Below are 115,343 nucleotides of genomic sequence, written 5' to 3' on the forward strand. Positions count from 1 at the left end.
TACCAGGCATATCCGATCTTGTCGCTTTTTTCTACGATGCTAAAGGAAACCCCACCTAATCTAAGAACCGCTCCAATGGCAAGACCAGAAGGTCCTCCGCCAATGACAAGTGTGTGTATTTCTTTTGCTACCGCTGTTTCGCCCATAAATCAAAACGTCTACTTGCATTGTTTTCTTAGCAAGACTTTTTTCTAGAAAAGATTACGACTTTTCGTCTATGAGGACTTCGAAGATTTTGGATTTGTAGATTAGGTCTGTGAGCTTTTGCATTTCAATGGAGTGAATAGGTGGAAAATCTAAACGGGTTTGGTAGATTTTCTTTTCTACATAGAATTCTGCTTTTTTGTTTTTCTTGGTTTCTTGGTCGGCATCATAGAATGTTAAATTCTTGTTATCCCATACCAATTCATCTGCCCAGATTTTCTTTTTGTCTAATTGCACTTTGTTGGCAACGTATTGATTGTATGTATAATTTAGCTGAATTGAAACACGCTTTGAACCAGAATCAACAAATTTATATTTTAGATCGAGTGATTGGGATTTGCCACAACAGGATAAGGTGTAAGAAACAGTTTCAAATAAAACAGGACGAAATGTATTATTCTGAAAATGAAATACGATTAGAATTTTTTGAAGTGTGGATAATCCTGAATTGCCTTCGAATGTGGCAAATATCATTTTTTTTCCTTCCCCTAAAATGTCACGGTATTCCACATCTGCAAAATTATACCAGGATGGAATTATGATTTTTTGAGGAATGCCTGTTAAAGTTTGGTTTTGCAATTCATATACATAGAGAATCATTTCGTTTCCGGAAAATTCTTCTACGACACAATCTAACTTGTCCTTTGTTTTTAGAGAATGAAATTTACAATCAGAGTAGGTATGAGTCGATGAGATTTCCTTCTCTGTCTGGCTAAATAGCAGGAAAGGAAATAGGAAAAAGCAAAGTAATGCAAAGCTTAGGTCGATTCGTTTCAATCCATCTAATAACATAGAAGCCTCCCATTATTCTATAGACTCAAAATAATTCACTATTACCTATCGAATAAAAATGTAAATTTACTAATAGGGAAAGCACGCGTTTTTTATAAAAACAAGAAAGAATTACTATTGTCAGCCTTGTATGAAATCTTGAAAATTTACTGATTGCAAGTCATCGTAGCTTTTTAAAACTTACAGTATGATACTAAAAATTTTTAAAACCGAATTATTTTTCTTACTTTGCATTCTTTTGTCGGCTAATACACTATTGGCGAACCTGAGAGCACCATGGTCGGTTAGCCGATATCCATCCTATGCACTTTCGAATCCGAATGCCCAGCTTGTAGTTATGAAGGAAAATTTAGTATTCAAATGTGATAGAGCGTATGAAGGAGATGGAAATCTTTCTCGGATTATCGAGAAGAATTGCAAAGTAGAAGCTATCTATTTTATTCAGTCTACGGCTGATGCGAGTTATGCGCTAGAATTTGTTTTGCCTTCAGATAGGATCGTAACTACTTCCGTTAATGATGCACCAATAGAAACAACATTACCTAATCTACTCAATGTTTCCGATTTAGAAAAAGAAGGATACCGCCTTTCTGATCTATGCAAATTTTGTGAAGGAACGATTAATAAAATCTATACCGCTAGCTTCAAGGCGAAATTTGTAGTCGGTCAAAATACAATTCGTGTTATGTATGAACAACCACTGTCTGTATCGGAGATTAGTCATGGATATTTTCAATCTAGTAAGTGGAGTAATTCATTTGCCTATGAACTCTGGCCTTTAAGAGAATGGAAATTAGATTCTAAGTTTGAAATGAATATTAAATTTACAACGGAAGTAGGAAATGCATGGAGTAGATTCTGGGGAAAAAAGATAATTGCGGAATGTCGTGGAATTGATTTGCGTTTTGTGAAATCTCCAAGTGCTACATTTAAAAGTCAATCCGGGGAAAATGGCTTTAAAGCTTATTATGAATACAATCAAAATCTAAATCCAAATTATATATTATCAAGTGGTAGTAAAACCTATTACGAAAGCGATAACCTTGTATATGAACTTTCCTTAAAAGAAAAATTTCCCGATAGACTTAGTTGCTTTTTTGGACAAGAGAGAAATTGAAAGAGAGAATACTTATGCAATTTTTCAAAAATTGTAATCAAATCCTAGTTCGACAAGCTTGGTTGGTGAGCTTTGTCGAACCACACCATGACAAAATTATTAATCAATATAAATCTGTCATCCTGAGCCTGTCGAAGGATTTTAGGACTGTAATTATTTTGACTGCGCTACTTATTCTATTAAATTGTAAAGAAGCGGAAAATCCTTATATACCTACACCGGATATTTTTATTCGCAATTTCACAGAGAATGTTCCAAAGAAGACTGAAATAGAATTAGAGCTTCGGGAAATTTTAAATACAGAGAATAAATTCTGTGAGACTTCTTTTCAAAATAAGAAAGTAGAATTATATGGGGATAATGATAATATATTCGTCAGCGATAGAGAGCAATTTACCGCATTCACCTATTTGTCTGTTTATAAGCAAAAGATTAAAAATAAATCAGATATATTTGTTTTAAAATCTAGATGTTGTCCGATGGGTCCTTGTTATACTTCGCATTTCTTTCAAAAGCAAGATAGCGGAAACTGGAAGTTATTCGACACTATTCCAGGCGAAGTAGTCGATTATAAAAAAACAAAAGACCATACCATTATTAAAATTGAAGACAATATCTTGACTACTCTGACCTATGTTGGGTTTTGGAAAGAGAATCAATTTGAACCTTTGCTTGTTTATCGTCATATGAATATTGAAATTCCTAATGCATTTTCTCCATCTAAAAGAATTTTCACTGAGAGCAAGCAGTTGAACTTACTTAAGAGACCAAAAGAATATCATATCGACAATCTTGCCTTTCGTTTGAATGTAGCAGCTAACACGCCTTATTTTATTCTAAATGAATCACCAAATCATTACTTTATTTTTATCAAAGCTACATCAGAGCAAATGAACGATGTTCTAGAAAATTTCAAAGGCGATAGACAAGATATCGCCGAACAAATTCAAGGAGTAGGGAAACACTTAAAGAATGCAAAAGATCTTGAAAAACTTTTAAATAAAACTTTCTACAACGTCGGTTGGATTGAAAAGTTTTAACTACCTTTCTTCTTAGCGCGGTTAGCGGCAAACACTAGCCCCTGCGCATTGATTTGAATGTCTGGCTTGACTAATTCTAGGATAGAGGAAGGGATTTTTCGTTTTAAGAACTCTTCTTCGAAAAAGCTTCCTATTCCTTTTTCGCCTAATGCTTGTAAATCGCTATCTGATTGATTGGAAGCAACCAATTCATTAAAAACCTTTTCCATTCTATCAATTCCAAAAAGCATTTGCTCTGCACCTGACTTCATATCAGTCCATGAATCAAAATGAGTCAAATACGCTTTATCCGCTTTTGTGTTTATTATTTTCTCAATACTAAGTCTTGCTTCTTCTGCGTGGAAATCCGTCGGAGTAGTAGATGGAAATAAAAAAGGTGAAATTCCTTGGCGTAGCGAAGGATAACTAATCCCAAACGAATCTCCCGTGAATATGGAATTTGTTTTTGAATCGAAGATTACGAAGTGGTGGTTTGCGTGCCCACGGGTATAGATAAACGTTAAATCTCTTCCGCCAAATCTTAATACTTCTCCGTCCTGCATGATTCTAACTCTCTCTGTCGGGACTTCTAGAATTTGTCCATACATCTTGAGGAAGTTTTCTTTTCCGTATACCATGCTTGCACTTTCTATGATACGCTTTGGGTTAATCACATGCGGTGCAGCTTTAGGATGAGCCAATACGGTAGCATTTGGAAATTCTTGCACCAAACGAGAAGTAGCCCCTGCATGGTCTAAGTGAATATGGGTGATAATTAGATACTTTACTTTGTCTTTGGATATATTCTTTGCGGATAACGCATTTAATAAATAGGGAATTGCTGAATTTGTGTTGTTATCCACAAAGAGTGCCTCGTCTCCTTCTTGCATTAGATAGGCTGCTGCGAATTCATTTGTATAATAATGACAGTCGATAGTTTGTATAGAGTTCATAGTTTGATTGATTGAGCATTCCTGAATATTGTCAAGAGCATTTAAAGGCTAAGACCTATTTTGCATTTAGGGCAATTCATTATTTTTCAGTCTTCAAATTAAAATAGCTCATTGCTTCTTTTAGTTGGCGGGCTTGTAAACTTAGTCCTTCTGCGGTAGCCGCTAGCTCTTCTGAACTTGCTGCATTGTTTTGGGTTACTTTATCCAAATCCCTCATTGACTTTCCAATCTGAGAAACCGTTTCTGCTTGATCTTGATTGGAAACAGAAATTGTATTTACAAGACTAGAAGTTTTTTTAATTGCCGGTATCAATTCCGCGATAACTAAACCTGCTGCCTCGGCTACAGTTAAACTGTTGATTGTAAGTTTACTTATTTCATTGGCGGAGATATTGCTATTCTCGGCAAGCTTGCCAACTTCAGTTGCAACAACAGCAAATCCATTTCCACCACCTTGGCTCCCTGCTCTTGCTGCTTCAATGGACGCATTTAAGGAGAGTAGGCTAGTTTGCGTTGCTATCGAACGAATGATAGAAATTTTTTTAGAGATAGTTCTCATCGCTTCTACTGCTTCTCTAACAGACTCTTCGCCCTTAGCCGCTTCTTTTGAAGAACGTTCAGCAATTGTATTTGTATCATTTGCATGTTTTGCAGTCTCTTTAATTTTATTAATTATTTGATTTAAAGAGGCTTCCATTTCCTCAACTGTTGCGGCTTGTTCAGTTGCTGTTTGACTCAGTGATTGAGCAGTTGAGTCTACTTCCTTTGAGGCAATGAGGACTGTCTCTGTGTTTTCATTTACACGAGCCATCACATTATTAAGATGATTCATCGTTTGATTAAATGATTCTTTAATTTTTAAAAATCCTCCCGTATAATTGCCTTTTAGTCTTTGCGTCAAATCTCCTTTCTCCATTTTTTCTAAACAAAGAACAAGCTCTTCTGCTAAATTATTTAGTTCAATGCTAAGCAATTTTTGTTGAGTTATATCTAATGCAAATTTTATTACTTGAATAGGTTTATTATCTGAATCAAAAATAGGATTGTAAGTTGCTTGGATCCAAACTTCTTTTTTATTTTTACCAACTCTTTTAAATTCAGCTTTATGAAATTTTCCAGATTGTAAGATTGCCCAAAAATCTTTATACTCTTTTGATTCCATAAATTCTTTTTCAACAAACATACTATGGTGTTTACCAATGATTTCTTCTAATGGATAACCCATAGTGGAAAGAAAATTATCATTTGCATCCAAGATGATTCCGTCCATATTAAAAGCAATAATTGCCTGTGAGCGGTTTAGAGCCGTTAACTTCGAATTTATAAGCGCATAATCTCTAAAAATCTCATTCAAGTTTTTAAATTCGGTTTCTTTTTGAATTATAAAAATAGAACGAAAAAATTTGGATAGAATAATTATATTCACTAAAAATAAAACCATTTTTAGCCATAATGGCAAACTATTACTAAAATGATTGTCTACTGATAGGTAGCCGAAAAAAAGAAATATTAATATGGATACTGATACTTGATTTTTATCTGACAGTATTTTTTCTATCGCCCTTCGGTCAGGCTTTGTTAATTCTATCGCATTCATCTTAATTGTTCCCTTCGAAATTGTAAGTAGTACTCTCTCATATAAATTCTAAACCTGTCAAATCAAATATAGGAGAATCAGGAAAATATCTAAGGGTTCTCTGGTAGGGGGATAATAGGCTGTAATCTATAGAGTATTGCATTGAACAGGTAAAATTTACAGTCTTCACTTCTTTTTATAACAGACTTAGTATTAAGTCAAAGATGCGGCTAATTATAAGTTACCTGATTCGATTATTTTAAAATAATGAATTTTTATATCAATTAGAATAGGTCCCGGGCAATGGAGTCCTTTGAGAGAACTCGGTATTACCTTTCTTGCACATGGAAATTTGAGTCCATTTTAATTTTTGTAAATAGGGAATTGCCGAATTTGTGTTGTTATCCACAAAGAGTCCCTCTTCTCCTTCTCGCATTAGATAGGCTGCTGCAAATTCGTTTGTATAATAATGACAGTCAATAGTTTGTATAGAGTTCATACTTTGATTGATTGAGCATTCGTGAATATTGTCAAGAGCATTTCAGAGATGATGCTTAGAAAATTATTTTTAAAAAATTGAGCGACTTAGAAATCATGCGATAGCTTGCAGCAAGTCTTTCGTCTAAAACAGCCATTATCCTCACTTACAATGAGATTGCATTAAGGGAGCTGTATATATACAGGCAAATCCTAAATATCCAAAGCCATAAAATAATCCCCAGAGGCTCGACCAATTTCTTAGTTTTGCATTTTCGGGATTTTTGGGATCATAATAAACGTTAACTTCTCCCGAGATGCGAACTGAATAAGAGATTGCTATCGGATCGGTAAATTGATGTAACATTCCTTCTTCATCATAGTATTGGATAATTGCTTTATACATAGAATCGCTGGGCTTACTAATAGAATTTGTAACAATATAATCAATCACTCTTCCTTTCGCTAAACAACCATTTAACACAAAGCTGGCATTTTTCATATAGGAGTAAGCGGCTAATGGAGATAAAACGAAACCGAGTAGATAAAACCACCAATACAAACAGGGATTTTTTACAATTGCATTTTTGGTATCTGCAAATAGGATTATGAATAGTATTGAAACAAAGTAAATGAATAAAGGCTTAATAATTTCCCATAAAACAGACTGAAAGAATGGAGCCGGAATTTTTACGTTGTTTACGGTTTGCTTATCTTCAGGTGAAGATTGATTCTTTGTAATAGGTTCTTCTATTGTTGTTGGTAAAGGCTGCTCAATAGTATCCTCTTTCTTTATATGGATGATAAATTTTGTATTATCTTTCGGTGACACATAATTGGAATTAGCCTTTTTCGTAAGAGTTGTTTTCTTTTCCCATTTCTTTAAGAGTCCCTGAATTAAACCGAATTCTCCTTTATCCAGCCAGAGCCCTTCGCAACTAGGACATTTTTCTAGAATGATTCTTGCTTCAGGATGATATACAAATCGATCCATTTTTTTATTCTCGCATCTAGGACAGTTTAGGCTTGTTGATTTTAATTCAGATTTTATGATTTGTTCTGGCAAATCACTGTTAACTCCTAGAATCTTAGAAAGTTCGCAACTATCCAACCAAACACCAGCGCATCTAGAACAAAAATCTGTTTGTAGACCGGCTATCGTTTCTGATCTCAGACCTATTTTGCATTTAGGGCAATTCATTATTGTTCCTCGCCAGTGGAGTTCATTTGAGAGAACTCGATGCTAAATGACAGCTACACACTGTCAAATATATTTAAACATTTTGAAGCGGCTAATAGTTATATACTTTCCATTCCTATGTCTTGAACTAGTTTGTTTACTTTTTCAGGACTGAGTGGTTTTACTAGATAATCTTTAACAAAGGGAAATCGCATAGCCTTTTCTTTATCATTTTCTTCCTCAGAGCTTGTGAACATAATGATAGTGGGACTCGGATAAATCTTTTGAGTAGTCAATAAGTTTTGATAGGCTTCTAAGAATTCAAATCCATTCATAGCAGGCATATTTATATCTAATAAAATCAAACTGGGTGGAAATTGATTCGGATATATTTTACAGGACTCTTCATAATTCTTGAATAGTTGTAATGCTTCTTTTCCATTCACGGCATTATAAATATGACTAAAACACTTTGTGCTTTCTAGTATTCTTTTAGCGATAAAGAATTCTATTTCTTCATCATCTACAATTAAAATGGATTTTAAATTTTGTGGGTTCATATACTTAAATTTGGAATTATAATTTGAAATACAGTATCTTCGCGAGAGGAGAGGACTTTAATAGATCCTCCTATTTTTTCAACATGTTTCTTTACTAGATAAAGACCCAAGCCATTACCAAGAAGTTGTTGGGAATGGGCTCTGAAAAACATTTGAAATATTCTTTCCTGGTATTCGGCATCAAATCCAACTCCGTTGTCGCTTACTGTTATTACTAGATTATTTCGTATATCGTATTTAGTAGTTATCTTTATCCAACGTTTTTCTTTTTTTGAATCATAGAATTTAACTGAATTAGATATTAAGTTGAAAAGAATTTCTTTGAAACGAAAAAGGAATGTTGTTACTGTCATTGCCTCTAATTCGGTAATAAATTCAATATGATTTGTGAGTAGGCTTTGTGAATGATTTTCTTTTATATCTTCTAGAATCTTAGATATATCTAGAATCTGAGGATTTTGATCTTGATAGTCTGCTTTTTGCCAATTCTAAAATGCTTTGAATCAATGTTTCTAGTTTTTGTATGGGACTTGCAATTTTCTCATGGCATTGACTGAGAGTAATCCAATCTTCTTCTTTAATACTGAGAGAGGATAATTCTAATAATCCTCTGACTGTTTTGATTGGTGCAATTAGATCATGAGACAATCTATAATTAAATTCTAAGAGTTCTTGGTTGGCTTTTTCTAAAAGTCGTTTGGACTCAACCATTTCACTAATGTCTATACAAGAGCCGGCGTAACCTGCAAACTTTTCTTCCCCATCAAACCAAGGGTTCCCTGTATCTAGAATCCAACGGTATTCCCCATCGCGTCGTTTGAGGCGATATTGCATACGGAATGGCTCTCTCTTTTCAAAGGCAGTTAAATAAATATCTAAACACATCTTCATATCATCAGGATGCACACCCTCTGCCCAACCATTTCCATATTCCTGCTCAAGAGTTCTGCCTGTAAAATTGAGCCATGGCTTGTTAAAGAAATAACACAGTTTATCAGTTCCAGCAATCCAGATCATAACTGGTGCATTGTCAGCCATGATTTGGAATTTGTCATCTTGGTTAGCAGGCTTCATTTTTTTCTCTCATACTTATCGTATACTTTTTAATTTCTTAGTCAAGTGTATAAATTTCTCTTAGACTTTTTTAAATCTTATTCTCTTTTCTCAAAAAGATATAAATAAGACTGAGTGCTGAAAATAAGCGCACTGAAAAAGGAATAAACGGAGATTTGCCTGTCTTTTATGCATTAATTAATTAGAAATACAGAATTTCTAAGTTAACCGCAACATATACTGCAAGGAGGGGATAAGCCTGGTTAAACAAAGGGAGGATATTATTGATTATCCAAAGAAAGATTGAGCAAACTCGGATTTCGTTCGGGATAAACGATTCTTATTTTAAGAAAAGTGTAGACTCAAGTGTAGAATCAGGAAAAATCCTTTTACCGATTGCTCTTTTTCCAGATTTTCAAAGACTCAGCTTCTCGAATTAGATTGTCCTGGAATAAAGGATTGGCGATGGAAATGATTGCTTCTGCTCTTTGCCATGTGCTCTTTCCTTTTAGATTTACTTTTCCGTATTCTGTAACAACCCAGTGAACTACAGTTCTTGAATCGGTTGTGATGCTACCTCGCTCTAAGGTAGGTACGATTCTAGATTTAACTTCGCCTGTTTTGCCATAAGTAGATGCTAAACATACAAAGCTTTTTCCGCCTTTGGATTTATATGCACCCATTACGAAATCCAATTGCCCGCCGGTGCCGCTGATTTGTTTGGAGCCAGAAGACTCAGAGTTTACTTGACCAAATAAATCAATTTCCACTGCATTGTTGATGGATACAAAATTATCTAATTGTCCGACTACAGAAGGATCGTTTGTATATTCTACAGTAGTGCTCATTACTTCTGGATTGTTGTGAATGAATTTGTATAGTTTGTCAGTTCCTGCTCCAAAGGCAAATGTCTGTCTGCCTCTATCAATCGATTTTTTAGAACCATTGATTTTCCTTTGAGAGACATTTCCACAAATGCATCTACATACATTTCTGTATGAACTCCTAAATCTTTTAAATCAGAATCAGCAATCATAACGCCTACAGCGTTTGGCATTCCACCAATTCCCAATTGTAAACAGGCTCCATTTGGAATTTCTTCTACAATTAATTTCGCTACTTTTCTATCTACATCAGACGGTATAGCCGAAGGCAATTGGGCAAGCACTGGATTTGAGCCTTCAATGATATGAGATACTTTAGAAATATGCACAGCAGTTTCTATTCCTCCCATACACTGAGGCATATTGGTATTTACCTCAACAATTACAAACTTGGATCTTTCAATAACTGCCATTTGGTGGGAAGCTTGAGGACCAAAATTAAAATATCCATGTTCATCCATCGGTGCAACTTGAAAGGCAGCAACTTGAATTGGGTCTACATTTTCTCGATATAGCCGAGGGATTTCCGCATAACGCATCGGAATATAGTATCCGCAACCCATGTCGGTGATCTTTCTACAATTTCCAGAAAAATGCCAAGAGTTCCAAGTGAAATGCTCTTTGGGATTGGGAATTTTAAATATCTCAGGCATCCATAAACTTACACCGCCTCTAACGTTTACATCTTTGAGTTCTTGGTATCTTTTTGCTAATGCTCTATCAAATTCATAGCTTTGACCAACACACCATCCATAATCAATCCAATCTCCCGATTGAACTAATTTAGCAGCGTCTTCGCTTGTAAACTTTTTACGATTGTATTCTTCTGTGTATGACATACATTAGCTCCTCTTTCTTTCTCCTGATTGTGAAGGGAGACTTTCTGGGTTCATTGTATCAGAATAGGGATTACAAATCAAAATGAAATTTTTTTATTATTTATTTTTTATCCATTTATATAAATTGTCATCGTTTACTTGGTTAATTGCATTGCTTCTTCTGTCTTCTTTAAATACAGTTGGGAAGGAATATCATTTGGTTTAAACTTTAATACAGCTTCAAAAAGACTTTTTGCTTCATGATAATTTGAATTCTGAAAATGATCCAAACCCAATTCAAAAGAAAGAATTGTTCGCTGAAATATATCAATTTCCTTATTACTTCTTCCTGAGAAAACTTCATAGATTGCTATGCTTTTGGATTTTCCTTTTACTTGGGCGTATCCTAATTTGCGGTGAACGTAGGATTCGAGATTTTCTATATCCATCAGTGCTTCTTCACTAATTAGTATTTCACTTCCATACACTTTGGTCAGTCCTTCTAATCTAGATGCAGTATTTACCGCATCAGAAATAACCGTTCCTTCTAATCTTTCCGCATCACCAATGATTCCAAACATTTGATAGCCTACATGAATTCCAATTCCAATTCGAATCGGAAGCTTTCCATTTTTCTCTCTCGTTCTATTGAATTCGGCTAGTTCATCTAACATTTCAATGGCTGATTGTAGCGCATCTGTAGAGCCTTCGGGGAAAATAGCCATTATCCCATCCCCCATGTATTTATCGATAAAGCCATTGTTCTTTCGAATGGAAGGTCCCATTGCATGTAAATAGCTATTTAGAAATTTAAAATTATCCTCAGGAGACATGTCCTCAGATAGAGTGGTAAACGATCGGATATCAGAAAAGAGGATAGCCATTTTCTTATTTATTGAATCTCCTAATTGAACACCGGTAATTAACTCTTTGCCTAAGAATCGAAGGAGTTGTTCTGGAACAAAACGGGCGTAAGACTTAATCAATTTTTCCTGGTTATTGATTGCATTTTCTTGTTCCTGAAAAATTTGTTTCTCTGTGTATTTTTGCTTTAGAAGAGTTTTGTATTGAAACGCAATTTTGTCTCTGAAAAAAACGCAAAAAAATCCAACGATTACCAAGTGCAGAGTTGCTACGCTTAGATGATAGATCATAATCTCTAAGGTTAGATTATCAATATTGATAAAGTATTCTCGCAAGTCATATCCGAAACCAAGTTGTAATGCAAAGAATAGAAGATGCTGGGTAACAGGTATTAGCCCTGTTATTATAAAAGTGGATAAATCTCTATAGACAATAAGCATTGCCGTAATCGGAAAGAAAGCAAAATGCATTTCATACATTCCATGCATTTGGGAAATATACTGCAATATAAACCACTGGAGAATACTTTCATTTAAAAACTTTTGTGCATAGGTATAGGGAAAATATCTAAGTCCAAGAAAATAGGATACAATTCCAAGTCCGCCACCGGCAAATGCCAATAGATAGGTATCGTATTTATAAGAAATTAAACAGCCGAATAAAAAACTCGCAAAGATAAAAATTCTTGCAACCTTTTCAGCTTTAATTTCTTCTTCATGAATTTTTTCATTGAATTCTGCTAGAAATTCATCACGAGAAACAAGAGACTTCATATCTTCTGAATAATAGCTTTCTGGATTAAAAATAAATAACTCTTTCATTTAATAGTTCCTTTCATTTTCTTTGAGGTTAGTGGGTAACACGCAGCCGATTGCATAACCAGCCTTTAATTTTTCAGGACTTTTTTTTTCCAATAATCCATTTAGCGCCAAATATGCATATTGCGTCTTTGTATTTGTGCTGTATCTAGATGCATTATAGTTTCCTCGGAAAAATAACTTTTGCTCTGAATCAAGAATTACAGCTTGCGGAGTAGAATAGACTCCTACTTTTTTTGCTAAATTGCCATTCACATCCTGCAGAAAAATTACATTAGTAGCGGCTAATTGCAACTTGTCGGTTAAGTCTTGTATTTCTTGAGTAATAAGTTGTTGGTTCTCTGCTTCAACAACTACTATAAATTGAACTTGGGAGGAAAAATCTTTTACTAGTTCAATAAAATGTTTTTTTATAAATTGAGCACATCCGCAAGAAGGATTAGAAAAATGAATAAACATTGCTTGCCCACTTGGAATTCGAGGGTCATCGAAATGAATACGTGTTCCTATCTCAATGCTTTGGTATTCTTTTGGAATCGGAGTCAGAGCCATTTCTATCCAATGTTCTCTCATTGCGAGACCGATCATGGTCATAAAGAAGAAAAAGATTAATGGAAACACAAGGAAAGGCGCTTTTTTGTTGTTCATACTTTTATATATTTACCGATTTTTTTCCCGATCTAATTTATTTTGTAGCTCTTTAAATGCATCACTTTTTGTAAATAGTGATTGGCTTTATTTGGATTATCTGCATTAGCCGCTCTTCTCTTGAAATCTATAAATCTTTTTTATAAAAATGCGCGAGGTATACTCCAACGATTGCACCGAAGAGATGCGATTCCCAAGATACATACCATCCAACGAGTCCGGGAATTACGCCCCAAACAAGTCCTCCGTAGAGAACAGCAATGATAAAGGCGATGATAGCAAATAGTGGTCTTCTCTTGAAATACCCTGCCGCAATTAAAAAAGCTACGAGAGAATAAACGAGTCCACTGGCTCCAATATGATAAGCAGATCTTCCAAAAATCCAAACAAGTATATTCGCATAGAGAACCATAAAAAGCATAGCAGGAAAAGCAGGTTTGGGATACACAATGAGAAGAGTCGCCATCAAAAAAATAAGCGGCAGTGAATTAGACGCAAGATGAGAAAAACCAGAATGTAAAAAAACAGAAAGGGGAATCCCTATTAACCCCAAAATGGATCTAGGATAAACGCCTAACGTAGTCAAGTCCATTGGTAATAGCAAATCAATAACAGCTATCACCCAGAGAAGAGCGACAAATCCAATAGAATAACTAAACCCATGCTTCAACTTTTCAAAACCTTTTTGATTATAACTCATTTTAATTCCTCCAACTTAGGATAATTTATAGTAACCGTTATTCATTTATGTTGCAATGTAAAAGCTATTTCTTTTCCTATCTGATTTTTTATTCGCATTGGAGCCCATTGCAAATTTTTGCTCCGATAATTTCCTAAATTCTATTGTGTTACTCCTTTTTCACCTTTTATTTAGATAGAATTTACCGCTCTGTCATTATATGCCAAACTTTGAGGTGAGTTAAAGTTTTACCTTTTTAAAATTGTATTTATAGGTAGTATAGGTTTGCATTCCTGTCGGTGGAGGTGGAAACTCAATGGCGGAAATGATCTGCAAGATGCAGTGATTGAGAGATTCCGCATTTAAATCACTGCTTACCATTTCGGCTTTTTTTACTTTACCATCTTCTAATATATTCCAGTCGATTTCCACAAATCCGTCTGTTAGTTTTGGATTTGTTTTTAGAAAGTCATTATAGCATTCCTGGATGTCTCTGGCTTTTTTTCGTAAGGAATTGTTGACTGCAATTTCTTTGTATGGGTCTTTTGGTTTTCCTTTATTATCCCCTCCGGGGTTAGCAGAATTATATTCCATAGTGCGCAAGAGTTGTTGCTGAACTTCTTGTTGCTTTTTTGTATTGTAAACAATAAAAGCCAACATAGCAACAATTACTAATACTAGAGCCAAGATGAACCTATCTTTTTTATCCATAAATTTTCATTCCTCCTTCAAAACTCAGAATTCATAGATCACTGCTTTCTGTAAACATAGACAGCACCTGAACTAGATGCAGAGTTATCTGCACTGGCAGTTGTCCCATTGGTGATAGTTGTCTGGTTGCTGTCTTCCTGCATTGCCCCGACTGCAATCGTATCCCCGGATATGGATACAGGAAATCCAAACCAATCATTTGCTTCTGCATTGGGAGCTTTGATGTATGCTTCCTGAGCCCAGGTAGTTCCCGTTCTTTTGAATACATAGGCTGCACCTGAATTTGTTGCAGAATTATCTGCACTGGCAGTAGTTCCGTTCGTGATTGTAGTTTGATTGCTACTTTCATTCCTTGCTCCGACTGCAATCGTGTCCCCGGATATGGATACAGAGTATCCAAACGAATCACCTCCGTTTGCATTGGGAGCTTTGATGTAGGCTTCCTGTGCCCAGGTTGTCCCTGTTCTTTTGAATACATACACTGCACCTGAGCTAGGTGCTGAGTTATTTGCACTGGCAGTATTCCCGTTCGTAATGGTAGTCTGGTTGCTGCTTTCCTGATTTGCTCCGACTGCAATCGTATCCCCGGATATGGATACCTTACCTCCAAAGAAATCATTTGCTTCCGCATTGGGAGCTTTCAGGTAAGCTTCCTGTGCCCAGTTAGTTCCTGTTCTTTTGAACACATACAATGCACCTGAGGTAGATGCAGAGTTATCTGTACTGGCAGTAGTCCCGTTCGTGATTGTAGTCTGGTTGCTGTCTTCCATATGTGCCCCAACTGCAATCGTGTCCCCGAATATGGATACGGAAAAGCCAAAGTTATCCAGTGTTTCCGCATTGGGGGCTTTCAGATAGGCTTCCTGTGTCCAAGTAGTCCCTGTTCTTTTGAAAACATACACTGCACCTGAACTAGTTGCAGAGTTATCTACACTGGCAGTTGTCCCATTCGTAATGGTAGTCTGGTTGCTATCTTCATCTATTGCTCCGACTGCAATCGTGTCAGAGGATATGGATACAAGCTGTCCAAACTGATCACCTGCGTTTGCATTTGGGGCTTTCAGATAGGCTTCCTGTGCCCAGGTAGTTCCTGTTCTTTTGAATACATACACTGCACCAGCATCAGCTGCAGAGTTATCCCCACTAGCAGTTGTCCCATTGGTAATCGTAGTCTGGTTACTGTCTTCACTCCTTACTCCGACTGCAATCGTGTCCCCGGAAATGGATACAGACCATCCAAACTGATCACCTGCATTTGCATTGGGAGCTTTGATGTAGGCTTCCTGCGCCCAGGTAGTTCCCGTTCTATTGATTACATACACTGCACCAGCATCAGCTGCAGAATTATCTGCACTGGCAGTTGTCCCGTTCGTGATTGTAGTCTGATTGCTGTCCTCCCCATATGCCCCGACTACAATTGTATCTGCGGATATGGATACAGAATATCCCAACAAATCATTTGCTTCTGAATTGGGTGCTTTGATGTAGGCAACTGTCTCCCAGATTCCTTCTACTATGATATTAATAGTGGTACTGCTACTTCCACCGGAATTTGATGCAGTGATTGTATAATTTGCAGCAGCAGACATTAAAGTCGGTGTTCCGCTGATTGCACAGGTACTACTGTTAAGACTCAACCCCGCAGGCAAAGTCGGGCTTGCTGTACAACTGGTTATTGTCCCTGTGAATGTTGGAGTCTGAGTTGCGATTGGTACTGTTCTGGTAAAGGAATACGGGCTACCTGTGTAGGTCAAACCAGAGGGAGCTACAGTTGTTCCTGTGGTGCCAGTGCCAACTGAATTAGAGTTAATTGGCGTATTGTCTACAAATTGAATCTGACTGGTAATCTGGGCAGATGAAACTAATAATGCAGATCCATCACTCACTGGTCTTCCCACGGTGAATTTGCCTCCTTCTTGGGCATAACTTACTATTGCTGGAAGTAAAATGCTAGTAAGCGGAGTCGACGAAAAGGTAACTTGGTTTGTGCTTGATCCTATGGTAATGACTTTTCCGTCATTGCCTTTTCCATCAAATAGTCCATCTTCAAAATCGACTGCGTATGCTTCTATAATTGCGTCTATATCATCTATCGAAAGTGTATTTCCTTTTTTGTGTTTATTGGCTAAGTAGGAGAAGCCTGTTAAGATGGAAATAAATTTTGTAGTCAACGGACTGTCTGGTTTATCCAACTCAATTACTATATCATCTAATTCTGGATAATTTGTATCGGATATACTAGTAGTAGTGCTTCTAGGACTTAGGATTTCTTTACTGGATGTGCTGGATAAACCGCTACTCAGACCAAAGCGTATTACGACTTCTTTGCTCGCTTTTTTGTATAATGCATTTATATCAGCTCCACTTCCTGCTGCTTTGACTAATGCCTGTAATCTCCTAGCCAATAATTTTGAAAAGGGGGATACTAACATGTTCTTGCGGCTATTTCCGATTATCTTGCTTTCTGGAAGTATTGTAACTAATTTGAAACTAGAACTCGCAGGAACAGAAACATCAGAATTCACTTTTTCATCGAATAGAGTTGTATTTCCATTTGGATCAGGCGATACGGTCAAACAAATTACCCCACCTGTTTTATTGTATTCCAATGAATAATTGCCTGATGCATCTGTTGATCCTGTGACTAAAACATTGGAAGTATTGCAGCTACCATCAGCATTCAGAGGATTTACATTTACTTTTGCAGTTTTTACAATTCCTTTTACTGCAACTCCTGAGATTGTTAGCCGATTATTTCTTTGAAACATTAAACCAAGATTTAAAAAAATAGAATTTGAATCTTCTTTTGATTGATTCTCAGCCTTACATAAGAATAAAAATGGTATGATAAAAGGTATTAAGAGGTTTCGCATTACAACTCTCCAAGAAAATTAAAATAATTAATTGTAGATCATTATGCAATTAAGTCAAACTTTATACTTAATTCATTCGGGAATTTTTAGTAACTACTTTTAATTTTTGCAATGCTTGATGCACTTAGCATAGCTGTTATCAAATTCCTATTCTCCATTTTGCAAGTAGAATTGCCAAAAAACTAAAAAAATAAAAACCTACACCCCGCATAAGAATCCAGGACCAATTGGAAAGTCTAACGGCTGTTATCCAGGTGGCAATAGCATGAAGAATAAAACTATAACCCATATAGAGAGAGGCTAATGTTAAGAAATCTACAAAAATCGGAAAACTCAATAGTTCTGTGAATTTTTCAGGGAGAGAAGATTTGTATTTAAGAGAAAGAATATAAAATAGTGGATAATGCAGCAAATAGCTAATGATAAAAGTAAACCCAAATGCAAAGCTAAGTAATACCGGTTGCATTTTAAGATGAATAGGATTTTCTTTTTTGTAAGAAAAAAAAGCTAAGACAACGACCAGGACGAAAGACAATATGGTAACGATGTCAATTTCATTAAAGTATAAAACAGAGAAGGCTAGCTCAAATACTGCCATAATCACTGCTCCAATTAAGGCTACTTTCAAATTTGAAATAGAATCAAGGATAACAAAAATTAAAAGCGGAATAATACCAATAAACAGAGTAATACTCATTAGCCACTCCCCATTCTCAAATGTATTAATATAACCGGAACTGCAACGATGGAATAGGAAAGGTAAACGAAGATCATTTTTTACCTAACCCATTTCCAATAAGGAATGACAGAAATATTTTTATCCTCTACCAAAAAATTGGCTTCCTCATATTCAGAAATGACAATTCCTTCTTTGAGTTGAAACATATCGAGTGCTTCACAGAGTCCTTTGATTTCTCGTTCTTTATTTTGCTCGCCAAGACTTAGAGTTACTTGAATAGCGGATTGAATTTTATTTTTTTCAAGTGTAACAAAATCACATTCTAATTTATTTTTGAAATAATAAATTTCTTTTTGTCTTCTCTTTAATTCAATGAAAACTAAATTTTCTAATAATCGTCCCCGATCCTCTGAATTAGAAAAAGCAACTTGTTCACGCATTCCATTATCAATGACAAATATCTTTTTGCCGGTCGTATATTGTTTTTTTAAACTGAAGTCATATTTATTCAATTCAAAAACAAGATACGATTCTTCTAGAAAGGAAATATAGTCTCTGACGGTTAGAGAACTTTTAAATCCGAGGATATTTTTAATTCCATTAAAGCTAAACTCTTTTGTAAAATTTGTAAAAATATAATTTGCAAGAAGGCGAAACGGTTTTATTTCTTTGATTCCAAATCTTGTGATGATATCTTTGTAAATAATATCATCATAGGTTCTTTTTAAAAATTCTACATCTTTGTATTTTGTATAATCAGGAAAACCACCTTCCTTTAAATAAACTTGGTAGCCCGACACGATTTTTGCCTTTTCTGAAATAGTTGAATACTCAGTGGAAATATTTTGGAAACGTAAAAATTCCAAAAATGAAAACGGATACACTTCTATTTTTATATACCTACCCGTGAGATGGGTCGTAAGCTCCGTCGAGAGCATTTTTGCATTCGAGCCAGTGATAAACACCTTATAATCCTCATCGTGCATTCTACGAATAAACCGTTCCCAATTTGGGATATTTTGGATTTCATCTAGTAAGATATTTTTACTTTTACTTTGTTTTTGCCAGACTAGCAGAAGTGTATTAAAATCTTCCACACCGAATTGAAGTAGTCTCTCATCATCAAAATTTAGATAATAGAAATTTTCTAGCTTTGCAGCAATTTGGCGTAGCAGAGTGGATTTGCCACTTCTTCGAATCCCCGAAAGAACAACGATCTGTGTAGAGTTTAGGTATTTCTTTAATTCGAGATCTCTTTCTAAGCCTGAATTCTTGCTTTCAAATCCAACCTTTTGTTCTCTGACAATTTCCTCTATTAGGTTAAATTCCATAATTTATATTCCTAATATTAATTTATATTATTAATTTATATTGTCAATATGAATTATATCTAATAATTAATATTGACAATGTGAATTAACTTCCATCGACTTAGCCTTTGGTAATCTTTTAAAAGTTTTCTTCTCTACAAATAAATGCCTTTTGGGCGAGGCTATTTTTATGATGCAAACCTGTTATTGTTGTTCAGGCAAATTATTTGAAGAGTGTTGTAAACCTATTCTAGATGGAGTTCGTAAGGCAAGCACGGCGGAAGAATTGATGCGCTCTCGTTATAGTGCGTATGCGACAGCATCTGTTGAATATATTCTTCGCACCACACATATGTCCACCCGCAAACTCTATGATCTGACTACTATTCGGAATTGGGCTACCACAAGTAAATGGCTGCGACTTCAAATTGTTTCTACCAAAAAGGGTAAACCAGAAGATACAGAAGGCTTTGTTGAATTTAAAGCAACCTACCAAACTCCCGACAATAAAACGATTCTACACCACGAGCATTCTCTCTTTCTAAATGAAAAAGGAGAGTGGTTCTTTGTGGAGGCTTTGGAGTTGAAATAAATTTTTTATATAACGAATTTTATACTCTAAGTGTTTGAAATGCAAAGTAGCATTGAGCAATGAGAGAGAGTGGCAAGCACTGAAATAGTCCACTCTCGCAGTGGATAATTGAAGTTAGTCGTCTGCAATTGTTTTAACTTGCTTTTACGAAAAAACTGAAAGTCGAATTTTATTGAATTTTACTTCTTAGAATGTAGACCCAATTTATTGCCTTCACTATCAATAAAAACTGCAAAAAATCCATCTTGATCTTCATGAGGTGTTTTAGGAATTAAGATTTTTCCCCCATTTTGAGTAATCTTATCTAAAATATTTTGAAGATTTTCTCCTGCATTAAGATATATGGTCACTCCTTTAGTAGACGGTTCATAACCCTCTGCCTCTATAATGACACCTGTAACTTGTTGTCCTTCGTATGGCAAAATACCCATTTTCATACTTTTTAATTCCATCTTTTCTATTTTTATACCTAGAATAGATTCATAAAAATTTATCGCCCGAGTGATATTTGTTGCCGGTATCTCAAACATACCAATGTAACTATTCATCTTTTTCTCCTTATAGCCGCAATGCAAGATGCTCATTGCAAAAATTATTGTAATTAAACTGATTATTATTCTTTTCATGATTTAAATTATAACCTTATTAGTTGCAAAGGAATTGTAAAAATGCGACAATATCTTAAAATTATTTGTAGAAAATGGAGGAAAGTTTCATATTTTCATTTGTAAGAAATTCTTTCGGATTGATTCCTGTAAAATCTTTGAAATCTTTAATAAAGTGGGCCTGGTCATAGTATTCAAATTCATGAGCAATGCTTGTAAGATTTTCTGATTTTTCGCTTAAAAGCATTTTCAGGGCAGCTTGAAATCTCACTACTTTACCTAACTGCTTTGGGCTAATACCGATATGTTTCATAAACCTTCTCTCAAGTTGTCTTCTGAAAGAAGATTTATCGGTGAGAATCTCATGAATCGATTTGCTCCCATTACTAGAAAAAATAGTATCAATAGTAGATTTGACAAGGTCATTAATAACTAAAGGTTCGGTTATTCTTGAACGAAGAAAATTTTCAATTATTTCGATACGTTGATTAACATCCTTAGCGTTGATAATCCATTTTTCTAATTCGTTTGCCACATTCTCTCCAAATAATATTGCAAGCGGGGTTTCTTTATTTGCTAAGGATTTTAGTTGCACCTTTACTAAGTGGGCGAAACCGTATGGATAAAATCGAATCGAAAATGTATCAACATAACCTGTAGGCTGAATATAAAAAGGTTTCATGGTTTGTCCGAGAACCATAGCACGAGGTTGTAGAATATATTTATCATTTGAAGTATAACGCTTGATGTCATCGCCCAGAATAAAGGCCATCTCAATTAATCCATCTGGAATAATACGTTGTTTTTGGGGATCAGCTGATGCCTGAACTTTCAAAGTCCAATAGCAATTAACAAATAAGTCTAGATCGGAGTGAGGTAGAAAAGTTTGGTATTCCATTTATTTTGTAGTTTTGCACATTTCCTCACAACGTTTAGAGTGTCCGATGTTGAAATATGGCAAGAAAATTCCGTAAGAAAAAATTTGGGAGCGTAGTTATTGGATGTATGGCGTAAACAATGCTTCTCTGCAGTATGGTTACCAAGTCAAAAGTAAAAAAGTCATGATTTTATACAGTAACTAATTCTAGGTGCAAAAAAGTGTTTAATGTTTATTACCATAAAATAGTTTTCTTTTACCTTCCTATATAACAAACGACAATACTGACTTTCTGGATGGATTTAATATAGGTTGCGTTTGTTATAGACCTTATACAAAAGGTTAATTTCATTATGCCGCCGTTACTCCTCTGTAATACCAGATAGGCAGGGACTTATGGTGAACTCAGTCGAATCTATGCCTATCCTACCTTTGTGTTCTTTATGAAAACCCCATTCTCGCCCAATCGATAAAAACGACCCGAATGACTATAAAACTTTTTAAAATGACCACCAACCAATCCCCCTCTCTGCGCCTCTGTGGCAATCCTCCATTCAAATCAGGAAATTTTTTTCTTGCAAATAGATTAATTTATGTAATTGTGATTTTCCAATAGGATGCCGATAGAAATTATGGAACAGAAAAAAAGTAAGTTTATGTCGCTTATTGAGAGAATCACTGCAAAGATAGAAAAGTTAGACCATCTTTGTAATATTATCCCAGAAGAATTAGACAGTAAACGAGATGAAAGAAGTAAATGGAACAGTTGGCATTCTGAATGGAAAAAGGCTTGGATTGATAATTCAGATCCTTTTCTGAGTGAAGCCGAGAAAGAAGAGCGCAGAATTGCGACTTCTATTACCACTCGCTATCGTGCAGTAGATTAGCCAGTAGTTTCGTTTTCTTCTAAATTCCATTTCTAATTAGGAGATTCTGTAGAGGAAGAATTTAGGATGACAATCGCAAACGTAAACAACAACTTAAATACTTATCTTTATAGTTCTCTGCAAGAGGACTTGCAAGGTCTTGTCAATCAGGCTCGTGCTGAAGTATCGGAGCAAGAAGCAATTGAAGTTCCAAAGCCTGCCGCAAATCCAATAGAAGGACCTCTCGAAATAAAAGATGAATATGTTCCGAGTATTAAACCTAAAGTAGAAGTTACTTTAGAAGAAAGAATGAGTCAAGTCATCAGTCCTGAGGAAATGAAGGATTTACTTTCTATGCTCATGCGAACACCACGCATTTACACACCAGGTCAAATGGTGGATATAAAAGGGTAAGGGGTTCTCTCTGATCGCAATCATTATACAGGATAGTTCTTTCTGGCTTCTAGGAATATTATTTATTCTTTGCCTAGTTGGACTACTCGCAGCATTTTACAATCAACTGATCGCTCCCTTTATCCAGCAGAAAATTTCAGAAATTGAATATCCTCCTGAGATTGGGCAGAAGTTTGAATACATCGTCAATGAAACAGATCGTGTATCTTATTTTTCCATTGGTGCGAATACTGGTCAGATACCTACAAAATGTTCCGCTATTTCAGAAGACCATTTATCCTTTACCTTCAAGAAAGATCCTCGTGGAGAAGAATATACAATTACCATCAAAAGAGAGGGTCCTGTTCTTTATAAGCATCCTCGTATGAGTCATTTTTTAAAGTTGGCTTCCACTGAAAGATTAGAAAGTCACGAACTCATAGGCAAAGTTGCCGAGTTTAGACTATCGAATAAAATTTCTAAAGAGAGAATGATTGATTTTATCGAAATCACTTTGACTTCTGCATTTGTCATTAGCCGGTCTGGAGTCGAAAGAATGAAATTTATTTTTACATTCAGCAAAGTTCATCCTGGTTTTAACTTAAAAACTAAAAATCGAAAAGGACTTTTTCCTCTCGGAAAAGACGCTCATCAAAAAGAAGAAGCTATAGCCGAAGAAGATATTTAGTATTAATCTACCAACAAATTGAATGAAAGATACTTGTTATTAACCAGTTTTCTTAATTACAATGCAAGCAAGATACTCTAAGGTATTTTTAATTCCCTTTGATTTACCAAGTCCATCTATAAATAAACTAATTTGGAGTATGAGTTCTTTAGAGTTTTTGAATTTTGGTTTTGAAAACACTTCTGATTCTAGTTCACTCACAAGAATACTTGGATTTATATCTAATACTTCATGGATTCTATCTGAAAAAAGAATCAAATAAGCCGGGTTTGAGAACACTGCTTTTAAAAGTAAAGGCTCTGCATTGAAATCATAGTATATATCTTCACTGAATGTAGTCGATAAACCTTGGTCGTCAAGAAGCAGTAGTGGCATCTTTTGATTATGCGTAAAGCTAATATGATTTGATGTATTGGAAACATAAAGAAGACTTAGGTTCAAGTTTTCTTTTTTAGTTTGCTTAATTGCATTGTGGATTTGAGATAAAATCTCTTCTTCTTTTGCATTGTATAAGCCTTTTATAAGGGCGAAAATGCCCTGCAGTTTATATTTATAAATGGATTCCAGGATTTCTAAGTTTTCAAATCCTGCGACTAAGCATAAGTATCCGTTTTCGGTTTCTATTACATTCACAAAATCACATCGGGGATTATTCGTGTAATTTGGAAATACAGACACATCCAAATTCTTTAATCCGCCTAATTCTAATTCGGGCAAATAGGGTTTTAGCCGCTCGACTATATTTGTATTGTTTAGCTCGATTGATTTGATGAGTCGGTCTTCTTCTCTTTGCTTGTTTGCTATTATCCCCTTATGAAAGATACTGATGATCTGTGTGACTTCTGAATCTTGATAGAGGGTAATTGCATTTTCATCTAAGGGAGTAAGGGTTCTACTCCAATATTGAATCAAATGAGCTAAGTGTCTGAGTGATTCATAAAAATTATTTGTAAATACATAGGCTCCGAGACCTGCCATTACAGAGAATGATGTTGCGATTAAAAATCTTCCTAGAAAAAAATTGCGCGGAAAAACTTCTGTGTTTGTTTCAGTAATTTTACTGAGCCAAATAAAATTTTCAATTGCAAAGAAAAATAAAAATGCGGCTAATACCAAACCGAATACTAAAAATGAGATTCTAAGTCGAAAGCTAATACTTTGTTTCATCTTTTTTTTGCCACGATAAGCATTCTGGCACCATGGTTTTTGTATTTTTCCATTTTGTAATTTCCGTATGTTTGTAGAATATCTAGTTTTTGATTTTCTAAAATTGCAGAAATTTCTTCTAGAGTAAAAACTCGCATGATGTGTTTGTCTTTGATTTCTTTTTTGTCTAGGTTATATACAAAGTTTACTTCGACTAGGGTTTCTTCTGTTTGCGCGGCACCTTCTGCTCTCTTTACTTTGAAACCTCTGTTTCTTTTAATAACCAGATTTCCAATCTTTGCATGTCCCACTGTAGTTAGTGGTTTTCTTTGTATGAGTTGGATTGGGATTGCATTCCAAATTTCCATGATTACGATACCAGAGGGTTTTAAATTCTTTCGGATATTAGAAAAACTAGACTCCAAATCTTCCTTTGTAATCAAATAATTCATTGTCCCGAAAATAGAATAAATTCCATCGAATGCCTTTTCTTTTTTGTAGGTTTGCAAGTCACCAACCTCAAAATTGCAATTGGGAAATCTCTTTTGAGCATGAGAAATCATTTCCTTAGAGGAATCTGTGCCTGTGATTTTATAGCCTAGCTCTTGCATAGCAACTACATGCTCGCCTGTCCCACATCCAATGTCTAACACAGAATGGACTTTGTGTTTTTTATAGATTTCATCCAAAAATAAGACTTCTTCTTGGAATTTTCTTCCAGACTTCTCAATTTCGTAATAATATTCTGCTAATTCTGTATAAAGCTTCATTTTTAATATTTATTCTTCTTTTCCTAGATGAAATTCTATTGAATTAGATCCTTAGTTGCCGTTATTAGGTATATACTGATTGCTAAAAGTAATTTACAATAATCTTCTATCCGAGTAATCGGTAGATGGTATTCGAAAGATTTCTAAATTATTTGAAGCAAATTTTTTTTGGTCTAATGGCTATAATTTTATGATGAAATATATTTTTCCTTTATTCTTTTTTCTAGTTCTTACGGCACTCGAGGCAGATACTGCAAAGCGATTCGCAACTCAAACTGAAGTCTATCTTTGGGGTAGTATCTTTCTTGCACTTTCTCTTGGTAGCTTACTTCTTCTAGTCAATCTTTTCCCAAAAGGAGAAGCTTACAAGGCGTATGAGCAGCGAATGATGAACTTGCGAAAGAAATCTCCTGCCACTAAATCCCCTGAGAAAGAGAATGTTCTGCAATCCAATACTGAGGCAAGTAGTAATTTAAAAACAGAAATCGAAAAAACGGAAATCCAAACTAAGCCGGCAACAGTAGCCGCAACTGCTCCCGTTTTACAATCCACTCATACAAGTGTGAAAGTTCCTGAAACCAAACCTAGCATTCCTGCTATCAATCCTTTACCTCAACAAGAATGTGTTGTTATCAACTATAATAATGTGTTTGAACCGACTGCAACTATGGGCGAGACTTCTTGCAAAGATTTTATAAACAAACTTTCCAATCTAATTAAATGCAAATCCATTTCTATCTACTTTGTTCACAACCAGTCTTTCAGTTGTTACATTGAAAAGAAAGGCGATATCTTTACAAAGCTAGAAGCAGGGAAGAAGTCTGATTTGTCCGAAGAAATTTTAAAATATCTAAAAAATAAATTGGGAGCTTTTTCATCCAATCATGCAGATGCAGTTCTTCCTTTAGTAAATAACAATCAATTATTTGGTGCGGTTAAGCTTGAGTTTGCGGATCCACTTGCTAATCTAGATATCAATCCAATCTGGTCAGAAGTAAAAGCATTTGCAAAATACTTTGATCAGACAATTCATTATAATCTTTCTGTTCAGGATAACGAGACTTCTCTTTTCACTCTAGAGCATTTCAATAATATTTTAAATTATAGAGTATCACTCGATATTCCACAAAATTTAGCCTTATTGAAAATAATAAGCACTACAGATAAAGTAAAAACTTTTAAAGATATATCTGCTTGTATCAAAGAGGTTACAGGTAAGAAGCCTGAAATTTATAAGCTTTCGGAAGACTTACTCGGAATGTTTCTAACCTTAGAGGATAGAGATAAGCTAAGTAAATCAATGGGAATACTCATCAATTTGCTAAAGAAGAATATTGTTAATATTGAAATCGCTATTGGCTCTGCTGATTATAATGCAAATATAAAATTTGCAAACAAATGGCATGAGCGGGCTACTAGTGCGCTTAACGCATCTATTCAATCAGGAAAGAATAATTTCAAATTATTTGTGGAGCCTCCTAAGTCTACGTAGTCTTCATGGGTAGTTTTAAAAGATTCTTTCTTGGGTTACCATTCCTTATCCGCTCATCCTGGGCTACGATTTCCTTCTTCTATTCAAATAGAAGAAGAAATCCTATCCAGTAAACTAGTTCCTGACAAACAATATCGTTTTAAGTATTATTTTCCAAAGAATAGAAGTAAAGAAAAAAATCCGACTATCTTTTTAACTCACGGAATGAGTGGATACGGGATTGATGATTTACGAATGTTTGATGCTGCTATAAGCCTTTCTTCTGGCGGTTACACTGTAGTAGTCCCTGAGTTTAAGGAAATCAAAGCTTTAAAGATTACACCAGAGAGTGTTCGCAATATCAAAGATGTCTTTTTGGTTTTACTAGATCAAAAAAATATTAATACAACCGATATAGGTTTTTTCTCGATTAGCTTTTCTGCTGGATACGGTTTAGTTGCTCTTACTGATCCAGAGATTGCATCAAAAGTAAAATCGGTTATCGCGATCGGTGGCTTTGCCAATCTATTGGATACTTGTAGTTTTGCGATCGGAAATTATTTGGTGGATGACTATCCTGGAAATATCCTGTTTTATAATTATCTACACCTCTTGTATAAAGACTCGGAAGAGTTAGCAAATACTTTTTATGAAGCTGCCTTAGACAATGGATTCAATCGAAAGGGAAATGACCAAATTGCTCCCAAGCTGTATGAAACGCTGAGTGAGAAACAGAAAGAGATATTTGACAGGGTAAAGGTCGATGAATCTTTCAGAAAAGAACTGGTTGGCAAAATCAAAGAAGCCTACGGCGAACCGGCAAATTCTATTTCGCCAATCTTTTACATTCATAAGATGAAATCTCCCGTTTGTTTGGTTCATGGCAAAAATGACAATGTAATCCCGGAAAATGAGTCGCTTACACTAGCATCGAGAATGAAAGAGGCGGGTTTAGATTTTTATTTGGAAATTACTGGATTGCTTTCTCACGGTGACAAGGTTCCTTTCTGGAATCAGTTAGGTAGTTTGCCTAGTTTATCAACGGCTTTTGGATATTTTTTTGAAAAATTAAGCGAAAGGAAATAAATTTCTTTTAAAAACCGATAATTAAATTTACATTAGTGAATAAAGAGAGTGACAAAAAAGGATTTACGGTATCCAATACATCCTACAAGATTTGTCTATAGAATAGGTTATGGAAGAAAAAAATCAAAATAATATGGCCAATATGGTTCAGTTAACAGATACTCGGCTGGATTGTATTTCGATTGAAATTGCAAAAGATTCAATGTCAGCAGATATCGTAATCGATATTACAGGCATTAGTATGCGAGACTTCTCTCCTACAATGATTTACAACGTTATCACTAATTCCAAGCTTAATGAAGAGATGGTTAATTTTAGCTTGATAAAAGAAGTTGTTGATGAAGTTACCAATCGAAAAAAGAAAGTTCTCCCGATCAATCAAGTCCAAGACCCCAGCGAGAGCATTGTTCGCCAGCCGATTGCAATGGGTGTCCCCATTGTCCATGGTATAGATGGATGGGTAAAATTCTATCACCCTCATAATCAAAGAGTTGTTATTAAAGAAGATGGTTCAGCTGATTTTAGAAACTTAGAGAAGTTCATTTCTATCAAGAAAGCTGAAAAAATTGCAACCTTATTTGCGGGAGTTCCAGGCAAACCCGGAAAGGATGTTTTTGGAGTTGTCTTAAATGCTCCTGCCATTAAGCGTCCTAAGATTACCATTGGTGCTAATATTATTACAACTAATAATTCATCGCCGGAAGAGCCCGAAAAAGTTTATATAGAATATACATCAGCTTGCGATGGGGTATTATTTTCTACCGATGAATCTGTAACTGTATCTCCTGAATTAAGAATTGATCAGAGTGTGGGAATTACCACTGGGAATGTCAAATACAATGGAACCGTGAACGTTATGGGCTCTATAGAAGATGGCTCTCGCGTTGAATGTGAGGGTAGTCTCAATGTCGGAGAAAATTTAGAGTCATCTGATATTTCTGTTGGTAAAGATTTGTTTGTCAAAGGTGGCATTAAAGCGAAGGCAAAAGGCTTAGTTAAAATCGCTGGAAACGTAAAAGCTAAATTCATCGAAAATTCTATTCTAGAGGTCGGCGGTGATTTAATCATCGAAGGATATATTCTCAATTCAAAAATCTACTGCCTTGGAAGTATTGTTCTAACAGGACCTACCAGTGCGATTCTTGGATCGGATATTGTTGTGATGGGTGGACTCTCTACACACAATTTAGGCTCTAATGCTGGTGTTGACGTAATCGTTGAGCTAGGAGTTCATTTTCAAAATGAGAGACTATTCGATGAATTCCAAAACAAGGTAAAAGCTTCCGAAAAAGAAATGACAAGTATTATTCCACAAGTGCAACAAGCAAATAATATGATCAAGCAACTTCGAGGCAAGCTAGACGAAGACAAGAAGAAGAAGTTCACAGAATTATTTGAGCAATTTAAACAAAAGAGCACCAATCATAAGTTTGTAACAGAGAAGTTTGAAGAGCTAAAGACCTCTCGGTTTAACCAGGAGCATATTAACATTGTTGTAAAAGGTGCCGCATTCCCGGGAGCAGTCATCAAATATCGTAGGCAAATTGAAAAGCTTACCGCGATGCAGTCAGCTTTCATGATGAGTTTCCTTCCAGGACAAGAAAGTGCTCCCATGACAGCGATTAGCGTTAAGAAGAAATAGATTTTGAATGTGTCATTTCCCGGGGAATTTCACGACCCGTTTGGTCGCATACAGATCCCGATAGGGAATGACCGAAGCCTACTTTTTGGTCGCAAAATGGATGACGAAGCCACTTTTTTTTTGGAAAAATAAAAAATCTTTTTGAAAGACTAATCATGTTCTTTTAAACTGGCATTAAATTTATAAAAGAATAGGGATTTTTTATGCCATTAAAAAAGAAGCTTAGCGTATTTGCCGGCTTGTTGTTAGCCGTATCCTTAAATACAAGTTACATTTTCGCTCAGGACACTCATTCGCATGAGACAAGTCCAACGACAGAGCAGCACTCTGTAGACCATGCCACTACAGGTGGACACGATGAACACAAAGGTGCCGACTTAGCCATTTGGTCAGTCATTCCATTTGTAATCATTTTACTATGTATTGCAATTCTTCCCATTTCCCCACATCATATCGCGCATTGGTGGGAACAAAATAATAATAAGCTTATCATCTCCGGTGTATTGGGTGGGATCGCCTTCGGGATATTAGCCGCAAATGGATGGTTTGGAAAAATTTATCATACGTTAGTCTTCGAGTATGTTCCTTTTATTATACTCCTCGGCTCTTTGTTTTATATCTCCGGCGGTATTGTATTAAAAGGGGATATCAAAGCAACACCGGTAAATAATCTTTTATTCTTACTGACTGGTTCTTTTCTTGCTTCTATCATTGGAACGACGGGAGCTTCGATGCTTTTCATTCGTCCACTCCTTAAAACAAACTCAGAAAGAAAGCATGTGGTTCACACTGTCATCTTTTTTATCTTCATGGTTTCCAATATCGGAGGCTCGCTTACTCCTCTTGGAGATCCACCTTTATTCTTAGGATACTTACAAGGTGTTCCATTTACATGGACATTTGGTTTGTTTCCAGAAATGATTTTTTCTATTGTTATTCTCTCAATCGTTTATATCATTTGGGATAATATCCAATACAAAAAAGAAACCAAGATAGACATCAAGAAAGATGCTGCTGCAGCAGAGCCTATTTCCATCACCGGTCAAGTAAACTTCTTGTGGCTACTTGGTATTGTTCTCTCCGTTGCTTTCTTAAATGAAAACTATATTCCTGCAATTAAACATAATCCTTACATTGCATTTGTTAGAGAAGCTGTGATGATTGGTTTGGTTTTTGCTTCTTTCTTTACATCTGATCCTAAGCTTAGAGAGCATAATAAATTTACTCTTGGTCCTATCCAAGAGGTGGCTTATTTATTCATTGGTATTTTTATCACAATGATTCCAGCTTTGATTCTCTTAGAAGCTCACGGAAAAGAACTCGGCGTAACGCAGCCTTGGCAATTCTTTTGGGCGACGGGTGGATTCTCTTCTGTTCTAGACAATGCTCCGACTTATCTAACTTTCTTAAGTTTAGCTAAGGGTCTTACAGGAGCGACTGACGTTCACCAAATTCTCGCAAATAAAGAATGGGAACAACTACTCAAAGCCATTTCAGTTGGTGCCGTGTTCATGGGTGCAAATACTTATATTGGTAATGCTCCTAACTTCATGGTAAAATCAGTAGCAGAAGAAAACAAAGTTCCTATGCCAAGCTTTGGCGGCTACTTACTGTATTCCTTTGGAGTATTGATTCCACTGTTTATATTGATTACTTTAATATTCTTTTAGATAAATCTTCTCGTAGTAGAGACAGGTCTCAGACCTGTCTCTACTCGTTATAAAAAATTCTACTTTTACTAGAATCAATTGAAGGCTACTCTAAAAAATCTCTCCTTGATAAACTAGAATATCGCATTTTCTTTTTCTAAGGAATATTTCAATATAGTAAAACCAATCTTAACTTAGGAGTTAAAATATGAAAAGTAATATAGTAATGATTTTTATTGGTATATTAGTATTAACCGCTTGTGCTGGTGCAGAAAAGAAAAAAGAATCAGGATTCCAAACAGCCTGTTATAAGGGATCTATGACTCATACAACCAAACTCACAGATGCAGAAATGAGTGCCTATGCAATTCAACTACCGGCGGAGATTCATGCTGATGTTGAAAAAAATATGAAAGATGGAAAGCTAATTGAAGCAGTAAAAATTATTCGTGGGTGTTTGGACATAGATCTGGCAAGCACGAAGGGAATTACTGACAGAATAAAAGTCAAATTGAATCTTTGATCTAAAAATGTAATTCCCGATATTTTCACAGAAAACTTTTGGGATGACAAAAAGTTAAATCTCGCTTTCTATTTCTTCGCATTTTTCTTCTTCTGTTTCAAATTCTATCGTGGAATGGAGAATATTCTGATGTAGTAGTGATTGACGAATATTTTTCTTTATGCGCATCACATCTTTCCATTCTACATTTGTTTTTAATTTCACATGTGCAGTAAATGCATTTAGAGTAGTGCTGATTGCCCAGATATGTATATGATGAACCTCTAATACTCCTGGAACGGTTTCCAATTCCTTTTTTATATCTGTTATGTGAATTCCATCTGGAACTGCATCAATTGAAAGATGGAAACTCTTCTTTAAAAGATCGAATGTGCTAAATAAAACAACAATCGCGATTATGATACTAATCACTCCATCAACCCAATACCAATTAGTAAATGCAATGATTACTCCTGCAACTAAAACACCTAAGGAGACTAACGCATCAGAAAGCATATGTAGATAAGCCCCTTTTACATTCAGATCTCTTTCTTTATCTTTTAAAAAGAGCCATGCTGTGAGAGCGTTAATGAGTATTCCAACAGCAGCAACAAATGCTATCGGATTACCATTAGTAGGCGCTTGCGTTTGAAATCTTTGAATGCTTTCCCAAATGATTCCTCCCATCGCGAGAAGTAATACGATAGCATTGAGTAAGGATACAAGTATGGTTGTTTTCCTGTAACCGTAAGTGTATTTTGTATCTGGTTGTATTTTTGCTAATCGAAATGCTAATAGGGCAAGGAGCAAACTTGCTACATCACTTAGATTGTGTCCTGCATCTGATAAGAGTGCGAGTGAATTATAATAGAACCCACTTCCCGCTTCCACTAAGACAAAGAGGCTATTTAGTATTATCCCTAAAATAAACCTTTTGTTTAAATCGCTAATTTCATGTGAGTGATGGTGGTGCTGATGATGGTCATGCATTGCGTTTCCTTCTCATTAGATGCTTAGGAACAATAGATTGTTACTCTAAGAATTTGGGAATGATAAAATTAGCTCTCATTTTTCCTTTAAATAGTAAAAATAATAATTGACCATTAAAGTGGAATAATTTCTGTTATATTATATTCTTTATATGTTATGCTAGATAATTTGGTGTGTGTTTGATTTGGCATCCGTTATATTAGAGTGAAAAGTATTGAATGGAGGGAGTTTAATGGCACAATCGGAAATTGGTGTTACACTTGAGAAAACGGTGAATCATTTAGTTCATTCGGGAATCGAAATGCTGGAATATATTCCAAAATCGGGGAAGTCTTTGCCTTCAGTGGAAAGCTTAAAGGCTATTGTCGAACTTTTGCGAGCAATTCTATTTCCGGGTTATTTTGGTAAGACGATTACGAAGCCTACTATGCTTGCCTATTCGACCGGCGGAAATTTAGAACAGCTTTATGAGTTACTTTCAGAACAAATTCACAGCGGTCTCTGCTTTAACTACACGGAAGACTCCGATGAAATTAAATCAAAAGCTGAACGTTTGACTTTAGACTTCATTGAGTCTATTCCTGAGACTAGAAGATTACTTTTTACAGACGTAAAAGCAATGTATGATGCTGATCCTGCTGCGAAGAATTTGGAGGAGATAATATTCTGTTATCCTACGATTCGTGCTATGATTAATTACCGTTTGGCGCATCAGCTTCTTGTATTAAAAGTTCCACTTCTTCCTAGAATTATTTCTGAGATGGCTCATTCTGAAACTGGAATTGATATTCATCCAGGAGCGGCTATTGGGGAACATTTCTGTATTGACCATGGGACAGGCGTAGTCATTGGAGAAACTTGCATCATTGGAAACAATGTAAGACTTTATCAAGGTGTAACACTTGGAGCGAAGAAATTTTCACTGGATGACCATGGTAATCCGCTCAAAGACGAACCGAGACATCCTATCATTGAGGATAATGTTGTGATCTACTCTAATGCAAATATCCTGGGACGAATTGTTGTTGGTAAAAATTCAGTGATTGGTGGAAATGTTTGGATTACAAATGATGTTCCTCCTAATTCTAAAATAACACAGGCAAAAGTCGTTCAAGAGCATTTCTATTTTGGATCTGGAATTTAAATAAATATAAAATGCGAATTTAATTTAAAAAAATAAATTTGGAGGGAAATATAATGTCTGATAATTTGCTGCAACGCAGCGTAACAACTTCCGTTGCTAGAAATCTGGCTAACACAACGAAAACCCCACCGCAGATGATGTCTATCACGCCGCGTTGGTTACTGAGTCTTATCCCCTGGGTGCAGGTAGAAGGAGGAACTTATCGAGTCAATCGAACTAGGATAGAACTCAAAAAAGCAGAAAGAGTAGAATTAAATATTATAGATGGATTTGTATTTTTATCTTTCAATCCAGAAGCTTTGCGAAATGTTCCTGTCTTTTCCAATATTCCAGAGAATATTCTTACTAAAGTAGCAAGTAAATTTAAAACAGAAGAAGTGTCTTTGGGGAATAAACTCGTAGTAGAAGGAGAAGATAAGAATAAATTCTTTATCATCGCGCAAGGACAAGTAGAAGTTCTAAGCAAAGGTGTTCATGGAACTGATCTTAGAATTGCACTTCTTACAGAAGGGGAATACTTCGGTGAATTGGGATTAATCTCCGATAAACCTTCAGATGTTACTGTGAGAACGACTACTCCTTGTAAGCTGCTGACTCTTTCCGAAAAAGACTTTGATGAGATTCTAAATGAATTTCCAAATTTTAGACAGGATTTTCAAAAGGCAATTGATGAATATACAGAGCTATTATCAAGAGTAAATAAATACGGTGAGCGTAATATTGATTTGGTGTCAGGTTTCGCGGAGAATATGGAAATTCCTGAGACTTTTATCGATTACTCAGAGAGTCCAAGGGAATATTCATTGGGTGCAATTCAAACTGTTGTAAGAGTTCATACAAGAGTCTCTGATCTTTATAACAATCCTTACAATCAATTAGAAGAGCAAATGCGCCTAACGATTGAAGGAATCAAAGAGCGTCAAGAATGGGAACTCATCAACAATAAAAAATATGGTCTTCTAAATTCGGTAGCACCTGCCTTTCGAATTAGCACACGGTATGGAGCTCCAACACCAGACGACTTAGACGAATTACTCGCACTCGTTTGGAAAAAGCCTAGCTTCTTTATTGCACATCCAAAAGCAATTGCAGCCTTTGAAAGAGAATGTACATGGAGAGGAGTTCCTCCTGTGAATTCAGAAGTATTCGGAACACCTGTAATTCTATGGCGTGGAATACCAATTATCCCCAGTGATAAATTAGAGGTGAAAAGCGACTACCATTCTCACCAATGGCTTGGGATAACAAGCATTATCCTTGTCCGCGTAGGAGAAGCAGAGCAAGGAGTCGTAGGACTTCATCAAGCTGGAATCCCTGGAGAAATTTCTCCTAGCCTTTCTGCACGACTCATGGGTCTCGATAAATTAGGAGTAGCCTCTTATTTACTTACACTTTATTCTTCTGCTGCTGTCTTAACTGACGATGCGATTGCAGTTTTAGAAAATGTAGAAGTAGGATACTACCATGATTACCAAAATAAAAACTCAAACTATTTCAGCGATGGATTAGGAATATAATTTAAACAAGGAAAAAAACAATGTCTGATAATTTATTACAACGTAGCGTAACCACTTCCGTAGCAAGAAATCTTGCTAATACAACAAAGACTCCACCGCAAATGATGTCTATCACTCCGAGATGGCTACTCAGCCTTATCCCCTGGGTGCATGTAGATGGAGGAACATATAGAGTCAACCGCACAAAAGTTGAGCTTAAAAAAGCAGAGAGAGTAGAATTGAATTTTACCGATGGAGTTGCATCCTTTAAGCCAAATGCATTAAGATCAGTTCCTTTATTTGCTAGGTTTCAAGAAGAAATTATAAACCGTATGGCAAATCGTTTCAAGACAGAAGAAGTTACACTTGGAAATAAACTAGTTGTGGAAGGTGTGGATAAAAACAAATTCTTCATCATTGCACAGGGGCAAGTGGAAGTTCTAAGCAAAGGTGTTCATGGAAGTGATCTTAGAATTGCACTTCTAACAGAAGGAGAATACTTCGGCGAAATAGAATTAGTCTCTGATATACCGTCTGACGTTACTGTGAGAACGATTACTCCTTGTAAGCTGCTGACAATATCTGGAAAAGACTTAGATGAAATTCTAAGTGAGTTCCCAAATCTAAAAGAAGATTTAAAGAAAGCAATCGACAAACATATTGAGCTTCGTTCTACAGTGAATAAATACGGTGAGCGTAATATTGATTTGGTGTCAGGATTCGCTGAAAACGTAGAAATTCCTGAGACATTTATTGATTACTCTGATAAGCCAAGAGAGTATTCGCTCAATGCAATTCAAACTGTTGTGAGAGTTCATACAAGAGTTTCTGATCTTTATAACAATCCGTATAATCAATTAGAAGAGCAAATGCGCCTAACGATTGAGGGAATCAAAGAGCGTCAAGAGTGGGAATTGATTAACAGTAAAAAATTTGGTTTGCTACATTCTGTTGATCCAGCTATGCGAATTAGCACACGATATGGAGCACCAACACCAGACGACTTAGATGAATTACTCGCACTCGTTTGGAAAAAGCCAGCCTTCTTCCTTGCACATCCAAAAGCAATTGCAGCCTTTGAAAGAGAATGCACATGGAGGGGAGTTCCCCCGGTAACCGCAAATATCTTTGGAACACCAGTGATTACTTGGCGCGGAATACCGATTATCCCCTGTGATAAATTAGAAGTGAAGAGCACTTATCTTTCTAATCAATGGTTTGGGACTACTAGTATTTTACTCCTACGCGTTGGCGAAGCTGAACAAGGAGTAGTAGGGCTTCACCAAGCAGGAATTCCAGGTGAAATATCTCCCAGCCTATCTGCGCGTCTAATGGGTCTCGACAACTTGGGAGTAGCCTCTTACTTGCTTACACTTTATTCTTCTGCTGCTGTATTAACTGACGATGCACTAGCAGTTTTAGAAAATGTAGAAGTAGGATATTATCATGATTATCAAAACAGAAACTCTTTACCAAAATAAACTTGAGAGATAAATATGGAACCATTTGATCCAAATACAATCGCAAGGCTCGCATCAGAGATTTACAATGAAGTGCCCGGAGCAACAGTTATTCCCAAGAATCCTGCTGAAATTTCTGGCACTCACAATGAAATTCTGGATTCTGCGGCTAATCACAGTAACTCAGTAGTGGATTCAGATTTTTCTTCCAAGGAAAATCTGAGTCTAGACAAGATTAAGGAAATATTTTCGAAACAAGCAACAAGCCCTTCCTTTAATCAAAATACATCTGAGTATTATTTTTTGGCTAATCCGACTAAGTCAGATGCATCTTCTCTTACTAAGTCAGCGGCTAATTTAAAAGGTCAGCAATCACTCGTTGACAATAATGGTAAGGGGCATTCTAGTTTAAAGTCTTTTGTCCAGAACATTCAAGAAGATCATCACAAATTTCCGGGTGGATTGTTCACTGGTAATTTAGAAAACTGTAAACTCTTTTCGAAAGCAAATTCGGGTAAACAGGTTGAGATTTATCCAAGTCGTCCATTTGATGTGAATGAGATAAGAAAAGACTTTCCGGTGTTACATCAGACAATTCATGGTAAGCCGCTAGCCTGGTTTGACAATGCGGCTACTACGCAGAAGCCGAAGTCGGTAATTGATGCGATTAGTAATTTTTATTCGCATGACAACTCTAATATCCACAGGGGTGCGCATACGTTAGCCGCTCGTGCGACAGATGCCTATGAAGAGTCCAGAGAGAAAGTAAAAAATTTTATCAAAGCCTCTTCTACTTCTGAAATTATTTATGTGAGAGGAACAACAGAAGCTATTAATTTGGTTGCGCAAACCTTTGGGCGTAAGTTCTTACAACCGGGAGATGAAATTATTCTTTCGCAAGCAGAGCATCATGCTAATATTGTTCCCTGGCAAATTATCGCAAAGGAAAAAGGAGCGGTTATTCGCGTTATTCCGCTGAATGATAGAGGAGAAGTGATTCTTTCTGAATATGAGCGATTACTCGGACCTAGGACAAAACTTGTTTCTATTACACAAGCATCAAATAGTCTGGGAACAATTTTACCAGTTCACGAGATGACTAAAACTGCAAAGAAGTATGGCGCAAAAGTTTTAATTGACGGTGCTCAGTCAGTCGCTCATATTCCGGTTAACGTTCAGGAATTAGGTTGTGATTTCTTTGTATTTTCCGGTCATAAGATTTTTGGACCAACTGGAATCGGTGTAGTTTATGGTAGGCAAGAACTTCTTGAGATCATGCCGCCTTGGCAAGGAGGAGGTAATATGATTAAAAATGTTACTTTCGAAGAAACGACTTACAGTGATGTGCCAGCAAAGTTTGAAGCAGGAACGCCTAACATCGCAGATGCGGTTGGACTTGGAGTAGCACTTGATTATGTGAGTAGGCTCGGACTTGAGAATATTGCAAAGTATGAGCATTCGCTTTTAGAGTATGCAACTGCAGGTCTTACTTCAGTCAAAGGTTTGCGGCTAATCGGAACTGCCCCCGACAAAGTTGGAGTGCTATCTTTTGTATTGCAAAACAAATCTACAATCGAAGTAGGAAGACTCTTAGATTTGGAAGGCATTGCAGTTCGCGCAGGGCATCATTGTGCTCAACCTTCTCTTCGCCGTTATGGTGTTGAGGCTACTGTGCGTCCTTCTCTTTCTTTTTACAATACGACAGGCGAAATAGATAGACTGGTTTCAGCAGTCCGTCGAATCGCAGGAAGTTTTTAATAGTAAACCTTTCCCTCTTTTGTAAAATGGGGACTAAGGGGGATTTACCTCTAGGCGAAAATTTTTATTCAAGATTTGTAAGGGTTGCGTAAATTTGTTTACGCAACCCTTTTTTTATTTATTGCATCGCATATCGCATTATAAAGAAATATCACAATTTGCTTATTTCAATATAGCATAATTATTACTCAATATATTGAGAATAATAATCCAAAATACTCAATAATATGCTAATAAAATAGTAAAAAATTCACTATATATATCTAACTATTCAATATATTGGAAATTTGGTTGATTGTTAAAATCATTTATATTTTATGGTAAAAAATAAATTGAATGGAGATTCAAATGAAAGGAAAATTATTAAAAGTAATAGCAACCATTATTATCAGTATAAGTGGATTTTCATTGAGTGCAAAAGATTTTACACTGCTCAATGTATCCTATGATCCAACCCGTGAGCTTTATGCTGAATACAATAAAGTATTCGCAAATTATTGTAAAGGTAAAACTGGTGATGATATAAAAGTTAACCAATCTCACGGAGGAAGCGGCAAACAAGCACGATCCGTCCTTGAAGGACTCGAAGCAGATTTTGTAACTCTAGCGCTTTCGTATGACATTGACATTATTGCTTCGAAAGGTTTACTTTCTGCTGATTGGCAGAAAAGTCTTCCTAATAATAGTGCACCTTACACATCTACAATTGTATTTGTAGTGAGAAAAGGAAATCCAAAAGGGATTAAAGACTGGGATGATTTAATCAAACCAAACGTGGGGGTAATTACACCTAACCCCAAAACGAGTGGAGGAGCTAGATGGAATTATCTGGCAGCTTGGGCATTCGCAGCAAAAAAATTCAATAACGACGATGCAAAAATTAGAGAATTCATGAAGGCTCTCTATAAAAATGTTCCCATCCTCGATTCAGGTGCCCGTGGGTCTAGTACTACTTTTGCGCAGAATGGAATTGGAGATGTTTTTCTATCCTGGGAGAATGAAGCTTTTTTAATAATGGAAGAAATGGGAAAGGATAAATTCGTAGTAATTTATCCTTCTATTAGTATTTTAGCTGAACCGCCTGTTGCAGTGATCGAGAAAAATGCAGAAAAGCACAAGACTATAGAAATTGCAAAAGCCTATGTCAAATCTCTCTATTCAGAAGCTGCACAAGAACTTATCGCCAAACATGGATACCGACCGAGAAGCGAAGCTGTTTTAAAAAAGTATGCGAGTAAATTTCCGAAATTAGACCTCATCACTGTAGACTCTCACTTCGGAGGATGGCATAAAGCGCAAAAGGATCATTTTGCGGACAAAGCAAGCTTCGATCAAATTTATATAAAATAATTTACCCAATCTAATGGAGGCTTGGAAATGAAAAAGAAAGGAATAATATTATTAGCTTCACTAGCGATTGGTTCTTTATCGCTTATGGGTCAGGAGAAAACTTCTACAAAAGAAAGTTTAGATTTGGATCCTCCCAAAGAAGTTGACTATAAGAGTCAACCGAATGATGGAAAAGGAATTGCTTCGATTCAACAAGAATTAGCAGAAGAAGAGAGAAAGAACGAAAAGGATTATTATGTTAATCCCAAGAGTTATGGAACAACTAGAATCAATGTGCCGCAAACTTACGTGAAGCCTCTGAATAGAACGGGAATATCGGCTTTTAAGGATATTGATTGGATTGAAGCAGGACTTGATTACCGAACAAGATATGAGCACAGAGAAAACGATATACGAAGAGCTGACTCTGGTGTTGATAGACCGCTTCTTTTAAGAACGAGAGGCTACATTGGACTAAAAGAAAAACTCGACCCGTTTCGTTTTGCTGTGGAGATTGAAGATGCACAAAGAAAATTCAGTAAATACGAAGTGGATAACCGCGATTATAACCGAGTTGAACCTATCAATGCCTTTGGAGAATTGTATTTTAAAAATGGGCTTGGTATTAATAGACCAATTAGCATTCGGTACGGAATTATGTGCTTTGAGTTTTTGGATCGTCGTTTAATTGGTTTAAATGAGTGGCGCAATACAACGAATACCTTCCAGGGAACAAAAATTACTCTTGGAAAAGATCAAAACAATTGGAGCATTGATTTTCTTGCCTTAAAACCATTAGAAAGACTGACGAATGAAACAGACAAACCAGTTCGTAATCAACTCTTCGGTGGGGTAATCGGTCATATCCGCCACTGGTCGAGGATAATAACGATTGAACCTTTTTATTTAGGATTAAAGCAATCAAAATTAGTGCAAACAAAATACAATGAAACTAAACTTGCATTCGAACCCAACAATAGAGTTGGGCGAGAAATTCATACGGTTGGATTGCGGTTATACAATGTTTACCTCTCAGGTTTCGATTATGATGTTTCTTGGATAGCTCAGTTCGGTGTAAACGATACAGAAAAACAACAAAGGCATGAGGCTTATGCATTTACCTTTGATTCGGGTTACTCTTTTAATCATCCCTGGAAACCGAGAACTGGTTTCTTCTTTGGTTATGTTTCCGGTGATAGAAACCCATTGGATAATACGAATCAAAGATTTGAAAGACTGTTCGGTTTCGCAAGACCCTGGTCGAGTAATGACTATATCCAAATGGAAAACTTGAAATCGCCAAAGCTAGTTTTAGAATTTGAACCAATAAAAGGCTTAAAGCTAGATACCGCTGTCGTTTGGTTTTTCTTGGCAAATGCCAAAGACAGGTGGAGTGGTGTTGGAAATTTAAGAGACCAAACAGGAAAAAGTGGAGACTACATGGGATTCGAATACAACTTTAGAGCAAGGTTTGATTTGAATTCCAGAGTTAAGGCTAATATTGGTTATGCTTACTTTAAACCAGGCGAATTCACAATCAATACCACCGGTAGAGAAATGAATTCACACTTTGGATACTTAGAAGTAGCCTATAGCCTATTTTAAAAATCAATATTTGAAAACGAAAAATTAATTTAATAGTGAGGATGTAAATATGAAAGGATTGTTTTGCAAAATGATATTAGGGAGTATTGCCATTGCTTCCTTGGTAAGCTGTAACAAAAAAGAAGCAACAGATTATACAAAGTATGAAAACTACGCAAGATTGTTTCAAGCTAGCTCTACCACTAGTGGTAATTGTGCTGTAATTCGAAAAACGATAGAAGCCGATGGAAACGCAGTGTATTCGGCAACTGCAAATGCAGTGGCTTCTGGGCGTTGCCGTGAAAGTTCGTTTTTTACATTTGTTACAACTGCGGATGAAGCAAAAATAAAAGCGGATGCTTATTATAACGGAATGACTTTGACTTTTGATAAATACCCAGAATGTGATGCATTAATTAAAACTGGTGTAGCTAGTCGGGAACTTGTAAGTGTAGCATCTCTAACATCGGCTGTGTCTGCAAGTGCAAGTGGTTGTGTTACTGTTGTCCCTAACGTTTTTTATTGTAAAGATAATGCAAGTTTAACTGCAATTAGAAATACATTTCGCTATCAGACTATAATAAATGCAAAACTGGATATGAGAACGAGCTTTGATAGCATAGTGTCGTCTAACGCGTTAGTAAATAAAGCTTTGGATTTAAAATATGAAGAAGCGGTTATCGGTAACTTAAGAATAGCAAACACATCAGAAATTACCTTATTTAATGGAGCAGAATCAAACGCAGTAGTATCCTCTTTTGCGCAAGACTCAGCTTGTTTTAAAAAGTTGATTTTAGGAAATGCCAATTTAAAAACTGCGTATTCTAAAATACCAACCTTGCAAGAGTTTTTCAAAGAAGAGATTAATGTCTCTGATAGAAAAGCAGCTACGGAAACAATTACGCCTAATTTATATTGCAGATATGGTTCAAATGTTACTGCACTACCAGCGTCAGGCGCAACACCAGCAATTGGAATTTGTCCTACATCGTATCCTACTTTCTAGGATTTGAATAGAGGTCAGTGTCCATGTCTGAAATTGGCTGTAAAAGATATTTAAAAGACAGAGTTTATTTTAGTAGATTAGACTATTTCGAAGTAAAAAATAGCGGCAAACGTATAATAAACTCTGTTCCATCAGTGACATTGTCGTTGAGATGAATTTCTCCCTTTAGCATTTTTACAATGTCTCTGCAAAGAGGAAGCCCTAGCCCTGTTCCAATTTCTCCCCCTGTTCCTATTGAGCTTGTTTTGATTGAGTGCGAAAAAAGATTTATCCTAACATCATTTGGAATTCCAATTCCAGTGTCTTTTACGAATAATAGGTATTTGTCTCCTTTTACTTCTGTTCGAACGGAAATAAAGTCTCCAGGGCGCGAAAACTTAATAGAGTTTGAAACTAAATTTAATATTATTTCTTGGAGCAATGCTTCGTCTGTTTCTATTTTTTCCTCTTCTGAAACAAAATTTAGTAATTGGATTTTCTTCTCTCGTATTCTGCTTAACATTATATTGAAAATTTTATCTACTACTCGCGCAGGATAACAGGCTTGGATGTTGAGTTCTATATTTCCAGAATTGGTTTGACTAAATTGCAAAATTTTCTTTGTCATTTCAAGTGCATTGTTAATTGAATTTACGGCTAAGTCTAAGTAGCTTCTGGATAGATCTTTTTCTGATTCGTTGTCTGCTTCGATTGAACTTTCAATGAGCATTTTTGCATTGCCAATCGGAGACCTAAGATCATGAGATAACAGAGAAATAAATTTGTCCTTTAATTCATTTGCTTTCACAGCAATGATTTTCTCTTCCATGATTTCTTTTGTTCTTTCTATGATTCGTGTTTCTAGCTCTTCGTTTATTTTTTTTAAGTCAGCACTCAATGCCTCGTTTTCTCTAAATGCTTTCACAAATCTTAATAATAAAAATAAAGACTGACTTGATACAACGGATATTAGTCCGTAGTGAGCAAGATAGCTTGTATGAATAACTTCTGTCGTATTTAGAATATCATTGATTGTGCAAATAAGCATAATCGTAAAACCAATTAGTATGATGGAAGCATTTTCCTTCTTCTTTCGCACTGCAAAAGCCACGAGTAAGTATGCGGATATTAATTCTAAAATGAATATAGGCAAATAAATATTAATCAGGTTAGAATAAAATATAGTTTCAGTGAATACCGTAACAATAGAAAAAAATATGCCTATTCCGAAGATAATGGTTAATATCCACTTAGGAATACGTAGAGAGAACATTAAATTTATAAATTGAAGGGCTAAAGGTAAAACTAGAAAGAACGTTAAATACTCAATAGCCACATAGATAGGGTATCCTATGTTTACAAAGTCTACTAATAATTTTTCGCCAGTGCTCGCTGTTCGCAAGAAAATGCACAGAACTAATAGAGTAAAATAAATGGAGAGACTTTCCCGTCTTCGAATGAAATAAAGACCTATGTGATATAGAATTACAAAAAAAAGAAAACCTAAAATGAAGTTGTCTCTACTGCGAATGCTTTCAATGTATTTTAACAATCCTGACTCTGTTCCAAAATAAATGCTATATAAAAATCCACCTTTTCTGTGGTGGAAATTCGAAACTTGGACTATGACATCTAACGTATTTTTTTGAGGAACGAAAGCAGCAAAAGAAGGACGAGTGTCTGGTATGGAAGATTCAACATCTTTTCCTGCACTTCCAATGCAATTAAGCTCGGTTTCATTGATAAAAACTCTGCAACTGGTAAGTGGTTTAACTCGAATCGCGAGAGTAGGTATTTGTTTTTCAGGAAGGAGAATTTTTAGTCTAAACGTTGCAAATCCAGAGCCGGAAATCTTTTTCTCATCGATAATTTTATCATTCCAAATAGAAGGAAGATTGATAAGTTCCGGTTTCAGTTTTTCCAGATCGGATTGTTGATAAAATCCATTCCAATAAAACTCCCAGGTTCCATCAAGACTGATAACTGATTCTTGGTCTTGATTCCAATTGCGTAGATCAAGTATTCCATTTTGAGCTTTATAAACTGTGAAATCCTTTTTACAATCAATAAAGAATAAGGAGAATAAAAAGAGTAAGAGTTGAAGGAAAATGTTTTTCATGAGTGATTATTACAAAAGTCGATAGATTAAACTCTTGTATTTTGCTCAAAAATGTCAATAGTATTTCGTCCTTTTTTAAAATAGTTTTTCTAGTCTACAGAATTTTCCTCGGATTGAATGCTTTCATTCCGATAGAGGCTAATTGGGATTATGCAAGAATTGCTTTGAGATTGAGTAAGGAAATGGGTTTAGGAGTAACGAAGCGCGAAGATATTCTTTGCGCTTCGTTAAAAAACTGACCGGTTTTATTTATGCGGCAGGTGCTGCACTCGCATTTTTCTTTTTATAGTAACCATAGCCGACTGCACCTATGATTAATAGCAACCAAATATACCAAAATTTAACGAGTATAATTGTCACTGCAGTAATCACAAAGGCAACGATTCCCAATGCAAATCGAATTACTGAACTTCCCATCGTTCCCACGAACGGAATAAAATCCAATAACATAGTCACAGGACCGACTAATAAGGAAAGCCCTGCCCACATCATAATAAATCCAATGACTCTACCAATCCATCTTTTTGTAGAGTCATCTGATTTAATTGCCGCCATTGTTTGCGCGTAATCGCCAACACTCGCACTCATAAACGCTTCGTCTTTGTAAGTATATTTTCCTAGTGAATCTCCTTTCAATGTTCCAAGAAAGGTCATGTCTCCTTCAGGAATTGGTGTGGCACTAACTGAAACTCTTTCACAACCTTCTACTTCATTGTTTGCGCAAGTAGAGGAACTATAAAGATAAGTTCCCGAAGAGATATATCCATTCGTGTTGATTTCACTATCTGCAGGTTTTGAGCTAGGAACTGACGAAGTAAAATCTGTATCAGCTAGATTTACGTTGTAGGTTTTTCCTTCGCTTGAGAGCTTACCACCATTAGCCACATTGGTATCTGATTTCACTCTTCTCTGGTGAAATGCTTTTGCTTTACAAGCTGGAAGTTGGAACTTGGAAGGGCTTTCTGGATCAGATGTCCACTTGAGTTTACACTCTCTTATCTTCTTCTTGTTGCTTCCCTCGCCTTCAGTTCTTTCTTCTTCATCCCAGGCGTATACTTCTGAGCTTTCACTAACGCTGATGTAATTTCCTGTTTTAACAAATAAGCTTCCTACAGGTTGGGCAGATAATTTTCCAGTGATATACACTGGTTTACCTTCTTCCATCTGTGTAACTGGTTTTGCATTTTTGAATGCGTCACCCGCTTGTGTGCAAGTTTCTACTTTGAAAATTAGAAATATTGAGAGAGGAATGAGCGCAAACCCTGTCAATATCCCTTTAACTGAATCGCCAAATTGCGAAAAAAATCCTACTGATTCACTAGATGACATTCCGTCATTACTAATTGCCATAGGTATCTCCTAAATTAAATTTATGTGGAGTAATCCTAGTAGACTTTCAAAATAATACAAGAAGTTTTCTTTTAATCGCTTGTATAAAAAAATTAAAGTAGCAAAAAATAATTCTGAGAGAGGTTGCGTTGAAAATCTTTCACCTAACTCAACATTTCCTCTATTTTGCTAATGTAGAATTACGTATTCCTGCAAAAAATATACTCTTGACTCTTAAAATTACCAATCTTCTCATGGAGGAATGAATAGACTAATTTTAAATTTTACAAACCCTTTGTTAAAACTTTTTTTATTTGTATTTTTTCTCTTTCCGCTTATGCTTTCAAGTCAGGAAGATAAAAAAATGAAATTCTCCACTGAAAGATACAAATCTGATTGGGAAAAAGTTTCTGCCGATGAAACAAAAGGACTACCAAAGTCCGCGCTCGAAAAAGTAAATGCAATTTATAAAAAAGCGAAGGAGGATAACAATCCTTCGCAAACAATCAAGTCTACCATTTATCGTGTGAAGTATATCGGGCAAGTAGAAGAAGATGCATTTGCCAAAGCAATTGAAGAATTACAAAAAGAAACTGACTCTGCGACTTCTTACGCAAAACCGATATTACACTCAATTCTTGGCGAAGTCTATTGGCAATACTACAATAACAATCGCTATTATATCCTACAAAGAACTAAGACGGATAAATTTAAGCAGTCCGATCTTCGCACCTGGGATGCAACCAAACTCATAGAAGCGGCTATTAGTGAGTATACGCTTTCTATCAAAGACATTGAAACTACCAAGCAAATTAAAATCGAAGACTATAGCTCTATTCTAAACCACGATCCGGACTATGTGCCGAATGGTCGTAGCCTTCGCCCAACTCTTTTTGACTTTCTAGCTCATCGCGCTGTTGATTTCTTCGCGTATCAAGAGCATGGACTTGCCCGTCCTGCAGAAACATTTATCATAGACAACCCTGCCTATTTTTCTGACATCAGGGACTTTGTGAAATTAAAAATAGAAACAAAAGATCAAATGGCTTACAAGTATTACGCGCTACAGATTTTACAGGAATTAGCACGCATTCATTTGGCAGACGGAGATTCTACCATTTTAACTGATATTGATTTAAAGCGACTTAGCTTTGTTTATAGCCATTCTATTTTAGAGGATAAGGGCGAACGCTATCGTAAAGCTCTAGATATCCTTGCTGCTAAAAATGCAAGTTCTCCTACTGCGACTGACGTTGCCTTTGCACTGGCTACCTATTGGCATTCCCTTGCTCATAAATATGTTTCAACTCCGACAGATGAAAACAAATGGGTATCCAAAAAAGCATACAATATCTGTGAATCTGCAATTAAGAAATTTCCAAATTCAGAAGGAGCGCAAAATTGCCGTAGTCTCCAAGCTCAAATTAAAACAAAAAGCGTAAGTCTTGTCATGGAAAAGATTAATATTCCAGGAAAACCTTTTCTAAGCCTTATAAATTTTAAAAATCTAGATACAGTTTATTTTAAAATCTTTAAAGTCAACCGAACCAAGATGAATGAGGTAAAGAAAGAGTATGCGGAGTATTACAACAAGCATAAAACTTATATCAACTATGAAGAAATTCTAATTACTCATTTTGCAAAACTAGAAGCAGATAAAGTATTCACAGTAAAACTCCCCAACGACAAAGACTATATGGAGCATCGCGCAGAAGTTCGATTACCCGAACTTGATTTTGGACAGTATTTGATCTTAGCCGGAACAGATAAAAGTTTTACTTTTACAAACCAAGCTGTTTCGTTTGCTTTCACCAATATTTCTAATCTTACTTACATTGATCGAGTGAAGCACACGCAAGATATCGAATACTACGCGCTAAACCGAACCACAGGAGAGCCTGAATCCGGTGTAGACGTTCACACCTACTACCAAATCTACAATAACAAAAGAAGCCGATACGAAATAATAGCCGACCAATCTCTTACAACGGATAAGACCGGTTATTTCCAACTCAAGGCAAAAAAAGATTACAAATACTTTTACATGACACTGCGCAAAGGAAATGATTTCCTAGAGCCAATTGAAGATTATTATGGCGGCGACACCAATCGGCAAATGCCTCTTTACCAGAACCCATTGCAAAAAGATAGTAGCTATTCCACTGTAACCGCTAAACTCTTTTTAGATAGAGCCATTTATAGACCCGGACAAACGATTTACTTCAAAGGTATATTAGTTGAATCAAATGATAAAAAAAGATCAATCAAACCAAACACACAAGTCAATGTAACTTTTTACAATGTAAATTACCAACAAGTGTCGCAGTTAAATTTAACAACGAATGAGTATGGAACTTTCAGTGGAAGTTTTACTGCACCGACTAACGTTCTAAACGGACAGATGAGTCTCAATACAAACTACAACGGCAATGCTTACTTCTCAGTAGAAGAATACAAACGTCCTAAGTTTGCAGTCGAATTTGAAAAAGTAAAAGGGACTTACAGACTTGGTGACCAAATCAAAATCAAGGGATTTGCCAAAGCCTTCTCAGGAGCTAACATAGATAATGCGGAAGTCAAATACCGCGTAGTTCGTATTGCACGCTATCCATACTGGTGGGGATTTTATTTTAGAGGTTGGAATCCTTCCAGCCCACAAATGGAAATTAAACAGGGAAATCTTAAAACAGATGAAAAAGGCTACTTTGAAATCGAGTTCGAAGCGATTGTTGATAAGTCCGTTCCCAAAGAGCCGGGGATTTCTTTTTCGTATCAAGTTATTGCTGATGTCACTGATTTAAACGGAGAAACTCGCTCTGCATCCGGTTTTGCCTATGTGGGTTATACTTCGTTAATCGTAAATGTAAATCTACCGGATATGTTAAACCTGGAGCACAAAGAACCGTTTGATGTGATTACAACAAATTTAAACAATGAATTTGAGCCTGCCCAGGGATATATCACGATTCATAAATTAAAAAATCCTCCTCATGCCTTTAGAAGTAAAAAATGGCAGAGACCGGATAAGTTCATTTTGCCGCAAAAAGAATACCAAAAAGATTTTCCTAATGATGTGTATGACAATGAGGATGAAGTCTCTAAATGGGAAAAGGAAAAAGAAGTTCTAAACACTCCTTTTAATACAGAAAGAGAAAAGCATTTAACTCTAAAGAATTTAAATAAATGGAAACCTGGAAAATATGTATTAGAAATCAAATCTGTGGATAAATTCGGACAGGAAGCCAAAGAAATAAAATACTTTACTATCTATTCCGAAAATCCAAAGCTTTCCGTTCCACTTCCTTCTTATAGCTGGGTATTTCCATTAAAGCAGAGCGCAGAACCGGGAGAAACCGCTGGAATCCTAGTTGGCTCTTCTGAAAATGTAAAAGTATTGTATGAACTTGAATTAGAGAAAAAGATTATTGTCCGTGAATGGATTTCCCTTGATAATACACAAAAACTTGTAGAGATTCCAATCAAAGAAGAATACCGAGGAAACATCACAGCGCATTTTGTATTGGTTAAGGATAATCAGATATTAGCCAACTCACAGCAAATCTATGTTCCCTATTCCAACAAAGAATTAAAACTGAGCTTTGAAACATTTAGAAATAAATTACAACCCGGAGAAAAAGAAGAATGGCGAATTAAAATCCAGGGACAAAAATCAGAGAAAGTGGTTTCTGAAATGTTAGCCACACTCTATGATGCGTCACTCGATATGTTTAGAAAAAACTATTGGGATTTTTCCATCTATCCGTCTAATTATTCTTATGCGCAATGGCATAATGCAAATGACTTCCAAGTCCAAAACTTTCATCTCTTCCAAAAAGATTGGAACCCTTACGTGTATGGAACAAGTAAAAGCTATGACTCACTCAATTGGTTTGGAATTTATTTGTATGGATTCAGAGGCTATTACGCATATCAAACCACGTCGCGCAGCATGAGAGGAGGGGGAAGATATAGAAATGGCGGCAAACGAGATGCCGATGAAGGAGAAATGGATGATTTATCTGTAGCAGAAGAGCGTGCTCCTATGCCTGCTCCTGCTGCAAGAGGTATGGTTATGAATAAAAAAATGGCAATGCCTAGAGCCGAAATGGCAATGGACAAAGCAGAGCCAATGGAAAAAGAAGAAAAGGCTAAGGAGCCTAACTCACCACAGGGTCAAAGCCAAGCAGGTGGAAATGGTGAAATTACAGGTGTTAAAGCAAGAACGAATTTTAATGAGACAGCATTCTTCTATCCGCATTTGATTTCTGATAAGAATGGTGAGGTTACTATCTCGTTTACCGTTCCAGAAGCTTTGACTAAGTGGAAGATGATGGGCTTTGCTCATACCAAAGATTTAAAATTCGGTATGATTCAAAATGAACTCGTTACACAAAAAGAATTAATGGTAGTGCCTAACGCTCCTCGCTTCTTTAGAGAAGGCGATGAAATGGAATTTACTACGAAAATCACAAATCTTTCTGATAAAAAAATGACTGGTAAGGCACAACTAGAATTTCTAGATGCAGTGACTATGACGCCTATCGCTCACGATAAAATTCTGAAAACAGAAAAGCTGCAATCCTTCGAATCAGAGAAAGGACAAAGCACAGTTGTAAAATGGAATCTCAAAGTCCCCGAGGGGTTACAGGCGATTACCTACAGAGTATTAGCTAAGTCTGAAAACTTTTCCGATGGAGAAGAAATGCCTTTACCGGTATTGACCAATCGAATGCTAGTAACGGAAACTCTTCCTTTGCCGATGCGCGGAAAAGAACCAAAGACATTTAAACTAGAAAAGATGATTAACAATAAATCGGATACGTTAGTGCATCACAAATACACTCTGGAGTTTACATCAAATCCTGCTTGGTATGCCGTTCAGGCTCTTCCGTATATCATGGAGTATCCGTATGAATGCGCGGAGCAGCTCTTTAGTAGATTCTATGCCAATAGTCTTGCATCTCATATCGCAAATTCCAATCCTAAGATCAAAAAAGTTTTTGATTCATGGAAAGAGCCAGCGATGAAACGAAACAATACAAAGGAAGAAAAAACAGGAGCGCTACTTTCTAACTTAGAAAAAAATCAGGAGCTAAAGAGTCTTATGCTCGAAGAAACTCCGTGGGTGTTAGACGCGCAAGATGAAACAGAGCGCAAAAAGCGAGTGGGACTTTTATTTGACTTAGCTAAAATGACAGATGAGTTAGAGAGAGCACTCGACAAACTCATGAAAGTCCAAAGTAGCAATGGGGGCTTCGCATGGTTTGCCGGTATGCAGGAAAATCGTTATATAACCCAACATATCGTAACAGGAATTGGACATCTAGATCATTTAGGTGTTAAACGAGTTCGTGAAAATTCCAAAGCCTGGAGCATGACGACTAGAGCAGTGCAATATCTAGACTGGCAATTCAAATCTGATTATGATTATTTGGTGGCAATAGAGAAGAAGGATAAGATTGATATGTCGCTACAGCATATTGGCTATCTACAAATCCAATATCTCTATGCTAGAAGTTTCTTCAAAGATGTTCCCATTCCAGAAGAAGCAAAAGAAGCATTCGAGTATTACAAATGGCAGGCGAAAACCTACTGGACTAGCTTCCTGGGAAATAAAATTTCAACTGGAATGATAGCATTAGCCCTTAACCGCATGGGAGAGGCTACTCCTGAGAATTTCCACAAAGCTTTAAGTTCTCATAAACTAAAAGATTTTAAGTCAAATAAAACTCCCGAGCAGATTGTAAAATCTCTCAGAGAGCATGCCCTCAATTCAGAAGAAATGGGAATGTATTTCAAACAGGGTTGGGGATATTATTGGTATGAACTCCCAATCGAAACCCAAAGTCTTATGATCGAAGTCTTCGATGAAGTAGCAAAAGACGAAGATGCAGTCAATGATTTAAAGACCTGGCTCTTAAAACAAAAACAAACCCAAGACTGGAAGACAACCAAGGCAACAAGTGAGGCTATTTATGCTTTACTGCTAAAAGGCGAAGACTGGTTATCCACTGAACAGTCCGTTGAAATCAAACTCGGAAGTAAAATCATTGATCCGACAGCGGATAAGGACATTAATCCGGAGGCAGGCACTGGTTATTTTAAAAAAGCATTTCCAGGAAGTGAAGTAACAAACGATATGGGAAATGTTTTAATTACTCCGAAAAATAATCTTCTCAAAGCAAAGAATGGAGGCGTAAGTTGGGGAGCGGTTTACTGGCAGTATTTTGAACAGCTAGATAAAATTACTCCTGCGGAAACTCCGCTTAAACTCCAGAAGAAACTTTTCTTACAAGAAAACACAAAGACCGGTCCTGTGATTACGCCTATCGACAATAAAACGAAATTGAAACCGGGTGATTTAATCAAAGTAAGAATTGAACTTCGTGTGGATCGCGATATGGAATTTGTTCACATGAAAGATATGCGCGCTGCAAGCTTTGAGCCGACTAACGTTATCTCTCGCTACAAATGGCAGGACGGTCTCGGTTACTACGAATCAACTCGCGATGCAGCGACTAACTTCTTCTTTGATTCACTTCCAAAGGGAACATACGTTTTCGAATATCCGCTTCGCGTAACGCATAAGGGCAATTATTCGAACGGCATCACAACCATTCAATCCATGTATGCCCCTGAATTTACAAGTCATTCAGAAGGCGTGCGGGTGAAAATAGGGGAGTAGCCTTCCCTCGTTGGATTTTTTATTTTTTGCATGGGCTGAACTGACGCCCATGCGATGAGTATTGCGCCCCGTTGGGGCTTTCGTATATATGTTTAAAGAAACCACTTGAGTAGTCTCTTTGGATTAAAACACTTAGAGAAATAAATCCGACACTTTTAGTCATGAAATTATATTCTTGAGCTAGAAATATATAGTTTGACAGGATGACGCTCGAATATTGTATAATAAATCAATCTTTCCAATCGAAATAAATTTTGCGTTTGTATAATTTAAATGCATGAGGTTTTAAAATGAATAAATTGGTAATAGTATGCTTAACTGCATTGTTGACATTTTGCCCTTCTCCAAAAAAGAATGATACGCTAGAAAAAGCTCTTCCGTTGCTTCTTCTCAGTTCTTCCCCGGCTACTTCTAGCAGTAATCTGGAACAATATACTCCAAATCAAGCAAACTGGAAAACATTCGAAACAAAACCAATCGCTGCTGGAAATACTGCCCATGATCCTGATAGTGTTACTTGGATAACAAAAGCTCAATGGGAAGCTTCCAGATGGGACGGAAAAACAATTTACGATCCGACTAAAATGACCGGGGCGCAATTTTTTGCCGCAATTTGCCCAAGTGCAGATCGAGTTCGTGGAATCAGAGAAGTTTTTTATCAACACAACCCTTTTAAGGACAATAAAAATCCAACAAAGGCGGAATTGGATGAATGGCATCGAATTGCAATCAACCATGTTCGGGCATTAGTTGGTTATACTAGTGCAGACAGACAAGTCCAAAAAGATCATTGTATGTTTAAACGAGCATTATGGGGTGATGAAAGACAGCAAACAACTATGTGGGATGCTAAATACCCTGGAACAAATGGTTCCGCAGCCGGTCCTTGCCAAGGTTCCACCAATGCTCATTGTGGTGCCAGTTTTATTCCAAGCGCTTCTGACCAGGCTCCTTACTTCATAGGGCAAGCACAGACTTGCACAGCAGGTGCCGGTTCAGAAGGTATAATTAGTGGACCAAAATCAAATATTCCTTGGTCACTAAAATGGTCTCGCGGGTTTTGTAACTTTCTTGCAGCAGAAGGATTTTGGGGAGGACATGTAGGACCTTGGTTTCACAGAGAAAAATTTGGTTTTAGTTTCTGGGACTCAGATGTTAACAATAACAATAGCATCGCCATATTAAGAGCCAAATGGACTGGTAAATTAATGCCGAGTCTTTATACTGAACCGGCACCAGAGCCGAATTATGAGTAATAATAAAATGAATAAGGAGTTAAACGATGAATAAAACAATTTTTATTTTTTTGAGCTATATGATTTTTCAAATTTCAATTCTATATGCCAATGATACTTTTACACCAGATCAAGCTGATTGGAAAACGTTTCAATCCAAACCTTTTGCTGCGGGTATAACCGCTCACGATCCTGATAGTGTCACTTGGATTACAAAAGCACAATGGGAGGCTTCCAAATGGGATGGAAAAACAATTTACGATCCGACCAAAATGACCAAAGCCCAATTTTTTGCTGCAATCTGTCCTAGTGTAGATCGGGTTCGTGGAATCAGGGAAGTTTTTTACAAAACAAATCCGTTCAAAGACAACAAAAACCCCACAAAAGCAGAAGTGGACGAGTGGCATAGAATTGCAATCAACCATGTTCGGGCATTAGTTGGATATACAAGTGCAGACAGACAAGTTCAAAAAGACCAGTGTATGTTCAAAAGAGCCCATTGGGGAGATGAAAGAAAATATACAACTCTATGGGATACAAAGTATCCTGGCACAAAGGTTTCCGCTGCCGGTCCTTGTGGTAAATTAAATACTGATGCGCATTGTGGAGCGAGTTTTATCCCAAGTGCAGCAGACCAAGCACCTTATTTTGGTGGAACTGCACAAACTTGCACTACCCAAGCTGGAGCAGAGGGTGTATTCCCTGCGCCAAAGTCTAATATTCCTTGGTCACTCAAATGGTCTCGTGGCTTATGTAACACACTAGCGGCAGAAGGCTTTTGGGGTGGACATACCGGACCTTGGTTCCACAGAGAAAAATTTGGCTTTAGCTTCTGGGATGCTGATCCTAAGACTAACGGAAGCATTGCAGTCCTGCGAGCAAAATGGACAGGAAAGCTAATGCCGAGTTTATATAAGAAACCGTGACCTAATTTTTAGAAATCAAAGTGCATTTTTATATCCGATTTTATCAATATAGAATGCACTTATCCTAAAAAATTCCATTTATCGTTTTCCCTTATGGACAGCTCACTGTGGGATCTAAGGGAATATTATATTTTGAGGATAGATAGCATTCTACGACAGTGCGGTTTACACTCGTAAATGCTCCATCAAAATAAATGACTTCTGCTATTTGTCCATTAAAGGCTGTGGCTGCCCCCTGCGCCCTTCTTTGTCCAACGGTGATGTCGTAGTCTGCAGAAGAAAATGCCGTGGCAGGAGTTGCCACGGAGGCGACTGTTTTCCCGTTCAAATAGAGATTAGCAGTATTACTGATTTGGTAAGTGAAACTATCTATATACGAATTGCCTGATACTAGAGGATCGCTCGAACCCGGCACAGATATAATGTTACAAAGTCCTGCCTCTGCAATATGATGAACCGGTCCTGGCATCCAAACAATCATTTGTTCTTTTTCATAAGAGTTGCACCCAGAAGCAATGGATATGATTCCATGCGAAGAACTTACTACGAGTGTTGGATTAAAAACACTAAAAATTGCATAATTTGATCCTGTCAGACCAGAGCTACCTGCTCTTATTAAATGCTGATTGGACACACTGGAAAAACTGACAGAAGGTTTTGCATTCAAACCAGAAGCAGCAAAAATGGGGGGATTCACCGCGGTCACATGGTTTAGATTTCCGCTATTATCATTCCAAGAAGCAACATTGTTTCCGTTCGCTAGATTGCTTAGGCTATCTGCTTGAAAGTGAATCTTTAAACTGCTTGTTGCAGGCGTTGTTGTCCAAGTTGAAACCTGCATCGGATGATAACCGGATAAAGCCAATATCTCTGCATTTGTCAAAGCAGCATTATAAATCCGAACGTCATCAATATCACCTGTGAAATATCCTGTAACTGCATCCGATCCGATATAAGTGGCAGTGGTAGGAGTGACTGGAGTTGTTGCTGCCAGTGTCGCAATAGAAACTCCATTTAATCTTAAATCCCAGTTGGTTCCAGTTGCAATGAGTGCTATATGGCTCCAAACATTCAGAGGTGGGGCAACGGTTGATGGTATATAGGCGGCTCCTCCCAATATTCCTTTTAGAACATTGCCCGCCCCTGCATCTATCAGAATCCCGTAACCATCGGATCCCGTTCCATTGACTACTATATAATTTAAGCCTGCATTGAATGCAGTTGGTCGAAACCAAGCAGAAAGAGTTACATTTCCCGCAACCGATGTAGTTACTGGAGTTGTTGTGAAAAATTTAGTTGCCCCATTGAATGTATAGGCGCTGTTTGTTGTTCCACTTCTATCCTTTGTTAAGCCAGGTGCTCCAGAGGATGTCAAGCTGTTGTTGTTTCCACTTGCGTCTGCTGGATTCCCGTTGAAATCGTATCTTGCTAAAAGGTTTGTTGGCACTTGCACTGCAATCTGACGAATTTGAGCTGCTGTTAATGCATAATTATAAATACGAACGTCGTCGATTTTGCCTGTGAATTTATTGCTGAAATTGACATTTGCCCCAACGTTTAAGACAGCTAATGTGGTATTTACAGTCGGAAGAGTTCCAGTTCCAATTTGTTTTCCATCTACATAAATACTCGCAGTCGTTCCGCTAAGCGTTCCACAGATATGCTGCCAAGTATTGATTTTTGGAGTGTAAGTAGCATAGCCTGTTGTGCCCCAACTCCAAAAAGAAACATCCGTTGACGGATAAGTGGCGTTAAGTGTTAGCCCCATTGCATTGTCAGTGCTTGCTGTGCCCTGTGAGAGTATAACACTGTTATTCGGGGTGGCGGTTGGATTTACCCAGGCACAATAAGTTCTAGCAGAAGAGGAAGTTGGCAATCCAGCAGGATTCGCAATCGTTAAATACTGGCTCGAACCATCAAATTTATAGCTACCATTTGCATCTCCATCTTTTCCATTTGCTAAAGTTGGTGCTCCGACAGCAGCCAAAGTCAATCCAGAGCCGCCAGCCTCAACGAGAGAGCCAGCTGCAAAGCTAAATTGGAAAAATCCCGAGTTAATAGCAATGCTTATAGTCGCGCTCGTTGAGCCAAATGAATTCGATGCAGTAATCGTATAAGTAGTCGTCGATTGTATGGTAGTTGGAGTTCCGCTCAGAACACAAGAACTGCTGAGAATAAGTCCTGCTGGAAGGGAAGGGCTTGAACTGCAAGAGCTAGGAGTGCCAGTTATCATTGGTGTCTCGTTTGTGATCGCAATATTCTGACTGAAAGTAAAAGGACTGCCCGCATAAACAAGATTAGCCGGTGCAGTTGCACTCACGGTGATACTGATAGTTGTCGAGACACTAGTCGATGCATTGGAAGCAGTAATTGTATAAATAGTAGTCGCTTGCATTGTCGTCGGAGTGCCACTGATTGCACAAGTTGTGTTATCAATGGAAAGTCCGGTTGGCAAGGCTGGGTTTGCCAAGCAGGATGTTATGCTTCCTGAAATCGTTGGAGTAATCGTATTGATTTGAATGCTTTGCGTAAATGTGTAGGGAGAACCTGCATAGCTAATCGCAATTGGTGAAGACGAAGACGAGCTATTGCTACTATTTTTGAGTTTAAAAAGGAACAGAAATTCTAAGCCATTTCTTTCTAATGTAGGCAAACATGAGGAAAAAATAAAACATAAGATGATTGACTTTAGTCTCAAGTGAAAACCCTCAACAGAACGCCATACATTGAACGCGATGATTCCAAATATGTAAAGCCAAATTACCCGCTTCTTCTGAAAATCTGTATTAAGATTGACTGTCTTACTTCATTTCTAATTGTTACACAAGGCAAAGAGGGGTGGTTCTCCATTCTCCTCTCCATTCTCCTTGCTTAAATTGGTATTTTGTTAAGGGGATATTTATGAAATTTCTAAAGAGAAATAGTCATTATTGGGTCGGAAGGACGTTGTCCATGCTGATTATCTTTCTAATCGGAATTCTGGCAGTTACCGGGTGCGGCAAGCAGAAAAAAGATCAATCAACAATGGCTTCGGCTATCGCCATCTTCGCGGCAGGAAGTTCCAATCCAGTAGCTAATGCGAGCACGGGAACAGGAACGGGCACTGGAACATCTGCAGCTGATACAGCAATCGCTACAGACAAAGCGGCTCTGGTGATTACCTATGCGGGAAGCGATAGTTCCTCCAATGTGACTCAGAATTTTACTGTCTCAATAGCGGGTGCCAGTGGTACTACAATTAGCTGGAGCAGCAATAATGGAGCCGTAGCTATTGCCGGAACTGTTGGAACAGTTACAAGATCTGTTGGTATTAATCATGCTACCGTGACATTGACAGCTACGATTTCTAAAAGCGGAGGAACTAGTGATACAAAGGTTTTTACCCTAACGGTAAAAAGAAATATCACAGGTACTACTGCTCTGCGGGTTTACGGACAGGATGGAAGCTTTACCACCGTGAAGACATTGAGTGCTTATACATTAAATACTCCTTCTAAAGTAGTAAAAGATAGTGCTGGTGGTACATATATTGTTGATTTTAATAATAATCGGGTGTTGTATTTTTCTGGGACGAGTATGGTAGCCACACGTGTCTACGGACAGGGTGGTAGTTTTATTACTAATACCGCAAATAAAGGTGGATTGAGTGCGGATAGTTTAAATAGACCGACAAGTGTGGCAGTAGATGCAGGTGGAGTGTATATCGTTGATAACCTGAACCACCGTGTTCTGTATTATTCGGGGACGAATACTACCGCAACTCGTGTGTATGGGCAAGCTGGTAGCTTTATTGTGGGTACTGCGAATAATGGCGGGATAACCGCGAATAGCCTAAATGCTCCAATAGGTATAATGGTGGATACGGGTGGAGTATTTATTGCGGATTCTTCGAATCATCGGGTGCTTTATTACTCTGGAATTAGCACCACCGCTACACGTGTATATGGACAGGGTGGTATTTTTACAATTGCTACTGCTGCCACAACTGCTAACGGTTTACGTAATCCACCTTATGTGACAGCCGATGCCAGTGGAGTATATATCGTTGATGCAGTGAATCATCGGGTGCTTTATTACTCTGGAATTAGCACCACTGCTTCACGTGTATATGGACAGGGCGGCGTTTTTACAACAGGTACTGCTAACAATCCAGCGTTAAACGCGGATAGCTTAAACGGTCCGTATGATGTCGCATTGGATGCGAGTGGCGTGTATATATCAGATACCTCTAATAATCGTGTGCTTTTTTATTCTGGGACTAGTACTACAGCAACGCGAGTTTACGGTCAGAGTGGTAGTTTTACAACAAACACTGCTAATACTGGTGGATTAGGTGCGAGTAGTCTTAGTGCGCCTTATGGAGTCTTCTTGGATGTCAGTGGAGTTTACGTCGCTGATTATTCTAATCATAGGGTGCTTTATTATTCGGGAACTAGCACAACAGCCACGTCGGTTTATGGGCAAGGTAGTTTTACAATTGCCACTGCTAACAACCTGATCAGCGATGGTGGAGATTCTTTTAAGTTAGCAAAGTCTTTAGCGGTAGATGCAAGTGGTATGTATGTTGCTGACTATTCAAATCATCGTGTTTTATTTTTTCCTACGAATAGCACTACAGCCACTCGTGTCTATGGTCAGGGCGGTAGCTTCACAACAAATATTGTCAATAAGGGTGGAGTCAGTGCGGATAGCTTAAATTCACCAAATGGTATCGCGCTAAATGGCAGTGGTGTTTACATCGCTGATTCCCTTAACCACAGGGTGCTCTATTATTCCGGTAATAGCACGACTGCTACTAGAGTTTATGGGCAGGGTGGTAGTTTTATTACAAATGCTCTCAATAATGGTGGCACTGTAGCCACAGATAGTCTTAACACACCGTATGGACTTGCATTGGATGCAAATGGTCTATATGTGTCTGATCAAGGTAATCACCGCATATTGTATTTTAATGGGATTGATACGACCGCTACAAGAGTCTACGGGCAAGCGGGGAGTTTTACGACTGGCACTGCTAACAATCCTGGATTAAGTGCGGATAGTCTAAATGCCCCTGTCATTTAGCTTTAGATTCAGGTGGAATATATGTTGCGGATGCGTTTAATAGCCGAGTGCTTTATTATTCAGGGACTAATACGACCGCGACAAGAGTATATGGACAAGCGGGTAGTTTTTCTACTGGAACCGCCAATAATCCTTCCTTAAGCGCAAACAGTTTAAACCAACCGTATGGGGTTGCCGTCGGTATCGGCGGAATATACATCGCAGATTATTCAAATCATCGAGTATTATTTTATCCCGATATCAGCACTACGCCAACACGAGTCTATGGGCAGGGTGGTAGTTTTACCACAAATACTCTTAATAATGGTGGGATAAGTGCGAATAGTCTGAATGTTCCAGCTGCCGTAACAGTTGATACAGATGGCTCACTGTATATTGCAGATCGTTTGAACAATCGAGTTTTGTGGTATTGAGTTGGCAGAATGGAATAGAATTATGGGAGATGTTGGAAGCAAATTACTATAAAGATAAAGAAAATATATTTTTTAAAGCATACAGTATATCAGCATGCTATCAATGTATGCAAAAATAGGAAAAAATGTTACATATGAATGAATCTAAAACAACAATAGAAGAGCCAAAACGAACTGGATTATTGATCTGGTTGATTGTCTCACAATTTTTTGCAATTTGCTCGCTCGCGTTCTGGGCTGTCTCGGCAACAATGTCCTTAATGTCTTTCGATGCTGGCATAACCATAGCCGCATGGGCTGTTGTTATTGTAGTTTGGTCTTATCCACTTTTCCCAATTGGGATGAGTATTGCTTCGTGGATTGCCTATAAGCGCCGTAAAAACCGATTGGCGGCAATTCTCTCTGGTATGCCGTTAGTGCCACCTGTTGTGTTTTTCATTTTATCAATGTTTATCTTTTCTTCTTAGCCACTTGTCGGTAATGCGTAATTGGGAATGAGGAATGAGGAATGAAATTCGAGATACAATGCTAAAACTACAATGGAAAACATTACTCATTACGCATTATTAATTGCCCATTAAAAGAAAAGTCTCTAAAATTCTCGACGATTACGCTATCTGAGGAAGAAAATTCACGATCAATCAGGAAAAGTTTAACATCTAGTAAGGAAAATGCTATCCAAAGTGGGGAAGATACTCTTCCTAATAAGGAAAATGCCATTCATAGATAGGAAACTTTCATCTTTAATGGGGAAAATCCTATCTATGAATGAGAAAATTGTATCCATTGAAGGGAAACTGCTCTCATTGATTAGGAAAATACTATCCATTAAAGGGAAATTATCATCCTTAATAGGTAAAATCCTATTCATCGAGGAGAAAACACAATCCTTTAGAAGAAATATTCTATCTATACCAAGGAAAACCCTATTTTTTTTAAGAGAATCGATATAATTTCTAAAAAAATTCGTCTTAATAACAGAAAATGGTTATCTGTAGTCTAAGATAGAGTAGTAATAGGGAGGATACATGACACTAAAATCGGGAAATAATACAAATGAGGCAGAAATACCCGCCAAGACAGAAGAAACATCTACAAAGCATTCGCATTCCAAGGCTTATCGAAAGCAAAATATCGCTCAAAGACTAGCAATTGTTAAAAGAGCCTTAGACAATAGCAAAAACAATCCAGAAATCTCCGCTCAATTGGCGGTCTTTGGTTATAACTCTGAGAGAATTCTTTTCTTTGAAAATCTTTACAACGAAGCCGTGGAGGCAAATAGCTATCAGCAAAAGGAATTTGGAGAAAAGTTCGAGGCTCATGCTGAATTTGAAAGGCTTTTTGCTATCGCTAAGAGAGATTATTTCGGAGCACTGAGTGTCGCGAGAGTCGCCTTCAAAAAACAACCCGAAAAGCTTACCAAACTTGGAGCAGATCAAGTAAAAAAGCAAACCATCAGTGGATTAAACGACCAAATGCAAACTTTTTATGACAATGCTCTGAATGATGAAAGCATACTCGAAGCCATGTCCGTCTTTAGTTATGATCAGAAAAAATTGACCGGTTTCAAAGGGAATTTTTTAAGTTCACTATCTGCCTACAGTAATTTTTATCGAGAGAATGCAGAATCAGTCATCGCCACAAAAGCCAGAGATAAAAAAATTGAAGCCCTAGATGATTTCTATTCCGATTTCTTCACCATCGCAAAACTCGCCTTCGCAAATAACCCGCAGTTACTAAAAGAGGTAGTCTAAGCGCAACGACTTCTGGGGTTACAATCAGCAACAGTGAGACTGTGCAATCTTGTTTTTTGAGAAGGGAAAAAAATGAATAAAAAAAAACCAAATGTTGAAATTTAAAAATAGCAACATTTGTTTTTTAAAATTTTATAAAAAAGAAAAACTATCCGGTATTTTATTTTTCTACCTTTGTAGCTAATTCTTCGTATGCTTTTGCTAAATCATCTAAAGATTTTGCTTCTTCTAGCATTTCTTTTTGATGATTGATTTGAGTAGTAGCTTTTCCACCTTTCTTTACACTAGCCATTTCTCTCAGTCTTGCAGCCATTTTCTTTTTGTTATCAGCTTCTTTTAAAAGGTAATTATGAACCGCTTTTTTCTCTTGAGGGCTCTCTGCTTTTTCTACCATTAGCCTTTCGATATCTTCTACTGCATACGCAGAAAAAGAAAACAGAACTAACAACAGTATTGAAATTATTTTTTTCATTTTATCTCCTATGATTTATAAAACTAAAAATTAGACTCAACAACTTCTTTTTAGTTCGCAATATTTGTTTATTAAAAAAAATTTCAGAGAATGTTTTTGGAAATCATTTTAAATTTTTAGTTGTTAATAACATTCATTTCTAAAAAATAAAAGTTAGACTAACACGTATTATACTTTAATGTTTAACTATTAAGAGGCTAATGAAGTGTAATCGTTATTCGTATTTTTCAAAGGAGCATTTGTTATGTTTAATTTCAAAATAAATATTATTTTTTTTCTTATGATTTTACTCTCGGTTTTTTCTGTTTTCTCGCAAGATAAAGAAAATGAATTTAAAAAAGAAAAAACAGAGGGCGAGATTACAGAGACAAAAATAATTCCAATCTCAGATAAATCTATGGAATTAAAGTTGGGTTTTTACGGATTCCTAAAGACAGATTATGTTTATGCAAATCATTCTGTTCTAAGTTATGGAAGAGAAAATCTAGTTGCACCTAACCAAGCGAAACGACATGTGCAAAGAAATGATAACCAACCAACATCTAGTATTCAACTAGCAGATACAAGATTGGGATTCAAAGCGGAGTATGGTAATTTGCTCAATGGAATTATTGAAATGGATTTTATTGATTTTGATAAATCTACACCCAATGTAAATGTAAGACCAAGACTACGACAAGCATATATAAACGCTAAACTAACTAACAATGTAGAATTATTTACAGGTCAGAAATGGGATATTTTTTCTCCACTGAATCCAGAAACTTATAATATAATAAATAGTTTATTTTATTCTGGGAATGTCGGTTGGATTCGGGAACAATTCGGAGTAACATACAAATTAAATCCAGAATTACAGTTTTCAACGGCACTGGGAAATTCTTCTGTAAACACTTCCGCATCTCCTTCCATTTCTGTTGAAAAAAATAAAAATCCGACTTTAGCCGGACAAATGAAATGGACTCCTAATGAGCAGAATACAATTTTTGTTTCTGGAATTTATACTAATAGATCCTATCATGATCCTGCTCTTGATCCTGCCTACTATGATGGAAAACCTTTGGTTTACGATGGCAGCTCTGATTCATTTTTGCTGGCTTCCGAAATAGGGAAATCAAACCGAATCAGAAGAGACGCGACCGGGTTGTCTGCAGGTTCCGAAATGAAACTTTCTAATAGTAAGTTTAGAGTAAAATGGGAAATCAATTGGGGAAGAAATCTCTCTGATTTGAATACGTTAGGAATAGGTCAAGCACAGGTAACTACAAACGATAATAGTTTTCTTTCTTCTCCACAAAGTGTTTTCATTCAGTCAGAAACGGGAGGATTATTGAACGACTCCTATTCTCATAGTTTACGAAAATACAATCAAAACAGAACAGAGGTTAAATCAATTGAAGAAAGGGGAGTCTGGTTGTCTTTCATTTATAAAATCGATCCGAAATGGGAGGTCGGGGTCTTACTAGGAGTGACAAAGATAAGGAATCAAAAAGATTTGAGTCCTGCTTTCTCGGATTCTAAAAAAGGAATTCTTCGTGATTTTTCCAAAGCTCAAGGAGATCCAACAAATGGTATTTGGACTGCGAACCATCTGGGAAGAGTTCGAGAAAACAGCGAGTTTGGATACCACATAACGTATATGTTTGCGGATCGTTTAAAAATTTTTTTCAACATGAATACATACGCACATTCTATCAAGATCCAGATAGCAGAAAGAATGCATTCGCTCACATAAAAAGCTTTGATATTTCTACAGGAAATATCCAATTACAAGAAGTGAAATTTCCATATCAATATTCCTCCGCTGTGGCAAATGCACATGTGTTGAGAATAGGAACTATGTTTGCCTTTTAACATAGTTCCTATTTTTTAAATTTAGCCCGTAGTCTTTAATCCACTTGCAATTGCATTTACGGTTAAGAGCAAATTCATTAGGACTGTTTCTCCTTCCGGATTATTGTCATTAGCCAATAGCTCTCGCCATTTTTTCAAAAGTTTTACTTGTTCGTTGTGCAATAAAACTAATCCGTTTTTTCTATACTGGAATGATTCTAGTAACTGCGGTTTTTTTACTCCTAGCTTTGAATCAAAAATTTCTTCCATGAACTGAACCGTTTTATTGTATTCAGCTAAAATAGTGTTTAAGAATTTTTCTCCGAGCTTTGCGTTAGGAACTAACGTTGTGTATAACTTCATAATATCAGGATCTGCATAGACAAGATTCAATACTACATTACTCATTACATAATATAAAAAATTCCAATCTTTCACTTCTGTTTTTAGAAGAGCAAAACTTTCTGGATTCTTTGTTTTTAATTCTTCGAGTGCACTTCCAATTCCATACCAACCGGGAAGATAAAACCTGGATTGATTCCAACTAAAGACCCAGGGAATCGCACGCAAATCTCCAAGAGATCTTTTTCCTGTTCTTCTAGATGGTCTTGAACCGTGGCGGCTATTCTCTATTACGTCTATAGGTGTTGCGAAACTATAAAATTCCATAAAATCAGGATCAGTCATTAACTCTCTGTAAACCGCTTTACTTTTTTCTGAAAGATCATTCATGTAATTTTCAAAGCGATGCTCTCTTTTTGGTAAAGAAGAATGCTTGATATTAGTAGATGCAGAGCTAGCTAATATTAATTCCAAATTGTAAATAGCTGTATTTCGATTCGCAAATTGTTGCGAGATAACTTCTCCCTGCACAGTCATTCTAATTTTTCCAGAAAAAGAAAAATGAGGAAGTGCCTGCATAAATTTATGCATCTTTCCACCACCACGACTTATCGTTCCACCTCTTCCATGAAAATACATGATTTCCAATCCGTGTTTCTTTGCAATATCCGTTAGCCGCTTCTGGCATAGATATAAATTCCACTGACTCGCAATGATACCACCGTCTTTATTGCTATCGCTGTAGCCTAGCATGACTTGAACGATTGGATTTTTTCCTGGATATTTATTTTGATTATGGAGAATACTTTCTTTTACGATTGGATGCGTTATATACTTTTCAAAAATTTCGGGAGCTTGTTGTAAATCTTCCACTGTTTCAAAAAGAGGAACAATACTCAAAGGACAAAATAGTTTTCCAGAATCTTTATCCAAATGAAGAAGCCCAATTTCTTTTGCAAAAAGATAAACTAGCAAGAGATCGGATAATGATCTTGTCATACTAACTATGACTCCACCGATACTCTTAGCTCCTGAGATTGCTAAATTGTTTTTTACAATTCTAAAATACGTTAACAAGTCCTCCGATTCTTTTTCGGTATGCGAATCGGAAATTAAAAATGGACGCATACTCTGTAGTTCGCTATTGATAAACGAAACTCTTTTGTCCTCTGACCAATTCGAAAATTGAAAATCTTCAAAACCTGCATTCTTTAAAATCTGCTCAAATACCATGTCGTGGTGTTTGCTGTTTTGTCGAATGTCGAGGGAAGCTAAATGAAATCCAAAAGTTTGAATGAGTCTTTGAATTGGAAAAATATCCTTTTCTACAATTCTATTGGCGGAAATTTCAGTTAGCGACAAATTGAGAGTATCCAGATCAGCCAACAATTCTTCAGGTGAATAATACGAATAATCCGTCATTGTCTCAGTTGGCAAGCGGTGAATGATTAGATTTACATACTGACGCCAGGGTTCATCGTGATTTCGCTTGAGACATTCTTCTCCGGTGTTTCCCATGCGCTTTGCTAATTCAGCAATTTTAGTCAAGAAGCGATCAGACGGCATTTGCAATCTATCAGAGAGACTTAACTTTTTTATCAAGTTTGTTAATTCATTTTCGATTAATCGAATTGCTGTTGTTCTAAAAGTTTTGAGGGTATCCTCTGTTACCTGCGGAGTTACAAAAGGGTGACCATCTCTATCTACCCCTACCCAATTTCCAAATCCGAGGAGTGGGAAGTTTTTAGAGTCCTTGATTAAACTTGAATTAAATCCTAAATGCTTCCATGCAAATTTTAGTTTATCGTCAAGACCCGATAGCACATTTGGAAATACATTTTCTAAATAATGAAGGATATTATTTCTTTCCGAAATTACATCTGGCTTTTGTAAATAGATTTCTCCCGTTCTCCACAAACGCTCTAAGGATAATTTTATTTCTTCTCGGATCATTTCTTTTTCGGAGTTAGTCCACATTGAGTTTTCTAATTTTAAAAGATTCAAATACAAAACTCTGTGTTGATCTAAAACTGTAATTCTCTTTGCTTCCGTTGGATGGGCTGTTAAAACTATCTCGGAATAAATATTAGGCAACTGCTTTGAAATATCTTCCTGGGAAAATCCTTTTTCTTTTAAGTCGATTAACTTTTCTACCCAGAGTCCTTTTTGACCTTCTGCTCCTTTTTCGGTTTCGACTTTTCTTCTGTATTGGGCTGCGGCATTTTCTTCTACTATGTTTAAAAGTTGAAAGTAAAGTGATAATACCTGTGAAGTTTTTTCGGAACTCTGTGAATTTAACTGACTCAAATCTAATGAGCCTGATTCTACTTTTTCTAAAATGGAAAGCGCTTCCTTCTCATTTAGCTCAGTTAATACTTCCTTTAAACAGTTTAATGTGTATGTAAGGTCTTTTCTAATTTTCATAATCTCCCCTATCTTGGTTTTGTTAAATGTATTTATAATTTGTGAATTGCATCTCTGTTGAAAAACTTTGGTGCATTATTTTGACTGGGCTTTTTTATTCTTTGGGGTTTCTTTTTCTATAATAATGAAAAAAATCTTTGGAGATAATGAAATAATCCAAAAATAAAAGAAATGGAAGCCTTAGATGATTTCTATTCCGATTTCTTCACCATTGCAATTTACACCCAATTAGCCGCTTGATTTGTTTATTGGATAGAAAATTTGCTAGACTAAGAATGCAAACTTAAAAACCAAAAGAATCGAGATAAAAGAAAGTTAAGCAAGTTATCTGATTGCTAAGTGCTAAAAAAAGCACTTTATTCGATTTTCAGATTGCAATCATGTAAATAGCCTTTTTATCTGGAAAAATACAGGAGTATCGCAAATGACAAGTACGTTTCCGAAGGCGGTGTAGGTTTCCTATGTTCGAAGAAATTGATCAACTAAAGAAGCATTTAGACAAACTTCGTCCCTTAGATCCTCGTTTGGTGAAAAACCAGTTGGACGATTTAATTTTGCGTTGGACCTATCACTCGAATGCTATCGAAGGTAATACCCTTACTCTGCTGGAAACCAAGGTAGTATTGGAAAACGGAATTACGATTGGCGGTAAAACCTTACGAGAACATTTTGAGGCAATTAACCATCGAGAGGCGATTCTTTACCTCTTAGATATTATTCAAAAGAATGAACCATTTTCAGAGTGGCAAATTCGAAGTATCCACCAACTGATTTTGAAAAATATTGATGATGAACAAGCTGGGGGGTATAGAACTATGAATGTAACCATATCGGGGGCAAGTCATATTCCACCGGATCACAGTTTACTGATAGATAAAATGTCTCAATTGGTAGACTGGTATCATTCCCAAGCCAACACTTTACACCCTATAGAAAGAGCCGCAAAAATTCATGCTGATTTTGTAGGAATCCATCCATTCAGTGATGGAAACGGTCGTACCTCTCGTCTACTCATGAACTTAGAATTGATGAAGGCAGGTTATTTGCCTTGTATCATTACAGTAGAAAGTAGACTCAATTATTACCAAACATTAGATGACTGGATTACAAAAAAGGAAACTAGGAATTTTGTTCAACTCATAGCAGATGCAGAGTTAGATGCTTTAAAACAATACCAACGACTATTGGGTTTTTAATAATACTCTTTTAGTCATGCGTCCATACCAAATTAGCACGTTGGGGTTATTTGGACATTGTGCAAGAACTTCAAGAAAGATTCCCGAATCCTGATGGAATTGTCAAAGAAAACTATCCGCACATAGTAAAACTTTGTTTTGATTACACCCAATTAGCCGCTTGTTCTAATTCAAATGCTAATTCCAATAAAGTTTTATCGTGTCCTAAGCCAGCGAAAAATTGCATTCCCAAAGGTAGACCTTCCTTGCTCATTCCAAGAGGAAGGCTAATGGCGGGACCACCGGAGATATTATGAATTGGGGTAAAAGGAACAAATTCTTTTAATCTTTCATAAGCAAGATGAAATTCTACATCAGTAGTGGACAAATATCCAATCTTTGGAGCAGGATGAGCAATCGTAGGACAAAGTATAACATCAAAGTTTTGAAATAGTTTTTCATACTCTCCAAAGAAATGTCTTAATCGATGAAATAGAATGGGGGATTTGAATATATGCTTAAAATAATGTTTCCCAATTTCTTTCGTCCAGTATTCTAACTTTTCATTGTTAAATTTATTATCTACAATCAATCCTCCCATATGACTAAATAAAAAAGCAAGCATTCCCCAATACAGAAAAAAATCATCGCCTACTTGCTTGCCAAAAGGACAAGGAATTTCTTCCACGGAATGTTTTAAATTCTCACATAGTTTTGCAGTGCGATCAACTGTTGCAACGACTTCTAGATGAACAGGTTTATTAAATGGTATGGATTTAAAGAATCCAATTTTTAGTCTTCTTTGGGAAGGATGCTCTACTAGTCCGATTGGAGGAAGCTTTTTGTTTTGATAAAATTTTTCTGCTTCAAAATAAAATTGAGCTGTATCTCTGACTGTGCGACTAACGACTCCCTGACACACGATGTTCACGGGTAAACTACTCAAAGCATCTTCTCTCATCAAACGATCTCTGCTTGGTTTTAAACCAACTAGTCCACAGCAGGCAGCGGGAATTCGAATAGATCCACCGCCATCATTTGCATGTGCAATCGGAACAACTCCGGAAGCAACCAGTGCCGCAGCGCCACCTGAAGAGCCGCCTGTAGAATGCTCCGTGTTCCAGGGATTTCGAGTGCTTCCATTTAACAGAGATTCTGTTGTCGCAGTTAAACCAAATTCACAAAGCGCTGATTTTCCGAGGGAAACAAATCCAAGCGCACTCATTTGTTGGACTAACTTGCTATTCTTTTTCGCTTCGCTTTTGTGCACTGCAAGTGAGCCATAACTAGTTGGAACTCCCATTACATCTTCATTGTCTTTGATAAAGGTGGGAATTCCAGAAAAGAAACCTTCTGACGGAGTTTTAGAATTTTTTCTAGCTAGATCGTAAGTCTTTGTGATAATCGCATTTAGAAAAGGATTTACCTTCTCTGCTCTTTGAATAGAAGCTTCTAGAATTTCTTCCGCTTTAATTTCTTTTTTAGAAATCAATTTCGCCAATTCTACCGCATCTTTTTTTCCCATTATATCATTACAAAACGCACTTATCATATTTTCCTTCTTGTTGATGATTAAAAAATAGTAAATGTAAACACTCTATTATTTGCTTTATCCGTGAAATAAACTTTTCTTGCAGTGTCTATCGAAATCCCATAAGGGGTAAAAGTTGCACTGATTGTTGAGCTAACATTGGTTATGGTTGCATAATCTACAAGTGTAGTCGCAATACCAGATGAAGTAATCATTCGAATTTTATTATTGGAAGTATCTGCTATGTATACATTCCCATTCGAATCAACGGCAACGCCTGAGGGACGATCAAATAAAGCAGATAATGCAGGTCCATCTAAGAAACCAGAATCGCCAGTTCCTCCAATTGTAGTCACCACTCCCGCTTGCGTCATCATCTTGATTTTGTTATTATTTGTATCTGCTATATAGATATTTCCTAAAGAATCTACTGCGACTCCGAGAGGATTACTAAAAACAGCTCCACCGATTGAACTGACTATTCCGCCAGAAGTTACCTTTCTAATTTTGTTATTGATAGTATCCGCGACATATAAGTTCCCTGAAGTATCTATTGCAATTCCGGAAGGAGTATTAAAAGAGGCAGAAGTTCCGTTGGCATCGGTAGAACCAGAACTGCCAGAGCCGGCAAGTGTGCTCACTGTTCCCGAAGAAATTTTGCGAATTCTATGATTATTCGAGTCAGCTATATACAAATTTCCGCTCGTATCAATGGCGACACCAAGAGGAGATCTAAAAGCTGCCGATGCCGCTAGACCTTCCGTATAGGCATAACTTCCTGAGCCTGCAAAAGTAGTCACATCACCAGATGAAGTAACTCTTCTAATTTTTTCGTTATTCTCATCTGCTACATAAGAATTTCCCTCACTGCCGATTGCTATTCCGGAAGGATAATAAAATGATGCCGCAGTCCTTGATCCATCAGTCGAACCCGGACTACCCGAACCGGCAAGAACATAAGGCACCACAGGATAGGCAACTGTAACTCTAATATCGGTCGTAGTGCCCCCATGAGAATTTGAGGCGGTGATTAAATGAAGTGTTGCCGCTTGAAGAACAGTTGGGCTGCCGCCTATTTCACAGGTAGACGGATTCAGAGTAAGTCCCGCAGGCAAAGCCGGGCTCGCTGTGCAACTTGTTACGGATCCGCTTACATTCACGAGCCCAGCAGAGGCAGGCTGAAGCAAAAAAAATTTATAAGAAAGTTCATAGTAAGACAACCCGGAGGGAGGAGTTCCTGTTGACGTTGTTGCGGTATTTGCCTTAGGAGCCGGGTATCTAAGATTATATAAAAATAAATTTACAAAAAGTCCAACTCCGCCTTTTGCATCGAGAGGATTTGATCTCGAAGGAGTCGAATCGGAATAACAATTTAAAAAGAATGAAATCGATAAGAAATAAATAATTAAGTATTTCATAAAAATCTCCTCTACTAAAATTTTTTGTCCAGAGTTAATGAATAGAATGATTCAATGCCTCTATTGTAAGTTGGGATTGTTTTCATATCCGCTTTCCAACTCGTAGAAGTATCTTTGTATATATGGGATTGATCCGAAATTGGTTTACTTAAAATTACATCAACTAATGAAATTGTCCAAATGAATAGAGCACCGAATTCCATCTGGTTACTCAAATCCGCATGGGTTTTAATTGCTTTATCAATATTATTAAAATAGGCAACATTCGCCATATAGAGTATACCAAAATTATTTGCAGGAGTGCTCAAAAATAATAGGGAAGGCAAAGCGAGATCCTGGTATGAGTTCATGGATTTTAGATATCGTTGGTGTTGAGAATAGGAGCCGACTACTAGTCCTAGAAAACTGATCATATAAACCGATCCCCGAATCGAATTTCCATTCTTCGTCTGTCCCCATCCGGGTAAGACAGCCGATCTCCAAATATAAGGGAAGCGAGAAATATCTTCTTCTACTTTTTTATCGACAAGGCTTACCGGTGGCTTTGCCGCTACCGTAATTGCCAGATCTCCCGTTCTTTCTCCATATATTTTAGTATACGGCTTCTGTTGTTTATTCTTATTGAGTGACCATTGTCGCACGGCTTTTTCTACAAATATTTGCAATTCTCCGAAGGAAACTACTCCGTCTCCATTCTCATCTGCTTTTCCTTCCATACCATAAATTAAATTTTTGGTAAATACACCGTAATCTGATTCGTCATCTTCGTAGCTAAAATACCCTGACTTTGTGGAATAGAATGTAGCAGCCACTTCCGCTTCCGTATATACTTTTTCGCGAATGCTATCTCTTACGGCGCTTTTGGATGTATACAAAATATCTCTACAAGCATCTAATATTAAAAGGGATTTTTTGATTTTCTTCTCTTGAAATTTTTTGACAATCCAATCAATTTTTAGCGAGGTGGTAAATTTTTTATCTGCAACTGTATCTACTGTTAATAAATATCCGTTCTCATCAAAATCGGATATGCCATGACCGGAAAAATACAATACAATCATATCCTCAGGAGTGATGAATCTTAAAATGCTTTCTACTTTCTCTTCAATATTTAGTTTTGTCGGATACAAATGGTTTGAGTCATTTTTAAGAATGTCATCTGTCATGACAAAAACTTGATCGAACTGTCCGAGCTCTTTCAAAATCTTTCCCATTGCTTTTGCATCATTTCTTGCTTTGGACAAATCCGAGATTGTAGAATCATTATAATCATTGATTCCTATTATAAGTGCATATCTCTTCCCTACATTGATTGGAGTTCCTTCTTCATCTATTTCCGTTAATTTGAATCCTTTGGTTTTGATATTATATTTTTTAGTTTGTTTTGGATTCGTTTCCTGTGCGTAAAGACTGAGTGATATTATTAGAATTAGAATAAGACTTTTCCACATGGAATTTAACCTCGCTAGGGTTATTACCTGACAAATACTGTGGAACTGTCAAGCTATTTAATTTTCTCCTGCAAGGATAAACTCGTATAGTCTATGCATAATTATCCGCTCTAGTATAAAAACTAATTAAATAAAAGAAAGTCCACAGAAGTGTTTGCTTACCAGAACGGCGCCAAATTTTATTATGCCGCTAGATGATTTTGTGGCAAACTAAGAGTATTAGCCGAGCAAGTCTCTCACAGCGTAAATTACATCTTCTACATCTTCATCAGTCATACCGGCGAAGAGGGGAAGAGATACAGCCTTATCATACATCTTACTTGCGTTCGGAAAATTCTTACGATTGAAGTTGTAAGTTTTTTTATAATAGGGATGTTCAAAGATTGGGATGAAGTGCAGGCTAGTCCCTATATTGCGCTCTTTTAGTTCTTCTACTAAAGTATCACGTCCCATTTTGGCTAGCTTGGGATCTAATTCTATTCTATATAAATGCCAGGAGTGGTGACCATTCTCATCGGGTAATGGTAATTTAACTCCCCTGATATCCGCAAAGGCAGAATTGTATCTAAGTGCGATTTCTTCTCGGCGCGACCAAAACCCATTAGCCTCATGAAGTTGAACAATTCCTAGAGCCGCCGCAATATCCGTCATATTGTATTTGAAACCGGCATCGACTACTTCATAATACCAACCCGGACGATTGTAGGCATCGCGGTTAATCCCATGTAACCGCATGAGTCGAATTCTGTCAGCCAGCTCTTTATGATTGGTAGTTACCATTCCACCTTCACCGGTTGTGATTCCTTTTGTTGCATAAAAACTAAATACAGTAAAATCACCCCAAGCTCCTATCATTTTGTCTTTATGCTTGGCGGGGAAAGCATGAGCTGCGTCTTCGATTACGTATAGGTTATATCTATCCGCAATTTTTATAATCCCTTCCATATCGCAGGTATAGCCGGCGAGGTGAACGGGAATCAAGGCACGAATTTTTTTGCCTGACTCGATATGTTGTAGAGTTTTTCCATCCCAGTTGCATTCCCGCTCGATTAAATCGGAAAGTGTTTTTGGGGTCATAATATTGTGAATCGGATCGACATCGGTTAAAAGAGGGGTTGCTCCAAAATAGCAAATCACTTCGGCAGAGGCGGTAAATGTCACAGAGCTTGTAATGACGGCATCATTTTCCGTAAGACCGATTGCTTCTAAAGCCAAATGGAGTCCTGCTGTTGCAGAATTTAATGCGATTGCTTGGGTAGTCCCTACAAATTCAGCGAATTCCTTTTCGAATTGTTTTACTTTGGGTCCTGAAGTTACCCAGCCGGAACGTAAAACAGCCGCGACTTCCTCGATTGCCTCCTCTGAAATGGATGGTAATGCAAACGGGAGGAAGGTTTTTCTGATGGTTCTCATACTATGTCTAATCCTTTTAATAAACTTCGTCCTAAAAAAATTTTTCTGAACTGAAAATTGACACTGAATTGCCAATAAAAGGCTTTCTACAAAAATATAATTAAATACTATTTTATGCTTTATTCGATATGATTACTAGATATTTTGAATAAAGAAGTAAATTAATTTTTGACAAAACCCGTGAAAGCAAAGTTTGAACAAATACTGACTAGAATCTCCATTATAGATAGAGATGTAAACGAATTAAATCGTATTAAAAGCAAACTTCCCGACGATCGACCTTATTCTTCTGGTCTACAATTAATCTTTGATAAACAGATCAATAATCTACTCGATGAGCGAGATATTCTTTTGGGGCAAACAGTTCCTAACCCGCCTGCTTGGCTCGTTGGGGATATAACGAATGGACACCATAAACATGAAGTCATTCAAACCATTCCCACGATTGATCCAAATTATAAAAATACCGAGCCAACGGAACAAGAAGTCATGGCTTTCATCAAGGCACTTCCGAAGACAGAAATTCATTTACACCTAGAAGCCTGCGTAAACAAACCGACTCTCAAAGAAATGTTTAAAAAAAATGGAGTCGAAATTACAGAAGAAGAATTTGATAAAAAATTCATGTTCCATGATTTGAACGGATTTATCCAATTATTCTTATTTATCCAAAGTGCTGTTAAATCACACGAAGATTTTTCTTTTATGATAGATAGTCTCGCCGAATACATGAGAGCGGATAATATTATTTATACCGAAGTATTTGTCGCGCCAACTAAATTTATTCAGAACGGAATCGACTTTGATAAGATGATCGAAGTCATGGTAAATCGCATTCGTGAATTAAGAGAGCAAGAAGGAATCGAGATTCGATTGCTCATAGATGTATCTCGCACATTCGGAGCAGAAAATGCGATGAACAATCTCAACCGAGTGTTAAATCTAAATTACCCGGAAGTGCTTGGCATTGGTCTAGGCGGTGCTGAATTGCTCGGTCCTGCCAAAGATTATGAAGAAGTATTTCAAAAAGCAAGAGAGGCAGGGCTACACACTGTTATCCACGCTGGGGAAGATGACGGTCCTTGGTCTATCTGGGATTCTATTAATTATCTAAAAGTTGAGCGTATAGGACACGGAACATCTGCCATTCAAGATTCTGATTTAGTTGATTTTCTAAAAGAATCACAAATTCCAATTGAGATTTGTCTTACTAGCAATGTATTCACAGGAAAATACGTCAAGAAAGAAGAAAATCATCCCGTTCGCGAATACTATGACAGAGGCGTTTACACCTGTATCAACACAGATGACCCGGAGATATTCGATGTTAACCTCAGCTATGAATATTTCAAACTCTATCGCTTCTTAAATTTCTCTATTGAAGAATTAATTGACCTTATTAAAAAAGGCGTCTTCGCAACCTTTCATCCCGATAAAGAAGCTTTATGGAAAAGAGTCAACAGTGAAATCATCAAAGTCAGAACAAAGCATAATTTTTAGTTAAGGCTAATTTATTTTAATCGCAGGTAATGATGATTAATCCAAAACTACTCCATAATGATGAAACAATTTTTAAATTTAAAAGTATCATTACTCATTTAGAAATCCCGATTAGCCGTATCTATCTGTTTGGAAGCAGGGCAAAAGGAAACCAAAATCCAGATAGTGATTATGATTTTTTAGTTTTACTTGCCAATATCAAAGACAATGATTTAGTAAGAAAGTATAGAAGAACGATCGTCTTAAAAGCACATAGTGAAATTCCGAATATTCCATTTGATATTTTAGTTAAAAATTTAGAAGAATTCGATTCCTATAAATCAGAGATTAATACTTTGTATAATGAAATCTACCAACAAGGTATTGAAATTTGAAAACCAATATTGTAGATAATTTTTTGATAAAAGCATCTCGTGATCTTGGAACAGCAGAATTAATATTTAAGAATAAACCTGAATTTACAGATACATTAACTTTTCATTGTCAGCAAACTATTGAAAAATCCTTAAAAGCCTACTTAACATTTCATAACACAAAGATAAAATCAAATCATGATTTGATTTATTTGATTGAAAAATGTTCTGAGCTAGATTCAGAATTTTCATCTTTTTCAAAAGACCTATTTGCTGACGTGAATGATATTGGAATGTCAGTAAGATATGATGACATTGAAAATGATCCGAAAGAAGAGGAAGCTTTTCATTATTTAGAGTTCACAAGAGAAATTTATTCTTTTGTGAAACAGAAATTAAATAAATGAGATTAAGTTAGAAATAATCAATTCATGCTAAAAAATATCGCCAACCGTAAATTCTTTCAATTTCAAAATCTAAATCTTTCCTATCTAGATTCAGAAACACAATCAGAGCAAATAATACTAATTACCCACGCAAATGGTTACAGTGCGGAGTGTTATTCCTATTTAATCGAAGCGCTCCGAGACAAATACAGAGTAATCGCACTTGACTTTTCCGGGCATGGGCAGTCAGAGCCATTCTATGATTTTACTAGTTGGGATTTTTTAAGGGAGCAGATATTGGCACTCGTAGAGCTTGAGAAGTTGAGTAATATTATTTCGATTGGTCATTCTATGGGTGGTTCAAGTGTATTGCGTGCCTCCAAAAAAAAGCCGAGTTTGTTTAAGAAGCTAATCCTATTTGACCCCACTTTTTTAAGTATACCGATTCTTGTTTACGGAAGTCTATTCGGAATTCCAATTGCTAAGAATGCAATCAAAAGAAGAAGGAATTTTAAGAACATTGATCAAGTTAGAAAAGTGTTTAAAAAATTTTCTGCTTTTTCGAATTGGAATGAGCGGGTATATGACGATTATCTCAGGTCATGCTTTCGTGCTTCCGGTGAGGAAGTAGAACTCATTTGTGATCCCAAATTAGAAGCAAGGTATTTTAGCACACCGAGTTTTAGGAGCTTCCTTGACTTTGGAAAAAATAAACTAGAGACTCATATCATTATACCCCAAAAATTCGAAGTATGCTCACCCTTGCGTGGTAAAAAAATCGTTGCGGGTAATCCTAATTCAACGCTAACTGTCATCCCCGATGGAACCCATTTTTTTCCTTTTGAGAAGACGGAGTTTACGCTTAATAAAATTAAGGAGTTGTTATGAACCTATTCTTCTATCTATCCAAACTGCTGACTATTTTCCTCTTCCCACTTCCGCTTTGTATTTTATTTGCTCTTTTTCTGATTCTTTTTAAAATCAAAGGTGCAAAGAATAAATTTCTTTCCTTTCTTCCCATCGGCTTACTTTATTTAGCTTCAAGCTTTCCCGTTTGCCAGGCTTTAATTTCGAGTCTAGAAGAAGATTTTCCACCAACGGCAATCGAAAACACGACAAAGGCAGATGTGATTGTAGTGCTTGGTGGAATGATCAACACACTAAGTGCTTATCCTGAAAGAGTAGAACTTTTAAGTTCGGGTGATCGGCTAACAGATAGTATACTCTTATACAAAGCGGGAAGGGCAGAGCAGATATTATTTACCGGTGGTTCTGGAATTTTATTTGAGCAGGAAATCAAAGAAGCTGGCTTTGCAAAAAAGTTCTTAATTAGTTTCGGAGTGCCGGAGAATAAAATACTTATAGAATCGGAATCAAGAAATACATTTGAAAATGCACTCTATACGAAAAAGATTCTTGAAGAAAAAAAAATGAATCGTATAATCCTTGTTACCTCCGCATTTCATATGAAGAGGTCTTTTGCTATTTTTAAAAAATTAGGATTAGAGGTAATTCCTTTTCCAACAGATTATCGTGCGCTTAATATGGGGTTGAACTTTGATGCATTTGTCCCCTCTACGGGTGCGCTTGATACGACTACATTAGCAATCAAAGAATGGATTGGAATTATTGCCTATGAATGGAAGGGCTATATGTGAAAAAAAGTCTTGTCAGTTTTTTAAATTAGTATAAAATAATTTTCATGTTTAAAAGAATACCATATTTGGTTCTAATCATTGCATTTCAATTTTGCTCTCTAGCAGGAAAAAATAACCTTCCAGATATTGGTTTTTTGACTTTTCTTTCAAGAATGACTGGGAAGCCAACGACAAATGCTGTTACGGCAAATACTTGTTTGACCTACGCTAAAACAGTAAACTCAACCTCCTCAGCGGGAACCAATAATTCTTATACTTGTATTTACAAGCCTGATTCAATTTCAATGGAATGTGTTTATACTACTCCTGTCACCGAGGATAATACTGCAACTACTACAAAGACAGATTTTTTTAATTCAACGGAAGACTTTATACAACGCACAAAGAACTTTGCTCAGTCTACGGTTCGTTATTCACAAATAAACAAGGACATAGCAACGAATAAATTTTTTCAGTATGATACCTCAAATCGGCTAATTGGTATTATCCAATCAGACGGAACAAGTATTTCTATATCAGAATACGACACACAGAATCGTTATACGAAAGGTGTTGTCAATCCTCCTGATATAATTTGTCAGGTTCCTTTTGTAAACTCTTACGATGATGCAAATCTTTCATTCAAGCAAAGTATTTCTTTTTCAAAGTTGATTCCTTCTACAAATCTTTTATGCAATTTCTTGTCTACGGTTGTGCCAGATCAAACAAACGAGTATTTCTTTGATAAAGATTTTTTACTTACAAAAAGAATTTTAACCAAAGGCTCAACCGTTACAACAGAAACTTATACGACAGTAGAGACTGCTGAGCTTTGCGCAGGTAGTGATGGAACACCTTATTCAGCACCGATTATTCAAAAATTCAGTTCTTCTGGTGGGGCTGTTGGTGAGACTGTGAGCATAACAGGTGTTAATTTCGATACTGACCCAGGCAGAAATTCAATTCAATTTGCAAATGGGACAAAGACGTTTGGGTCAACGGCTACTAATACTTCTCTTAGTTTCATTGTGCCTGTGGGGGCTTCTAGTGGGCAGATAACTGTTGTTAATCGCTTTGGCACTGCAAAGTCAAAAACCAGTTTCTATGTGTATAAATATTTCATCTATGCAGGAAATGCGAACAGTAACAGTGTTAACGGACTAGAAATAAATGTGGTAGATGGTTCCTTGATGAATCCAATATCTTTAGCAATTGGAAATCAACCTGGCAATATTATAGCAAATCTGAATGGAAAATATGCGTATGTAATCAATCAGGGGATATTGGCGGTAAACTCAGTTGTAATTGGAATATCGAATGGATTTCTAAGTAATATTGGATCAGCAAATGCAGGCAATGGAGCTAGGAGCGCTGCTATATCCTATGACGGCAAATTACTGTTTGTCTTAAACCAAATTGACAATACAATTTCTAGATTCTATATTGATTCGAATACAGGAAGCATTGTGAGTATTGGAACGCCCACTCCGACTGGTGTAACCGGTCCGAATGCAATTGCGGCACATCCTTCTCTTCCTTTTCTATATGTAACTGGAATCGGTAGTTTGAATGTAGCAGGATTTATAATGGATACTACGACAGGAAATTTGCATTCAATGCAAGGGTCCCCATTTGCGATCAGTGCACCTCCAAATGGAATTACAATTCATCCAAGAGGATTATTTCTATATACCGCAAATGCATCTATGACAAATAGTGTCTCTAGGTTAATGATTCAGCAATTGACCGGAGCTTTGTCGGGAGAAATATTTTATAGCTCTGTTTTAGAAGAAAGTCTAGCAATGGATTCTCTTGGTAAATATCTCTATGCTTGCAGCAACGCAAACAATCAAATCAATTCCTATTTGGTCAATCAAGCTGATGGTAGCTTGACTTCCATTGGATTTGTATCTAGTAATCAATGTAAAACAGTTGTTGTAGATCCTTCCGGCAAATATGTGTATGCCACTGAAGATGTAGGTGGAGGATCTGGTAAAATCAATAAATTTTCAATACAACCAACTGGCTCCCTAATAGCAAATGGTTTCATTGCATTAGGAACCAACAATCCAAGAGGATTGACGATTTCTAGAACACCGCAATAAAAATTTTATTTTACAATCCTAATTCAAATTTTAGTATGTAACTAAGTTAAACATTTAATCCGTGTTCATCGGTGGTAATCTTTGAGAGGTAAAGGATTTATATATGACAAAGGAATTTGAGAAAAAAGTAGCAATTGTAACAGGGACAGCTTCCCCCCGCGGACTCGGTCGAGCAATTTGCAACCGAATCGCAGAAGATGGTGGAAGTCTTGTGATGGTAGATTTAAAACAAGACCAGTGTGACGCAGCAGCAAAAGAAGTTTCCGATACTTACGGAGTCAAAGCAATTGGTATAGCGTGTAACGTTACCAAATACGCCGACTGTGAAAACGTTATGGCAAAGACCAAAGAGACATTTGGTAAATTAGATTTTTTAGTGAACAACGCAGGTGTATTAAAAGACAATTTGCTCATGCGTATGTCCGAAGAAGATTTTGATTTTGTAATGGATGTAAATTTAAAAGGTGTATTTTTGATGACCAAAGCATCCGCCAAGTTAATCCTAAAAGCAGAGTCGGGGCGAATCGTGAATATCTCCTCGGTCTCAGGTCTTGTTGGTCAAGCAGCTCAGGCTAATTACTCTTCGTCGAAAGCAGGCGTCATCGCATTAACAAAAGTAACCGCTCGAGAGTTTTCTGGACGTGGCGTTTTAGTCAATGCGGTTTGTCCTGGTTATGTGCATACAGATATGACTGGTTCTCTTCCCGCCGATATCCAAGAAAAACTAAAAGAAATGGTTCCACTCAAACGTCCTGCTACACCAGAAGATATTGCCGGTGCCGTAAGATTTTTTCTTGGAAAAGATTCATCGTATATCACAGGCACAATACTACGCGTAGACGGCGGCGGCGCAATTGGAATGTAAAAATTAAAAGATTACCACCGATGCACACCGAGAGCACCGATAAAAGATACGATGGTTTTAATCCTGTCACCTCGAACAGTTTCATCGTGAGAGGTCTATCTGGCAAAAATAGTATTAGGTTTGCCTATTACTATTTTTGTGGAATAGACCTCTCACTAACGGCTGTTCGAGGTGACAGGGGTAAAGCCCATCGGTGGTAAAAAAAGGAGAAATTATGAGAGAAGTATCAATTATTGGAGCATTTCAAACGAAGCATGGCAATCATGCTGACAAACATTTGCGCGAACTCGTGACGGAAGCGGGTAATGGTGCGATTAAAGATTCAGGCATTGACCGCAAAGAAATCCAAGCGGTCTTTGTAGGAAATTATGCAGGCAACGAATTCAACAGCCAAAACACGATGGCATCTTACGTCTCTACTGTATTAGGAATTGGTAATGTTCCTGCGTATAGACTAGAAGGTGCTTGTGCGTCAGGCGGTTTAGCACTTAACCAAGGCTTTCATGCTGTAGCGAGTGGTCGGTTTGACACTGTGCTTGTGCTTGGTGTAGAAAAAATGAATACGCAAGATCCAACTAAGACAATGGAAATTGTAAGTAAGGGACAGGACTTTGAGTTTGAAGGCAAATTCTGCGTATCCGGTCCTTCTGGATTTGCGTTAAACGCTATGCGTCATATGCACGAATTTGGAACAACAAAAGAAATGCTTTCCACAGTTGCCGAGAAAAATTACTTTCATGGGAGTAAGAACCCTTATGCGCATAAACAAAAAATTGTTCCACTTAAAAATATCATGAATGCTAGAATGGTGACAACTCCTCTTGGGTTTCATGATATGTCACTCGTGACTGACGCGGCGGCTTGTGTGGTAATTACTACGCGTGAAAAAGCAAAATCTATTTCGAAAAAACCAGTTAGCATCAAAGCATCTGCTGTAGGTGGCGACTACTTTACATTATCCATGAAAAAGGATTCTGTTAGTTTTCCAGCTACTATCAAAGCAGCAGACGAAGCATTTAAAATGGCAAACGTTAAGCGCGAAGACATTGATGTTCTAGAATGCCATGACTGTTTTACAATCACTGAAATCATCAACATTGAAGACTTAGGTTTTGTAGAAAAAGGGAAAGGTGGTTTTTACACATTAGACGGTCATACTAGACTCGGCGGCAAATTACCAGTAAACACTTCCGGTGGACTCAAAGCAAAAGGTCATCCGGTAGGTGCGACCGGTGTTGGTCAAGTAGTTGAAATGACGTTTCAACTCAGAGAAGAGTCAGGCGATCGACAAGTCAAAAACGCTCGCACGGCGCTTACGCATGTGTTAGGCGGACCCGGGGCAGTAGCAGCCATTCATATTTTACAAAAGGATTTTTCATAATGAATACACTTAAAGGAAAAAAATGCAACTCATGTAACTTTCTTATGCTAGAGCCATCTTTCGCATGTCCTAGCTGCGGAAGTGATTCCCTCACCGAAATTGAATTCAACGGAGAAGGAACCATCTACACCTACACAGTAGTAAACGTTGGCTTCGGACATTTAGCGGCTAAGGCTCCTTATGTGCTTGCGATTGTAGACTTAAGGGAAGGCTTAAAAGTTCTCACCATAGTCGAAGATGCAAATCTAAAAACTGTTGCTATTGGGGATAAAGTCAAATTTAAACATATGGACGAAAGACAAGAGCCAATCTTCCAAGCGGCATAAGTTTTTTCAATTCCTCACAAGATAGGGATTTACAACTTCACTTTGTTGTTTTGTAAATCTCTATCTATTAAAATATGAAACGGATCTATAGAAAAATAAACCGGTTTTTGTTTAGACCGAAGTTTTACTTCTAGTTTGCTTCCTGATAAAATTTTTCTCTCTACAACAAGCGGAATCTCTATATTAGTCTTATCGTCTGTTTCCGGTAGCAAACCTATTTCGATTGCTTCTTTTTGAATTGGGATTTCTGTTTCTTCCCCTTTTAGATCATAACGAAATTTTTTTAACTCTATCTCTGCTGTGACTAAATAAGTCCCATCCTTTTCTGTCGCCAAACTAGCATTAACCACTTTACTGTCAAAGACAGTTACAGTCTTAAATGAATCTTCGAGGTAATAGCTATAATCTGCTGGAATTATTTTTTCTAATTCGGCAAGTAGCGGTAGGGTAGTTGGATACGGATTTGTCTTGTTCTGGTATTGCTCGAAGTAGTTTCGTATTCCTTTCGATACGAATTCATTTCCGGCTAAATACTGTAAGCCGTAAAGAATGATTCCACCCTTTTGGTAAAGCGTTCCCCCGTAGCGGTTATTCGTTCTATACCAGGGCTTTTCTGGCTCACTGAGTCCCGATCTAGACTTTAAGTAGGAATCCATATCGTATTTAGTGAATCTACCAATATTTTCTTTGCCGTATTTTTTTTCTACTACGAGCAGAGCATAGTATTCTGCTAAGGACTCTGATAATGCATTGGAGCCTTCTACACTTGCGGGTAATAGCTGATGCCCCCACCATTGATGCGCAATTTCATGAGCAGTCACAAAGTAGATAAAGTCCAAATCGCCCTCTTTCATTTTTTGAATAAATCCCATACTTTCTGAATAAGGAATCGTTCCCGGAAAGGACTGAGCAAAAGAGCCATAGCGAGGGAATTCTAATACACGAAGAAAGGAATGCGGGTAGGGTCCGATTTCTTTTGTAAATAAAGTCAGGGAATCTTTCATTGATTCCATCATTCGATCTATATTGTATGTATGCGGCTTATGGTAATATATCTCTAGGTCTACTCCGTTCCAATTATCGCGCAGGACTTCATAGCGGGCGGATACAATATTGGCGAACAAGTCTGTCTTTACTTCCGGTTGGTAAAGGAAGTAATTTCGATTATCCGCTTTCCAGTTTTTAATTAATTTACCGGGAGCAATGATGGTTTGGTCGAGAGAAGTGCTCAACTGAAATTTCATATCTACTAAGTCTGAGTCTCTTCTAAATAGAGAAAATTTTTGAGCCTCTTTGTCGTCTATCGCTGGGTCCTGCGGTCTTTCCGGTAAATCATATTTCTTTCGTTTGAATGGATCTTTAATTTCAATCGACGGATCATAACCAATATTTACAAGTAAAATGTCTAGACCAACAAAGCTTCCATTCTCTGCAACACTGTCAAAGAAGCCGATCATAGGAAATCCTTTCTTTGCATAGGAGCTATCGAATGTTAGCCTACACTCTTCCCCTGTCTTTAATGCTTCCTCTAATTGATAGATTTTGAATTGTAGCTCTTTATCTTCTAGAATCCATTTTCCCGATTTAGAAAATTGAAAGTTCTTAAAATCAATATCCTCGTTGTAATTTACCATTATCTCTGAAATACTTTCTTGTGATTTGTTTTGTAAAATCATTTCCGAGCTTACATAGAGCTCTCTTTTTTCTGGAAATAAATCTACTTTGGAGTATAGGGAAATTACCCTCGGCTGAACTGTGTTTTTATACTTGCCATACTTTTTCTCAAAGGAAGCAGAAGATTTTTCAGAATCTAAAGGAGACCTCATTTTGTTTAAGATTCTAGTGTTATAATAGATCACGCCTCCGAGGAATATACTTGCTAATAAAACTACGAAGGTGAATACTCTTGCTTTGCCGCTCCATCTTCTGAGTGCCTCTAACTTTCTCGATTGAAAGCTGTCGTCCGTTCCTCGATTGTAAAATAAATACCCGATTACAGATAAAAAGAGAGCTATGCTCATCCAATAAGCGGTTACTACAAAGTATCTGCTGATAAAATGCCCATATCCATTCATCTCCGAATAAGTTACTCCAGGGGAAATAAACGGCATATAGAGATGGTCGAGCCAATTAAACTTAGATACGGTTAAAACGAATATCAAATAGAGTAGAGTGATGAAACCATAGCCGGCGATGCGATGATTCATGCTTGACTGAATAAAAAAGATAAGCAAGATCATATAAACATAATAACCAATTTCAAAACTGAACAGAGTATGGATATATACCGCTAGGTTGATTTCATAATTTCCCTTGAGTAGTTGAGTGATAATTCCCATCACAAGTCCGATCAAAGTCATCGTGAGGATAACAAGGAGTAGAGACACGCATTTGGAAACATAGATTAAGATAGTAGGAATGTTGATTGAATCATTGATCTCGTGAACGTTATGCTTTTTTTCCCAATAGATAAGCTCTCCTGCATAGAACATAGAAATAAAATAGGACGAAAGAGCAACAGCCCCCAATACTTCTCCTGCTACTACATAGCTCAATGCCTGAATATGAAAAGTCATCTGGCTATCTACACGATAAAGAGAAAAGGCTAATAAGATGAAACCGATGAGAGAGAGTATTAAAAATGGAAAATCTTTTAGGATTTGAAAGTAATAGCTTTTACAGAGTGTATAGAATTGAAATAACTTGGACTCTCTAATTTGAATGGAAGAAATTGGTGGCAAATTATTCTGATTCGGCAAATCGAAATTTGTCTTTTTAAAACTAAATAAAGAAAATAAATCCAATTTCACATTTTTAGTAAAAGAAAATTTAACGTAGGCAAATACAAATAATCCCACAGAAATAAAACTCCAGACAGAGCGATTGAGGAGATAGAAATTTTCAAGTCTTAGATATTTTTCTCTATAATCGAGTGGAGTCCAATACTTCATGTCCAAGTCTGCCGCAGCACGTCCACTTGGGTCTAAAATAGAAAGATAGGGGGAGTATTCAATATCAGTCACAAGCTTCTCTACAAATCCGGAAATGATTAAGACAATTACGCCAAAGATAGAAAGTAGTATCTGACTGGGAATTAAAATCGCAATGGCAAATGTCAATAAGCCGTAAAGGAGAGTGTTTAGAATATAGATTGTAAAAAAAGGTAAGAAGTGATTTTGAAAAACAAAAGGACCTATCTTACTTGCATACTTTTCTGGATAGAGGTAAATAGTAAATGTCCCCAAAAGGATTCCAAGACAAATGTAGACTAATACAAAGTAGCTACCAATAAATCTTCCGAATAAAAGTTCCCATTTTCGAATTGGTGTTGTGTAAAAAATTTCTTCTGCTCTATATTCCCAATCTCTTTGAATAGAATTGCCTGTAATTCCTGCCGTGAATAACAAGATGAATAGAAATTGACCATAGTAAAAATCAGAAAGACTTCCGGGTGAATTGCTAAAGTATAATCTGGCAGGCGAATATTCTAGAGTCATATAAAAAATAAAAGCAGATAGAAAAAAGCACAATCCCATTATAAAATGAATGGCTGGTTTTCTAAATTGATAGTTGATTTCGAATTTAAAAATATTCCAGAGCATTATTTTTTCCTCTGAGTATAGAAATAAAAATCTTCTAAGGTAGGATTGTCTTTTTCAAATCCATTGCTTGCAAGTGAATCTTCACTGTATACCCTGACGGTTTGCCTTCCTGCGCTGAGTTTTGAAATTAGAACATTGTATTTATTTTCAAAAGAAGAAAGCTCTGACTTCTGAATGTGTCTAATCCATATTTTCCCCTCTAATCTATTTTTTAATTCGTGGGGATTTCCTTGCTCTGCAATTCTTCCATTTGCCATGATTGCCATTTGGGAACAGGCTTCTTCTACATCATCTACAATATGAGTGGAGTAAATGATGATTATCTCCTTTTCAATTTCACAGAGTATATTATTAAATTTATTTCGTTGGATTGGATCAAGCCCTGACGTAGGCTCATCTACTATAATAAGAGAAGGATTATTCAAAAGAACAATTCCTATTCCCAATCTTTGTTTCATCCCACCGGAGAAGCCGCCTACTTTTTTCTTTCTGTATTCAGTTAAATCTACCTTTTGTAAAATCGAGTCGATGAGAGATTTTCTTTCTTTGGAATTACTAATTCCTTTTAATACAGCGAAATGATCGAGTGTAAATTCACAACTTAGATTTGGATAAAGCCCAAACTCCTGCGGCAAATAGCCGAGTCTCTTTAGGATATACTCACGATTATCCGCTATGTCTGTTCCATCTAAAGAAATCTTTCCAGTATCGGGAGTCTGCAAAGTAGCAATCGTGCGCATAAGAGAAGATTTCCCCGCACCATTCGGTCCGAGCAGTCCAAAGACTCCCGGCGAAAGAGTAAGCTCAATATCCTGCAAAGCCTTCGTCCCGTCTTTGTAAGTCTTGGAAATATTTTCAATCTTTAATTGCATGAATGACTCCTCATAAATCGTATTTGTAAGAAATAAAAAAGAATAAACTGCGCTTACCGCGTCCATCCTAGGAATCGCTTACAATTTGTCATCGCTTCCCAAGTCGTTATCGGAATAAAATCGAAACTCTATAAATTCCTCCTAAAACAGCTTGCCGTAGAGGCAGGGAGACCCGAAGAATTTATAAATGATTACCACGCTTATCCCCATGTTGCAGTTCCTCTTTTGGATTATTTTTATGCAGGGTTAAACGGACACCCATGCGAAGAGTATTGCGCCCCTTTGGGGCTATAGTTAATTTGAATGACTTTATTATTACTCTTGAATGAGATCGACAAGTTTTAAAAACTGGTTCTTTCTGGATAATAGAGGTATATCTTTATAACTGCTAATCTTTTAATTTGTTGGATTAGGATTATCGAGAAGTTGGATGCAGATTACTTGAAAGAAACTGGAAAGCGAAAGAAAAGAGATTCTCAAAAGTTCAACTTATGAAATAATTGCGTTAGCCAAACCAAGGAATACATTTAAGTAGAATTTCGGAGAGCGAGGATAAAAGTGAGATGCAGAGTTCTAGACAGAAAAATAAAAAATGAGCGGTGAAAAAAAGAAAACGATTCTCCTCGTTGAAGATGAAATCATTATTGCCATGGCAGCAAAGATGTCTCTTGAAAAATATGGTTATAATGTTGTAACCATAAATAACGGTGAAAAAGCAATTCAGGTAATAACAAAAGACGCCGTTGAATTTGTGATACTGCCAGAAAGCAAACAAACTTCTCTTAAAAATTTTGGATATAATGTTGTTTTAGTAAATACAGCCGAAAAAGCAATTGAGGTATTTCAGGGTCAAAGTGAAATTGATCTTGTTCTTATGGATATAGATTTAGGCGAAGGGATGGATGGAACACAAGCTGCCGAAATAATCCTCAAGAAAAGAGATATCCCCATTCTATTTTTGTCAAGTCACACAGAGACTGATATCGTTGAAAAAACAGAAAGGATTACCTCGTATGGCTATGTGGTAAAAAATTCAAGTATTACAGTTTTGGATGCATCCATAAAAATGGCATTTAAACTTTTCGACGCTAATACTAAATTAAAAAATGAATTATTAATAAAAGAAAAAAGAGCAGCGAAATTGATTATTGCAAATAAAGAACTCGTATTCCAGAATGAAGAGAAAGAGAAAAGGGCTGCTGAACTAATTATCGCTAACAAAGAACTTGCATTCCAAAAAGAAGAGAAAGAAATTCTTCTCAAAGAAATTCATCACCGCGTCAAAAACAATATGTCTTCTATTGAAGCCTTATTATTAATGCAGTCACAATCTATTAGTAATCCTGAAGCTATTTCTGTTTTGCATGATACTATCGGTCGTATTAGTAGCATAAGAGTTCTTTATGAGTTACTTTTAATCAGTGATGATTATAGAAATATTTCCACAAAAAAATATTTAGATCACCTTATTGATTCCTTCGCTTCCTTGTTTCATAAGAATTTAACTATTGCTTATACTAAGCAGATCGATGAATTCAGTCTTTCTTCAAAAAAAGTGTTTTATCTTGGTATTATCCTCAACGAGCTTCAATTAAATATCACAAAGTATGCATTCAAAGGAAGAGAATCCGGCTTGATAAATATTTCTCTTGAAAATGTTAAAAATAAAATAACACTAACAATACAGGACAACGGTAATGGGCTTCCTAAAAGTTTTGATATCAGTAAATCAGAAACATTCGGTATTATGATAATTAAAAATCTAAGTGAACAATTAGGCGGTACATTTACTATTGAAAATCATGATGGAACAAGGTGTACCTTGACATTTGAAATTTAATTCGCAAGTCTAATAAAGAGGCAAATTTTACTCCATTAAATTCAAAAGACCTTTTTATGAAAGAGACGCAATCCGATTTTTCTTTAAGCTTTTAATTTGTGGGAAAGAAGGGGATAGAATTATCGAGAAGTTGAATGCAATTTTCTAGAAAGAAAAATTTTCTAATAGCTTACTAAAAAGATAAATGAAAGATGTAACAACAAGAATGCAAGATTAAAATTGCTCGATAGCGATAGAAAAAAATATCTGGATAAATAAGGAAACTGGTATGAATAAAATACTCTTTTGGTCTTTGCTTTTACTTCCCTCTCTGTTGTTTGCAACTGACATGGGCGGAATTTTTTTTGTAGTTCTGTGGTTTGTGTTAGGATACCAATCTATTTATAATGTTCTGACGGGACTATTAATACTTCTTTTTCTTAAAAAAAAGTTTTATTCTCTTTTTCCTAAAATTCTAGTTTATATCTTTCTTATTTTGGGAATCATCACCGGGGGCGCACTTCTTATTATCACAGTAGGGCTTTGCTTCGAACCTGTGTTCTGGGTTGATGCTTATCTATTTACGCTTGGTCTTCAGATCTTAAGCATCGTAACTTCCTGGTTTCAAATTTCTAGAGGGAGACTTTATCTGATAGAAGCAAAACCTTGAAACTCTAGCGGCATACTGTATTCCACCCGCTATCGCCACAACCGCCAAGCGATATCGGGGATCTCAAGCAAAATAAAATCCAAATCCGCACACTGCATTCATATTCATTTACCGCTTATTTTAGAGTCCTGTATTTCAACAATACAAGCATAGAAAATTCCTATAGAAAATGCGATAGTCTCCATATCAATGGATGATGGTGCGGTAAATTATTGTTAGATGAAATTTTTAGTTTACATTTTATTATAAAAATCCAAGGCTGTGCATAATGCAATATATGGTGTCTCAAGTTTGTTCGAGTATGGTAAAATAAAGTAAATCTAGAGGTTTTTAATATATGATAAAAAATAAATATACCATACTACTAGTAGAAGACGATGAATTACTTGCAATTGTAAACAAGGAGTCACTGGAGAGTTGTGATTATACGGTATTAACTGCTAAGACTGCAAATGAATCCATCTCATTGATTCGCACGAACAATTCTATCGACTTAATTTTAATGGATATTGATTTAGGAGGGGACATTGATGGAATCGATCTAGCTAGATCAATCCTTACTGAAAAAGACTTTCCAATTATTTTTTTATCTTCCCTTATTGAACAGGAAATACTCCAAAAAGCAGAGCTAGTTTCATCGTTTGGATACATACCAAAAAAATCAGAGATCCAAGTTCTATGCACCTCTATCAAAATGGCACTCAACCTCTTTGAAGCCAAAAATAAAATGAAGCAAAGTGAATTGCACTATCGTTTATTATTTGAACAAAGTCATGATGCAATGATTATAACTGATTCCAATGGAAAGTTTACCGACGCAAATGATGCAGCGAGTCAATTATTCCGATACTCACGAGATGAGTTATTAACTTTATCGATTTCGGATATCATTCATCCAGAAGATTTGGCAAACAAAGAATTACAATTGGAGAAAATTAAATCCAATGTTCGACTAACAAGCATTCGTCGAGTTTTACGTAAAGATAAAAGCATTGCACTCACTGAGATTACGGTAGTTTACCGACCGGATCAGTTTTTTCAGGCAACAATTAGAGATATTACGGAACAAAATCTGAAAGATCAAGTGATAGAGGCAAAGAATAAAAATATTGAAAAAGCGCATAATGATCTATTGCAGCGTCAATTTGCCATTGATCAACATGCGATAGTCGCCATCACAAATTTAGCAGGAACGATCATCTATGCAAATGAAAAATTCTGTAAAATTTCCGGCTATTCGAAAGAGGAACTAATCGGGAAAAACCACCGAATTATCAATTCAGGATATCATTCAAAAGAATTTTTTACGAATATGTATTCGACGATCAAAGAAGGTAACACTTGGCACGGTGAAATTAAAAATCTTGCCAAAGATGGGAGCTACTACTGGGTAGCCACAACTATAGCACCTTTGAAAAATAAGGATGGAAAAGTAGAAGAATACTTTGCTATTCGAACAGATATAACAATAAGAAAGAATGCAGAAGAAGAATTAGTATCTCATCAAATTGAATTGGAAGCGCAATACCAAGAGTTATATGATACACAAGATGAGTTAGTGAAAACGAAGATGCGTTACTTCGATCTCTATGATTTAGCACCCGTAGGCTATTTTACTTTGGACGAGAATGGAATCATTTTAGAGGTAAACTCAACATTAGCCACTCTTTTGGAATGGGATGATACTCATAGCTTTCGAGAAGAGCCCATTGAAAGATTCATTTGTCCTCAAGATCAAGATAATTTTGATTTCTTTGAACAGGAATTAGTGAGAACAAGAAAAGCGCGATCATGTGAAGTTAGGATGAAAAGAAAAGACAATTCAGAATTTTGGGTCAGGCTCGATTCATTGCCATTCTCCTTAGAAAATGGAATGCAAGTAACTAGAACTGCTGTTACCAATATACATAAGCGCAAAGAAGTAGAAAAAGAACTTCACCATTATATGAAAGCTTTAGAACAAATAAACAATACTAAAAATAAATTTTTTAATATCATAGCGCATGATCTGCGTAATCCGTTTGGTGGAATCATCGGAATCTCAGATTTACTAGAAACGAAACTAAAAGAAATGGAACTCGAAAATTCCAATCTGCTCTTTAAATATACAGAGTTGATCCAAACTTCTTCTAAATCTGCATATTCCCTTTTGGAAAACTTACTTCTCTGGGCAAGAGCGCAAACGGGGGAGTTAAGTGTGAGGCTAAATAATATTAGCCTAAACCATTTAATCCTATTCATGATTCCACTTGTCAGTAGCATTGCCTTTAAGAAAAATATTTCCATTGAAACCGAATTGCTTGACGCAGATACAGTGTATGCCGATGAATTTTTTCTTAACACAATTTTACGAAATCTACTCACCAATGCTATTAAGTTTACTTACCCCAATGGAAAAGTTATAATATCCACTGAAAAAAGAGAAGGCTATTTGGAAGTATCTGTAACTGACACAGGGACTGGCATTGACGAAAAGCGCTTAGAAAATCTATTCCGAATCGATTCAAAGGTAAGTAAGAATGGAACCGATAACGAAAGAGGAAGCGGACTCGGACTTATTCTATGCAAAGAATTTGTAGAAAAACAAGGTGGAAAAATTTGGGTAACAAGTGAACTCGGAAAGGGAAGCCGATTTACATTCAGCATATTAATCTGCCCCCCAAATTCATTTTAATTCTTTTTTTTTTAAACTAATTGTAAATAGCTCACAATCTTTTCGGCAACGATTTCACATTGATTGGGATTGACGCAAAAATCGTGTGTAACAAAAGGAAGTGTCTCTGATTTAATTCCTATCACATTTGTTTTTAAATTTTCTAATTGAGAAAGAGAAGCCCACATATCATCTGCACAATAAAAAAGAATTGTTGAATCTTTATGAGTTTGAAAAAACGAAACATCCACATCTTCGGAAAGTGATTCGAATTCGTTATTTGCTAAGTAAAATATACTTTCCAAAATATGATTTTCAGAAATAAAATATTCTAAGATAAGCTCCCTCGCTTTTTCAGAAGCATGAGAATACAATAGCTTAATCATGGACAAAATAATTCCGGTTGGAATTTTTCTAAAAATTCTATAACTCCCTAAGGCAAGCCTTGTATAATTTGGATTTGCCAGGAACTGAGAAAAATTTACTTGCATAGGATTTTCTGATTTCGAAATAAAGGGAAACAATAAAAACAATTTTGGATTTATATCCTCCTTCATTTGTTTGATTAATTCTTTGCCTAACCATCCTCCAATGCTATGACCTAGAATTACAACTTTAGATTTTTTTGACCAATTTGATTTTAAATAATTTATAACTTTTACTTTGTGATCCAATTCTTCCTGCAAAGAATATTTCTTCTCGGGCTTTTGTTTTGTAAATCCCGCATAGCTAATTGAATACAGATTTACCTTTCCATTTAGCTTTTGAATTAATATTTGGGCTAGTTCAATATAAAGAGAAGCAATCCCAGGATTTCCTGGAAAAATAATAATATTCAAATCTGAATTTGATTCATAACTTAAAAATTCAGTGTATATTCCTGAAATGATTTCATTCTTTGCAGTCAGCATAATAAATATCTAAAACTAGAAAATTGGATATTAATTCAATCTTTTTTCAATCTGAATTGGTAACTTAATACGAATTAACCGCTATTTATAAAAATGCTTCCCTGCAATTGCCAGATTTCAATATCCCAGCACTCTCTAAAAATCGCCTTTCTTTTCATTTGTGGGAATAGTATTGAATTGAATTATGAAAGAAGTTAAATGCGAATTACTAGAAAGAAAATCTAAAATTATTTTTTTCTAAAATAGGGAATTAGCCAGAGAATACAAGATAGGATCCAAATTATACTTCCCGACAAAGCCCAATTGTCTCCATTTTTTATACTCGATATCATAAATGCAATTCCAGAAATAATAAATCCTATCAAGCCAATAACTTCCATTTTTCTCTTTCATATTTTGTTTTATAGAAAAGAATTTTCCATAAAACAAAATCATTTTCTCCAATTATATATACTTTTATTTTGACTTTGATATAATCATAGATTTAAAAATATTCAACGTAAATTCGATGAAACAATTAAGACATTGGCACTTTGAATTACGCCCCGAGAATTAATCGTATTTTACAAAAACACCGTTATATCAAATGAATAATCTCCATTTCCATCTGTGGAGTTAGCCAATGGATAGACCCTTGGAATAGTCACAGCTCCCATGTTTATTCATAGAATTCACTAGAATCGTTGCGAAAAAAACTAATTTAAGCAAATGTTAGAACTATATATGGTAAAGGTAAATATTTTTTTAAAATGATTCTATATTTTAGAGTGATTCGCTGATTTTGAAAGAATTCCAAACAAAAATACGCTATTTGAGGTATTGACAGCAAAGAAAAAATCGGTGCATACTTAGGTATTGGAATTGATTTCAAGAGAAATTAGAACCAAAGAAAATAAACCATTTAGGAGATAAGAGATGCTTAAGAGAATACTGATGATTCTAGTTCTAATCGAGCTAGCTATGTGTAGTTCGACTAGCAATACGAGCACTGGTTCTAGAAGTGTAGCGGATAATGAGGGGTATACGCCGGGCGGTAATGTGCAGGCGGCATGGAAGCAGGGTTGTCCCAAAGAGCAAAAGGCAAGTAAAGGTCCAACGGATGGAAGATTTACAATTGGAATTGGGAATAAGCGGCTAATGTATGGTTATCCGAGTCCACGCTCTACCTCCTTTTTTGTTTTCAAAGTAGGACAGAAGTTAGCAAGCAACAATGCCAGTTTTTGTGAGGCTACTTATATTTCTGGAACAGAAGAAATTGATTATTACAGTGGAATTAGCATAGTGAAATTTAGCTTCTTAGATTTTGAAATTGAACAGTATTTAATTCCAACGGATGATAAATTAGAGCATGTGACTACAGAGATAAGTCCTAAATACTATCGGGTAGAATATAATATTATAAATAAGTCAAAGACGAATCAACCTGTGAGTCTTGCTGTTTTAATTGATACAATGATTGATGATAACGATGGTCCAAAGGTTGCAGTCTATACAAAGGCTAAGAACGATTTTACCCTAATGCCAGAAGAAGTTAGTTTTTCAGGAGAAAATATTCCAAAGGGAATTCTACTCTATCAATCGGGAACGGATAATACGAAGTTAACCGGAAATGTGATTTTAAAAGAAGAGGGTAATTCTCCAGATGAATGGTTAATAGGAAGCTGGCCTTATTTTAACAGTCTTGCCTGGGGAATTGTTACCAGAGATGAAAGATATTTAGATGGCGCGATTCTTATGCGTTGGAATGATAAAGTTCTGAATGTAGATCAGAGTAGTAATTTTTTCTTCCATTATGGAATTTCTAATCAGAGTAAAGAAGGATTGGATGTATTACTAAACGACAATAATATTACAGAGAAAGCTTCCCAGGTTAGTAATTATGAAAAAAATGCAATTGCTCTAACAGATGAACAAAAGCAAAGCATTGATGATTCATTTCAAGCAATCAAGGGTTTGAAAATTACCGGTGTGACTATTGAAGGTTATGCGGACGCAAAGGGTGATGATAAGATAAATGAAATTATCTCCCAAAAAAGAGCCGCCGTTGTAAAAGACTATATCATGAAGAAACATAATATCAGTAAGGAGCTAATCATTGTTAAACCCATGTCTTCCAGTGCGGCTAGAAAGAAAGAAGAGGATTTATTAAATGGAAATCCAAATGATCGAAAAGTGATAATGAGCATTGCAACGAAAGAAAAAAGTGCAGACCAGGATAAATCTACAGTGATAACAAAGAAGAATTTTAAATCCAATGCAGAAAAAGCACAGTCCTGCACATTCATCTATAAGAACAGTCAGAGAAAAATTGGAAAGCTTATTAAAATGAAGAGCAATACAGTGACAGCAAATATAGACAACAAGATCGTTGAAATTAATAAAAAAGAACTGAAAACAATCAGCTTTTCTTTGAAGTAACAGAAAGTTTTCTCGTGAGTGGGACGTCTGTCAGTGCTGATTCTTTCTGCAATTCTGATGCTATGAAACCCGCTAACACGGGAGATGGGCATATATTGGGTGTTACGTCCGAATCAACTCTATACTCGCACTGACGGAACAGTAATCATAATCACAAATTCTGCCTCAATCTATGTCCTCGTTCCAATCTAACGAATTCGATTGGAACGAAAATAGCTTGAGAAAAGAATATTTTAATTGCACGCTCTGGGCAAAGAACCTATAATTGGCAATAATAGGTTTCGAGAATCGAAATCCAAAAAGGAGAAAAAAAAATGCTTAAATCAAAAATCAATTTATTGGTTGTGGCTGCTGCCCTTGTAGCGTCGGCTTCTTTGTCTGCGGGAACAATTACTGTTTTCGTTCATGGAAAATCAGGCTCAAATCACAATGGAACAGGCACAACTGATGTAAACAATTACTGGGGTGCAAATGCAAACACTGTGTCTGGGACAAAATATTTCGTAGGTTATGATGGAACATCTGATCCAAGAACTTACGGAACAGCAAGAGCGCAAACTAACCTTACCACTGTATTAATCAATCAGTGCAAGGGTGTTAATACTTGTAAAATTGTTTGCCACAGTGCTGGTTGCTATGCAACTGAATATTGGTTATCTAACCTGGGTGGAACTGCATCAAGTAAAGGTTTTAAAATCTCTGGAGTAACGGCATTAGCCGCTGCATCCGGTGGTTCTGAATTAGCTTCTGCTTTGAATGCAATTACATTTGGCTTTGCTGGAAATGCAATGGATAAAGCTTTGATCGTTGGTAATGCAAGATCATCGTTTAATCATAATTATACCGCAGGCGTAACTATCGCACACGTTCCTGGATCAAAAGGAATGTTTGGCGCTTCTTTAATTTTACCTGGGGAAGATGATTATGCGGTTGCTTACCATTCTTCTTGCGGCTACTCAACAGTAGGCGGACTTTCTAAATGCCAGAGTTCACTTACTCAATCAGAAGGAATTTGGCCTTTCAATTCTAAGCGCACCTATGCACAGTATTCCGGTCATACAAGAGCACCTTCCGTTCCCGTAGAAGGCTTGTATAAAAACCATGGAGAACTTCCTGCTGACGGTTGGAGATAGTTTAGAATTCTTTTTTACTACGGATGCACACGGACAAGCTTACGTTATTGTTTTTCTCATCGGTGTGCATTTGTGCTAGATTTATAAAAGGCTTTCTTCTACTCTAATCACTCTTGAATTCTTAAAACTCTGAATGTAAACCTAAAGCAATACTGTTTTTGCCTAATGATGTCATTGTATTCTGCAATTCTTTTCGTGGATAATAATTGTAAGCCGATGACGGATAGCCTAATGCTTTTTTAATTCGTAATTTTTTTCTACTTTTATTTTTTAGGTTGATGATTGAGATTCATTTACCTAACATTGTCAATAAGGGTTTCGAGAATCGAAATCCAAAAAGGAGAAAAAATATATGCTTAAATCAAAAATCAATTTATTAGTTGTAGCTGCTTCTTTGGTATTGTCAGCTTCTTTGTCTGCGGGAACAATTACTGTTTTCGTTCATGGTAAATCAGGCTCAAATCACAATGGAACAGGCACAACTGATGTAAACAATTACTGGGGTGCATCACCAAATACAGTAGCTGGGACAAAATATTTTGTAGGTTATGATGGAACATCTGATCCAAGAACTTACGGAACTGCAAGAGCGCAAACAAATCTTACAACTGTTTTAACACAGAGATGTAAGGGTGTTGATACTTGTAAAATCGTTTGTCACAGTGCTGGTTGTTATGCAACAGAATATTTTCTATCTAACTTAGGTGGAACTGCTTCAAGTAAAGGTTTCAAAATCTCCGGTGTAACAGCGTTAGCTGCTGCTTCTGGTGGTTCTGAGTTAGCTTCTGCTTTAAATGGTCTTACTTTTGGCTACGCAGGAAATGCTATGGATAAAGCTCTCATTGTTAACAATGCTAGATCTTCTTTTAACCATAACAATACTGCTGGAGTTACAGTTGCTCACGTTCCTGGATACAAAGGAATGATCGGTGCTTCTGCAATTCTTCCAGGGGAAGATGATTATGCGGTTGCTTACCACTCTTCTTGCGGTTACTCTAAAGTAGGCGGATTGTCTAAATGCCAAAGTTCCATTACTCAATCTGAGGGAATCTGGCCTTTCAATTCTAATGTATCGTATGCACAGTATTCTGGTCATACAAGAGCACCTTCTGTTCCTGTTGCAGGTCTTTATGAAAACCATAGCGAACTAACCAACGACGGTTGGAGATAGTATTCCAGTAAAACACTTTTGTGTTTGTAGAGGCGCGATCTATTGCGTCTCTACAACAGAAATCATTTTTTTGAAATTATAAATCCCTAGTCCGTTTACACTTCCCTTCTTGCTTGGAGATAACAGTCATACTCCACAAAGATCATAAACTAAATAATAAAAAACTTTTTTTATCAGTTTTCTTTATGTAAATCATTTCATTTTAAACTAACGTTCAGTTTTCTTTTTTACTATTGAAAATTTTTTCCTCTTATTTTTTTTTTGGTTGATGATTCTTTTTAGCCTTCTTACCGTTGGCATTAAAGGGTTTCGAGAATCGAGACTTAAATGGAGAAAAAAAAATGCTTAAATCGAAAATTAACTTATTAGTTGTGGCTGCTTCTTTGGTATTGTCAGCTTCTTTGTCTGCGGGAACAATCACTGTTTTCGTTCATGGAAAATCAGGCTCAAATCACAATGGAACAGGCACAACTGACGTAAACAATTACTGGGGTGCATCACCAAATACAGTAGCTGGGACAAAATATTTCGTAGGTTATGATGGAACATCTGATCCAAGAACTTACGGAACTGCAAGAGCGCAAACTAACCTTACAACTGTCTTAACACAAAGATGTAAGGGTGTTGATACTTGCAAAATCGTTTGTCACAGTGCTGGTTGTTATGCAACTGAATACTTTCTATCTAACTTAGGTGGAACTGCTTCAAGTAAAGGTTTCAAAATCTCCGGCGTAACAGCATTAGCTGCTGCATCTGGTGGTTCTGAATTAGCGAACTCGTTAAATGCAATTACATTTGGTTATTCTGGAAATGCTATGGACAAAGCTCTCATTGTTACAACAGCGAGATCTTCTTTTAACCATAACAATACTGCTGGAGTTACAGTTGCTCACGTTCCTGGATACAAAGGAATGGCTGGGGCTTCTGCAATTCTTCCAGGCGAAGATGACTATGCGGTTGCTTACCACTCTTCATGCGGTTACTCAACTGTAGGCGGATTGTCTAAATGCCAAAGCTCTATTACTCAATCTGAGGGAGTTTGGCCTTTCAATTCTAACAAGACCTATGCTCAATTTACAGGTCATGTAAGAGCGGGCTCTGTCCCTGTTGCAGGTCTCTATGAAAATCATAGCGAACTAACCAACGACGGTTGGAGATAGTAGTAAAACAAAATGTAAGGACGTGATTCATCACGTCCTTACGATATAAATTCTTTTTTTAACTGTTCTTATACATAGAAAAAAAAATTTGCAATCTGCAAATACTACCTGCGGATACTAAAGATAACCCCTACAAAATAAAGCGCCTAACGTTTCAAAGTATTTTTTTTAATTTGCCTTTGTGTATTCATTCTCTTAAAATTGTTATTCGTTAGAATTTAAAGAGGAATGGAGAAAAAAAATGCTTAAATCAAAAATCAAGTTATTAGTCGTAGCTGCTTCCCTTGCTATATCAGCTTCTTTGTCTGCGGGAACAATCACTGTTTTCGTTCACGGTAAATCAAGCTCGAATCACAATGGAACGGGAACAACCGATGTAAACAATTATTGGGGAACCGCGCCTAACGCAGTATCAGGAATAAAGTATTTCGTAGGTTATGATGGAACAACTGATCCAAGAACTTATGGAGCTGCAAGAGCACAAACCAATCTGACAACTGTATTGGTCAATCAGTGTAAGGGTCTTGATACTTGCAAGATCGTTTGTCACAGTGCTGGTTGCTATGCAACTGAATATTGGTTATCTAATTTAGGTGGAACTGCCTCTAGCTTAGGATTTAAGATATCAGGAGTAACAGCATTAGCCGCAGCTTCTGGTGGTTCTGAATTAGCCTCTGCTTTGAATGGAATAACCTTTGGTTATGGTGGGAATGCAATGGATGTAGCGCTTATCGTTAGCAATGCTAGATCTTCTTTTAATCACAACAATACAGGCGGAGTAACTATCGCCCATGTCCCTGGTTACAAAGGAATGATTGGTGCATCTGCAATTCTTCCTGGAGAAGATGACTATGCAGTTGCTTACCATTCCTCTTGCGGTTACAGCATAGTAGGCGGTCTTTCAAAATGTCAGAGTTCACTGATTCAGTATGAAGGGATTTGGCCTTTTGGTGGAAATGTAACGTATGGACAATACATCGGTCATACAAGAGCACCGTCTGTTGCCGTTGAAGGTTTATATAAAGATCACGGTGAACTAACCTACGAAGGTTGGAGATAGTCGTAAAACAAAACTGTAAGGACGTGATTTATCACGTCCTTATGAACAGTGGCAAATGGCTATAATTCCCATTCTAAGATAATCCAATCATTGAATTGTTCTTCATAAGCGAGCCTACCGCCTAAATGCTCTGTGAAAAGCTTGATAGAGTCTTCTTTCTTTTCAATGATAAGTCCACTAAATAGAAAACGTTTTGTCTTTATTCGCTTGATGTGCTCAATATTTTGAGATATAACCGCATACGTAATATTACCCAGCATCAAGTCATAAGATTTTTTTTCTATTTCGGGATGATCGAATCCTCCTTCTAGGACTTTAAAATCAACAGGCAAAGGAAAATGATTTTCTGCCCAATTAAATTCAGTAGCACGAACAGCATTCGGGTCTATATCGATAGCTAAAATTTCTTTTGCCTTCTTATAGGCAGCGGCTATTGATAATATGCCGGAGCCTGTTCCCATATCTAAAATAGACATTCCTTCTTTTACAATCTTTTCGATTCGAGAAATCATAAGCTTAGTAGTTTCATGATGTCCTGTTCCAAAGGCAAGACCAGGATTCATATAGAGGATAACATTATTACTCTCTTCGTGAACCTTCTTCGAAAGCTCCGAATCTTTTTCCCATGTCGGGATAATCCAGTAGTGGTCTCCTATTTGAAATGGTTTATAGAATTCTTTGTATGCTTCTTCAAATTCTTTGGTCTCTACAATTCTAGATTCGATAAAAGAATTTCCTGCGGCACGGGCTTTTAGATAAATATAAACTTTGAGTTCTTTTTCGGTATCTGTTTCGCCCAAATAAACTTGGATATTGGTGTCGTCGCGTAAAATTTCTCCCGACGCAGGACGGGGCAGAGTAGAATCAAATAATATCTCATAGTATCCTTCTACTAATAAGGAATCTAGAAATTCCGTAAAATCCTCTGAGATGTCTTTGGGTAAATTGACTTTTAATTCTAAGTATTTCATTTTTTTAATTCCTTCATCTTGGTTTCTAACTCCTCTGCTCTTTCTAATTTGCGAGTAATTCGGTAAAGCTCTTTTAGATTTTTGAGATTCTTAAAGTTCTTTGGGTCACGAAGTAGGATTTGTTCTCCAATGTCTACAGCCTTTTCATAATTACCACATTTTTTATTGGAAATACTGGCGAGATAAAGCATTTCCGTTGATTCAGGTTTTTTGTAAGTGTATTGATTAATATGCTTAATTGCGTTTTGAAAATCTCTTTTCTTAAAATAGAAAAAACCTAGTTGTCGATTGGCTACTTCATTATAAGGACTGAGTCGATAAATGTTTTTCAATAAGAGAATATTCTCGTCAAAGTTTACTTCTCTTATATCATAATGAGTCTTAAACATTCTAGATAGAATTTCTGTGAAGTTTGTCTTATTTGGATTAACCGCAGGACCTTGATACTCGATTCGAAGTAGGCTACAGTCATCAGTTAGTTCTCCCGTTGTGTGTAGTAAATCTACTATTTTGGGTAAATCACCATTTGCCTTTCGAACAGTATCCAGGAATAAAGTTTCATCTTCGTTAATGATTCTAATGTTTTCCTCAACTCCAATTTGAATATCATCTCTTCCATCAGAGCCTAATATCAATATATCGCCAGGCTTTAGACTCAATGTTTGCACTTGAAATAATTTTTCATTTTCAAAAATTCCGAGTTTACGCGTTGTAAACCTCTGCTCTATAAACCTTGCATTTCCATCTCTAAACAAAACTGTCCAGGGATGCTCTGCATTTATATGATATAAAAATCCTGTCTCGTCATCTATGAGTCCCATCACGCAAGATAAAAACATAGTTCCGTCAAAGGATTCAAAGATTCTCTGCAATTCTAAGAAAGCATCTTTTAACCATTTCTCCGGTGTCTTATTTCTAAAACTAGCAATCTGAGATCGCGACAAAACAGTATTAAACACAACTCCCATCACCAATGCACCACCTGCACCCTGTATGGATTTTCCCATTGCATCTCCATTGATGAAGACAGTGTATTGTTTATCGTTTAATACTATGTTAGCCGAAATACTAATGTCTCCTCCAATTTCATATGTTTTATTCTTAAAGTGAAAAGTCTTTTTTTGTTTTGAATAGAATTCAGTTTTTACATATTCACTATTATTTTTATTTGCAGTCAGTGGACTGAGTAAGAGTGATGTTAAAAAATAATCTCCATCTTGTTGTGTCTTTATCTTTTTAATTTCTTCCATCGTTTGATTTAATTCTTTAGTTCTTACTTCTACTTTATTTTCAAGAGATGTATTTAGTTCTTCTACTTCCAGGTGAAGTCTTACAAATTTATTGGCAAGAATTGCCGCAATGCTTAGAATAAAAAACATAAAGCAATACCCAAAAGTTCTCGGCATTTGAAAATAACCTCTATCGCTTAAAATATCTGTAACGACTGAAATGAAAATTAGAACTACTCCTAAAAGAATATAGGTAGAGTCTTTATTCTTTCTTGCAGCTAATAGATAATAGAATAGAAATCCTATGTAGATAAATCCAATTGGTTGAGTTAGGCTTTTATTCATTTTATCAAAAAGAATTAGATCTGAGGCAAATAGAAAAAAACCTACAAGTAGCATGGAAATTAAATTTAGAATTAAGATTGGAATCGTAATTCTAAATTTGAAGAAGATTCGAATAAAGTTTGTAAAGAGCGGAATCAGACAGGTAAACATAGTGTATTCAATCTTCTTCATCAGAATAAAGTCAAGACCTAGTTCATATTTTCCCTGGGTTCGGAGAAATTGATAGATTACTACGGTGAATACAAATATCGCAAAATAGATATTATCCACTTCTTGCCTTCGCCGCAAAAATAGAAATAAAAAATACATTCCGACAGTTGCATACACAGCGAGTAGAATTACTTTAAACAAGTCTTCTTGGTATTTATCAAATTGAATTTTGATTGTAGTTCCAATTGCAGTCTTATCCTGATTGATTCCAATCTCTTCTGGAAAGAAACGCTCTACTTCAATTAGAATAGTGTTTTCTTTTCCTATCTGAATGAGGGATTGTGGAATTTCGTAAATTCGAATTTTGTCATAACTCTGTGGTTCCGGACTTCCAAAGCAACCTGTTGTTCCAATAAGCACATTATTGAAATAGGTTCTATCTCTATCGGAAATAATTCCAAGTCGAAGCGCCAATTGTCTATTAGCCATTGACTCAGGAATGATTATTTTTCTACGTATCCAAATTCGCTTTTTTGCATCGACTTCCTTTGTCTGAAGATTAGATGGCACTTTGTATTTTTTCCAATCTAATTGATCATAATTATTCTTTAGAATATTTTCTTTTACTATCTCGTCTATCGTATATTCCCATTCTGTTTCTGAATCTAAGTTGATAATCTGGTCTTGTGCTTTGTGTAGTGACTGGTTTATGCTTTCGGTATCTTCACTATTTACATTTGCAAAGCAAATAATTAGAATGCCTAGCAGAATGGAATGAAATAAATTCTTACTATTTTGTTTCATGGAATACCTTCCCTTTTAAATTGCGAGTTATAATATCTAGAGCAGATAGGGGAAGAAATGAGCGCGGTAAATGCTGATTTGGTTTCTTTTTTTTAAAAAATTACGCACAAGAGCAAATTTTTTTATTAAAGCATAGGTTTTCAAAAATGAATAGAATTGTAGCAGGAAAAATTTAATTTGGATTTTCTATATTATCACTAATCCGATGCCTAAAAACAAGCAAACAATACTACTTATCGACGATGACAAATTAATTATTATGTCATTGGATTTAATTTTAAAGAGGAAAGGTTATCACGTTGTTCAGACTTCTGATCCAGAAGCTGTTCTTTCACTGATTGAGAAAGAAAATGTAGACTTAGTAATTTTAGATTTCTATCTTTCCGAGATAAATGGAATCGAAATTTTAGAATTGATTCGAGCAAAAGAAGAATTTTCCAATATTCCAGTCTTCATGCTCACATCAGAAGAAAGTCCCGATATTATTGAAGCTTGTTTAGATTCAGGAGCAACGGATTTTATTATTAAACCAATTATTGCTAAAGTGTTGCTCGCTCGTATTCGCTCTGCACTTTCAAATCGAACTAATATTCTTCAAATCGAATTACAAAAAAAAGAAATATCTGAGTCAAAGGAAAAGCTTTCTTTAGTGTTGTATCATCTGGAAAAAGACATTAAAAAAGCGAGAGTAACGCAAACTACTCTTATCCCCGCAAGTTATATTGAATCGAAAACATATAAAATGTATTCCTATTATAAACCTATGATCGAAGTGGGAGGAGATTTTTTTACTCATTATGAGAGAGCGGATAAGACTGATATACTTTTTGGAGATGTATCAGGTCATGGAATTTCTTCCGCCATGGTATCCTGTATGGCAGTTCTTTGTTTTCAAACTATGCTGCATGATCAAGGCACAGTAGAAGGGGAATTACGTTATTTACATAATACATTATCTAGTTATGTGGCAGGGCATTATATTACCGGTGTTTACTTACGATTTGACAAAAATAGTAAACTTCTTACCTATGCATATGCAGGGCATCATAGTATGGTTTTAATTCGAGATAATACTATTATGGAGCTTGAAGGCAAAGGAACTCCACTTGTTTTATTGAAAGATTTTATAACTAAGGAATTTTCCATTTCTATCAAAACAGGAGACAGATTATTTCTTTTTTCAGATGGGCTCTTTGAATTCTTTAATTTAGAAAATGAATTCTATGGAACTAATAAATTTCTTTCAGACGTAAAAGATGTAATGCATTTACAGGGAAGCGATTTTCTGAATGCAGTCTCTGAAACTTCGATTCGTATCTCTGGAAATATAGTAAGAGATGATATGACTATGCTTTTAATCAGCTTTCAATTCTAACGACAAATTTGTATTATCCTAAAACTAATTGAAGACATTCATCTTCTTTTTCTTGCATTCTTTTTTCTTCGTAGGCGCCCTTTTCGTGATCGAAACCGAGCAAGTGTAAGATTCCATGAACTAGAAGTCGATAAAACTCTTCCTTATCACTATGCCCGATTTCTCTGGCTTGCTTTCGCATTGTATCTATCGAAATAATGATTTCGCCTAAAATTTTATAACCTTCTGGTAAATCTTTTTCTACGATTGGAAAAGAAAGAACATCGGTAGATTTGTCTTTGCCTCTCTTCGCAAGATTGATTTTTTGAATTTCTTCGTCGCTTGTAACTAGAAGAGAAAGCTCATATCCTTTTAAATTCGTAATATGATCTACGATTTTTTTGATATTTGCTTTAATCTCTTTCGGAGTTATCCCCAATTTGTGATGGGAGTTGTTCTCAATGTAAATATTTTTTATCAGTGACATAGTTTCGGCTACTTAAGAATATCCCCTGGATTAGCATTTCTATGTGGAACAAAAAGAGAAAGTGTTGCGTCTTTGCCAGTGGCTAACAACATTGCCTCTGACATACCGAATTTCATCTTTCTAGGTTCAAGATTTGCAACCACAACTACTTTCATTCCAACAAGTTCTTCTGGTTTATATGCAGATTTTATACCAGCGAATACATTTTTGATCCCTTTTTCTCCAAGATCAACTTTAACATTTAAAAGTTTATCTGCACCTTCTACATGATTTGCTTCTGCAATCAGACCAACTCTTAATTCAACCTTAGTAAGATCATTTATACTGATTAGACCTGTTTCATTAGAATTAGACTTAGATTCAGATGTTTTTATTGTAGTAGGATTTGTTTTTACTTCATTTTGTGATTCTTTATTTTCTTCTAACATAGTAGTAATTGCCTTTTCATCTACTCGCTGTGAGAGTATCTCGTAAGGAAGAATGCTGTTATTCTCTAAGAGATTCTCTAGTTCAGCGAAAGGTATTTTAGAATTCAAGTTCAATATTTTAAATATTCTTTCAGAAATTTTAGGTATGACAGGTTGTAGGTAAATCGAAAGTATCCTCGCGCTATTGATTGCAGTGGTAACAACTTGTCTTGCTTCTTCTTTATCTGTTTTCAAAAGATTCCAGGGAGCTTTGTCGTTTACGTATTTATTGACCACATCCCCCAGGCGTGCGATTTCTTTCATTACTTTCGAGTAATTTTTATCTTCGTAATTTTTTAAAATTTCCGCTTTGCTTGCGAGCAGTTCGGTTACTATTGATCTGCCTTCCACATTGAGTGTTCCTAGTCTTCTATCCAATTTGTCTAGAATGGAAGTTCCAGTTCTTGAAAGTATGTTAATGAAATTTCCGATTAAATCAGAATTTACCTTTGAACTAAAGTCGGAAAAATTTAAATCTAAATCGTCAAGAGTATCGTTTAATTTTCCGGCAATGAAAAAACGGAAATGCTCTGGCTCTAAGTATTTTAAGAAGGTAGAAGCTTTGATAAAAGTTCCACGAGACTTAGACATTTTTTCGCCATTGACTGTGATGAATCCGTGCACGTTGACTCGATTCGGAGTTTTATAGTCTCCACCTAATAGCATTGCAGGCCAGAAGAGCGCGTGAAAGTATAATATGTCTTTGCCTACGAAATGAATTATTTCTCCGTCGCCTGATTTCCAAAACTCGTCGAACGTTGGATTGTCTTTGAAATAATTCTTGGAGGACGCAATATAACCAATAGGCGCATCTAACCATACATAAAAGTATTTATTCACTTCACCTGGAATTTCAAATCCAAAGTAAGGACCGTCACGCGATATATCCCATTCCTGTAAGCCTTGGGAAAACCATTCGTTTAATTTATTGCGAACACCTTCGTGCACATGCTTTGGATCATCAATCCATGCTGCTAATTCTTTCTGAAAATCCTGTAATTTAAAGAATAAATGCTTTGAACTTTTTAAGCCCGGTGTGTTTCCGCAAATTGCACAATGAGAGTCAACTAAATCCTTTGGAGAATAATTAGAGCCACATACTTCACATCCATCGCCATATTGATCTTTTGCGCCACACTTAGGGCAGGTGCCTTTGATAAAACGATCAGGCAGAAACATTTTATCATGCTCACAATAGGATTGCTCAATTTCTCTTTCTGCAATATGAGAATTCTTTTTTAGACTATTGTAAATTTCTTCCGAATAATGACGATTTTCCGGTGAATTCGTAGTATAGTAGTTATCATACTCAATATGAAAAGCCGTTAAGTCTTTGTAGTGCTCTGCGTGAATTTTGGTTACTAATTCTTCCGGGGAAATATTTTCTTTTTTGGCAGCAAGCATTACAGGTGTGCCATGTGTATCGTCTGCACAGAAGAAATAACACTCATTACCCGCTAGTTTCTGGTATCGAACCCAAATATCGGTTTGGACTCCTTCTAGCATATGACCTAAATGAATGGAACCATTTGCATAAGGAAGAGCTGTTGTGACTAATAATTTTCTTTTTTTCATATAGTTTTGAGTGAGTGCTTTGCCACCGATGAACACCAATGCACACCGATGATTTTAATTTGAGTATTCTTGTCGGTGTGTTTTGATTATCTTTGGGTGAGTATACTGAATGTATTTTCCTTTCTAGGCTTTTTTAGCCTTTTTAATATTCTCAGCGACTTCGGTGATCTTTGCCTTTACAGCTTCTACTTTGCCCTCTGGCATTTTATTTTGAATTTCTTCGGTGATCTTGTTGTAGTTATCAATGATTTTAGAGCGCGTGTCTTCGTAGTTTTTTCCAGCTACGCTTGTGAATTCTTTTATATCGTGAATGATTTTATCTAATGAATGTCTGATTTGCACTGCACCTTCTGAATTGTCTTGCGCCCCTCTCGTGCTAAGTTCTGTATAAGACTTCTCTAACTCGGTTTTGGCTCTTTCTAAACCCTCTTTTCCAGCCTGTAGTAGTCCGATTCCTATGTTAAGAATATCCATTATTTGTTTTTCCATTTAATCTCTCCAATAAAATAAAAGATTTATCAATATATGACCAAATTTATATGATTGACTCATTTATATATCCCTTTTTTGAAAAATAAGTTTTGCAAAATTTCATGAAATCAGTGTATTCTAGCTTGCCATTGCTGGTTATAAGGCAGAACTGGAAGGTATAAGCGTTGCTGGGATCGAAAAACTCAGCTCTGCATTAGAAAAGGAAGCAATGAAAGAAGACATTCATAAGAGATTTGTGCATTTTCAGGAGTTTTTGCCTAAAATACAGGCATTTTTAATCAAAACACAACGCAAGTCTGACTTTAGGATAGATAAAAAAGGTCCTATTGATCTAGTTACAGAAGCGGATTTGGGCTCTGAGAAAATGGTAGTAGATGAAATTAGTAAGTTTTTTCCAGACGATCATATTATGGGAGAGGAGGGATCTAGCGTGCAAGGGAAAAATCAATATCGTTGGATCATTGACCCAGTCGATGGAACTACGAACTTCGCTCATCGTCTGCCTCTTTACGGAATTTGTCTCGGTTTGCAAAATATAGAAAGTGGACGCGTGGAAATGGGCATTGTAAGCTTTCCCGCTTTGGGCGATACCTACCATGCCATTCGGGGAGCGGGAGCATTTAAAAACGGAGAGCGAATCTTTGTATCGGAGACAAGTGAGTTAATCAACGCGTTAGTCTCCACAGGTTTCCCTTACGATAAGAAACAAAGAATGGAAAGTGTTATGCATAATTTGAAATCCATGTTGTTAGCCGTTCGAGACGTTAGGCGAACTGGTGTTGCAAGTCTTGATTTATGTTGGGTTGCAGAAGGAAGATTTGATGCGTATTGGGAAGAAAATCTAAAACCCTGGGACATGGCAGCAGCATCGGTTATTGTAGAAGAAGCTGGAGGAAGGCTTTCTACTTTCGATGGAAATGATTTTTCCGTATTCGTTCCAAATCTACTTTCATCCAATTCCATTATTCATGACAAGCTAATTGAGCGGCTATCTGTCATTTCCCCCCAAGTAAAAAGTGAATTTGGTTTATGAAGTTTAGAAGAAATAAATTTCTTTCTCTTTGCCTCTGTGCCTCGGTGGCTATCTTCTTTTCCCTCACTGTAAGTGCGCAAGAGACATATCCCAAAATCTACGAATCCAATACTTGGAATCCAATTGGATTTGAAGAGATAGAAGAAAAATTTAAATCTGTGGATGTAATTCTAATCGGGGAAGAGCATGACGATAAAGTGGGTCATGCAGAAAAACTAAAACTCATTCGGTTTTTATCGGAGCGGCAAAGTTTTATTATCTCCATGGAAATGTTTGAGCGAGATGGACAAGTTGTATTGAATGAATACCTCGCCGGACTTATTGATGAGAAACTATTTCAGTCTGACTGTAAGCTATGGAATAATTATGAAGACTATAAACCGATTGTTCTCTTTGCAAAAGAGAATAAAATTCCAATCCTAGCGGCTAACGCACCTAGACGTTATGTGCGAATCCTTTCTCGCAATGGATTGGAAGAAATTTATAAATTCCCTCCTGCCTCACGAAAATTATTTGCTCCGATTTATACAGTGGAGCGTTACAGACAGGAATCTTATGAGAATAAAATATTTGGCTCTATCGCCGGACATACGAGTGAAAAGCTAGGAATGAAAAATATGATTCTAGCACAAAATCTTTGGGATGCAACAATGACCGATTCTATTTTAAAAACCATTGAGAAGAAGCGAACAAAAGTAATTCATATAAACGGTCGGTTTCATAGCGACGAGTATATGGGTGTTACCCACAGACTTAAAGAGTTTGGTTTAAGGGTGCTTACGATTTCCATGTTCGTGCATCGATCTCTTGAATCCCCGAATCAAACCCAACTGAAAAAATACGCAGATATTATTTATATTACGGGAGCAAATTTCCCAAACAAAGAAAAAGGAGAATAAAATGTTTCAATATAAACATAGACATTTAGAAATCGCAAGCATATTCCTGTTTGTAGTCTACTGTATTATGCTATTAGTAAAAATTGGCGAAGAGACTATTCGACTTGCGAATAATCTAGGTTATCTGGTAATTCCGTTAGCTCTTGCTCCTTTATTTGTTGGATATGTAGGTGCTGATTTTTTTTCCGGGCTTGTTCATTTTCTAGGAGATACATTTGGAACGGAGGAAACGCCCGTGCTTGGAGAGCCTTTTATTAAACCATTTCGGGAACATCATGTAGATCCAAAAGGAATGACAAAACATGATTTTGTAGAGACAAGCGGAAACAATTGCATCGTATCCATTCCTTTTTTGCTTTTGGTTTATTACCTAATTGATATTAAGTCGAGTCTATTTGCCTATTCCTTCTATAGTTTCTTTTGTTTTCTAATGATTGCAGTTTTTATTACAAATCAGATTCATAAATGGTCGCATATGGAAAATCCCGGGGCGGCTAATATTATTTCTCCAACGAAACAATTTAATCCTTTCGCCTGAGCATCATCAGGTTCATCACACGGAGCCTTTTGATAAATACTATTGCATTACTGTCGGTTGGTTAAATCCATTTCTTTATAAGATTCATTTTTTTGAAAGCATTAAGACTATCGCCTATAAAATCTTTGGAGATAGAGTGGCTATTCGACGTTAAACGGAAGTGAAAAAACTTTTTCAGTATTAATGAATACCTCTTCGTTAAATTTCTATCAAAGGAAATAAATTTATAGATATAGTCGAGCGAGTTCTTTTTTTCTTTTTATTCTTTATTTCGAGTTTTCCTTGGTTTTTTACTTGCCTTGCAGTCAATTTATTTACATATTAAAAATTAAGAAATAGTAAGCGCGATTGCCTTCGGATACATAAAAGATACTGTCAAGAATACTATCAAAGATACTATTAACTATAGTGATTTCGTTTGAATGACTATATTTAGCAGTATACCAAAGACTATGACTGATAGTAAATTGGATGCATCGGCAATACAAAGAATAACTACTTCGTATGTTGAAAACTGACATTGAATTTAGTATCTAATATTAGCAGAGATCATTATTTATCTATGACTACAACTTGAAAGGGAAGAACTAAAACACTTGGATGAGAATAGAAGGCGATTTATTTATGACTAGCATAGTAGCGAAAACCATTCTTCTCGTTGAAGACGAAGTCATCATTGCCTTGATGGAAGTAAAACAATTAGAGAAAGAAGGCTACAAGGTGATTCATGTTGAGGACGGGAATCAAGCTATCGACATGGTCAATGAAAAACGAGATCAAATAGATTTGATACTGATGGATATTGATTTGGGAAATGGCATCGATGGCACTCAAGCTGCAAAAGAAATTTTAAAGAGTCATGATATACCTATTGTTTTCCTTTCCGCTAGAGTAGAAAAAGAAGTCGTTCAAAAAACAGAAAAAATTACATCTTATGGTTATGTAGTAAAAAATTCTGGAATCATTGTAATTGATGCCTCTATCAAAATGGCATTTAAACTTTATGAGGCAAATAAAAAAACAGAAAGACAAAGAGAGCGGCTAAGAACAATTCTCCACTCCATTGGCGATGCTGTCATTGCCACAGATATGGATGGAAATATTTTACAAATGAATTCCATCGCTGAAAATTTGACAGGATGGAAATTCAGTGAGGCAAACGGAATGCCTCTGCAAGATGTCTTTCATATTGTAAATGCTGTTACCCGCGAGAAAGTTGTAAGTCCCGTCGAATTGGTATTAGCCTCAGGGAAAATTGTAGGACTCGCAAATCATACTGTATTAATTGCACAGGATGGACATGAATATAAAATTGCGGATTCAGGCTCTCCCATAAAAGATTCAGAAGGACATATTACAGGAGTTGTATTAGTATTTCGAGATATAACAAAAGAATATGAAATTCAAGAGGCTCTCAAACAAAGCGAACTACATTTGCGAACGATTGTTGAAGCTACTCCAAGTTGCGTGAAGCTTGTTTCTAAAGATGGAACTTTACTTGCAATGAACTCCGCTGGACTTTCTATTATTGAAGTCGAAGATTCTAAGGATGTAATTGGTAAAAGTGTTTATCCTGTAATTGCTCCAGAATTCAGAGATGCTTTTCAAAAATTCAACGAGCATATCTGCAATGGCGAGAAAGGATCACTTCGTTTTCAAATCGTTGGAGCGAAAGGAACTAGGCGATGGCTGGAATCCCATGCTGTTTCACTTCCTTCACCCGAAACTCATGAATTAATTCATTTAGCGATTACGCATGATATTACCGAACAAAAACAATATGAAGAATCTCTTCACGCGCGAGAAAAAATATATCATACTATATTTGAAAAAAGCAGGGCTGTTAAATTATTAATAGACCCGAATGACGGAAAGATTGTTGATGCAAATTCTGCAGCAGCGGAATTTTATGGTTATTCGCTAGAAGAATTAAAAGAATTAAAGATCAATAAAATAAATGTTTTATCAGAAGAAAAAATAAAAGAAGAGATGCTAAACGCAAGCACAGAAAAAAGAAATTACTTTAATTTTAAACATCGTCTTGCAAATGGAGAACTTCGCGATGTGGAGGTTTACTCAAGCCCTCTCACAGTAGGAGGTCGCCCTTTGCTTCATTCCATTATACATGATATTAGTGATCGAAAAAAAATGGAAGCTGCCCTTACTGAAAATGAGCGGAATATGAAGATTCTCCTCGATACGATGACGGAAGGAGTTGCCTTAAATGAAATTATTTATGATGACACAGGAGAAATGATTGATTATAAAATTTTAAATGTAAATAAAGCATTCTATTCCATGGCAGATTATAGCAGCGTTGAGGTAATTGGAAATTATGCGACAAAGCTATATGGTATGTCTATTGATTTTATTAAAACATTCTGGAGAGGTCATCAGGATATGCGGACAACTGTATTTACTGAAATGTGGAGTCCGCTGCACAATAAATGTTACTTCATTGCGACATCGCCTTTTGTCGATGGCAAATTTGTTACAACATTTCTTGATATTACCGAGCGGAAAAATGCAGAAACCGCACTAGCCGAATTTAATCGAGACTTTGAAAATTTCTTAAAAGAAACAACTGATTTTATTTACTTTAAAGATCGAGAAAGTAGGTTTCGTTTTTGTAGTCAAAGCCTGGCGAACATCACAGGTCATGCAAATTGGCGAGATTTGATCGGAAAGAATGATTTTGAAGTATTTCCAGCAGACACTGCTAAAATTTATTACGAAGAAGAACTACCAATCTTTGGAGAAGGAAAACCCCTGCAAGGTAAGATAGATCCCTATTACGATGCAGAGGGTAATATGGGTTATGTGTCCACAAATAAATGGCCTCTATTTGATAATAATAAAAACGTAGTAGGGATATTTGGTATTAGCCGTGACATCACAGAGCGTAAAAGAATGGAAGAGCAGTTAGAGAGCACAAAATTGGCTCTTGAGAATGCGAACATTGAGCTTGAAAAATTATCAAATACGGATGTATTGACTGCTATTGGGAATAGGCGATACTTTGAAAAGATTTTTGAAAAAGAATGCCTTCGATCAAGAAGAAACAATAGCCCTCTATCGATTCTTATTATTGACATTGATGATTTTAAAAATTACAATGATCATTTTGGACATTTGCAAGGAGATGAATGCTTGAAAATTGTTGCGAAAGCAATTGCTGGACTGGCAAGAAGAGCACCTGATCTAGCGGCACGGTGGGGTGGCGAAGAATTCATTGTTTTACTACCTGAAACAAACCTTTCGGAAGCTTGGGTTGTTGCAGAAAATATCCGCACACACGTGCAGGAGTTAGCCCTCCCCCATCCAATAGCTAGAGCGGCTAACGTTGTTACATTAAGTGTGGGAGTGTCTTCATGGGGCTATGAAGACCCACAAGAATTAATTTCTAGAGCGGATAAGGCTTTGTATGCCGCAAAGAACAACGGTAGAAACAGAGTAGAAATTTCAAAATAGACTTCAAAAAGAGGAATGAATGTTTGATAAATCAAATAAAACCATACTGCTCGTAGAAGATGAAATCATCATTGCCATGATGGAACTTAAGTTGTTAGAAAAAGAAGGGTATCGAGTAATACATGCGGCTAATGGGGAAGAAGCGATTGATATTGTAAATAATTCGCCAATTGATTTAATCCTTATGGACATTGATTTAGGGAAAGGTATGGATGGAACTGAAACTGCAAGAGAAATTTTAAGAACCCATAACTTACCTATCGTGTTCCTCTCATCCAGAACCGAAAAAGACATTGTTCAAAAAACGGAGGTCATTACTTCGTATGGATATATAATGAAGAATTCTGGAATTATCGTTATGGACGCGTCTATCAAAATGGCTTTTAAGTTGCATGAAGCAAATGAACGAACTCAAAGAGAGAAAGAGCAACTTCGAACCATTTTACATTCTATTGGAGATGCAGTAATCGCTACAAATAGAGAAGGGCTTATTGTTCGAATGAACATAGTTGCAGAGGAAATTACTGGCTGGAAATTCTCTGAAGTAGAAGGAAGACCATTATACGAAATTTTTAGAATAATCAATGCTCATACAAGAGAAATTGTTCCTGATCCAGTTAAATTAGTATTAGCCACTGGAAATACAATAGGTCTTGCAAATCATACTGTGCTCATTGCTAGGGATGGAACAGAATGTCAAATTGCCGATTCTGGAGCACCGATTAAAGACGTTAGTGGAAATATTATTGGAGTAGTTCTTGTTTTTCGAGATGTTACACAGGAATACGAAATTCAGAATAAAATTGAAATAAGTGAAAGAAAGTATCGAACCATTATTGATGTATCACCTATTCCGTATGCACTTAATGACGATCATCAAAATATTCTATTAATAAACAAGGCGTTTACAGAGACATTTGGATATTCCCATGAAGATATTCCAACTCTTTCCGATTGGTGGCCTAAGGCATATCCTGATTTAGAATATCGAAATTGGGTTGCCTCTACCTGGCAGAATAATGTAGAAAAATCGTTACGAGATGGAAAACCATTTATACCTCTTGAAATAATAATTCAATGCAAGGATGGAACCAAACGTTCTGTAATGGCGAGCGCAGTTTCTCTTGGTGATTCTTTTTCGGGGATACACTTAGTTATCCTTTATGACATAACTGATAGGAAAAAAAATGAAGATGAACTTCGGGTTAGCAAGCAATTGCTTGAAGCCTCTCAGTCTATCGCAAAATTAGGTGGCTGGGAATTGGACTTAACTACGAATACACTTTATTGGACTGCTGAGACCTATCGCATTCATGAAACTTCTCCGTCAGAGTTTAATCCTACAGTCGATGCTGGAGTTGGATATTTCTTACCTGAATCTCGGCAAATGATTTCGGAAGCTCTTAAAAATGCAATAGAAAAAGGGATAGGATACGATCTTGAATTAGAAACATTTACAACTAAGGGTAGAAAAATTGATGTTCGCACTACTTGTCATGTCACTATAGTCAATGGAAAGCCAGCAAAGCTAACTGGAATTTTTCAGGACATAACAGTTAGTAAACTCGCTGGTCAGGAAATTCGAAATTTGCTGCAAGAGAAAGAAATAATTCTAAAAGAAGTTCATCATAGAGTTAAAAATAATATGAGCACTATCTTTGGGTTACTGACAAC

The 115,343-nt window shown here is 36.5% G+C and carries 88 protein-coding genes and 2 pseudogenes (2 of these 90 only partly in view); 51 read left to right on the forward strand and 39 right to left on the reverse strand.

The window, feature by feature from the left end; all coding sequences use genetic code 11:
- On the reverse strand, nt 1–146 hold the 5' end (the start) of the coding sequence (locus IPH52_22135) for an NAD(P)/FAD-dependent oxidoreductase (GenBank protein ID MBK7057698.1). It extends 1,000 nt beyond the left edge of the window; the window shows 146 of its 1,146 coding nt (coding positions 1–146); it begins with the start codon at nt 144–146; its stop codon lies off the left edge, out of view.
- Between the two features lie 55 nt (nt 147–201).
- Nucleotides 202–996, reverse strand: coding sequence for a hypothetical protein (locus IPH52_22140; protein MBK7057699.1), 795 nt, complete (start codon nt 994–996; stop codon nt 202–204).
- Nucleotides 997–1,183: 187 nt separating this feature from the next.
- Here IPH52_22140 and IPH52_22145 point away from each other — a divergent pair, with 187 nt between their 5' ends.
- Nucleotides 1,184–2,113, forward strand: a complete 930-nt coding sequence (locus IPH52_22145) for a hypothetical protein (protein ID MBK7057700.1) — start codon at nt 1,184–1,186, stop codon at nt 2,111–2,113.
- Between the two features lie 14 nt (nt 2,114–2,127).
- The gene (locus IPH52_22150; GenBank protein ID MBK7057701.1) at nt 2,128–3,153 is read left to right on the forward strand and encodes a hypothetical protein; all 1,026 of its coding nucleotides are present in this window, start codon (nt 2,128–2,130) and stop codon (nt 3,151–3,153) included.
- On the opposite strand, the gene IPH52_22155 is transcribed toward IPH52_22150, so the two are convergent.
- The 15 genes and pseudogenes from IPH52_22155 to IPH52_22225 form a co-directional block, all read right to left on the reverse strand.
- Nucleotides 3,150–4,085 carry an MBL fold metallo-hydrolase gene (locus IPH52_22155; protein MBK7057702.1) on the reverse strand — a complete coding sequence of 312 codons (936 nt, stop codon included), beginning with the start codon at nt 4,083–4,085 and terminating at the stop codon, nt 3,150–3,152. The genes IPH52_22150 and IPH52_22155 overlap by 4 nt on opposite strands.
- Before the next feature lie 79 nt (nt 4,086–4,164).
- Nucleotides 4,165–5,682, reverse strand: coding sequence for a PAS domain-containing protein (locus tag IPH52_22160; GenBank protein MBK7057703.1), 1,518 nt, complete (start codon nt 5,680–5,682; stop codon nt 4,165–4,167).
- A 259-nt stretch (nt 5,683–5,941) separates the two neighbouring features.
- On the reverse strand, nt 5,942–6,160 hold the full coding sequence (locus IPH52_22165; GenBank protein MBK7057704.1) for a hypothetical protein: 219 nt from the start codon (nt 6,158–6,160) through the stop codon (nt 5,942–5,944).
- 141 nt (nt 6,161–6,301) lie between these two features.
- Nucleotides 6,302–7,339 (reverse strand): zf-TFIIB domain-containing protein, encoded by a 1,038-nt coding sequence (locus IPH52_22170; GenBank protein MBK7057705.1) that lies wholly within the window; start codon nt 7,337–7,339, stop codon nt 6,302–6,304.
- A gap of 98 nt (nt 7,340–7,437) precedes the next feature.
- Entirely contained in the window at nt 7,438–7,878 is a 441-nt protein-coding gene (locus IPH52_22175; GenBank protein ID MBK7057706.1) for a response regulator, read from the reverse strand.
- Entirely contained in the window at nt 7,875–8,231 is a 357-nt protein-coding gene (locus IPH52_22180; protein MBK7057707.1) for an ATP-binding protein, read from the reverse strand. The genes IPH52_22175 and IPH52_22180 overlap by 4 nt, the downstream gene beginning before the upstream one ends.
- A gap of 79 nt (nt 8,232–8,310) precedes the next feature.
- Complete coding sequence (locus IPH52_22185; protein MBK7057708.1) at nt 8,311–8,952, reverse strand: PAS domain-containing protein; 642 nt, start codon at nt 8,950–8,952, stop codon at nt 8,311–8,313.
- 368 nt (nt 8,953–9,320) lie between these two features.
- Nucleotides 9,321–10,654: pseudogene (locus tag IPH52_22190) on the reverse strand (butyryl-CoA:acetate CoA-transferase).
- Nucleotides 10,655–10,788: 134 nt separating this feature from the next.
- Nucleotides 10,789–12,318, reverse strand: coding sequence for an adenylate/guanylate cyclase domain-containing protein (locus tag IPH52_22195; GenBank protein MBK7057709.1), 1,530 nt, complete (start codon nt 12,316–12,318; stop codon nt 10,789–10,791).
- Nucleotides 12,319–12,963, reverse strand: a complete 645-nt coding sequence (locus IPH52_22200; protein MBK7057710.1) for a hypothetical protein — start codon at nt 12,961–12,963, stop codon at nt 12,319–12,321.
- A gap of 127 nt (nt 12,964–13,090) precedes the next feature.
- On the reverse strand, nt 13,091–13,663 hold the full coding sequence (locus tag IPH52_22205; GenBank protein ID MBK7057711.1) for a rhomboid family intramembrane serine protease: 573 nt from the start codon (nt 13,661–13,663) through the stop codon (nt 13,091–13,093).
- Between the two features lie 219 nt (nt 13,664–13,882).
- Nucleotides 13,883–14,353, reverse strand: coding sequence for an AgmX/PglI C-terminal domain-containing protein (locus IPH52_22210; protein MBK7057712.1), 471 nt, complete (start codon nt 14,351–14,353; stop codon nt 13,883–13,885).
- 38 nt (nt 14,354–14,391) lie between these two features.
- A complete protein-coding gene (locus IPH52_22215) occupies nt 14,392–15,942 on the reverse strand; it encodes an FG-GAP repeat protein (GenBank protein MBK7057713.1) in 1,551 nt (516 codons plus the stop codon).
- Nucleotides 15,943–17,365: 1,423 nt separating this feature from the next.
- The gene (locus tag IPH52_22220) at nt 17,366–17,923 is read right to left on the reverse strand and encodes a hypothetical protein (protein MBK7057714.1); all 558 of its coding nucleotides are present in this window, start codon (nt 17,921–17,923) and stop codon (nt 17,366–17,368) included.
- Nucleotides 17,924–18,003: 80 nt separating this feature from the next.
- Nucleotides 18,004–19,236 (reverse strand): ATP-binding protein, encoded by a 1,233-nt coding sequence (locus tag IPH52_22225; protein ID MBK7057715.1) that lies wholly within the window; start codon nt 19,234–19,236, stop codon nt 18,004–18,006.
- Nucleotides 19,237–19,408: 172 nt separating this feature from the next.
- On the opposite strand from IPH52_22225, the gene IPH52_22230 reads away from it, so the two are divergent.
- On the forward strand, nt 19,409–19,807 hold the full coding sequence (locus IPH52_22230) for a hypothetical protein (protein ID MBK7057716.1): 399 nt from the start codon (nt 19,409–19,411) through the stop codon (nt 19,805–19,807).
- A 179-nt stretch (nt 19,808–19,986) separates the two neighbouring features.
- Here the strand turns inward: IPH52_22230 and IPH52_22235 are convergent, their stop codons facing one another.
- The gene (locus tag IPH52_22235) at nt 19,987–20,433 is read right to left on the reverse strand and encodes a VOC family protein (protein ID MBK7057717.1); all 447 of its coding nucleotides are present in this window, start codon (nt 20,431–20,433) and stop codon (nt 19,987–19,989) included.
- A gap of 61 nt (nt 20,434–20,494) precedes the next feature.
- Entirely contained in the window at nt 20,495–21,310 is an 816-nt protein-coding gene (locus tag IPH52_22240; protein ID MBK7057718.1) for an AraC family transcriptional regulator, read from the reverse strand.
- Nucleotides 21,311–21,921: 611 nt separating this feature from the next.
- Between IPH52_22240 and IPH52_22245 the strand changes: the two genes are divergently transcribed.
- The 3 genes from IPH52_22245 to IPH52_22255 all read left to right on the forward strand — a co-directional run bounded on the left by IPH52_22245 (nt 21,922) and on the right by IPH52_22255 (nt 23,236).
- Complete coding sequence (locus IPH52_22245) at nt 21,922–22,176, forward strand: hypothetical protein (GenBank protein ID MBK7057719.1); 255 nt, start codon at nt 21,922–21,924, stop codon at nt 22,174–22,176.
- A gap of 66 nt (nt 22,177–22,242) precedes the next feature.
- Entirely contained in the window at nt 22,243–22,569 is a 327-nt protein-coding gene (locus IPH52_22250; GenBank protein ID MBK7057720.1) for a hypothetical protein, read from the forward strand.
- 364 nt (nt 22,570–22,933) lie between these two features.
- A complete protein-coding gene (locus IPH52_22255) occupies nt 22,934–23,236 on the forward strand; it encodes a hypothetical protein (protein ID MBK7057721.1) in 303 nt (100 codons plus the stop codon).
- 39 nt (nt 23,237–23,275) lie between these two features.
- On the opposite strand, the gene IPH52_22260 is transcribed toward IPH52_22255, so the two are convergent.
- Nucleotides 23,276–24,403 (reverse strand): hypothetical protein, encoded by a 1,128-nt coding sequence (locus tag IPH52_22260; protein ID MBK7057722.1) that lies wholly within the window; start codon nt 24,401–24,403, stop codon nt 23,276–23,278.
- Nucleotides 24,400–25,152: a class I SAM-dependent methyltransferase gene (locus IPH52_22265; protein ID MBK7057723.1), complete on the reverse strand. Its 753-nt coding sequence runs from the start codon at nt 25,150–25,152 to the stop codon at nt 24,400–24,402. The genes IPH52_22260 and IPH52_22265 overlap by 4 nt, the downstream gene beginning before the upstream one ends.
- A gap of 190 nt (nt 25,153–25,342) precedes the next feature.
- On the opposite strand from IPH52_22265, the gene IPH52_22270 reads away from it, so the two are divergent.
- From IPH52_22270 to IPH52_22290, 5 genes are all read left to right on the forward strand, one after another.
- The gene (locus tag IPH52_22270; protein ID MBK7057724.1) at nt 25,343–26,644 is read left to right on the forward strand and encodes a hypothetical protein; all 1,302 of its coding nucleotides are present in this window, start codon (nt 25,343–25,345) and stop codon (nt 26,642–26,644) included.
- A 30-nt stretch (nt 26,645–26,674) separates the two neighbouring features.
- Entirely contained in the window at nt 26,675–27,709 is a 1,035-nt protein-coding gene (locus IPH52_22275) for a hypothetical protein (protein ID MBK7057725.1), read from the forward strand.
- 109 nt (nt 27,710–27,818) lie between these two features.
- Nucleotides 27,819–29,351 (forward strand): DUF342 domain-containing protein, encoded by a 1,533-nt coding sequence (locus IPH52_22280; GenBank protein ID MBK7057726.1) that lies wholly within the window; start codon nt 27,819–27,821, stop codon nt 29,349–29,351.
- Between the two features lie 203 nt (nt 29,352–29,554).
- Nucleotides 29,555–31,021, forward strand: a complete 1,467-nt coding sequence (locus IPH52_22285) for a sodium:proton antiporter (GenBank protein ID MBK7057727.1) — start codon at nt 29,555–29,557, stop codon at nt 31,019–31,021.
- A gap of 187 nt (nt 31,022–31,208) precedes the next feature.
- Entirely contained in the window at nt 31,209–31,523 is a 315-nt protein-coding gene (locus IPH52_22290) for a hypothetical protein (protein ID MBK7057728.1), read from the forward strand.
- 54 nt (nt 31,524–31,577) lie between these two features.
- Here the strand turns inward: IPH52_22290 and IPH52_22295 are convergent, their stop codons facing one another.
- Nucleotides 31,578–32,492 carry a cation transporter gene (locus IPH52_22295; GenBank protein ID MBK7057729.1) on the reverse strand — a complete coding sequence of 305 codons (915 nt, stop codon included), beginning with the start codon at nt 32,490–32,492 and terminating at the stop codon, nt 31,578–31,580.
- 232 nt (nt 32,493–32,724) lie between these two features.
- On the opposite strand from IPH52_22295, the gene IPH52_22300 reads away from it, so the two are divergent.
- From IPH52_22300 to IPH52_22330, 7 genes are all read left to right on the forward strand, one after another.
- Nucleotides 32,725–33,636 carry a serine acetyltransferase gene (locus IPH52_22300; GenBank protein ID MBK7057730.1) on the forward strand — a complete coding sequence of 304 codons (912 nt, stop codon included), beginning with the start codon at nt 32,725–32,727 and terminating at the stop codon, nt 33,634–33,636.
- 53 nt (nt 33,637–33,689) lie between these two features.
- On the forward strand, nt 33,690–35,153 hold the full coding sequence (locus IPH52_22305; GenBank protein MBK7057731.1) for a cyclic nucleotide-binding domain-containing protein: 1,464 nt from the start codon (nt 33,690–33,692) through the stop codon (nt 35,151–35,153).
- Between the two features lie 20 nt (nt 35,154–35,173).
- Nucleotides 35,174–36,613, forward strand: a complete 1,440-nt coding sequence (locus tag IPH52_22310) for a cyclic nucleotide-binding domain-containing protein (protein MBK7057732.1) — start codon at nt 35,174–35,176, stop codon at nt 36,611–36,613.
- Between the two features lie 15 nt (nt 36,614–36,628).
- On the forward strand, nt 36,629–38,350 hold the full coding sequence (locus IPH52_22315; protein ID MBK7057733.1) for a cysteine desulfurase: 1,722 nt from the start codon (nt 36,629–36,631) through the stop codon (nt 38,348–38,350).
- Between the two features lie 348 nt (nt 38,351–38,698).
- A complete protein-coding gene (locus IPH52_22320; protein ID MBK7057734.1) occupies nt 38,699–39,700 on the forward strand; it encodes a sulfate ABC transporter substrate-binding protein in 1,002 nt (333 codons plus the stop codon).
- Nucleotides 39,701–39,727: 27 nt separating this feature from the next.
- Complete coding sequence (locus IPH52_22325; GenBank protein MBK7057735.1) at nt 39,728–41,284, forward strand: alginate export family protein; 1,557 nt, start codon at nt 39,728–39,730, stop codon at nt 41,282–41,284.
- 70 nt (nt 41,285–41,354) lie between these two features.
- Nucleotides 41,355–42,269 (forward strand): hypothetical protein, encoded by a 915-nt coding sequence (locus IPH52_22330; GenBank protein ID MBK7057736.1) that lies wholly within the window; start codon nt 41,355–41,357, stop codon nt 42,267–42,269.
- A gap of 82 nt (nt 42,270–42,351) precedes the next feature.
- On the opposite strand, the gene IPH52_22335 is transcribed toward IPH52_22330, so the two are convergent.
- Both IPH52_22335 and IPH52_22340 read right to left on the reverse strand, forming a co-directional pair.
- Entirely contained in the window at nt 42,352–44,367 is a 2,016-nt protein-coding gene (locus tag IPH52_22335; GenBank protein MBK7057737.1) for a sensor histidine kinase, read from the reverse strand.
- Between the two features lie 249 nt (nt 44,368–44,616).
- Nucleotides 44,617–45,717 carry a hypothetical protein gene (locus IPH52_22340; protein MBK7057738.1) on the reverse strand — a complete coding sequence of 367 codons (1,101 nt, stop codon included), beginning with the start codon at nt 45,715–45,717 and terminating at the stop codon, nt 44,617–44,619.
- A gap of 316 nt (nt 45,718–46,033) precedes the next feature.
- Between IPH52_22340 and IPH52_22345 the strand changes: the two genes are divergently transcribed.
- The 3 genes from IPH52_22345 (at nt 46,034) to IPH52_22355 (ending at nt 54,542) form a co-directional block, all read left to right on the forward strand.
- On the forward strand, nt 46,034–52,381 hold the full coding sequence (locus tag IPH52_22345; GenBank protein ID MBK7057739.1) for a hypothetical protein: 6,348 nt from the start codon (nt 46,034–46,036) through the stop codon (nt 52,379–52,381).
- 326 nt (nt 52,382–52,707) lie between these two features.
- A complete protein-coding gene (locus IPH52_22350; protein ID MBK7057740.1) occupies nt 52,708–53,637 on the forward strand; it encodes a hypothetical protein in 930 nt (309 codons plus the stop codon).
- A 26-nt stretch (nt 53,638–53,663) separates the two neighbouring features.
- On the forward strand, nt 53,664–54,542 hold the full coding sequence (locus IPH52_22355) for a hypothetical protein (GenBank protein MBK7057741.1): 879 nt from the start codon (nt 53,664–53,666) through the stop codon (nt 54,540–54,542).
- A gap of 91 nt (nt 54,543–54,633) precedes the next feature.
- Here IPH52_22355 and IPH52_22360 read toward each other — a convergent pair whose 3' ends face one another.
- The gene (locus IPH52_22360; protein ID MBK7057742.1) at nt 54,634–57,195 is read right to left on the reverse strand and encodes a putative Ig domain-containing protein; all 2,562 of its coding nucleotides are present in this window, start codon (nt 57,193–57,195) and stop codon (nt 54,634–54,636) included.
- Nucleotides 57,196–57,443: 248 nt separating this feature from the next.
- Between IPH52_22360 and IPH52_22365 the strand changes: the two genes are divergently transcribed.
- From IPH52_22365 to IPH52_22380, 4 genes are all read left to right on the forward strand, one after another.
- The gene (locus IPH52_22365; protein MBK7057743.1) at nt 57,444–59,606 is read left to right on the forward strand and encodes an NHL repeat-containing protein; all 2,163 of its coding nucleotides are present in this window, start codon (nt 57,444–57,446) and stop codon (nt 59,604–59,606) included.
- A gap of 47 nt (nt 59,607–59,653) precedes the next feature.
- Nucleotides 59,654–60,019, forward strand: a complete 366-nt coding sequence (locus IPH52_22370) for a hypothetical protein (protein ID MBK7057744.1) — start codon at nt 59,654–59,656, stop codon at nt 60,017–60,019.
- Nucleotides 60,020–60,153: 134 nt separating this feature from the next.
- Nucleotides 60,154–60,486, forward strand: coding sequence for a hypothetical protein (locus IPH52_22375; GenBank protein MBK7057745.1), 333 nt, complete (start codon nt 60,154–60,156; stop codon nt 60,484–60,486).
- 561 nt (nt 60,487–61,047) lie between these two features.
- Complete coding sequence (locus IPH52_22380; protein ID MBK7057746.1) at nt 61,048–61,773, forward strand: hypothetical protein; 726 nt, start codon at nt 61,048–61,050, stop codon at nt 61,771–61,773.
- A gap of 160 nt (nt 61,774–61,933) precedes the next feature.
- On the opposite strand, the gene IPH52_22385 is transcribed toward IPH52_22380, so the two are convergent.
- Nucleotides 61,934–62,245, reverse strand: coding sequence for a hypothetical protein (locus tag IPH52_22385; GenBank protein ID MBK7057747.1), 312 nt, complete (start codon nt 62,243–62,245; stop codon nt 61,934–61,936).
- 244 nt (nt 62,246–62,489) lie between these two features.
- On the opposite strand from IPH52_22385, the gene IPH52_22390 reads away from it, so the two are divergent.
- Nucleotides 62,490–63,980, forward strand: a complete 1,491-nt coding sequence (locus IPH52_22390; GenBank protein ID MBK7057748.1) for a hypothetical protein — start codon at nt 62,490–62,492, stop codon at nt 63,978–63,980.
- Between the two features lie 140 nt (nt 63,981–64,120).
- Here IPH52_22390 and IPH52_22395 read toward each other — a convergent pair whose 3' ends face one another.
- Nucleotides 64,121–66,844 carry a phosphoenolpyruvate carboxylase gene (locus IPH52_22395; GenBank protein MBK7057749.1) on the reverse strand — a complete coding sequence of 908 codons (2,724 nt, stop codon included), beginning with the start codon at nt 66,842–66,844 and terminating at the stop codon, nt 64,121–64,123.
- 461 nt (nt 66,845–67,305) lie between these two features.
- On the opposite strand from IPH52_22395, the gene IPH52_22400 reads away from it, so the two are divergent.
- Nucleotides 67,306–68,040, forward strand: a complete 735-nt coding sequence (locus tag IPH52_22400) for a Fic family protein (GenBank protein ID MBK7057750.1) — start codon at nt 67,306–67,308, stop codon at nt 68,038–68,040.
- Nucleotides 68,041–68,182: 142 nt separating this feature from the next.
- Here IPH52_22400 and IPH52_22405 read toward each other — a convergent pair whose 3' ends face one another.
- The 4 genes from IPH52_22405 to IPH52_22420 all read right to left on the reverse strand — a co-directional run bounded on the left by IPH52_22405 (nt 68,183) and on the right by IPH52_22420 (nt 73,832).
- Nucleotides 68,183–69,571: an amidase gene (locus tag IPH52_22405; GenBank protein ID MBK7057751.1), complete on the reverse strand. Its 1,389-nt coding sequence runs from the start codon at nt 69,569–69,571 to the stop codon at nt 68,183–68,185.
- 20 nt (nt 69,572–69,591) lie between these two features.
- Nucleotides 69,592–70,968 (reverse strand): hypothetical protein, encoded by a 1,377-nt coding sequence (locus IPH52_22410; GenBank protein MBK7057752.1) that lies wholly within the window; start codon nt 70,966–70,968, stop codon nt 69,592–69,594.
- 14 nt (nt 70,969–70,982) lie between these two features.
- Nucleotides 70,983–72,419 carry a caspase family protein gene (locus IPH52_22415; GenBank protein MBK7057753.1) on the reverse strand — a complete coding sequence of 479 codons (1,437 nt, stop codon included), beginning with the start codon at nt 72,417–72,419 and terminating at the stop codon, nt 70,983–70,985.
- 219 nt (nt 72,420–72,638) lie between these two features.
- Nucleotides 72,639–73,832: a DegT/DnrJ/EryC1/StrS aminotransferase family protein gene (locus IPH52_22420; protein MBK7057754.1), complete on the reverse strand. Its 1,194-nt coding sequence runs from the start codon at nt 73,830–73,832 to the stop codon at nt 72,639–72,641.
- A 180-nt stretch (nt 73,833–74,012) separates the two neighbouring features.
- Here IPH52_22420 and add point away from each other — a divergent pair, with 180 nt between their 5' ends.
- From add to IPH52_22465, 9 genes are all read left to right on the forward strand, one after another.
- Nucleotides 74,013–75,332, forward strand: coding sequence for an adenosine deaminase (gene add / locus IPH52_22425; GenBank protein MBK7057755.1), 1,320 nt, complete (start codon nt 74,013–74,015; stop codon nt 75,330–75,332).
- Nucleotides 75,333–75,361: 29 nt separating this feature from the next.
- Complete coding sequence (locus IPH52_22430; protein ID MBK7057756.1) at nt 75,362–75,706, forward strand: nucleotidyltransferase domain-containing protein; 345 nt, start codon at nt 75,362–75,364, stop codon at nt 75,704–75,706.
- Nucleotides 75,703–76,092, forward strand: coding sequence for a HEPN domain-containing protein (locus IPH52_22435; GenBank protein MBK7057757.1), 390 nt, complete (start codon nt 75,703–75,705; stop codon nt 76,090–76,092). Before IPH52_22430 ends, IPH52_22435 begins: the two co-directional genes overlap by 4 nt.
- Nucleotides 76,093–76,116: 24 nt before the next feature.
- Nucleotides 76,117–76,959: an alpha/beta hydrolase gene (locus IPH52_22440; GenBank protein ID MBK7057758.1), complete on the forward strand. Its 843-nt coding sequence runs from the start codon at nt 76,117–76,119 to the stop codon at nt 76,957–76,959.
- Nucleotides 76,956–77,729 carry a YdcF family protein gene (locus IPH52_22445; protein MBK7057759.1) on the forward strand — a complete coding sequence of 258 codons (774 nt, stop codon included), beginning with the start codon at nt 76,956–76,958 and terminating at the stop codon, nt 77,727–77,729. The genes IPH52_22440 and IPH52_22445 overlap by 4 nt, the downstream gene beginning before the upstream one ends.
- A 44-nt stretch (nt 77,730–77,773) precedes the next feature.
- Nucleotides 77,774–79,813, forward strand: coding sequence for a beta-propeller fold lactonase family protein (locus tag IPH52_22450; GenBank protein MBK7057760.1), 2,040 nt, complete (start codon nt 77,774–77,776; stop codon nt 79,811–79,813).
- Between the two features lie 103 nt (nt 79,814–79,916).
- A complete protein-coding gene (locus IPH52_22455; GenBank protein ID MBK7057761.1) occupies nt 79,917–80,678 on the forward strand; it encodes a glucose 1-dehydrogenase in 762 nt (253 codons plus the stop codon).
- A gap of 214 nt (nt 80,679–80,892) precedes the next feature.
- Entirely contained in the window at nt 80,893–82,059 is a 1,167-nt protein-coding gene (locus IPH52_22460) for a thiolase domain-containing protein (protein ID MBK7057762.1), read from the forward strand.
- Complete coding sequence (locus tag IPH52_22465) at nt 82,059–82,385, forward strand: OB-fold domain-containing protein (protein MBK7057763.1); 327 nt, start codon at nt 82,059–82,061, stop codon at nt 82,383–82,385. Before IPH52_22460 ends, IPH52_22465 begins: the two co-directional genes overlap by 1 nt.
- A 29-nt stretch (nt 82,386–82,414) precedes the next feature.
- Here the strand turns inward: IPH52_22465 and IPH52_22470 are convergent, their stop codons facing one another.
- Nucleotides 82,415–85,987, reverse strand: a complete 3,573-nt coding sequence (locus IPH52_22470) for a hypothetical protein (protein MBK7057764.1) — start codon at nt 85,985–85,987, stop codon at nt 82,415–82,417.
- Complete coding sequence (locus IPH52_22475; GenBank protein MBK7057765.1) at nt 85,987–86,859, reverse strand: ATP-binding cassette domain-containing protein; 873 nt, start codon at nt 86,857–86,859, stop codon at nt 85,987–85,989. Before IPH52_22475 ends, IPH52_22470 begins: the two co-directional genes overlap by 1 nt.
- A 592-nt stretch (nt 86,860–87,451) precedes the next feature.
- Here IPH52_22475 and IPH52_22480 point away from each other — a divergent pair.
- From IPH52_22480 to IPH52_22490, 3 genes are all read left to right on the forward strand, one after another.
- Nucleotides 87,452–88,699, forward strand: a complete 1,248-nt coding sequence (locus tag IPH52_22480; GenBank protein MBK7057766.1) for a response regulator — start codon at nt 87,452–87,454, stop codon at nt 88,697–88,699.
- A 268-nt stretch (nt 88,700–88,967) separates the two neighbouring features.
- Entirely contained in the window at nt 88,968–89,348 is a 381-nt protein-coding gene (locus IPH52_22485) for a hypothetical protein (protein MBK7057767.1), read from the forward strand.
- A 337-nt stretch (nt 89,349–89,685) separates the two neighbouring features.
- Complete coding sequence (locus tag IPH52_22490; protein ID MBK7057768.1) at nt 89,686–92,022, forward strand: PAS domain S-box protein; 2,337 nt, start codon at nt 89,686–89,688, stop codon at nt 92,020–92,022.
- Between the two features lie 11 nt (nt 92,023–92,033).
- On the opposite strand, the gene IPH52_22495 is transcribed toward IPH52_22490, so the two are convergent.
- Nucleotides 92,034–92,912 carry a hypothetical protein gene (locus tag IPH52_22495; GenBank protein MBK7057769.1) on the reverse strand — a complete coding sequence of 293 codons (879 nt, stop codon included), beginning with the start codon at nt 92,910–92,912 and terminating at the stop codon, nt 92,034–92,036.
- A gap of 915 nt (nt 92,913–93,827) precedes the next feature.
- On the opposite strand from IPH52_22495, the gene IPH52_22500 reads away from it, so the two are divergent.
- The 6 genes from IPH52_22500 (at nt 93,828) to IPH52_22525 (ending at nt 99,854) form a co-directional block, all read left to right on the forward strand.
- On the forward strand, nt 93,828–95,330 hold the full coding sequence (locus IPH52_22500; GenBank protein ID MBK7057770.1) for an OmpA family protein: 1,503 nt from the start codon (nt 93,828–93,830) through the stop codon (nt 95,328–95,330).
- Between the two features lie 84 nt (nt 95,331–95,414).
- Nucleotides 95,415–95,522, forward strand: a complete 108-nt coding sequence (locus IPH52_22505) for a DUF1554 domain-containing protein (GenBank protein ID MBK7057771.1) — start codon at nt 95,415–95,417, stop codon at nt 95,520–95,522.
- 122 nt (nt 95,523–95,644) lie between these two features.
- Entirely contained in the window at nt 95,645–96,463 is an 819-nt protein-coding gene (locus IPH52_22510; protein MBK7057772.1) for a hypothetical protein, read from the forward strand.
- A gap of 352 nt (nt 96,464–96,815) precedes the next feature.
- Complete coding sequence (locus IPH52_22515; protein MBK7057773.1) at nt 96,816–97,634, forward strand: hypothetical protein; 819 nt, start codon at nt 96,816–96,818, stop codon at nt 97,632–97,634.
- 341 nt (nt 97,635–97,975) lie between these two features.
- Nucleotides 97,976–98,794 carry a hypothetical protein gene (locus tag IPH52_22520; GenBank protein ID MBK7057774.1) on the forward strand — a complete coding sequence of 273 codons (819 nt, stop codon included), beginning with the start codon at nt 97,976–97,978 and terminating at the stop codon, nt 98,792–98,794.
- 241 nt (nt 98,795–99,035) lie between these two features.
- Nucleotides 99,036–99,854, forward strand: coding sequence for a hypothetical protein (locus IPH52_22525; protein MBK7057775.1), 819 nt, complete (start codon nt 99,036–99,038; stop codon nt 99,852–99,854).
- Nucleotides 99,855–99,913: 59 nt separating this feature from the next.
- Here the strand turns inward: IPH52_22525 and IPH52_22530 are convergent, their stop codons facing one another.
- Both IPH52_22530 and IPH52_22535 read right to left on the reverse strand, forming a co-directional pair.
- Nucleotides 99,914–100,825 (reverse strand): 50S ribosomal protein L11 methyltransferase, encoded by a 912-nt coding sequence (locus tag IPH52_22530; GenBank protein MBK7057776.1) that lies wholly within the window; start codon nt 100,823–100,825, stop codon nt 99,914–99,916.
- A complete protein-coding gene (locus IPH52_22535) occupies nt 100,822–103,353 on the reverse strand; it encodes a SpoIIE family protein phosphatase (protein ID MBK7057777.1) in 2,532 nt (843 codons plus the stop codon). Before IPH52_22535 ends, IPH52_22530 begins: the two co-directional genes overlap by 4 nt.
- A 205-nt stretch (nt 103,354–103,558) precedes the next feature.
- On the opposite strand from IPH52_22535, the gene IPH52_22540 reads away from it, so the two are divergent.
- On the forward strand, nt 103,559–104,728 hold the full coding sequence (locus tag IPH52_22540) for a fused response regulator/phosphatase (GenBank protein ID MBK7057778.1): 1,170 nt from the start codon (nt 103,559–103,561) through the stop codon (nt 104,726–104,728).
- Nucleotides 104,729–104,741: 13 nt separating this feature from the next.
- Here IPH52_22540 and ybeY read toward each other — a convergent pair whose 3' ends face one another.
- The 3 genes from ybeY to IPH52_22555 all read right to left on the reverse strand — a co-directional run bounded on the left by ybeY (nt 104,742) and on the right by IPH52_22555 (nt 107,725).
- Nucleotides 104,742–105,194, reverse strand: a complete 453-nt coding sequence (ybeY, locus tag IPH52_22545) for an rRNA maturation RNase YbeY (protein ID MBK7057779.1) — start codon at nt 105,192–105,194, stop codon at nt 104,742–104,744.
- Between the two features lie 8 nt (nt 105,195–105,202).
- Nucleotides 105,203–107,236: a methionine--tRNA ligase gene (gene metG, locus IPH52_22550; protein ID MBK7057780.1), complete on the reverse strand. Its 2,034-nt coding sequence runs from the start codon at nt 107,234–107,236 to the stop codon at nt 105,203–105,205.
- A gap of 123 nt (nt 107,237–107,359) precedes the next feature.
- Entirely contained in the window at nt 107,360–107,725 is a 366-nt protein-coding gene (locus IPH52_22555) for a chemotaxis protein (protein ID MBK7057781.1), read from the reverse strand.
- Nucleotides 107,726–107,936: 211 nt separating this feature from the next.
- Between IPH52_22555 and IPH52_22560 the strand changes: the two genes are divergently transcribed.
- The 5 genes and pseudogenes from IPH52_22560 to IPH52_22580 form a co-directional block, all read left to right on the forward strand.
- Entirely contained in the window at nt 107,937–108,761 is an 825-nt protein-coding gene (locus IPH52_22560) for an inositol monophosphatase (GenBank protein ID MBK7057782.1), read from the forward strand.
- Entirely contained in the window at nt 108,758–109,660 is a 903-nt protein-coding gene (locus IPH52_22565; GenBank protein MBK7057783.1) for a ChaN family lipoprotein, read from the forward strand. Before IPH52_22560 ends, IPH52_22565 begins: the two co-directional genes overlap by 4 nt.
- Nucleotide 109,661: 1 nt before the next feature.
- A pseudogene (locus tag IPH52_22570) lies at nt 109,662–110,352 on the forward strand (kua-ubiquitin conjugating enzyme hybrid localization domain protein).
- 470 nt (nt 110,353–110,822) lie between these two features.
- Nucleotides 110,823–113,669 carry a PAS domain S-box protein gene (locus IPH52_22575; GenBank protein MBK7057784.1) on the forward strand — a complete coding sequence of 949 codons (2,847 nt, stop codon included), beginning with the start codon at nt 110,823–110,825 and terminating at the stop codon, nt 113,667–113,669.
- 19 nt (nt 113,670–113,688) lie between these two features.
- Nucleotides 113,689–115,343: the 5' portion of a PAS domain S-box protein gene (locus IPH52_22580; GenBank protein ID MBK7057785.1), read on the forward strand. It continues 520 nt past the right edge of the window; the window shows 1,655 of its 2,175 coding nt (coding positions 1–1,655); the start codon lies at nt 113,689–113,691; the stop codon falls past the right edge of the window.

It is taken from the genome of Leptospiraceae bacterium (assembly GCA_016708435.1).
Taxonomy (GTDB): Bacteria; Spirochaetota; Leptospiria; order Leptospirales; family Leptospiraceae; genus UBA2033.

What these genes read in the sequence shown, in the direction of transcription:
- IPH52_22140 (MBK7057699.1), bottom strand. Translation starts at nt 996, where the DNA reads ATGTTATTAGATGGATTGAAACGAATCGACCTAAGCTTTGCATTACTT.
- IPH52_22145 (MBK7057700.1), top strand. Translation starts at nt 1,184, where the DNA reads ATGATACTAAAAATTTTTAAAACCGAATTATTTTTCTTACTTTGCATT.
- IPH52_22150 (MBK7057701.1), top strand. Translation starts at nt 2,128, where the DNA reads ATGCAATTTTTCAAAAATTGTAATCAAATCCTAGTTCGACAAGCTTGG.
- IPH52_22155 (MBK7057702.1), bottom strand. Translation starts at nt 4,085, where the DNA reads ATGAACTCTATACAAACTATCGACTGTCATTATTATACAAATGAATTC.
- IPH52_22160 (MBK7057703.1), bottom strand. Translation starts at nt 5,682, where the DNA reads ATGAATGCGATAGAATTAACAAAGCCTGACCGAAGGGCGATAGAAAAA.
- IPH52_22165 (MBK7057704.1), bottom strand. Translation starts at nt 6,160, where the DNA reads ATGAACTCTATACAAACTATTGACTGTCATTATTATACAAACGAATTT.
- IPH52_22170 (MBK7057705.1), bottom strand. Translation starts at nt 7,339, where the DNA reads ATGAATTGCCCTAAATGCAAAATAGGTCTGAGATCAGAAACGATAGCC.
- IPH52_22175 (MBK7057706.1), bottom strand. Translation starts at nt 7,878, where the DNA reads ATGAACCCACAAAATTTAAAATCCATTTTAATTGTAGATGATGAAGAA.
- IPH52_22180 (MBK7057707.1), bottom strand. Translation starts at nt 8,231, where the DNA reads ATGACAGTAACAACATTCCTTTTTCGTTTCAAAGAAATTCTTTTCAAC.
- IPH52_22185 (MBK7057708.1), bottom strand. Translation starts at nt 8,952, where the DNA reads ATGAAGCCTGCTAACCAAGATGACAAATTCCAAATCATGGCTGACAAT.
- IPH52_22195 (MBK7057709.1), bottom strand. Translation starts at nt 12,318, where the DNA reads ATGAAAGAGTTATTTATTTTTAATCCAGAAAGCTATTATTCAGAAGAT.
- IPH52_22200 (MBK7057710.1), bottom strand. Translation starts at nt 12,963, where the DNA reads ATGAACAACAAAAAAGCGCCTTTCCTTGTGTTTCCATTAATCTTTTTC.
- IPH52_22205 (MBK7057711.1), bottom strand. Translation starts at nt 13,663, where the DNA reads ATGAGTTATAATCAAAAAGGTTTTGAAAAGTTGAAGCATGGGTTTAGT.
- IPH52_22210 (MBK7057712.1), bottom strand. Translation starts at nt 14,353, where the DNA reads ATGGATAAAAAAGATAGGTTCATCTTGGCTCTAGTATTAGTAATTGTT.
- IPH52_22215 (MBK7057713.1), bottom strand. Translation starts at nt 15,942, where the DNA reads ATGTCTGCTGCTGCAAATTATACAATCACTGCATCAAATTCCGGTGGA.
- IPH52_22220 (MBK7057714.1), bottom strand. Translation starts at nt 17,923, where the DNA reads ATGAGTATTACTCTGTTTATTGGTATTATTCCGCTTTTAATTTTTGTT.
- IPH52_22225 (MBK7057715.1), bottom strand. Translation starts at nt 19,236, where the DNA reads ATGGAATTTAACCTAATAGAGGAAATTGTCAGAGAACAAAAGGTTGGA.
- IPH52_22230 (MBK7057716.1), top strand. Translation starts at nt 19,409, where the DNA reads ATGCAAACCTGTTATTGTTGTTCAGGCAAATTATTTGAAGAGTGTTGT.
- IPH52_22235 (MBK7057717.1), bottom strand. Translation starts at nt 20,433, where the DNA reads ATGAAAAGAATAATAATCAGTTTAATTACAATAATTTTTGCAATGAGC.
- IPH52_22240 (MBK7057718.1), bottom strand. Translation starts at nt 21,310, where the DNA reads ATGGAATACCAAACTTTTCTACCTCACTCCGATCTAGACTTATTTGTT.
- IPH52_22245 (MBK7057719.1), top strand. Translation starts at nt 21,922, where the DNA reads ATGGAACAGAAAAAAAGTAAGTTTATGTCGCTTATTGAGAGAATCACT.
- IPH52_22250 (MBK7057720.1), top strand. Translation starts at nt 22,243, where the DNA reads ATGACAATCGCAAACGTAAACAACAACTTAAATACTTATCTTTATAGT.
- IPH52_22255 (MBK7057721.1), top strand. Translation starts at nt 22,934, where the DNA reads ATGAGTCATTTTTTAAAGTTGGCTTCCACTGAAAGATTAGAAAGTCAC.
- IPH52_22260 (MBK7057722.1), bottom strand. Translation starts at nt 24,403, where the DNA reads ATGAAACAAAGTATTAGCTTTCGACTTAGAATCTCATTTTTAGTATTC.
- IPH52_22265 (MBK7057723.1), bottom strand. Translation starts at nt 25,152, where the DNA reads ATGAAGCTTTATACAGAATTAGCAGAATATTATTACGAAATTGAGAAG.
- IPH52_22270 (MBK7057724.1), top strand. Translation starts at nt 25,343, where the DNA reads ATGATGAAATATATTTTTCCTTTATTCTTTTTTCTAGTTCTTACGGCA.
- IPH52_22280 (MBK7057726.1), top strand. Translation starts at nt 27,819, where the DNA reads ATGGAAGAAAAAAATCAAAATAATATGGCCAATATGGTTCAGTTAACA.
- IPH52_22285 (MBK7057727.1), top strand. Translation starts at nt 29,555, where the DNA reads ATGCCATTAAAAAAGAAGCTTAGCGTATTTGCCGGCTTGTTGTTAGCC.
- IPH52_22290 (MBK7057728.1), top strand. Translation starts at nt 31,209, where the DNA reads ATGAAAAGTAATATAGTAATGATTTTTATTGGTATATTAGTATTAACC.
- IPH52_22295 (MBK7057729.1), bottom strand. Translation starts at nt 32,492, where the DNA reads ATGCATGACCATCATCAGCACCACCATCACTCACATGAAATTAGCGAT.
- IPH52_22300 (MBK7057730.1), top strand. Translation starts at nt 32,725, where the DNA reads ATGGCACAATCGGAAATTGGTGTTACACTTGAGAAAACGGTGAATCAT.
- IPH52_22305 (MBK7057731.1), top strand. Translation starts at nt 33,690, where the DNA reads ATGTCTGATAATTTGCTGCAACGCAGCGTAACAACTTCCGTTGCTAGA.
- IPH52_22310 (MBK7057732.1), top strand. Translation starts at nt 35,174, where the DNA reads ATGTCTGATAATTTATTACAACGTAGCGTAACCACTTCCGTAGCAAGA.
- IPH52_22315 (MBK7057733.1), top strand. Translation starts at nt 36,629, where the DNA reads ATGGAACCATTTGATCCAAATACAATCGCAAGGCTCGCATCAGAGATT.
- IPH52_22320 (MBK7057734.1), top strand. Translation starts at nt 38,699, where the DNA reads ATGAAAGGAAAATTATTAAAAGTAATAGCAACCATTATTATCAGTATA.
- IPH52_22325 (MBK7057735.1), top strand. Translation starts at nt 39,728, where the DNA reads ATGAAAAAGAAAGGAATAATATTATTAGCTTCACTAGCGATTGGTTCT.
- IPH52_22330 (MBK7057736.1), top strand. Translation starts at nt 41,355, where the DNA reads ATGATATTAGGGAGTATTGCCATTGCTTCCTTGGTAAGCTGTAACAAA.
- IPH52_22335 (MBK7057737.1), bottom strand. Translation starts at nt 44,367, where the DNA reads ATGAAAAACATTTTCCTTCAACTCTTACTCTTTTTATTCTCCTTATTC.
- IPH52_22340 (MBK7057738.1), bottom strand. Translation starts at nt 45,717, where the DNA reads ATGGCAATTAGTAATGACGGAATGTCATCTAGTGAATCAGTAGGATTT.
- IPH52_22345 (MBK7057739.1), top strand. Translation starts at nt 46,034, where the DNA reads ATGCTTTCAAGTCAGGAAGATAAAAAAATGAAATTCTCCACTGAAAGA.
- IPH52_22355 (MBK7057741.1), top strand. Translation starts at nt 53,664, where the DNA reads ATGAATAAAACAATTTTTATTTTTTTGAGCTATATGATTTTTCAAATT.
- IPH52_22365 (MBK7057743.1), top strand. Translation starts at nt 57,444, where the DNA reads ATGAAATTTCTAAAGAGAAATAGTCATTATTGGGTCGGAAGGACGTTG.
- IPH52_22375 (MBK7057745.1), top strand. Translation starts at nt 60,154, where the DNA reads ATGAATGAATCTAAAACAACAATAGAAGAGCCAAAACGAACTGGATTA.
- IPH52_22380 (MBK7057746.1), top strand. Translation starts at nt 61,048, where the DNA reads ATGACACTAAAATCGGGAAATAATACAAATGAGGCAGAAATACCCGCC.
- IPH52_22385 (MBK7057747.1), bottom strand. Translation starts at nt 62,245, where the DNA reads ATGAAAAAAATAATTTCAATACTGTTGTTAGTTCTGTTTTCTTTTTCT.
- IPH52_22390 (MBK7057748.1), top strand. Translation starts at nt 62,490, where the DNA reads ATGTTTAATTTCAAAATAAATATTATTTTTTTTCTTATGATTTTACTC.
- IPH52_22395 (MBK7057749.1), bottom strand. Translation starts at nt 66,844, where the DNA reads ATGAAAATTAGAAAAGACCTTACATACACATTAAACTGTTTAAAGGAA.
- IPH52_22400 (MBK7057750.1), top strand. Translation starts at nt 67,306, where the DNA reads ATGTTCGAAGAAATTGATCAACTAAAGAAGCATTTAGACAAACTTCGT.
- IPH52_22405 (MBK7057751.1), bottom strand. Translation starts at nt 69,571, where the DNA reads ATGATAAGTGCGTTTTGTAATGATATAATGGGAAAAAAAGATGCGGTA.
- IPH52_22410 (MBK7057752.1), bottom strand. Translation starts at nt 70,968, where the DNA reads ATGAAATACTTAATTATTTATTTCTTATCGATTTCATTCTTTTTAAAT.
- IPH52_22415 (MBK7057753.1), bottom strand. Translation starts at nt 72,419, where the DNA reads ATGTGGAAAAGTCTTATTCTAATTCTAATAATATCACTCAGTCTTTAC.
- IPH52_22420 (MBK7057754.1), bottom strand. Translation starts at nt 73,832, where the DNA reads ATGAGAACCATCAGAAAAACCTTCCTCCCGTTTGCATTACCATCCATT.
- IPH52_22430 (MBK7057756.1), top strand. Translation starts at nt 75,362, where the DNA reads ATGATGATTAATCCAAAACTACTCCATAATGATGAAACAATTTTTAAA.
- IPH52_22440 (MBK7057758.1), top strand. Translation starts at nt 76,117, where the DNA reads ATGCTAAAAAATATCGCCAACCGTAAATTCTTTCAATTTCAAAATCTA.
- IPH52_22445 (MBK7057759.1), top strand. Translation starts at nt 76,956, where the DNA reads ATGAACCTATTCTTCTATCTATCCAAACTGCTGACTATTTTCCTCTTC.
- IPH52_22450 (MBK7057760.1), top strand. Translation starts at nt 77,774, where the DNA reads ATGTTTAAAAGAATACCATATTTGGTTCTAATCATTGCATTTCAATTT.
- IPH52_22455 (MBK7057761.1), top strand. Translation starts at nt 79,917, where the DNA reads ATGACAAAGGAATTTGAGAAAAAAGTAGCAATTGTAACAGGGACAGCT.
- IPH52_22460 (MBK7057762.1), top strand. Translation starts at nt 80,893, where the DNA reads ATGAGAGAAGTATCAATTATTGGAGCATTTCAAACGAAGCATGGCAAT.
- IPH52_22465 (MBK7057763.1), top strand. Translation starts at nt 82,059, where the DNA reads ATGAATACACTTAAAGGAAAAAAATGCAACTCATGTAACTTTCTTATG.
- IPH52_22470 (MBK7057764.1), bottom strand. Translation starts at nt 85,987, where the DNA reads ATGCTCTGGAATATTTTTAAATTCGAAATCAACTATCAATTTAGAAAA.
- IPH52_22475 (MBK7057765.1), bottom strand. Translation starts at nt 86,859, where the DNA reads ATGCAATTAAAGATTGAAAATATTTCCAAGACTTACAAAGACGGGACG.
- IPH52_22480 (MBK7057766.1), top strand. Translation starts at nt 87,452, where the DNA reads ATGAGCGGTGAAAAAAAGAAAACGATTCTCCTCGTTGAAGATGAAATC.
- IPH52_22485 (MBK7057767.1), top strand. Translation starts at nt 88,968, where the DNA reads ATGAATAAAATACTCTTTTGGTCTTTGCTTTTACTTCCCTCTCTGTTG.
- IPH52_22490 (MBK7057768.1), top strand. Translation starts at nt 89,686, where the DNA reads ATGATAAAAAATAAATATACCATACTACTAGTAGAAGACGATGAATTA.
- IPH52_22495 (MBK7057769.1), bottom strand. Translation starts at nt 92,912, where the DNA reads ATGCTGACTGCAAAGAATGAAATCATTTCAGGAATATACACTGAATTT.
- IPH52_22500 (MBK7057770.1), top strand. Translation starts at nt 93,828, where the DNA reads ATGCTTAAGAGAATACTGATGATTCTAGTTCTAATCGAGCTAGCTATG.
- IPH52_22505 (MBK7057771.1), top strand. Translation starts at nt 95,415, where the DNA reads ATGGGCATATATTGGGTGTTACGTCCGAATCAACTCTATACTCGCACT.
- IPH52_22510 (MBK7057772.1), top strand. Translation starts at nt 95,645, where the DNA reads ATGCTTAAATCAAAAATCAATTTATTGGTTGTGGCTGCTGCCCTTGTA.
- IPH52_22515 (MBK7057773.1), top strand. Translation starts at nt 96,816, where the DNA reads ATGCTTAAATCAAAAATCAATTTATTAGTTGTAGCTGCTTCTTTGGTA.
- IPH52_22520 (MBK7057774.1), top strand. Translation starts at nt 97,976, where the DNA reads ATGCTTAAATCGAAAATTAACTTATTAGTTGTGGCTGCTTCTTTGGTA.
- IPH52_22525 (MBK7057775.1), top strand. Translation starts at nt 99,036, where the DNA reads ATGCTTAAATCAAAAATCAAGTTATTAGTCGTAGCTGCTTCCCTTGCT.
- IPH52_22530 (MBK7057776.1), bottom strand. Translation starts at nt 100,825, where the DNA reads ATGAAATACTTAGAATTAAAAGTCAATTTACCCAAAGACATCTCAGAG.
- IPH52_22535 (MBK7057777.1), bottom strand. Translation starts at nt 103,353, where the DNA reads ATGAAACAAAATAGTAAGAATTTATTTCATTCCATTCTGCTAGGCATT.
- IPH52_22540 (MBK7057778.1), top strand. Translation starts at nt 103,559, where the DNA reads ATGCCTAAAAACAAGCAAACAATACTACTTATCGACGATGACAAATTA.
- ybeY (MBK7057779.1), bottom strand. Translation starts at nt 105,194, where the DNA reads ATGTCACTGATAAAAAATATTTACATTGAGAACAACTCCCATCACAAA.
- metG (MBK7057780.1), bottom strand. Translation starts at nt 107,236, where the DNA reads ATGAAAAAAAGAAAATTATTAGTCACAACAGCTCTTCCTTATGCAAAT.
- IPH52_22555 (MBK7057781.1), bottom strand. Translation starts at nt 107,725, where the DNA reads ATGGAAAAACAAATAATGGATATTCTTAACATAGGAATCGGACTACTA.
- IPH52_22560 (MBK7057782.1), top strand. Translation starts at nt 107,937, where the DNA reads ATGAAAGAAGACATTCATAAGAGATTTGTGCATTTTCAGGAGTTTTTG.
- IPH52_22565 (MBK7057783.1), top strand. Translation starts at nt 108,758, where the DNA reads ATGAAGTTTAGAAGAAATAAATTTCTTTCTCTTTGCCTCTGTGCCTCG.
- IPH52_22575 (MBK7057784.1), top strand. Translation starts at nt 110,823, where the DNA reads ATGACTAGCATAGTAGCGAAAACCATTCTTCTCGTTGAAGACGAAGTC.